Below are 114,158 nucleotides of genomic sequence, written 5' to 3'. Positions count from 1 at the left end.
TGCCAGCCGTCCGAGAACGGCGGCCCCCAGGCGCGCACCGTCTCGACCGCCGAACGGCCCGCCTCCCGCACCGATCCGGCCAGCCGGGAGTCCATCAGACCGGCCTGCTGGGCCTGCGCGAACTCGTCCTCGTCGAGCCAGTGCCAGGTGCGGTCCGGGTGCACGGAGATGTCCAGAAAGTGATCCCTGGAGTCGACTCCGTCCTGCCAGCGCGCCAGCGGCTCCTCCAGGTTCACGTACCAGTTCTTGAAGTGCCAGCCCGGCTCCCAGAACAGCCACACCGACCACGGGTCGCCGGGCCGCGCCAGCTTCAGCACCCCCGTGCCGGACCAGCGGCCGCGCCGGACGGTACGCGGCGCCGTGTACCGGGACTCCAGCGGTTCGGCGTGCACCGGCGTCCCGTCGGCGAGGCTCGGCCGCACGCACTCGGTACCGGGCGCGAGCCACACCGCGAGCAGGTCGTCCGTGTCCTGTACGACGGTCACGGGGCGGCAGATGTGGAAGCGCTCCCCGGCGTTCTCCCGGTACCGCCACAGGATCTGACGCCCTGGCGCCCAGCGCTCCCACGGCCCGCCCGTCTCCGCCCGCCCCACCGCTCCGCCCTCTGCCATGCACAGATATTAGGACCTCGCCGGCCGCTCACGTGCGGGAGACCGGTGGCGGCCGGCGGAAGCCGGTGAGCGGGGTCCGGTGCCCGCCGGCACGGATGTCACGGGCGGGTCATCCGCAGCACGTCCAGCGCCTCGTCCAGCTGCTCCAGAGTGAGGTCGCCCCGGTCCACGTACCCGGACTCCAGGACGACCTCGCGGATCGTCATCCGCTCGGCCAGGGACTTCTTGGCGACCTTCGCGGCCTCCTCGTACCCGATGTACTTGTTGAGCGGCGTCACGACGGAGGGCGACGACTCGGCGTACTCGCGGGCCCGTTCGCGGTCGGCGGTGATGCCGTCGACGGTGCGGTCGGCGAGCAGCCGGGAGACGTTGGCGAGCAGCCGCACGGACTCCAGGACGTTCTTGGCGATGACCGGGAGCATCACGTTCAGTTCGAAGTTCCCGGCGGCTCCGGCGGCGGCCACGGTCGCGTCGTTGCCGGTCACCTGCGCGGCGACCATCAGCACGGCCTCCGGGACGACCGGGTTGACCTTCCCGGGCATGATGGACGAGCCCGGCTGCAGGTCGGGCAGGGTGATCTCGGCGAGGCCGGTGCGCGGTCCCGACGCCATCCACCGCAGGTCGTTGGCGATCTTCGTCAGGCCGACCGCGACGGTCCGCAGCTGCCCGCTCGTCTCGACGACGCCGTCGCGCGCGCCCTGCGCCTCGAAGTGGTCGCGCGCCTCGGTCAGCGGCAGCCCCGTCGTCCGCGCGACCTCCTCGATCACGGCGGCGGCGAACCCGACCGGGGTGTTGATCCCGGTGCCGACCGCCGTGCCGCCGAGCGGCAGTTCCGCCAGCCGCGGCAGCGAGGCGTTCAGCCGCTCCACCCCGTACCGCACCTGTGCCGCGTAGCCGCCGAACTCCTGCCCGAGCGTCACCGGCGTCGCGTCCATCAGATGCGTCCGCCCCGACTTGACGACGTCGGCGAACTCCCGCGACTTGCGCTCCAGGGACGCCGCGAGGTGTTCGAGGGCCGGGATCAGGTCGCGGGTGACGGCGGCCGTGGCCGCGATGTGCAGGGAGGACGGGAAGACGTCGTTGGACGACTGCGAGGCGTTGACGTGGTCGTTGGGGTGGACGTCCCTGCCGAGCCGCTCGGTGGCGAGCGTGGCGATCACCTCGTTGGTGTTCATGTTGGACGAGGTCCCCGAGCCCGTCTGGAAGACGTCGACGGGGAAGTGGTCGTCCCAGCGTCCCGCCGCGACCTCGGCGGCCGCCTCCTGGATCGCCCCGGCCACGTCCTCGCCGATCACCCCGAGCCGCGCGTTCACCTTCGCGGCGGCGCCCTTGATCCGGGCCAGCGCCTCGATGTGGGCGCGTTCGATGCGCTGACCGGAGACGGGGAAGTTCTCCACCGCGCGCTGGGTCTGCGCCCCCCACTTGGCGCCGGCGGGGACACGGACCTCGCCCATGGAGTCGTGCTCGATCCGGTAGCCCTCGTCGCCGTCACCGGTCGTCGTGTTCGTCGTGTTCGTCGTGTTCGTCGTCATCGTCGTACCTCCACAAGATCGCAGCACCGGTCCCGGCGTGACGTATTCCCCGTTCCCCGCCGCTTCCCCCACGGCACCGGGGTACCCGGGCCACTCGGCCCACGACGCGTTCCGCCCCCGCCGCAGGGGAGTGCGGCGGGGGCGGAGGAGCCGGTGACGCGGAACGCCGGCCGGCTGCGCCGGAATCAGCTGCCCTTCACGCTCACGTCGTCGAGGACGAAGCTGGTCTGCAGGTACGAGTCCTCACTGCCGGTGAAGCTCAGGCTCACCTGGCGGCCGGCGTACGAGGACAGGTCGACCGAGTGCTGCACGTAGCCGCTGCGCGCGTCGGCGTTGGACAGCGTGGCCAGTGTGGCGCCGTCGGCCTTCACCTTGAAGGTGTCGTACGCCGTCGAGCCGGACTCGGCGGTGTCGATGTGCAGCCAGTACGTCAGCGTCACCTTGGAGCAACCGGACGGCACGGTCACGTTCTGGGTGACCGTCTCGGTGTGCGTGGAGCCGTACCCGGCCAGCCAGGCGTACCGCGTACCGGTGTGGGCGCTCTGGCCGTTCTGCACGCCGATGGTGCCGGTGTCGCCGGTCCACGGCGACGTGCCGTTCTCGAAGCCGCCGTTGCCGGTGACCTCGCTGCCGTCACAGCCACCGTCGCCGTTCACCTTCAGGGTGTAGGTGGTGGTGTGGGTGACCGAACCGGTACCCGTGACGGTGAGGGTGTAGGTGCCGGGGGCGGCCGACGACGTGGTGGACACCGTCATCGTGGAGCTGCCGCCCGAGGTCACCGTCGCCGGGTCGAAGGAGACGGAGACACCGGAGGGCACGCCGGACGCCGACAGCTTGATCTGCTGCGCCGAGCCGTTGGTGGTGGCGGTGGAGACCGTCGAGGTCGCCGAACCGCCCGGGTCGACACTGCCCGAGGCCGGCGCGGCCGACATCGAGAAGTCGTCACCGGGGACGGTCTGGCCGACGGCCTGCTGCCAGATCGTGTAGGCCACACCGTCGGCCGAGCGGTTCAGGCCGGTGGTGTTGATGTTGGAGGTGGTGTCGCACGACTTGTGGTAGCAGCTGTCGTAGGAGGCGTTGGCCGTCCCGCCCCACTTGGCGGCCTGGGACGACGTCTTGCGGTCGCTGGCCCCCATCGCGTAGCCGGAGGTCGGGATGCCCACCTGCTCGAAGGAGTAGTCGTCGCTGCGCCCGGCGCCCTCGACGTTCTCCTCGGGCTGCAGGCTCAGCGAGTCCCAGTACGCCTTCATCGGCGCGGCGGCCGACGAGGTGATGTGGTTGATGAAGTAACCGCCGTTGGGCGAGGCGACCATGTCGAAGTTGTAGTACGCCTTGATCTTCGAGCGCTCGGTCGAGGAGAGCGAGCGGGCGTAGAAGTCGGAGCCGTTGAGGCCCTGCTCCTCGTCCACCCACCAGGCGAAGCGGACCCGGTTGAGCATGGTCGGGTTCTGCTGCGCCAGCGTCAGGGCGTTCTCCAGCAGGGTGGCCGAGCCGGAGCCGTTGTCGTTGATGCCGGGGCCCGCGGAGACGCTGTCCAGGTGGGAGCCGAACATGTAGACCTTGTTCGCGTCACCGTGCGGCCACTCGGCGATCAGGTTGGAGCCCGCACCGCTGGAGCAACCGGACGTGCAGGGCTGCTCGGTGACGGTGTAACCGGCCGCCTGCAGCTTGCCCTTCACGTAGGCGACGGAGTCGTCGTAGCCCTTGGTGCTGGCCTGGCGGGTGCCGCCGTTGCGGCTCGCGATGGCGTTCAGCTCGGTCAGATGCGCCTTGACCTTGTCGACGTCGACGTCGGGCGCACCGGTGCCCGGGGTGCCGCCCCCGCCGACGGTGAGGGTGTACTGCGCGGTGTGGGTGGCGCTGCCCTTGCCGGTGACGGTGAGGGTGTACGTACCGGCGGCGGCCGAGGCGGTGGTGGACACCGTCATCGTGGAGCTGTTGCCCGAGGTGACCGTGGACGGGCTGAAGGAGACCGAGACGCCGGAGGGGGCGCCGTTCGCGGTCAGCGCGACGCTCTGCGCGCTGCCGCTCGTCGTCGTGGTCGCGACGGTCGAGGTGACCGACTTGCCCGCGTCGACGCTGCCGGAGGCCGGGCTGACCGACATGGAGAAGTCGGAGGCCGGGGTGCCGGTGCAGGTCGGGTCACCGGACTGGGCCGGGATGCTGATGGCGTTCCAGGCGGCCTTGGTCCTGTTGAACAGACCGCAGGTGGAGTCGAGGTTCTTGGCCGCGGAGAGCGTGGCGGTGCGGTAGCGCTTGTACGTCATGCCGCTCGTCTTCTGCAGCATGCCGCCGTAGAAGATCTTGCCCGCGTTCTGGATGCCGACGCCGGTGACGGTGGAGTTGTCGCAGGTCGGGCTGGAGGGCTTGCCGCCGCCGGGGTTCGAGCCCTCGGCCAGCAGGTAGAACCAGTGGTTCAGCGGACCGGCCGCGGCGTGCTCCTCGGTGTTCGGGATCGAGGAGGAGTAGCAGGCGGGGTCGCTGAGCTTCGCGGGATCGTACATGTTGCGGATCGGACCGCTGCCGACGAGGTTGATCATCTCGCCGACGAGGTAGTCGCCGGGTGTGTCGTACGGGGCCGGCTCGTTGGCGTACGCCTCGGTGAGCGCGCCCATGATGTCGCCGGTGGCCTCGCCGAGACCGCTCTCGTGGTTGGAGCCGCCAGGGGTGTACTGGTCGATGCCGTGGCCGAACTCGTGGGCGACGACGTCCATGGAGCCGATCCACTTGCCCGCCTGATTGTGACCGATCGCGACCTTGGAGCCGTCCCAGTAGGCGTTGAGGTCGTTCAGGCCGACGCGGACGGGCCAGCTGCCGCCGTTGCCGTCGTGGCCGTTGCGCCCGAGCCAGTCGCCGAGCATGTTCCATTCCTTCTGCGCCGCCCACATGACGTCGACGCAGCCGGTCTCCTTGCTGGAGGCGTTGCCCGTGCCCCAGTTGTCGTCGGAGCCGGTGAACACCGAGCCGGTGCTGTAGTCGGCGCAGCTCAGTCCGGGACGGGTGGTGTCCTTGAGCTGGTAGCCGCTGCCTCCCTGGGAGGTGGAGATGGAGAGCGGGTTGGGGCCGTTCCACTCGCTGGTGCCGTTGCCCGCGCGCACGTCGTCGTAGGAGTCGACGACCTTGCCGGTCCGGGCGTCCACGAAGACGTGCAGCCGGCTGGGGGCCTTGCCGTCCTTGCCGCGGACCACGGTCTCCCAGGCCAGGTGCGGTGTGTCGCCCTTCATCCGGACGACGAGCCGGTGCGACTCGACGCGGTCGGCCTTCTTGAGCTGCTTCCGGCTGGTCCGCTCGGCGCTCGCCGCGCTGATCCTCGCCTTCGTGGAGAGGGATATCTCCGCGTCGGTCGCCGACCGGGTGGCGCGCACGTCGCCGGTGCCGTCGGCGAGGACGACGACGTCGCCGCCGACGACCGGCAGACCGCGGTACGTGCGGTCGTACGACACCGAGTAGAGGCCCTTGACCCAGGGCGTGACCATGCGCCGGTCGTACTGCTCGTCCGGCCCCTTGGCCAGGGCGTCCAGACCGCTCGCCGCGGCCTTGTCGGCTGCGGCGATCGCCCGGTCGACGGGCTTCGGCTTCGCGGCCTGTGCGGATGCCTTGGCGGCGGCCGGGGACGCCTGGGCGGCGACGGCGGGCAGGGTCGCCGAGCCGAGAGCGACGACGGCGGAGAGGCTCACCACTGTGAGTCTTCGTTTCACCATGTCTCCTTGGGGAGGTGGCGGTGGGGGTTGGGGGGTCCGGGGTCGCCGATGGACGCGATACGTCAGGCTTAATGACGAGGGCATGACATCGACAGGACCATGGCTTCGCGGCGAGAAGACTCACAGCAGCGGTTGAAGCGGTCAACGGAACCGGCAGGCACGCGGACGGGTTGTCCATAATCGGCAAACGCTGTCCGTTAATCGGGCGGAGAGCTGGGGCGGTGGCGCGGTGGCGCGGTGGCCCGTGCTCGCCGGGGTGCGGTGGCCGTGGCGGTCGAGGCCGCCGGGGTGTCAGTGCGGCAGGGACTCCCGTACGCGGGTGTGGAAGTCGCGGACCTCCCGGACGCCGCCCCAGGAGGCCGTCAACCGGGCGTCGAGCGCCCGCAGTTCCTTCACGATGGTCAGCCGGCCGGTCGCGGCGGCCGCCTCGGCGACCGGGTCGGCGCACTGCAGGGCCGCCTCCAGGTCACCCGCGCACGCCCGGCAGTCCGCAAGCCGCACCGTCAGCAGCAGCCGGGCCGGCGCCATCGCGGGCGCGACACCCTCCAGGGCCCGCTCGGTCGCCCGGGCAGCCTCCCGCGCCGTCGCGGAGGCACCCGTGGCCGCCGCCAGGTCCCGCAGCGCGCCCCCGACCGACGACTCGATCCGCACCCGGCCCTGTTCGGCGGCGAGCCAGGGCGCCTCGGCGAGATCCCGCGCGCCCAGCCGGTCCAGCCACCACCGGCTCCGCTCCGCGTGGTGACGGCTCTGCGCCCCGTCGCCGAGCGCCGCGTGGGCCCGCGCCTGGTAGGCGTGCGCCAGCGTGGCGATCCACGGCCGCCGCCGGTCGACCGCCGCCAGCGCCTCGGCGTACGCCAGCGACGAGAACGCGTCACCGTCGAGCCGCGCCAGCGTGCACAGATCGGTCATCAGGGTCGCGCGGACCACGAGGTCACCGGTCGCCTCCGTCCACCGGAGCCCCTGCCCGACCCACGCCATCGCCAGCGCCCCCTGCCCGCGCTGCATCCGCAGTCGCGCCGCGAGCTGCGCGTAGTGCGAGGCGAGCCGCAGCTGCCCGTACGGGGCGCGGCCCTCCGACGCGGTCCCGCGGGCCCAGAGGGTGAGCGTGTGCAGCAGGTACTCCACCGTCCCCAGGACCGCCGTCGAGACGGTCTGCAGGGCGATCTGCGCGCAGCGGTCGAACAGCGCGGTCAGCGCGTGCAGCGCCTCGGCCGCGGCCGCGCCGGCCACCGGACCGTCCGTGGTGCGCCGCACCTCGTCCAGCAGGCCGGGCAGGTCGGCGAAGGGCGGGACGGCGCAGTCGGCGCCGGCCGTGCCGTCGTGCAGCGGGCAGGGGGTTCCGCCGGGGGACAGCCGCGGCGGCCAGTCGCCCGGCTCGACCGGCGGCATCGCGCGCGGCAGCCGGCCGCCGGGAGGCGGCAGGAAGAACCCGCCCGGCTGGACCGGCCCGGCGTCGTCGGCCCCGGGACCGTCCGCCGCCGCGGCGGAGGTGAGCCGGCCGCCCGTGCCGAGGGCCTGCTCCAGCAGCGCGAGAGCGGCCGCGGGCACCTCCCGCGCCCCGGACTCCCACTTGCTGATCACGCTGTGGTGGTAGCCGACCCGCATCCCCAGCTGCTGCTGCGTGAGCCCGGCCCGGCGCCGGTGGTAGCGCAGCTCCTCGCCGAACTCGGCCCACTCGGGCGGCAGCCGCGAGGACCGGCCGGACCCCTGTTCCCTGTTGCCCTTCGCCGGCATGGCTGCCCCCGAGGATGTGAGTCGCGCGCCGCGTGCCCGCCCGATGGTAGGGGCGCGCCCGTCCGAGCGGACCCGGTTGGTGGCAACTGACGAGAGCCCCCGGCCACATGGGTCGGGGGCTCTGCGGGACTGCGGGTGCCGGGTCAGCCGTTCGTGCGGACCGGGATGCTCGTGAACGTGGGGGCCGGGGCGGGGTCCTTGAAGAAGTCGTTGCCCTTGTCGTCGACCACGACGAACGCCGGGAAGTCCTCCACCTCGATCTTCCAGACCGCCTCCATGCCGAGCTCCTCGTACTCGACGACCTCGACCTTCTTGATGCAGTCCTGCGCGAGCCGCGCGGCGGGACCGCCGATGGACCCGAGGTAGAAGCCGCCGTGCGTGCCGCAGGCGTCGGTGACCTGCTGCGAGCGGTTCCCCTTCGCCAGCATCACCTTGGAGCCGCCCGCCGCCTGGAACTGCTCCACGTAGGAGTCCATGCGGCCGGCCGTCGTCGGCCCGAAGGAACCGGACGCGAAGCCCTCGGGCGTCTTCGCCGGACCTGCGTAGTACACCGGGTGGTCCTTCAGGTACTGCGGCATCTCCTCGCCCGCGTCCAGGCGCTCCTTGATCTTGGCGTGCGCGATGTCGCGGGCCACGACCAGCGGACCGGACAGCGAGAGGCGGGTCTTCACCGGGTACTTGGTCAGCTCGGCGAGGATCGCGTCCATCGGCTGGTTGAGGTCGATCCGGACGACCTGTCCGTCGGCGGTGCCGTCCGACTCCAGGTGCTCGTCGGTCGTGTCGGGCAGGAAGCGCGCCGGGTCGGTCTCCAGCTGCTCCAGGAACACACCCTCGGCGGTGATCTTCGCGACGGCCTGGCGGTCGGCCGAGCAGGACACGGCGATGGCGACCGGGCAGGACGCGCCGTGCCGGGGCAGGCGCACGACACGCACGTCGTGGCAGAAGTACTTGCCGCCGAACTGCGCGCCGATGCCGATCTTCTGCGTCAGCTCGAAGACCTTCTCCTCCAGGTCCTTGTCCCGGAAGCCGTGGCCGAGCTCGGAGCCCTCCGCCGGGATCTCGTCCAGGTAGTGCGCGGAGGCGTACTTCGCGGTCTTCAGGGCGTACTCGGCGCTGGTGCCGCCGACGACGATCGCGAGGTGGTACGGCGGGCAGGCGGCCGTGCCGAGCGAACGGATCTTCTCCTCCAGGAACTTCATCATGGAGGACTCGTTCAGGACGGCCTTCGTCTCCTGGTAGAGGAACGACTTGTTGGCGGAGCCGCCGCCCTTGGCCATGAACAGGAACTTGTAGGCGCCGCCGTCGGTCGCGTACAGCTCGATCTGGGCCGGCAGGTTCGAGCCGGTGTTCTTCTCGTCCCACATCGTCAGCGGGGCCATCTGCGAGTAGCGCAGGTTCAGGTTCTTGTACGCGTCGTAGACGCCGCGGCTCAGGGCCGCCTCGTCGCCGCCTTCGGTCAGCACGTTCTGGCCGCGCTTGCCCATGACGATGGCCGTGCCGGTGTCCTGGCACATGGGCAGGACGCCCGCCGCCGCGATGTTGGCGTTCTTCAGGAGGTCGAGCGCCACGAACTTGTCGTTCGGCGAGGCCTCGGGGTCGTCGATGATGCGGCGCAGCTGCGCGAGGTGGGCCGGGCGCAGATAGTGCTGGATGTCGTGGATGGCCTCCGCGGCGAGCTCGCGCAGCGCCTCCGGCTCCACCTTGAGGAACGTCCGCCCGTCGGCCTCGAAGGTGGAGACACCCTCGGAGGTCACCAGCCGGTAGGGGGTGGTGTCCTCTCCCTGGGGCAGCAGATCGGTGTACGCGAACTCAGGCATTCTCGCCCATTCCTCACTCGACAGACAGCAGCGTGCCTCCGTTGGCAGCGTCCTCCAGCGTAGAACCTGGCACGGACGGCGAAGCTGTGAGGTAGCGCTCAGTCGCCTCGCCCGCTCCCCGCGGCCCCGGACGCGAGGGCCCGCGGCGGCCCGGTCGTTCACACCCCTAGTCGCGATCTATCGCGTTTGGGTACGCTGCTCCCCGTGGACCTTCAAAAGCGCACCGAGCCCGCCGAGCGGACCGAACTCCGTGCCTCCGACGCCGACCGCGACCGGATCGCCGACCTCCTGCGCGAGGCCCTCGCGGAGGGGCGCCTCACCGCGGAGGAGCACGCCGAGCGGGTCGAGGGAGTGCTGGCCACGAAGACGGTGGGCGGGCTCGACCGCTTCGTACGGGACCTGCCCGGAGCCCACCAGACGCGCGCGTACCCGACGCCGCTGGGCCGCCCCGTCCCCGGGGACATCCCCGCCGAGGCCGACGAGAACGTGGTGGCGGTGTTCAGCGCCGCGATGCGCAAGGGGCGCTGGCGGGCGGGCCGCCGCATCCACGCGTACGCGGTGTTCGGCAGCGTCGAGATAGACCTCAGCGAGGCGCTCTTCGAGTACCAGCACGTCGTCATCAAGGCGATATCCGTCTTCGGCAGCGTCGAGATCCGCGTCCCGGAGAACGTGTCGCTGCGCGGCGGCGGCGGCGCCGTCCTCGGCGACTTCTCGGTCGACGCACTGGACGCGGAGGACCCCGACGCCCCCGTGGTCCACGTCGACGGCGTCGCCGTACTGGGGAGCGTCGACGCGAGGCCCAGGCGCGGCAAGCTGATCGCGGACATCCTCGACCGCGTGTCGAGCCGGGTGGACAAGGGGCTGCGCAAGCACCTCGGTCACTGACGGCCGCGCATGCGGGTCCGCCCGCGCGGCACGCGCACGTGCCCGGCCGCCGAACTCGCCGGCGGGCGGGGCGACTTGCCCGGGTGCGCACCCGGGCGGCGGGTGGCCGGGGCGGGAACGCGGGCCGGCGGCGGGCGGGCCGGGGCGGCGGCCGCGGGCGGACGGGAACTCAGTGCATAGGCGCGCGCACAGCGGGTAGGCCTTGCTGCATCGTCTCTTGGAGGGTGCCGTGGAACGCACGCGGTGCCCGGCACGCTCGCGAAGCCGTCGTCAGGAGTAGACCGTGCTGCAACCGCCGCATCAGTCCCTGCAGGTAGCTGCTCTTTCGGCTCAGCGGGTGCCAGTGCGAGACAGGGACCAAGACGCCCCGTGGCACACGGAGGCAGTGTGCCGTCGTGACGAGGCCGGCTTGTTCTTCGCCCCGTCCAAGGAGCCCACCGCGGCCCGGCTGTCCCGCGAGGAGGCGGCGAAGCGCGTCTGCGCCCGCTGCCCGGTGATGATCGAGTGCCGGGAGCACGCGCTGCTCCAGCCCGAGCCGTACGGGGTGTGGGGCGGTCTCACCGCCGCCGAGCGCCGCGTGGTACTCGCCCGGCGCCGCCGCCGTGACGTCGAGCTCAAGAAGACCGCCCGCCCGGCGGGGACCATAGCCGCGGCCGGATAGGCCCTCTCGCGCGCTCATGCGAAGGGGGCGCCGCCCCGGACGGTCTCCGGGACGGCGCCCCCTTCGCGCACGTCTACCGCGCGTCTACGTCACGCGCGTCTGCTCCGCACACGTCTGCTTCCGGGCGCCTCTACTTGGCCCGGTCGAAGTCGATCGCGCTGTACGCGCGCAGCTTGCTGAGCCGGTGCTCGGAGGTGATCTGCCGCACCGTGCCCGACTTGGAGCGCATGACGATCGATTCGGTCGTCGCGGTCTCCGCGCGGTACCGCACACCGCGCAGGAGTTCGCCGTCCGTGATGCCGGTGGCGACGAAGAAGACGTTGTCGCCGGAGACCAGGTCGTCGGTGAACAGGACCCGGTCCAGGTCGTGCCCCGCGTCGAGGGCCCGCCCGCGCTCCTCGTCGTCCTTGGGCCACAGCTTGCCCTGGATGGTGCCGCCCAGGCACTTGACCGCACAGGCCGAGATGATGCCCTCGGGTGTGCCGCCGATGCCCAGCAGCAGGTCGATGCCGGTGCCCTCGCGCAGGGCGAGGATGGAGCCCGCGACGTCACCGTCGGAGATCAGCTTGATGCGGGCGCCGGTCTCCCGGATCTCCTTGATGATCCCGTCGTGGCGCGGCCGGTCGAGGATGACGACCGTGACGTCCTCCGGCGTGGACCGCTTGGCCTTGGCGACCCGGCGGATGTTCACGGAGACCGGCGCGTTGATGTCGACGAAGTCGGCGGCCTCGGGGCCGGTGACCAGCTTGTCCATGTAGAACACGGCGGACGGGTCGAACATGGCGCCGCGGTCGGCGGCGGCCAGTACGGCGATCGCGTTGGACATGCCCTTCGCGGTCAGCGTGGTCCCGTCGATCGGGTCGACGGCGATGTCGCACTCGGGGCCGGTCCCGTCGCCCACGCGCTCCCCGTTGAAGAGCATCGGGGCCTCGTCCTTCTCACCCTCACCGATGACGACGACGCCGTTCATCGAGACGGTGGAGACGAGGGTGCGCATGGCCCGTACGGCGGCGCCGTCGGCGCCGTTCTTGTCGCCGCGGCCGACCCAGCGGCCCGCGGCCATCGCGGCGGCCTCGGTGACCCGGACCAGCTCCAGGGCGAGGTTGCGGTCGGGGGCCTCGGACGGGACCTCGAGTTCGGACGGCAAGTGATGCTCGGTCATCGAGACGCACCTTTCTGATACGACGACGGCCGGATGAGGGTGTGCCACGACTCTATCGCCAGGCTGACAAAATGAGCAGGGGGCCCCACGGATGAGCAGACCAGTGCACCTGCGACGATAGGGGCGTGGCAGGTACGAAAGGCAAGCAGTCGGTCCGGGACATGGTTCTCTCCCTGGGCCTCATCGGTCTGGTCGCGGGGGTCATCTACATCTTCGTCCCGCACGACGAGTCCGAGCCTCCTATCAAGACCGTCGACTACCGTGTCGAGCTGCTGACCGCCCGGCGCGCGGCCTCCTACCCCGTGGCGGCGCCCGAGGGCCTGCCCGGCTCGTGGAAGGCCACGTCGGTGCGGTACCGGGGCGCGGACTCCGAGACGTGGCACCTGGGCTTCCACGCCCCCGGCGGTGAGTACGTGGAGGTCAAGCAGTCCACGGAGAAGCCGTCCACGTTCATCGACACGGTCACGCTGGGCGCCGAGGAGACCAAGGCCACCGAGCGCATCGGCGAGAAGACCTGGCGGCGCTACCGGGGCGCGACGTACGACGCCCTGGTGCTCCGCGACAAGGGGGCCACGACGGTGGTGACCGGCACGGCGTCCTTCCGGCAGCTGACGACGATGGCCGAGGCGCTGCGGACGAAGTAGGCGGGCGACGCGCGACGCATGCGGCGCGGCGGACAACATGCGAAGGGCCCCCGGCGATGCCGGGGGCCCTTCGCATGGGGTGCGCCGTGCGGCGCGGCCCGTCAGACGGTCGTGATGACCTGCTCGGCCGTCAGGCGCGGGGAGCGCGGGAACCAGGCGTCCTCGCCCGGCTTGCCGATGTTGACGACCATCAGCGGAGTGTGGTCGCCGTCCAGGAACTCCTTCTGGACGCCCGCGAAGTCGAAGCCGGTCATCGGGCCGGCCGCGAGACCGGCGGCGCGCACGCCGATGATGAAGTACGCGGCCTGCAGGGCGGCGTTCATGGCGGCGGCGTTCTCACGGACCGGACGCTCGGAGAAGAAGGCGTCCTTGGCCTGCGGGAAGTGGGGGAACAGCTCGGGCAGCTCCTCGTGGAACTCGTTGTCCGCGGCGAGGATCGCGACCAGCGGGGCGGAGGCGGTCTTCGCCCGGTTGCCCTCGGCCATGTGCTGCACGAGACGCTCGCGGGCCTCGGGGGAGCGGACCAGCGTGATGCGCAGCGGCGACTGGTTGAAGGCCGTCGGCCCGTACTTGACCAGGTCGTAGATCGCCTGCACCTGCTCCTCGGTCACCGGCTCGTCGGTGAACGTGTTGGCGGTGCGGGCCTCACGGAAAAGCAGGTCCTGGGCGGCGGGGTCAAGGACGAGAGACATGGATCAACCTTCTCGAGACGTTGTCGGAGCCAGGGGACGCATCCCGAGGATCAACTGACGCCGTCGACACTAACGCGGTGAGGTTGAACTTTCAACCAAAGCGGGTCGTGGTGATCGGCTTCACATGATCAAGGTCGGACGGCGGCTCGCCGCGCGGCCGGGTCCTGCGGCGTCAGCGGACGTAAGGGTCCGCGCCTCGGGGGTTCGCCGCTGCCGGGCCCACCGATGCCGGGCTCCCCGGGGCAGGTGGTCCCCGGGTCGGGTGCTTGCGGGGCAGGTGCTCCCGGGTCCGGGAGCGTCCCGCCGGGTTTCGGCGGCCGGCGGGATGCGGCAGGCCGGAGCAACCGCCTCACGGCGCCCGGCGGGCCGGAACCGTCGCCTCGCGGGGACGCGCTATCCGGCGTGCTCCGCGTTCTCCGCCGCGTCCTCCTCGGCCAGCGCCGCGTCCAGCCGGGCGCGCGCGCCCTCGAGCCAGCGCCGGCACACCTTGGCCAGCTCCTCGCCCCGCTCCCACAGCGCGAGTGACTCCTCGAGGCTCGTCCCGCCCGCCTCCAGGCGCCGTACGACCTCGATCAGCTCGTCCCGCGCCTGCTCGTACCCGAGCGTCGCCGTCGCCGTCGCCGCGGCCGTCTCGTCCGTCCTGCTGGTCATGCGCCCACCCTAAGTGTCGACTCGAACCGTGAACTCACCCTCGGCGACCCGCGCCCGCAGGGCCTCGTCCGCCGCCACCTCGTCCGGATCGCGGACCACGTGGCCGTCGGACCTCTGCAGCACCGCGTAGCCACGCCGGAGCGTCGCCGCGGGGGAGAGGGCCACCACGCGCGCGTGCGTGTGCGTCAGCTCCGAACCGGCGCGGTCGAGCAGGTGCCCCAGCGTGCGCCGGCCCCGGTCGAGCAGGGCCTCGACCTGGTCCGCCCGCTCGTCCACCATCCGGTGCGGATCCTCCATGGAGGGGCGGGCCAGCGCCTGCGCGAGCCCCCGCTCCTCGCGATCCACGAAGGCGTGGACGCAGCGCCGCGCCCGGTCCCGCAGCACCCGCACCCGCTCGTACTCCTCGCCGACGTCCGGCACGACCTTCTTCGCGGCGTCCGTCGGCGTCGACGCGCGCAGGTCGGCGACATGGTCCAGGAGCGGATGGTCCGGCTCGTGCCCGATCGCCGAGACGACCGGCGTACGACAGGCCGCGACCGCCCGTACGAGCTGCTCGTCCGAGAACGGCAGCAGGTCCTCCACGCTGCCGCCGCCCCGCGCCACGATGATCACGTCCACGCCGTCCATGGCGTCCAGCTCCCGCACGGCCCGGACGACCTGCGGGACCGCGTGCACACCCTGCACGGCGACGTTGCGCACCTCGAAGCGGACGGCGGGCCAGCGGTGCCGGGCGTTCTCCAGGACGTCGCGCTCGGCGGCCGAGGCGCGCCCGCAGACCAGCCCGACGAGCTGCGGCAGGAAGGGCAGCGTCTTCTTGCGGTCGGGCGCGAAGAGCCCCTCCGCACCGAGGGACTTCTTCAGCTGTTCGAGGCGCGCCAGCAGCTCGCCCACCCCGACCGGCCTGATCTCGGTGGCGCGCAGGGAGAGCTGGCCACGCGGCGCGTACCACTCCGGCTTGGCGAGGACGACCACCCGGGCACCCTCGCTGACCACGTCCGACACCGCGTCGAACACCTGCCGGTAGCAGGTGACGCCGACGGAGATGTCGTGCGACGGGTCGCGCAGCGTCAGGAAGACGACGCCCGCCCCCGGACGCCGCGACAGCTGGGTGATCTGGCCCTCGACCCAGACGGCGCCGAGCCGGTCGATCCACCCCCCGATGAGCCGCGACACCTCACCGACGGGCAGCGGGGCGTCCGCGGACGTGTTCAGTGCCATGCGTGCGAGGGTAACGCCCGCCACCGACACCGCCAGGAGCGTCCGTCCTGGCCGCCGGGCCCGACGCGCGGGCCGCCGTGCGGGGCGGAGGGCCCCCTCCGGGGGATCTTCGACGGGCCGGTCGCGGCCTTACGATGGACGGCATGACTGCTTCGCCTGGCCGCCGTGTCCTGCTCGCCGCCCCCCGTGGCTACTGCGCGGGTGTGGACCGCGCCGTGATCGCCGTCGAGAAGGCCCTGGAACAGTACGGGGCCCCGATCTACGTCCGGCACGAGATCGTGCACAACAAGTACGTGGTGCAGACCCTGGAGAAGAAGGGCGCCGTCTTCGTCGAGCAGACGGCGGAGGTCCCCGAGGGATCCATCGTCATGTTCTCGGCGCACGGTGTCGCACCCGTCGTCCACGACGAGGCCGCCCGGGGCGGGCTCGCCACCATCGACGCCACCTGTCCGCTGGTCACCAAGGTGCACAAGGAAGCCGTCCGCTTCGCGAACGACGACTTCGACATCCTGCTCATCGGCCACGAGGGCCACGAGGAGGTCATCGGCACCTCCGGTGAGGCGCCCGACCACATCACGCTCGTCGACGGCCCCGCGGACGTCGCCAAGGTCGAGGTCCGCGACCCGTCCAAGGTCGTCTGGCTCTCCCAGACCACCCTCTCCGTGGACGAGACGATGGAGACGGTGGACGCGCTGAAGGAGAAGTTCCCGCAGCTCGTCTCCCCTCCCAGCGACGACATCTGCTACGCCACGCAGAACCGCCAGCTCGCCGTGAAGCAGATGGGCGCGGAGTCCGACCTGGTCATCGTCGTCGGCTCGCGCAACTCCTCGAACTCCAAGCGGCTCGTCGAGGTCGCCAAGCTCGCGGGCGCGCGCGAGGCGTACCTGGTGGACTTCGCCGACGAGATCGACGAGGCATGGCTGGAAGGCGTCTCGACGGTCGGCGTCACCTCCGGCGCGTCGGTGCCGGACGTCCTCGTCGAGCAGGTCCTGGAGTACCTGTCCGGACGCGGTTTCGAGGACGTCGAGATCGTGAAGGCGGCCGAGGAGTCGATCACCTTCTCGCTGCCGAAGGAGCTGCGGCGCGACCTGCGCGCGGAGGCGGCGGCACTGGTCGCGGAGCGCACCGCCGAGAAGTGAGCAGCGGTACCCGGCCGCCCGGGGTGGCCGGGTGACTGTCAGTCGTACGTCGTAACGTAGGGCCATGCAGATCTTCGGTGTGGACATCGGCGGTTCCGGGATCAAGGGCGCTCCCGTGGACCTGGACCGGGGCGAACTGGCGGACGAGCGGTACAAGGTGCTGACCCCGCAGCCCTCCACCCCCGACGCGGTGGCGGACGGGGTGAAGGAGGTCGTCGGCCACTTCGGCTGGGAGGGGCCCGTCGGGGTCACGTTCCCCGGCGTCGTGACCGGCGGCTCCACGATCCGCACCGCCGCCAACGTCGACAAGCAGTGGATCGACACCGACGCGCGCGCCCTGCTGAGCGACCACCTCGGCGGCCACCCGGTGACCATCCTGAACGACGCGGACGCGGCGGGCGTCGCCGAGATGCGCTTCGGGGCCGGCCGCGACCGCTCGGGCACGGTCCTGATGCTCACGTTCGGCACGGGCGTCGGCAGCGCCCTCTTCGTCGACGGTGCCCTCGTCCCGAACACCGAGCTCGGCCACCTGGAGCTGGACGGCCACGACGCGGAGAAGCGGGCCTCCACCAAGGCCAAGGAGGACCACGACCTCAGCTGGGAGCACTGGGCGCGCCGGGTGCGGAAGTACCTCGCCCACGTCGAGATGCTCTTCTCGCCCGAGCTGTTCATCGTCGGCGGCGGCGTGAGCCGCAAGGCCCACAAGTTCCTGCCGCTGATCGAGGGCATCAGAGCGGAGATCGTCCCGGCGCAGCTGCAGAACAACGCCGGGATCGTCGGCGCGGCGATGCGAGCGGCGAGGACAGGGCCTCAGTAGCGGGACCGGCCGGGCCCGCCCGGCCGGCGCGGCGGCGGCGAAGGGCTGTCGGACCGCTCGCCGCCGCCCCGCCGTCGGACGGCCTCCCGGTTCATCAGCCGTACCTTGCGCACGGTCGCGACGACGCCCGCGATGAGGGTGCCCCCGTACAGCCAGCCCGCCTGGGTGGCGAGGGCGGTGACCAGGCCCATGAGCAGCCCTCCGAGGCCCCCGCCGCCGTCGTCGGCGAGAGGCAGCAGCCCCAGCGTGAAGGCGATCGGTACGACGACGGGCGCGGTCGCCAGGTCGCCCGCCCGCACCCACAGGGCGGTCAGCACGCAGACGGGCAGGAAGAGAACCCCGTACCCCGTCGGGGAGGCGCCGAACAGCAGCCCGTCGACGCAGGCCAGCACGAGCATCACGGCCCCGCAGAACAGCCCGCAGCCGAGCCCCGTGAGCCGCGCGTCGGGCATCCGCCGTACGGCCCTGACCAGCGGTGGGACGGGCCGGCGCGCGGCGGGCACCCGCACCCGCGTCCCCGCACTCGCCCCGGTACCCGCCCGCGCCCCTGGCGCCGAGCCCCGCCCGGCCTGCGCGGGAACCGGTGTGCCGCTGGGCGACCTGGACTGACGTGACTGACTGGACTGACGTGACTGACTGGACTGACGTGACTGGCTGGACTGGGGTGACTGGCTGGACTGGGGTGTACGGGCCCTGTGATGCTCCACTGGACCAACCTAGGTCTGTTTATGTGCCGAATAGCCCGTCGGACACGCCGTGGAGCGGTCCTCGGCCAAGCGTTCGACACGTCGCCGACGCGGTTCGGGCACGCCGTAGACTGGTGGATCGGCCCGCGCACCACGACCAAGGACCCGGGCCCGCCCAGCCGCAGTCCCCCTTGCCAGTCCTCCATCCTCACGTACGGGAAGTCGCAACGTGTCGCTCACGATCGGAATCGTCGGTCTGCCGAATGTCGGCAAGTCGACCCTGTTCAACGCCCTGACCAAGAACGACGTGCTGGCGGCCAACTACCCGTTCGCCACGATCGAGCCGAACGTCGGTGTCGTGGGCGTCCCCGACTCCCGTCTCACCAAACTGGCCGAGATCTTCTCCTCCCAGCGGATCCTGCCGGCGACGGTCGACTTCGTGGACATCGCGGGCATCGTGAAGGGCGCCTCGGAGGGCGAGGGCCTGGGCAACAAGTTCCTCGCGAACATCCGCGAGTCCGACGCGATCTGCCAGGTCATCCGGGCCTTCAAGGACGAGAACGTCGTGCACGTCGACGGCAAGGTCTCGCCGAAGGACGACATCGAGACGATCAACACCGAGCTGATCCTCGCCGACCTCCAGACGATCGAGAAGGTCCTGCCGCGTCTCCAGAAGGAGTCGCGGATCAAGAAGGACGTCGGCCCGAAGGTCAAGGCGGTCGAGGAGGCCAAGGAGATCCTGGAGCGCGGAGACACGCTGTTCTCGGCGGGCATCGTCCAGGGCTCCGGCAACGAGGAGCTCCTGCACGACCTGCACCTGCTCACCACCAAGCCGTTCCTCTACGTCTTCAACGTCGACGAGGACGAGCTGACGGACGACGACTTCAAGGCCGAGCAGCGCGCCCTGGTCGCCCCCGCCGAGGCGATCTTCCTCAACGCCAAGCTGGAGGCGGACCTCGCCGAGCTCGACGAGGAGGACGCGATGGAACTCCTGGAGTCCGTCGGCGCCGAGGAGCCGGGCCTGACCACGCTGGCCCGCGTCGGTTTCAACACCCTCGGCCTCCAGACGTACCTGACGGCCGGCCCCAAGGAATCCCGCGCCTGGACCATCAAGAAGGGCGCCACCGCCCCCGAGGCCGCCGGTGTCATCCACACCGACTTCCAGAAGGGCTTCATCAAGGCCGAGGTCATCTCCTTCGCCGACCTGGTCGAGACGGGCTCGGTCGCCGAGGCCCGCGCGAAGGGCAAGGCCCGCATGGAGGGCAAGGACTACGTCATGCACGACGGCGACGTGGTGGAGTTCCGTTTCAACGTGTGACGCCTGATCCTTCGATCTGCTGAACCGCAGGTCAGAGAAGGAAACCCCAGGTCAGGGGCCAGATCGCAAGGTCTGGCCCCTTCTTGTTTTTTCTGCCTGATTCCGGCCTTTTCCGGGGAGCGTGCTGACTTGGTGCTGACCCGTTGACGGTGTCCGTACCGGCCCTGACCTGGTGCCCTTTCGGTTCCCGTGGACGGCTACGGAGACGGGAACACCAGGGGTGGCGAGAAGCCCTGCAGGGGCCTCTCGTGGCCTCTCTTTATGCAAGAACGCGCATAGTCGCGAGAACGCATAGACGGCTGTGCATGACCCCCCTACGGTCGTTGTGGGCGGCTCCGCTGGGGCCGAAGACCAGGGGGTTGCGCGTGTCCGAACGTGCCGGGCTTACCCGACTGACAGGCAACGGGAACGGAGAGTGTGGGCAGGGAGACTGTCCGAACGTGTACCGCACCGAGAAGGGGACGTTCGTCGTTCAGGGCGACTTGTTCGACGGCTTCGCGCCCCCGCAGGGCGAGGGCCTGGTGGAGATTCCGGAGAGCGTTTTGAGGGAGGCCGTCCGTGCTCTTGGCTGGTGAGGCGTGGCAGGCACAGTTCCGCGACTTCCGGAAGGAGGCGTGGCGGCTTGAGACACGCCCCGTCTACCGGGTGCCACAGGAAGCCGACGAGCTCGCCCGGTTCCTCGCGGGGGAGCGGTTCCCCGGCCCGTACGAGGACGACTGGACGGCCCTGATCCGCAAGCACAAGGAGACGGGCGGCACGATCGGCCGCGTGCACATCGTGTCGCGCCCGCTTTCGGACTACCTCCGCTTCGAGTTCGAGCGGTACTACCGCCACCAGGCACCCGTCGGCGAGGACATCCGCATCCTCGATGTGACGGACCGCGAGAATCCGCTCGCCGACATCGACGACTTCTGGATGTTCGACCGCTCCACGATCGTCCTCATGAAGTACGAGGCAGACGGCACGCAAACCGAACGCGAGCTGTATGAGGGCGACCCTGCCCCGTTCCTCGAATACCAGCGCATCGCCCTCGCGGAGTCGGTCCCGTTCCTGGAGTACGTAGCCGAGTGACGTTCGAGCCCGAGCAGCTGGGGCAGTCCTCCCGAGAACTCGCCGCGCTGCTGCGCAACCTGCGGAAACAGGCTGGTCTCTCCGGGGACCGGCTTGCCGCGCGTTGCAACATGTCGCAGTCCAAGGTGAGCCGGATCGAGAACGGGAAGGTGCGCCCGTCCCTGGTGGACATAGAGCGCATCCTCAGGGCCTTGGACGCCCCGCCGGCCCTGATGGCGGAAGTCTCCGCGCTGGCCCGCATCGCAGCCACGGAGTGGCAGGACGCACGCTCCATGCGCCGGAAGGGCCTGGACAAGAAGCAACTGGAGCTGGCCGGACTCGAAGCGTCCTCGACCGACTTCCGGTTCTTCCTGCTCTCGATGCTCACCGCCCTGCTCTCCACTCCGGAGTACATCCGGGCCAGCCTTGCCCACATCCCCGGCGACCACAGCAAGACCGTGGCGAAGAAGCTGGAGCGGCAGGAAGTCCTGTACGACCGTCGGAAGCGGTTCACCTTCCTGGTCACCGAGCAGGCCGCACGCTCCCCGTTCGTCTCCGCCGACGCCATGGCCGTACAGCTCGACCGGCTGGCTTCCCTCGCTCGACTGCCCCACGTGCGCCTCGGCGTTCTGCCCATGGGCACCCGTCTGCCGGGGTGCCCGTTGAACACCTTCACCGTCTACGACGAAGCGCTCGCGACGGTCGAGACGACAACGGGAGTGATGGTCTTCCGCGACCCGAGGGACGTCCGGATGTACCTCGACGAATTCGCCGGCTACGAGGACCGCGCGCTGTTCGGGCAAGCAGCGCAAGACAGGTTGGCCGAGTGGGCGGCCGCCTTCCGCCCGTGAGCTTTAGTCCACATCGCGACTGAAGCGTGATTCCACCGCTGCCCCCGGCAAGGATTCCGTGCCACGGAAGAACGCGTGGGAAGGCGGACAGCATGCGCAGAGAGCAGACCACCATGTCCGGGCCGGTTCACCTGCCGTTGCCGACGGTCCGACCGGAACCTGTCTCCGGGTGCCGGGACTGTCTCGACCTCGCGGTGCGGCGAGTCAACGCCGTCTCGACGGGAGACCACTCGAAGGCGTCGGACGTGAACGTGTCCCTGCGGGCGCACCTGCACTCGGTGCACGGAGGTCGGTGATGACGCGGGCTGTGCTGCGGTTCGCGGAGCACCGGATCACCCAGCACCCGGGCACAGACGTGACGTTCGAGGCGGAGTGTCTGGCCTACCCGTGCGGATGGTCGGCGCAGCCGTCAACGGACGGTGCGGCCGTGGACGTCGAGTGCATGAGCCACACAGGCCGTACGGGACACGCGAGCTTCCGACGCGTGTGCACGTCGTTCGCGTTGGTGGTGCGGACCGAGTGAGCCATCACGGATCCCCTGTGGTCGAACTGCTGCCCCTATTCCGAGATCCACGGAGATGAGGGTGAACCGTCCGGGTCCAGCCCGTACTGCCACCTTCCGTGGCCCAACAGTGAGCGGATGTGGCCGGCGTCGGCGGCGTGTCGGTAGAGGGCGTCAAGGCCCTTCTCGTCCCCGGCCTCGTTCCGCATTCGATCGAGGTCGCGCAGGATGTAGAAATCACCAGCATCAGCAGCCCTCAAAGCAAGGGCTTCGGCGCCTTCTTGGTCCCCAGCCTGCTCCAGCATCCGTGCCAAGTGGGCTTGGGTGGGGCCGCCGTTGGCCTCAGCCGCCTGTCGGAAGACAGATTCGGCGCCCTCAAGGTCCCCGGCGTCGAGCCGCTCCCGCCACAGATCCAACAGAGGGGAAATGTCGCCGGAGTCGGCCGCTTCCCGGGCGAGGGCTTCGGCGCTCTTCCGGTCTCCTGATTCCTCTCGCATCTGCGCAAGGATGGTGAAGCACAAGGTATCGCCAGTGTCAGTGGCCTCCCGGGCGATGGCCTCGGCACCTTCCCGGTCCCCGGCTTCCTCTCGCATAATCATCAGATTGGACAGGGAATTGGGGTCGCCGGCGTCGGCTGCCTGCCGATACAGGACTTCGGCACCATCCAAATCTCCAACCCATTCCCGCAGCCGTGCCAGACCGCGTATCGCATCCGGGTCACCCGCGTCGGCGGCCTGTCGGTAAAAGGGCTCGGCACCCTCCCGATCCCCGGCCATCTCCAGCCTCTGGCCCAAGAACTTCAGGCCCCTGGGGTTCCCCGCGTCCGCAGCTCGCCAGAACAGGGATTCGGCACCCTCCGGGTCCCCGGCGCGCTCCCGCGCCCAGGCCACTTTGATCATGGCGCCGGAGTGTCCGGCTTCGGCAGCTCGGAGGCGGAGGTAGTGGGCCCATTGCGCACGGCCCATGTCCTCGGAGGCTTCAGCGAGGTTGTTGAGGTCGTCAGGGTGAGTGAGATGGGCGTGAGCCGCGTGCCAGAAGGATGCTGGAGGGCACAGTAGACGGCGGGCCGTTCTCCCGTGCTGTTCGAGATAGTCAGCGAGGCGGAGCATAGGACCCGTTGGTGGGGTCGCAGCACTCGCCGGCGTCGGATCAATCGGAGGACGACGCGAGGGTCGAGGGTTTGTCCGGCCGAGTGGGACCTGCTTGCCGTGGACGGGGCGGGCGAGGTCCGCGTAGGCGGCTTCTGCCCAGTCGTTGGTGAGTCGGTCCCAGTCGTCGTCAGTGAGATAGTCGGCGGCGGCGTCAGTGACGAACGCTTGGGGAAGGTGGAGCCCCACCCCGAGACGGCGGGCATCCATCGCAGTTTCCAGCAGTGCTCGAACGGCCGGGGCGCCATGCTCGTAGCGACGCAGGAGTTCGGGGGCACCAGCGAGGTCTTGGGCGACGCGGCCGTGAATGCCAGCACGGGAAAGGGCATCCGCCAGCAGCCGGTCACCGTCCTGGGCGAGGATCGTGGCTGTTCGGAGTGCGTCCTGATTGAAGGTGTCGGGGACAGCCACTGTTCGGCCAGCGAGCAACTCTCGGGCTCGGCTGTGCGGGTCTGGACTGCCAGGTCTGGGCATGGCGCTGTATTGGCCCTCGTACTCGGGCCAGAGGGTTCCGAGGATGAGGACCGGTCCGCGGCTGGAGTCGGTGAGGAGGGTGTGGAGGGCGGCTGCGATGCGCTCGCCTACTTGAGGGTGACCGAGGTAGTGCTGGGCTTCGTTAAGCCACACCACCGTGAGCGGCGCGACGCGTTCGAGGTCGGCGAGCGCCGCTTCTGCGCGGGTTGGGTCGTAGGGGTGCCAGAGCTGCCACCCCTCTTCAGCAAGCGGCTGGGCAGCCTCCCAGCAGGCCCGTGTCTTGCCCGTGGACGACGAGCCGACCAGGACCAGCATCCGACTGCGGCCCTCCATGACTTCGCTCACCGCCTCTGCCAACACCTGGTCGTGCGCACGGCGGACGTAGCCAGACAACGCCCGCACCGAACTGGCTGCTGCGGCGGATCCGGATGGATGAACCTCCAGGTCGTGCGGATCCCACTGTCCGATCGGCCTGCCAGGTCCCTCGGCGCTCCGGGGCACCGAACCGATCGAGCGGTCGGCAGCCCTACGTCGCAGATCCAGCAACTCCGCTTCTGACAGCGCGAGCACTCGGGCCAGCGCCACGACTGTTTCCGCCGACGGGACAGCCCCATCGACCCGGAACGCTTCCTGGATGGTCGTACGCCCCAGCCCTGACTGGGTAGCGAGCTGGGTCTTGGTCAGCCTTTTGCGAGCCAGTCCATCGCTGAGCTTGTCACGCAGCTTGGCCAGCGGGCCTTCCTCTCTATCGGGCTCCGCACTCGGCATCCGGCCCCCCAGTCGAAGTGTTTGCCGATGTTCATCATCGTCCGGTCGAACCACGGCGAACATCGCTTCGGCGAACTTCGGTCACATCAACATCCCACCGTGTGCAGGGAGATCATCGTGACCCGTGTCGCCGTCGTCCTACTGACCATCGCCGTGACCGTTGTGTTCGCACTCCTGGCCGCCGCTGCCACGGGCACACTGGCCCGCCTCGATGGCGCCACCTACCCGGCCGCTTTGACGCGTGCAGCCGCCGCCTTCGCCGCTGTGATCACCCTCGCCACTGCCGTAGCTGGCGTGCTCACCCAGTACCTCACCTGAACAGGAGTGGACGGTCACCAGCGGGTGTGTGCCACCTGTCAGACCCTCGAACTAGCATCCGCCTGTGAACCCTGAACTCCTAGCCTCCCTCGCTGTCCCGCTCCCGAAGGGTCAGATGATTACCTCTGATGAGGGTGACGGCGACAGGCAACCGCTGTGGCTGAGCGATACCCCGGCTTCCGCCGAGTTGTGGGCCCACCTGTGCGCCGAGCACAGCGTCTCGGGTCTGTGGCCTCTCCTTCTTGACGCCGAGGACCCGAACGACGGCGCATTCCGGCCCTGGGCGTCCGGCGAGCTGTCTCCCGAGCGGATGTCCTCACCCGACGCGCACGACCCGGCGGTTCTCCTGGCGCAGTGGTGGAAGGTGTACACGAGTACCGACGACGATGATGACCTCCTTACGCCCGAGAAGCGTCTCGCAGTCACCGCGCCGTTCGGCCATGCCTGGCCAAGTCCCTCCCGCAGCCAAGAGCCCGTGACAGGTGCTGATGAGATGGCCGCAGAGTACGCGCGGGTCTTCGTCGATCAGCATCCTCGGTCGCGGCTTGGGCTCATCGCAGCTGCCTGCGGTGCGGACGCACTTACCGCCGTCGGCTGGGACGGTCCCGCCAACTACGACAACGACACGGCCAAGTTCTCCGCCGTCGTACGCGACTGGGAGCGCCGCTTCGGTGCGCGCGTCGTGGCCGTCGGCTTCAGCACCCTCCATCTCAGCGTCGCGGCACCTCCGATGACTACCGAGGATGCCCTCCTGGTTGCCGCCGAGCACTTCGCCTTCTGCCCGGACAACATCTGGCAGGGCTCCCGTCCCTACACTCTTGCCGCCTATGCCGAGCGCATTTGTGGCATGAACTGCTGGGATTTCTGGTGGGATTGACCCCAGCAGCGAAGCACAGGAAGGGCCATTAGGCCTCCGGTCAGATGGCAGGGGAGGCGCACGCGAGGAATGGTCCAGCCGCCTTGCTCCACGACTCGCCTCGCGCGAGAGCAGCTGCCCCCTCTGTACGCAGCGACTCGACCACGGGAGCCAGGAAGTCTGTCCGCCACTGCCTCACGGTCTCCGGCTTCATGCCGCTCGACTCGACCACTGTCCCCACCTTGGCTTCGAGAACGGCCGCGCCTTGCGCCATGTCGATGCCGGTCCACTCGTCTACGTGCTCGGCCAGCAAGGCCCACGACAGCTTGATCATGCGCGGATCGTAGAGGCGACGGCGAAGAGCAGGAAGAGAGTGAAGGGGGTGGGGTATGACCCCCTGGACTTGTCGTCACGGCCGCCTCGTCTTAGCAGCTCAGATCCTGCCACGGTTCCAGAGGCCGTTTGAGCCTCGGCCGGCGGAGCGCCAGGCGGAGTATTCGCAGGTCAATGGCTTGAACGGACGAATTGCGGCGGCGCGGTGAGCGCAGAGCATTGAGGGCATGCGGCCCTCCCCGCAGTGAGCGGGAAGGGTCGTGCCGAATGGTCACGCAGCGCTGGCGTCGCCCTTCATGCCGGGGCGGTCGTGGAGGTAGGACCAGTAGACGGCCAAGGTGGGCGACCTCTTTGCCGCCGGATTGACGCGCAACAGTGTCGTCGTCTCCCTGTCGAACCGCCGGTGACACGTAAGGCACAGGGGCACGTAGTGCATTGGGTCTGTGCTGTAGGGGGTGCCGACGTGCCGCCCCTTCTCGTCGCGTGACTCGTTGGGGTCCAGATGGTCGTACGCCCACTCGGCACCCTGCTTACCGCAGGCCCGCCAGCAGGGGTGGGCGCTCGCCTTGCCGCGCTCCATGCGGACGATGTGGTGAGCCTTGTCGTACGACATGGGGGCGCTATGCGCCGGACCCCCGCAGGTCTTCGTTCGCCCGCTCATGAAGTTGCTCCTGTCGACGTCCTTCACTTCGCCGCAGGCACAGAGGCACAGGAGGCGGCGCGGACGACCCTCTACGCGGCAGATGAAGGTCAGCATTCCCCGGCGCATACCGGACTCGTACGGCGGACGCGATGGCGCGCCAGCGGCGGAGCGGCGGCGAGAGGAAGTGTTCGTCTTGGACTTACTCAAGGGGCGGAGACTCCTTGTCGAGGTTTGCGTGTTGGAGAGGCTTGCGCGGCGAAGCCGCTCCCTGAGCAAAGACGTCTTGCGGCAGCTCCGGCGCTACGCGCCGGGCATTGGTGAAGGCGTCTTGCGTCTAGGGCTTGCCCACCTGCTTCTTTCGCCGCTGCCCTAACTAGATAGAGAGGACGCGAACGTTTCCCTAGGTCAGAGCAGCTTTCGGTACAGGCCACAGCTGTACTCGGTACAAATCCGCGCGGTACCTGCGCAGCTAGAGCCGCTCGGGATGCGTGCGACAGGGAGATGGCGCACCCTTCTCCTTCTGGAACGCGTGCCTCCCGAGCACGAGACAGGCCGCTGATGAATGCGGCGACACCAGGTCGAGACGCTTCGCGCTGGCGACGGCGCCGGTCGTGCTCTGTTTGCTGAGTCGTGTGCCGTTCTTCGACAGGATGGCCGCGAGCACGTTGGGCCCGAACGGTGCGTGCCCGTGCCTGTCGGCCCAGCCGAGTGCGGCGAAGTGCACGCGGTGCGCGAGTGCGAATCGTTCATCGCGTGCCATGCGTCGGTACTCATGCTGCGAGACGGCACCCCAGGGCTTGCCCTGCCCGAAGTGGATAGCCACTCGATCGTGGCCCCCTTTCTCTCCTTCTGCGGCGCGGTGCGCCAGTGACCCCGCCGGGCGGCGGGACATGTGCCTCCTTTCGGTTGGCTGTGTGGTGGGAATGGGTCGGTCAAGCCGAGACGGGGCACTCTCGGTCGATCCAGCGGTCGACCTCTGACAGTCGGAAGCGGAGGCTTCCGCCTACCTTCCGGGACGGGATGCCGAGCATCCGGTGGTTGTTGTAGATCCACGCGGGCTTCTTGCCCAGGTACTCGGCCAGCTCGTCGACGGTCATGAGGCGGTGATGGTGCAAAGGCGGACTCCTGTCGTGGAGGGCGGGCCTCCACATCTTGAGTGCACTAGTTCGGTTCGGTCAAGTCCGGCTCTGCCTTATCCGGACTTGACTGGTGCGTGGTGCGTGCTTACGGTTCGGATATGAACTCGACATCGCAGCCGCCAGGCACCGAACCGCGAGATGGCGTGACCGTCATCAAGCGCATGGGCGCATGGGCGGTGACCATGTACTGGCCGCACGGCACCAGCGGAACTGTGGGGCCCCGAGAGATTCACGTCGTTCCTGCGGAAGATGCCGACCCGCAGGAGATCGCACGCGGTATCTCCAGCACTGTTCTCCGGCGGATCAACACCACGCCGAGTGAGGACTTCGCCGCGATGCGGTCACTGGCGGAAGCTGCCGACCTGGATATCCGTGAGCTCGGCGAGCGGCTGGCTTCCCTCCCGGGCGGCCTTACGGATGAGCGGCTGGCGGTGCTGTCTGCCCTCTACGTGCACTTCGTTGATGCGGGAGAGCGCGCCCCGGCGCAGCGTCTGGCGGTGGGATTCGACTTGAATCCGGCCACTGTGAAGGGGCACCTGCGCGCCGCGCGGCAGCGGGGCTTCCTGACCAAGGTCGAAGGCAAGGCGGGCGGGCAGCTCACGGACAAGGCAGAGCAGACACTCAGGGGGATGAAGCGTGGCGCAGGTACTGAAGAAGTGTGACTGCCGGAACAAGACCCGGTGCGCGCACCTGTGGACCGTCCGCTACCGCGAGCCCGGTGGGCGGACCGGGCGCCAGCGGGAGAAGTCGTTCCCCACGAAGAAGGAAGCCGAGAGCTTCGGTGTCAAGGCGGAGAATGACAAGCGGGCCGGGGTTTACATCGACCACCAGCTTGGGCAGATCTCGATGCGCAAGTGGGCAGAAGAGTGGCTGTCGCAGCACCAGGTGAACGAGTCGACCCGGCGGAACTACCAGGGCTTCATCTCGAACCATTTGCTTCCCGCGCTGGGTGCGCGCACTCTCGCCAGCGTCACTGTCCCGGACGTGAAGAAGCTCCAAACTGCCATGGTCAATGGCGGGTTGGCGGGATCGACGGTCAACGACCGCATGAACATCCTGCGCGCCATGATGGCGACGGCCGTCAAGGAACGCCGCATACCTGAGAGCCCGTGCGACGGGGTGCCGCCGATCAAGACGGCGGGCGCGGCCGTCGACCCGGACGAGATACCGACGCTGGCGGAGGTGTACGCCATCGCCGCCGCCATGTCCGATCAGTACCGGCTGACCGTGTGGCTCCAGGCGGGCGCTGGGCTGCGTATCAGTGAGGCTCTGGGGCTGACCTCCGACTGCCAGCGGGAAGGCTTCCTGCGGCTGCGCAGGCAGATCAGCGCCAAGGCGAACCAGGGCGACTGTGTGACGCGGTTCGTGCCGCTCAAGCACCGCACGGCGGACGAGTACCGGGACGTGCCCACGCCGACGTTCCTGGACCAAGAGATCGGCAACCACCTGAAGCGCTGGGGCACGGTCGAGGTCGACGGCGTAGAGGCGCTGTTCGCGCCGCGTGAGCGGGGCAAGGGGAAGATGCCTACGGCATCGACGTACGGTTACCACTGGCGGAAGGCGTGCACGGCGGCGGGCGTGGTCGCGCCGGACGGGAAGCCGAAGTACACCCCGCACTCGCTGTGCCACTTCTTCGCCTCGACGGCCCTCGCGAACGGCGTTCCGATCCACGAAGTGAGCCGCTGGCTCGGTCACCGGAACATCAAGACCACCGTCGACACGTACGGGCACCTGGTGCCGGAGGCGTGGGACCGGTGCCGGGACGTGATGCAGCAGGCGCTTCGGCCGTCGCCGGTACGCGCCGTCGCCGTGGCGGCGTGACGTGCTGACCGACGACACGGTGCTGACTTGGTGCTGACCCTGCACCCCTCGAAGGGGCGGAAACCCTTGGGAACACTGGGAAGGAAGGGGTTCCATGAACGTTCCGCTTCAACGTGTAGCGGCTGATGTGTCACCACGTATGCAGGTCAGGGAGGGTCCGACTCTTCGGGGTCGGGCCCTTGGTTTTTTCCCGTGCTGGGATTCGGGCAATGCGTCGCCTGGGCTGAGGGTGGGCGGGAGAGAAGCCGCCCACACGCCTTCTTCACGACTCTGGGGCCCGCGCGGATCCAGGCCGTGGCGCTTTTCCTACTCGTTTGACACAATCGGGGCATGACTGAGACGACGTACAGCATCGGGGAGGGCCCGGCGACGCGGGTGAGCCTGTCGCTGGCGGAGGGCACCGCGGAGGCGATCCGGGCGCGCGTGGGGAAGCGGGAGTTCTCCGCGTTCATCGCCGAGGCGGTCGAGCGTGAGCTGCGCGGGCAGGTCCTGGACGAGTACCTGGCGGACTACGAGAGCCGCAAGGGGCCGGTCTCTGAGCCGGCTCGTCAGCGGGCGCGGCAGGTCTTCGACGAGGTGTTCGCCGAGGAGGCCGAGTGGCCCGCCGCAGGCTGAGTCACGAGGGGACGCTGGTCCTCGACAGTGAGGGACTCTCGAAGCTGCTCGCCGACGATGAGCAGGTGGTGGCTTTGATCGCTGAGGCGCGCTCGCGCGGCATGGAGGTCGTGATCAGTGCGCTCACCATCATCGAAGCCGTCCACGCCCGTACCAACAAGTCCCGCCTGAACTGGGTGCTTTCCGGGCTGCGGGTCGTCCCGGTCGGGGACGAGGAGGCGAGGTCGGCCTCGAAGTTGATGATGAACGCAGGGTTGCACGGACACAAATACGCGATCGATGCGGCCGTCGCCGAGGCCGCCCTGCGACAGCATCGCCCTGTGGTCATGCTGACTTCCTATATTGGCGACATGGCCAAGCTGTGCGGCGAGCGGGTACGGCTCGTGGCGGTGTGAGGCTCAGTAGGAGCGGGGCCCCATGGGCTCCAGTGGCCGAGGAAAGGCTTGAGGTCGTCGCCGCGGGGTTTCGGCGGGGTGGGCAGTTTCGGCGCTGAGACCGATTCGGTGAGGCGTCGGAGGTGAGCGTCCGCGAACGCGAGCCACGCCTCGATCTCGGTCCGCTCCTGCCCGGGCGGCAGTGAGGTGGCGTGGTCGCGTACTGCTGCGATGCATTCGGTCAGGCGGCTGGCGATCCCAGTGTTGGAACACTATGCGCGAGCCGTGTGGATTGACGCGCCGCTCGACGGCGAAGTCAGCTCTGGGATCGGGCGAAGGGTGACGGCATCTCGTCCGAAGGGTGACGGCATTTCGTCCGAAGGCGTGCGGCGGCTGGTCGAGCGTGTCCATGCCGCACTCGACCAGCAGCGGTCCGGCCTTGAGGCACCCCGCCGACGATGAACACCGTCCTGAACAACCTCCGTGGGCGCGGCCTGATCGAGCGCACCCCGCACGAGTGGCACCGCAACGTGCTGGAGACCCGGCTCACCGACCAGGGCAGAGCCGTGATGGCCGACGCGGACGCCCGCGCCGTCCGCGTCGAGCGGGCGCTGGCCGACGAGTTCACCGAGGCGGAGCGGGAGACGCTGGCCGCGCTGCTCGGGCGCTGCGTCGGACTGCTGGAGCGGGAGCGGCCCTGACGGCGGGGGCGCCCCGCGCCCGGCCCGCTCCGGGGGGCTACGCGGCCGGCTCCGCGAGTCCCGTCTTCAGGCCCGCCCCGCACAGCGGGACCACCGTCGTCCGGTCGCCGAGCGCGCCCTCCCGCACCGCCGCCCAGCAGGCCACCCCGGTCGACTCGACGAACAGCCCGCGGGAGGCGAGGTCCCGCTGGGCGTGCCGGATCTGATCCTCGGTCACGGTCAGGAAGCCGCCCCCGGACTCACGCACCGCCCGCAGGATCTGCCGGGCCCGCGCCGGACGGGGGATCGCGATGCCCTCGGCGAGGGTCGGGGCCGCCGGGGTGACACCGGTCAGGTCGTCGGCGCCCGCGCGCCACGCCCCGGCCAGCGGGGCCACGGCGGCCGACTGGACCCCGTACAGGGCCGGCCTGCGGTCGATAAGGCCCGTGGTGTGCAGTTCGGCTACGGCGAGGGCCGCGCCGAGCAGGAGCGTGCCGTTGCCGACGGGGACGACGAGCACCTCGGGGAGCCGTCCGCCGAGGTCCTCCCAGAGTTCGTGGACGTAGGTCTTGGTGCCGTGCAGGAAGTACGGGTTGTACACGTGCGAGGCGTAGAAGACCCCCTCCTCGTCCGCCGCCTCGCGCGCCGCCCGGGCCGCCGCCTCCCGGTCACCCGGGACGACGTGCGGCCGGGCCCCGTGCGCTTGGATCTGCTCCAGCTTCTTCGGCGAGGTGCCCTCGGGGACGTACACCGTGCAGGGCAGCGCGGCCCGGGCGCAGTAGGCGGCGATCGCCGTGCCCGCGTTGCCGCTGCTGTCGGCGAGGACCTGACGGGGGCGCAGCCGCAGCGCCAGTTCGGCCAGGAGGACGGCTCCGCGGTCCTTGAAGGAGAGCGTCGGCATCAGGAAGTCGAGTTTGGCCGAGATGCCGTCCTTGAGCTCCACCAGCGGGGTGCGGCCCTCGCCCAGGCTGACGGTGGGGGCGGCCAGCGGCAGCGTCTCCGCGTACCGCCACAGGGAGTTGACCCGACCCGTGAGGGACTTGAGCGGTGCGGGGGTGGGGGAGAAGTCCAGGTCCAGCGGGCCCCGGCAGACCGGGCAGCACCAGGCGAGCGAGTCCGAGGGAACACGCGTGCCGTCCGTCGGGCAGAAGCGGTCCGGCAGTGAGGTCATGTCCGCAGGGTAGATCCGCGGGCCGCCGGCCACGGGGCATTCCCGGCCCGCGTCGGTCGCGTTGGCCGGGCGGCAGCCGGGCGGCAGCCGGGCGGCAGCCGGGTGGGAGCCGTGCGGGGGCGGGCCGCGCCAGGGCGGCGGCGGGGGCCGGGCCGCGTACCGCCCCTGTTCGGCTCCCGCTTACGATGCGCCCAGCCGTACGACTCTCGTACACGCGTTCCCGATCACCCGGACCAGGAGCAACGCACCCGTGGCCACACCCCCGCCCCCCGGACCCGAGCAGCCCCAGGGCCCGTACCCGCCGCAGGGCACGCCTCCGGATCCGGACCCGTTCGCACCGCCGCCGGAGCCCGCCGGGCAGGGCCCCCACCGGCCCTTGCCCTCGTACCCGCAGGCATCCTCGTACCCGCAGGCCTCCTCGTACCCGCAGGGGCCGGGCGGCCCGCACCAGCAGCCCTACCGGTACTGGGGCCAGGGCTACAGCCCGTACAACCGCCCCGCGCCGGTCAACGGGCTGGCGATCACCGCGCTCGTGCTCGGTCTCCTCTGCTTCCTGCCCGCCGTCGGCCTGGTGCTCGGCATCGTCGCGCTCCGCCAGATCAAGCGGCGGGGGGAGCAGGGCAAGGGCATGGCCGTCGCCGGAATGGTCATGTCGTCGCTCGGCCTGGTGCTGCTGGTGGCCGCGCTGACGACGGGTGCCGCGGAGGACTTCGCGGACGGCGTCCGGGACGCGGGCGGCAGCACCTTCTCGGTGGGCAGGGGCGAATGCTTCGACGCCCCCGGCGGCTCGCTGGAGGGCTACGCGTACGACGTCGACGTGGTGCCGTGCGAGGGCGTGCACGACGCCGAGGTGTTCGCGACCTACGTGCTGGACGAAGGCGCCTACCCCGGCGACGACGTCATCAACGACACCGCCGACGAGAAGTGCTACATGTACCAGGACCTGTACGCGATGGACGCCTGGGCCGTCCCGGACGACGTCGACATCTACTACTTCACGCCCACCCGGCAGAGCTGGCGGCTCGGCGACCGCGAGATCACCTGCATGTTCGGCAACACCGACGTCACCGGCACCCTGACGGGCTCGCTGCGCCGCGACACCACGAACCTGACGTCCGACCAGCTCACCTATCTCAGGGCCGAGGCCGCCAGGGACGACGCGCTGGAGACCGCGCCCGACGAGGAGTTCGTCGAGGACGACCTGCCGGGGCACCGGAAGTGGGCGGGCCGGGTCGCCGACGCGCTCGGCGAGCAGACCGGCAAGCTGGACGCGTACCCCTGGACCCCCGCGGTGGAGGACGCCGTGGCCGGTCAGTCGAAGGCCTTGAAAGAGGCCAGGAAGGAGTGGGAGAGCGCGGCGCGCGCGACCGACGCCGACGCCTTCTACGAGCACTACGACCGGGCCGCCGCGCTCCTCGACGGCAAGGCGGCGGTCACCGCGCGCAAGGCTCTGCGCCTCGACACCACACCGCCCGTGTACGACGACCCGTACGAGGGCGACGGCGGCACGGGCGACGGTGGCTCGGGAGGCACCGGCGCCGAGGTGTGAGCGCGTCCATAGCGGGGAGAAACCGCCTGCGTAAAGCCCTCACCGGGGCTAAGTCATCACATCGAGTGATTCACTGGCCTTCACTTGCGCGCCACCACCCACGGTTGCCAGGCTGTAGCTGTCTGTACAAACCGATGGGGGTGGCCAGTGACTTTCGGTGAGCAGCCTGCGTACCTGCGCGTCGCGGGCGATCTCCGCAAGAAGATCGCCGACGGTTCACTGCCACCGCACACCCGCCTCCCCTCCCAGGCCAGGATCCGCAAGGAGTACGGGGTCTCGGACACCGTGGCCCTGGAGGCGCGCAAGGTGCTGATGGCCGAGGGCCTCGTCGAGGGCCGCTCCGGGTCGGGCACGTATGTGCGGGAGCGCCCGGTGCCCCGCCGGCTGGCCCGCTCCGGGTACCGGCCGGCCGACGGCGCGACCCCGTTCCGGCAGGAGCAGGCCGACGTGTCGGCGCGCGGCACCTGGGACTCGCGCAGCGAGCAGGCCGAGGCGGGCGCCGCCGTCGCGGAGCGGCTGTCCATCCACCCCGGCGACCGCGTGATGCGTACGACGTACGTGTTCCGGGAGGCGGGCGAGGCGATGATGCTCTCCACGTCCTGGGAGCCCTTCGCCGTCACCGGGCGTACGCCGGTGATGCTCCCGGAGGAGGGCCCGCTCGGCGGGATGGGCGTGGTCGAGCGCATGGCGGCCATCGACGTGGTCGTGGACAACGTCACGGAGGAAGTGGGCGCCCGCCCCGGGCTCGCGGAGGAGCTTCTCGCTCTGGGCGGCGTGCCGGGCCATGTCGTCCTGGTCATCCAGCGCACGTACTTCGCGTCCGGCCGCCCGGTCGAGACGGCGGACCTCGTCGTACCGGCCGACCGCTACCAGGTCGCCTACCACCTGCCGGTCCGGTAGATCGCGAGCCCGCGGGTCCCGTACCCGCGGCGCACCGCCCGCACCCGCGGACCCTGCGCTCGCGGCCCGCCGCCCGCGCCCGCAGGCCCGGTACTCACGCCCCGCGCCCCGCGCCCCGCACCTCACGCCCCGCGCCCCGCGCGTCCGCGTGAAGTGGCCCCCGCCTCCGGTGGGACGGCCGCGTCACCGCCCAACCGGGCGTGCTCTGGGCGCAGTTGTAATCCGGCCGTTCTCACCCCCGTGTTCCCGGCCGCCGGTCCGCGCTGCTCGGCTGACGTCCGCGCGCCCGCCCGACGGCGCGCGGGACGCGATGCGCCCCGCGCTCTCTGGCCGGTTGATGTACCTCCTTGTGAAAAGCCGTATTCGCTGCGTGAAGGTTGGGCGTACGCTCGGGCATATGCGGACTGGGGTTTCCTTATGGGGAGGGGCGGCGGGGGTCCCCCTCGCCCGCACGCGGACGAGAACGCGGGAGAGCAAGCCGGGAAAGCGAAGTGGAGGGGCGCGATGACCGACGGCACGATCACTCTTCCGTGGCTCGTCATACGGCAGGACGACAACGGCAACCGCTACCGCGTCGGCCGGTACGCGACCAGGGCCGAGGCCGAGAAGATCGCCGACAGCCTCGACGGCCGGGGACACAAGCAGCTCTACTGGGTCGAGCGGCTCGCGCAGAACGGCGCGGGCGAGGTGAACGGGTACCAGTGATCCACCCCGCCGGTGCGGACGCGCTCCCGTAGGCTCCGGCGCATGACGGATCGGATCGTGGTGGTCGGCGCCGCCCTGACGCGCGAGGGGCGCCTTCTCGCCGCGCGCCGTAGTGCGCCCCCTGAACTCGCCGGACGCTGGGAGCTGCCCGGCGGCAAGGTCGAGCCCGGCGAGAGCCCCGAGGGCGCCCTGGTACGCGAGCTGCGCGAGGAGCTGGGCGTCGAGGCGGAGCCGGTCGGGCGCGTCCCCGGCGAGTGGCCCCTGAAGCCGGGCTACGTCCTGCGGGTGTGGCTGTCCCGGCTGGTGTCCGGCGAGCCCCTGCCGCTGGAGGACCACGACGAGCTGCGCTGGCTGACCCCGGACGAGATCTGGGACGTGGCCTGGCTCGACCAGGACGTGCCGGCGGTGAAGGCGGTGCTGTCGGTACTGGCGAGCGCGGGCCGGCGCGCGGAGGGCGGCGCTCGCTGAATGGCCGTACGCCGTTCGCGCCACAGTGAGCGGGTGTACGCGGTAAAGCGCTCCGTATATCGGGTATGTCACCTGTAACCCCATGAAACCGGACATGGGTGGGACTTCCGGCTTGGGAAGTGATCGGTTTGATCGGCACCGAAGGCGACCGCGCGGAATGGACCTTCCCCGCGGATCCGGGCGCCGTGCGCACCGCCCGCGCCGTCGTCCGGGGTCAGTTGCGCACCTGGCGGCTGGACTCCCTGAGCGATGTCACCGCGCTGCTCGTCAGCGAGCTGGTGACCAATTCCCTGCGCTACGCCACGGGACCGATCGGCGTACGCCTGCGGCTCAGCCCCGAGTGGCCGTCCGTGCTGCTCGTGGAGGTCTCCGACCCGCTGCCCGACCTGCCCCACGAGCGCGGCGCGCACGATGACGACGACGAGAGCGGCCGCGGGCTGCAGCTGGTGGCGGAATCGGCGCAGCGCTGGGGGATGCGGCCCGGAGGCGCGGGCAAGACCGTGTGGTTCGAACTCGCCGTACCCCGCTGAGACACCGCCGCGGACGCCCCGCTCCGAGGCCCGTGTCCGGGGCCCGTATCCGGAGCCCGTGTCCGCGGCCCGTGTCCGCGGCCCGTTGTCCGAGGGGTGGACTCCGTCGCAGATCAATGCCCCTGTCCTTGATTCGACGGGGTGTCACGTGGTTAGAAGACTGGGAGTATGCAGCGGCCGGTCCAAAAACCATCGGGACCGTGCTGTGATCGTGAACACCGTGTTGTGCGGTGCCGTAGTGCTGGATACTGCGGGCAGCCGCCCCCGGTGACCGGTGCCGGACGCGGTGAGCTGGAGGGGACGGTTCGCGTGAGCGAGATACCAGCGAAGGCCACGGAGTCCGAGGACCCGTCGGACGGCGCGAGGGCTGAGGCCGCGGGTGACGTGACGCGCGACACCGACGGCGGCAGAGCCGACGGCGACGCGGCCACCTCCGACGCGGCCACGTATGACGCGGCCACGTACGACACGGTCGCGTACGGCGCGGCCACGCACGACGCGGTCGCGTACGGCGCGAGCGCGCACGACACGTGGCAGAGCAGCCCTCCCGGCTCCATGTACGACTACATCAAGGTCGCCTCGTTCTCCATCGGGCCCGACGGACTCATCGACCAGTGGAGTCTGCGGGCCGAGCAGCTGTTCGGCATCCCCGCCGCGCGGGCCGTCGGCCTCGATCCCATCGAGGCGTTCGTCGCCCCCGGCCGGCGCGACCGCGGCCAGCGCAAGATGGCCGAGATCCTCGACGGACGGGAGTGGACCGGCGTGGTCCCCTTCCAGGTCCCCCGCACGGAGGGCACCGGCCGGGACGCGGCCGAGCCGGCCGAGGGGATCGCCGAGGTCTATGTGATGCCGACGCGCACGGAGGAGGGGGAGAAGGCCGCCGTCTGCATCGTCGTCGACGTCCGTACCCTGCGCCGGATCGAGACCGACCTCGCCGCCTCGCAGGCGATATTCGGCCAATCTCCGTTCGGTTTCCTCCTGATCGACACCGACCTGCGGGTACGACGCGCCAACCAGCGCTTCGCCTCCACCTTCGGCGGCGGCGTCGACGACCACCGCGGCACCACCGTCCACGACTACCTCCCCCGGGCGGAGGCCGAGCGCGTCGCCGCCACGCTGCGCCGCGTCCTGGAAACCGGCGACTCCGTCACGGACATGCATGTCACGGGCTTCGTGCCCGGCTCCGACGAGCGCAGGCACTGGTCGGTCAACCTCTACCGCGTGCACAGCGGCACCGGCCGCCCCATCGGCATCGCCTGGCTCGGAACCGACGTCACCAGGCGCCGCGCCGCCGCCCGTGAAGCCGCCGCCGCACGGCGTAATCTCGCCCTTCTCAACGAGGCGGGTGCCCGCATCGGCAACTCCCTCGATCTGGAGACCACGGCACGCGAGCTGCTCGGCGTCGTCGTCCCCGGGTTCTGCGACCTCGCCACCGTCGACCTCTACCAGGGACTCCTGGCCGGCGACGAGGCCCCGCCGGGACTCGCCGACGGAAGCGCGGAGCTGCGCCGCGTGGCCTTCGCGAGCGCCGTCGCCGACGCACCGTTCGCGGGCGGGCACGCACCGGTCGAGGTGGGCGCCGTCCACCACTACCCGTTCAACTCCTCCTGCGCGGACGCCCTGCGCACGGGCCGCCCGCGCCACATCCCCGCCGAGGACGGCGGACTGGTCCAGTCCACCCTGGCCGTCCCGATGGTCGCCCACGACACCGTCGTGGGACTCGCGCGGTTCTCCCGTACGAAGGGCAGCGAGCCGTTCGGCGAACGCGACCGCGCGCTGGCGGTGGAACTCGCCGCGCGCGCCGCCGTCTGCATCGACAACGCCCGCCTCTACCGCCGCGAGCACGAGCGCGCGCTGATCCTGCAGCGCTCGCTGCTGCCCCCGGGCGACCCCGAGGCCTCCGGCCTGGACATAGCCTGCCGCTACCTCCCCGGCAACGCGGCCACCGAGGTCGGCGGCGACTGGTTCGACGTCATCGAACTCCCCGGCCACCGCACGGCGCTGGTCGTCGGCGACGTGATGGGCCGCGGACTGCGGGCCGCGGTGGCCATGGGCGAACTCCGCACGGCGGTACGCACGCTGGCCCTGCTCGACCTCGAACCGGCCGAGGTCCTCTCGGCACTGGACGAGATCGCCCGCGGTCTCGGCACCCCCGGGGGCGTCCAGCAGGCCACCCGCACGGCACGCCAGCCGCGGGACGCGGACCTCGCCGAGGTGTACCTCGCCACCTGCGTGTACGCGGTCTACGACTCGGTGACCCGCCGGTGCACCTTCGCCAACGCGGGCCACCTGCCTCCCGTCCTCGTCGAGCCCGGCGAGAGCGCGCTGATGCTCGACGTGCCGCCGGGGATGCCGCTCGGCGTCGGCGGCGAGCCGTTCGAGGAGGTGGAGGTCGAACTGCCCGAGGGCGCGCTGCTGGCCCTCTACACGGACGGCCTGGTGGAGTCCCGCGACCATCCGCTGGACGAGGGCCTCCAGGCGTTCGTGGGGGCGCTGACCGACCCCTCCCGCCCGCTGGAGGACGTCTGCGACCACGTGCTCAACACCCTCGACACCCACCACGGCGAGGACGACATCGCGCTGCTGATGGCACGGGTCCAGGGGCTGCCCGCCGACTCCGTCGGGGACTGGACGCTGCCGCGCGAGCCCCGCAGCGTGGGCCGGGCCCGCGAGTACGCCCGCGCCCGGCTCGTCGGCTGGGACCTGGAGCCCCTGGTCGACACGACGGAGCTGCTGGTCAGCGAGCTGGTGACGAACGCCCTGCGGTACGGGGAGGGTGAGATCAGACTCCGGCTGCTGCTCGACCGGACCCTGGTGTGCGAGGTGTGGGACGCGGGTCTCGTCCAGCCGCGCCGCCGCCGTGCCCGGGACACCGACGAGGGCGGACGCGGACTGCAGCTCGTCGGCCTGCTGAGCGCCGCCTGGGGATCCCGCCGCACCCCGCGCGGCAAGACCGTCTGGTTCGAACTCCCCCTTCCCGACGGCGGTACGGGACTCACGGGCCCGGCGGAGGCACTGCTGAGCCTCTTCTGACCACCGGGTGCGGACGGCCGCGTCGTCCCAGCTCATCACCGTGATCGCAACCGCACCACCCGTCCCCGGCGTCCTCCCCGGCACTGTCGAACACGCGGTCCGGTCCGGGCCGCCGGCCGAGGAGGTCGGGGATGGAACACACGGACGCGCACAACGGGACGCCCGCCGACGGAGGGGACCAGCCGCACATACCGGTGCCCGCCGACGGCGGCTCCCGGCCCGCGCCCACCGGCACCGACGGCTCCCCGGCACCGGCGCCCACCACCGACACCGCCGAGGCGGAGGCCACGGACGCCGGCTCCCCGGGCGGCGGACGCCGCAGGCCCTGGGTCCGCTGGGTGAGGCGTGGCGCGCTCACGCTGGTCCTCCTGCTGGTGGTCCCCCTGCTCGCCGCCGGGACGGCGCTGCGGATCAACTACACCGGTGACCCGGCGGACGGCGCCCGCACCCGGGGCCGCGACGCCGTCTGGCTCGGCCACGCCTGGGTGGACGGGCGCAAGAAGGACGCCGACATGACCGCGCTCGCCCGCCGCCTGGACGGCACCGGCATCCGCGACCTCTACGTCCACTCCGGCCCGCTGGAGCACGACGGAAGCCTGCCGAAGTCGGCGTACCCCCGCGCCCGTTGGCTGATCGAGTCGGTCCACCGGGAACTGCCCGGGGTCAGGGTGCAGGCGTGGCTCGGTGACGTGCTCGCCACCGAGGGCCCCACCGGACTGCGGCTGGAACGCGCCGGTTCCCGGGCCGCCGTGCTGCGTTCCGCCCGGCAGATCCTGGACGCCGGGTACGACGGCGTCCACTTCGACCTGGAGCCCCTGCACTCCGGCGACCGCCACTACCTCGACCTGCTCGACGCGCTGCACCGCGAGACCCGGTCCCGGGGTGCCCAACTGTCCGTCGCCGCCCACCAGATCGACCCGCTCCCGGGCTTCCACTCCCTCTGGGGCACCCTCGCCGGACACCCCAAGTGGTGGTCGCAGGCGTACTTCGGGCAGGTCGCGCGCCGCGTCGACCAGATCGCCGTCATGTCGTACGACACCATGCAGCCGACGGAGGGCACCTACGGCGGCTACGTCGCGCAGCAGACCGCCCTCGCGCTGGAGGTCACGCCGTCCTCCACCGACCTGCTGATGGGCCTGCCCTTCTACCACGAGAACCGGTTCGGCCACTGGGCGCACGCGGAGACGGTGCCCGCCGCCGTCCGGGGCGTGCGCCTCGGCCTGTCCCGGACCGACGCGGGGCGCGACCGCTTCGGCGTCGCCCTGTACGTCGACTTCGCGGCGACGGAGGCGGACTGGACGGCGTACCGGAAGGGCTGGACGGACGGGCCGTCGTGACCCCGCCGGTCAGGAGGACGCGGGGCGCCGCCGGATCCTGCTGCCCAGCCACACCAGCGGGTCGTACTTCCGGTCGGCCGCACGCTCCTCGAGGGGGATCAGGGCGTTGTCCGTGATCCTCTGAAGCCGACGTCCGTCACCAGGTCGCGTACGACCGGGAAGGCCCGCAGGGGGGTGACGGTGATCGTCTCGGCGCGGTCGGACACCGACATGCGGGTCATGCGCATCAGCCGGGGGCGGCCGTTGATCTCCGCCGAGCACCTGGCCGAGCGATGCCGGCCGATGCACTTGGGATCTGCACGGATTGGCGGATCGCGAGCGGTGCGACGCGCCCCCTGTTGCGCCGTACGGGTGGGCTTGGGCGCCGCCCGCGCCGTGCCTCCGACGGGCCGCGCTCGGCCTCCCCTTCAGTGGGCTGTAGATCTGATCAGCTCCATATACCGCCAAACGTGATCAGAACCGGCCTCTGCCCTCCTTGCCGGAACGTTTCCGCCGAGGGGTGGAGGGTCCGGCGAGCCCCGGAGGTAGCTGTGATGTCCCACACCCGCGTCGGACCGCACGCGGTGATGCGCTCGGTCGTCTTCCTGACCGCCGGCGCGCTCGCGGTGCCCGCCCTCGCCGCCTGCGGCGAGAAGGACGAGGCGGGCAAGCCCGTCGCCGCGCAGGACATCGCGCCCGCGGCGCGGGACCGGATCAAGGACGGCGGCACCCTGCGCTGGGCCGTGGACGCCGTACCGGAGACCCTCAACACCTTCCAGGCGGACGCCGGTGCCGCGACCTCACGGATCGCGGGCGCCGTACTGCCCTCCATGTACCGGCTCGACGCGACGGGCCGCCCGCAGCGCAACCCCGACTTCCTGGAGTCCGCGAAGGTCGTCGAGCGCGAGCCCCGACAGGTGGTGCTCTACCGGCTCAACCAGCAGGCCGTCTGGAGCGACGGCCGCGAGATCGGCGCCGCCGACTTCGTCGCCCAGTGGCGCGCCCTGTCCGGCAGGGACACCGCGTACTGGACGGCCCGCAACGCGGGCTACGACCGCATCGAGAAGATCGAACGCGGCAAGAACGACCTGGAGGTCCGGGTCACCTTCAGCAAGCCCTACGCCGACTGGAAGGCCCTGTTCTCCCCGCTGTACTCGAAGGACGTCACGGGCACCCCGGACTCCTTCAACGACGGAGCGCGCGGCAAGCTGAAGGTCACCGCCGGTCCGTTCACCGTGAAGAAGGTCGACCGCGAGGAGGGCGACGTCACCCTCACCCGTAATCCGCGCTGGTGGGGCGCCCCGGCCAAGGTCTCCGAGCTGGTGCTGCGCGCCGTACCCCGCGACAAGCGGGCCGCCGAGCTCGCCGCCGGAAGACTCGACCTCGCCGAGATCGACCCGGAGGAGTCCCAGCGGGTCACCCTGGCCTCCCAGGACAAGGGCGGCCACGGGGCGTCCGCCCACGGGCCCGGCGCCGCGATGACGCCGGCCAGGGCACTGCGCTCCTGGGCCGTCGCGCACGGTTCCGACGAGGACGCGGCGGACGAGGAGACCACCGCCCGCAAGAAGCGGCGCAAGGCGATCGCGAAGTACACGGACCAGCAGGCCGCCCTCGCCGGCTTCGTGGTCCGCAAGTCCCTCGAACCCTCCTTCACCCAGCTCGCCCTCAATGGTGCCGAGGGCCCCCTCGCCGACGAGCGCGTCCGCCGGGCCGTCGCCCGAGCCCTCGACCGCAAGGAACTGGCCGGCGCCGTGCTGAAGCCGCTCGGCCTGCCCGCCGTGCCGGTCGGTAGCCACCTCGCGCTCTCCGGCCAGCCGGCGTACGCCGACGGCAGCGGCGCGCTCGGCGGCCAGGACACCCACGAGGCGCGGGCGCTGCTCGCCGACGCGGGATGGGTGGCCGGCGGCCCGGTCACGGAGGACGGCACGGAGAAGGCGGCCGGTTCCCGGGGCGAGAAGGGCGACACGAGCGAGAAGGACGGCACGAAGGCGTCGGACGAGGACGAGAAGGGGGACTCCGGGGACGACGACGGCACGTACATCGTCGGCGAGGACGACAAGCCCGCCGACGGCAAGCCGGCCGACGCCGACCGGGAGCAGAAGAAGCGGACGAAGAGCGCGGGCGGGCACGCCGCCGAACCGCTGGACGGCAAGCACTTCGTCCACAAGCGGCGCGACGCGGCCCAGGGCGCGTACGCCCCCGAGGGCACGGCCGCGCCGAAGGGCGCGGCGAAGGGGCTCGCGGGCGGGGTGCTCGCCAAGGACGGCAAGGCGCTGACCCTGCGGTTCGTGCTCCCGTCCGGGCCGGGCTCGGCGCCGCTGCGCACGGTCGGCGAGCGGATCGCCCGGATGCTGGAGCGCGTCGGCATCCGCACGGAGATCTCCAAGGTCTCCGACGAGAGCTATTTCAAGGACCACATCGCCTCCGGGGAGTTCGACCTGGCGCTGTACTCCTGGCCCGCCTCCGCCTACCCGGCCACCGACGCGCGGCCGATCTACGCGAAGCCGGTGCCCGGGGCGGACGGGGCGCTGAGCGTGGAGCAGAACTACACGCGGGTGGGCACGGACCAGGTCGACCAGCTCTTCGACCAGGCCATCGGTGAGCTGGACGACAAGGCCCGCCGGTCCCTGATGCGCAAGGCGGACGCCCGCATCTGGGCGGCGGCGGGCTCCATCCCCCTCTACCAGCGCCCCCAGCTCGTGGCGGCCCGCGCCGACCTGGCCAACGCGGGCGCCTTCGGCTTCCAGACCCCGGTCTACGAGGACATGGGCTTCCTGGACAAGAGCCGGTAGCCGCGGCCCGCACCCTCGGGCCACCGGCCTCCGGACCCAGCGGAGGCCGCTCCCGGCGAGGACCCGTACCATGGGGTAAGGCCGTGGCGTGTAATGCCCGGCAGGCCCCGCTCCGCGGAGGCCGTCCACTCACTCCGGGAGAAGCGCCTCAATATGGCCACGCGCCACGACATCCGCAACGTCGCCATCGTCGCCCACGTCGACCACGGCAAGACCACCCTGGTCGACGCCATGCTCAAGCAGGCCGGTGCCTTCGCCGCGCACGCCGCCGAGTCGCTCGACGACCGCATGATGGACTCGAACGACCTGGAGCGTGAGAAGGGCATCACGATCCTGGCCAAGAACACGGCCGTGAAGTACCACCCCAAGGACGGCGGCGACGCCATCACGATCAACATCATCGACACCCCCGGCCACGCCGACTTCGGCGGCGAGGTCGAGCGCGGTCTGTCGATGGTGGACGCGGTCGTCCTCCTCGTGGACGCCTCCGAGGGCCCGCTGCCCCAGACCCGCTTCGTGCTGCGCAAGGCCCTCCAGGCCCGGCTCCCCGTGATCCTGTGCATCAACAAGACGGACCGCCCCGACTCGCGCATCGACGAGGTCGTGAACGAGGCGTACGACCTCTTCCTCGACCTCGACGCCGACGAGGAGCAGATCGAGTTCCCGATCGTCTACGCCTGCGCCCGTGACGGCATCGCCTCGCTGACCAAGCCGGAGGACGGCACCGTCCCGGCCGACAGCGACAGCCTGGAGCCGTTCTTCTCCACGATCCTGGAGCACGTCCCGGCCCCGTCGTACGACGAGGCGGCCCCCCTCCAGGCGCACGTCACCAACCTGGACGCCGACAACTTCCTCGGCCGCATCGCGCTGCTCCGCGTCGAGCAGGGCGAGCTGCGCAAGGGCCAGACGGTCGCGTGGATCAAGCGTGACGGCACGATCAGCAACGTGCGCATCAGCGAGCTGATGATGACCGAGGCGCTCACCCGCAAGCCCGCCGAGAAGGCCGGCCCCGGTGACATCTGCGCCGTCGCCGGCATCCCGGACATCATGATCGGCGAGACCCTCGCCGACACGGAGAACCCGATCGCGCTGCCGCTGATCACGGTCGACGAGCCGGCGATCTCGATGACGATCGGTACGAACACCTCGCCGCTGGTCGGCCGCGGCGGCACCGGCAAGGGCGCGGACGCCAAGGCCGCGGTCAAGGACCGCAAGGTCACCGCCCGCCAGGTCAAGGACCGCCTCGACCGCGAGCTGATCGGTAACGTCTCGCTGCGCGTCCTCGACACCGAGCGTCCGGACGCGTGGGAGGTCCAGGGCCGCGGTGAGCTGGCGCTCGCCATCCTGGTCGAGACCATGCGCCGGGAAGGCTTCGAGCTGACCATCGGCAAGCCGCAGGTCGTCACCAAGGAGGTCGACGGCAAGGTCCACGAGCCGGTCGAGCGCATGACGATCGACGTGCCCGAGGAGCACATGGGCGCGGTCACGCAGCTCATGGGCGTCCGCAAGGGCCGTATGGACAACATGTCGAACCACGGCTCCGGCTGGGTCCGCATGGAGTTCGTCGTGCCCTCGCGCGGTCTGATCGGCTTCCGTACGGAGTTTTTGACCAGCACCCGCGGTACCGGCATCGGGCACTCGATCCACGAGGGCCACGAGCCGTGGTTCGGCACGCTGACGACCCGCAACAACGGCTCGCTGGTCGCCGACCGCTCCGGCGCCGTCACCGCGTTCGCGATGACGAACCTCCAGGAGCGCGGCGTGCTCTTCGTGGACCCGGGCACCGAGGTGTACGAGGGCATGATCGTCGGTGAGAACTCGCGCTCCGACGACATGGACGTGAACATCACCAAGGAGAAGAAGCTCACCAACATGCGGTCGTCCTCGGCCGACTCGTTCGAGGCGATCGTGCCGCCGCGCAAGCTCTCGCTGGAGCAGTCGCTGGAGTTCTGCCGCGACGACGAGTGCGTCGAGGTGACGCCGGAGGCCGTTCGCATCCGCAAGGTGAACCTGGACGCCCGCGAGCGCGCCCGCTCCGCGAGCCGCGCCAAGCACGGCTGACCCGACGCCTGTCCGCCGGCCGGGTAGAGCCGGCGGACAGCCGGACCGGCCGCGCCGTACGCGGCTGATTCACGACGATCCGCCGCGCCGGGCGCGGCTGGTCCCTACCAACTGAGCCCGGGTGCCGCCATCATGGTGGCACCCGGGCTTTTCGCAACCGGTTTTCCGCCGGTGTCCCGGCGTCCGTACGGCGCTCGCACGGTGCGTGGTGTCCGAAATGCGGAACATCTGGCCCGATAGCCAAGTAACAAGTCCGTTTCGCACGCTTCTCACTCAGATCAGTTTGTCCAGATTTTGGAAGATCCAGGCGTCAGCTGTGATTGAACCGAGACCTACAGAGTGTGGTCGGTGTCTGTCCGATGGCAGATAGTTAGCCGCGTAACGCTCGGGTCAATGGGTCACGCGCTGTGGGGACAGCGCCGACTCACGAGCACAGTGGGGTGTTTGGTCCTCCGTCAGGGGTGTCGGAGGCCTGTCACGTACCCCTCCTGTCCGTGCACTGGTTGAGTCATGAGGAGGCCGTCGATGCCAACTACGCGTGTTCATCTGCGACTTGTCGCGTTCTGCGACCGATAGGCATACGTCTTCCCTGATCCGCATGGTCCAAGTCGTGGCCGCCCGCACCCTGGGCTGCCGCCGACTCGGCGTACCCATGAATTGGACGCATCATGACGAGTCCTCTCGAGACGGAAGGCGCCGGTCCTTCGGTCGTCGTGGACGACGACAAAGACGCCAAGAAGGTGCCTGTACCACCGCAGTTGGAGGGGCGTTCGCCCGGCCGGCTGATGTGGACCCGCTTCAAGCGCGACCGCACCGGAGTGGTCTCCGCCTATGTGGTGGGCTTCTTCTTCCTGATCGGCGTGCTCGCCCCGCTGATCTCCAAGCTGTACGGCAAGAACCCGTACACCGTGTACGCGGACGAGCGTCCGGAGCTCTTCGACAGCGCCGGCGTCCCGATCCAGCCCAACGGCGGTATCAGCGGCGAGTTCTGGTTCGGACTCGAACCGGGCAACGGCTACGACGTCTTCACCAAGCTGATCTACGGCATCCGGACCTCGTTGATGATCTCGGTGTCGGTCACGCTCGCGGTCGTCGTCACCGGTGTCCTGCTGGGAGTCGCCGCCGGATACCTCGGCGGCAAGCCGGACTTCTTCATCAGCCGGATCATCGACTTCCTGCTGGCCTTCCCCTCGCAGCTGTTCTTCATCGCCAGCATGCCGGTCGTGGTCTCGCTCTTCGTGAGCCCGCGCGACGAGACACCCACCTATGTACGGGTGGTCGCGCTGATCTGCGTGATGTGGGTCCTCGGCTGGATGAGTCTCGCCCGCATCCTGCGCGGCACGACACTCGCCCTGCGGGAGCGGGAGTTCATCGAGGCGGCCAGGGTGAGCGGAGCGTCCCCCGCCCGCATCATCGGCAAGGAGATCCTGCCCAACGTGGTGACACCGCTGCTGGTGCAGGCCACGTATCTGCTGCCGAACTTCGTGACGATCGAGGCGGGCCTGTCCTTCCTCGGCGTCGGGATCATCGAACCCACCCCCGACTGGGGCCAGATGTTCTCCAAGGCGTCGACCGAGCTCGTGCTGCAGAACGACATCACCTACATGTTCTTCCCCGGCGTCTCGATGATCATCTTCGTCGTCGCGTTCAACCTGCTCGGGGACTCCGTCCGGGACGCCTTCGACCCCAAGACGGCACGCTGACCGCCAGGCCGTGGGCGCGACGCCCCCTGGCAGTTCAACGCTTCTCAACGGCACATCCACAAGCGGTACTTCGCACTGGTGACACACAGATGGGTGGAAACTGAGTGATGAGTAGGGGCGGACGCCACGCATACGCCGCAATCTCAGTGCTCGCGGCCGGAGCTCTCGTGCTCACCGGTTGCAGCAAGGGCGGCAGCGACAGCGGCAATGACAGCAAGAAGGACGACAGCAACGCCAAACGGCAGCAGGCGTCGATCGAGTTCGGCGACGCGAAGGACTCCACCGGTCCCGCCGCCGACGTCCCGGGCGCCAAGTCCGGCGGCACGATCGAGGTTTTGCAGCGCGACAGCTACGCCCACCTCGACCCGGGACAGATCTACGTCTCGGACGAGATGTCGGTCTCGCAGCTGCTCCACCGCGGCCTCACCGGCTACAAGGCGACCAGCGACGACGGCAGCAAGCACGAGGTCGTCGGCGACCTCGCCACCGACTCCGGTACGACGACGGACGGCGGCAAGACCTGGAAGTACACGCTCAAGGACGGCATCAAGTTCGAGGACGGGTCCGCGATCACGTCCAAGGACGTCCGCCACTCCGTCGAGCGGCTCTTCGCGCCCTTCATCAACCAGGGCCCGACCTACCTCCAGCAGTGGATCGCCGACACCCAGGGCACCGACTACCGCAAACTCCTCAAGGACGGCCCCTACAAGGGCAAGCACCTGCCGGACAGCATCCTGGAGACGCCGGACGACAAGACGGTCGTCTTCCACTTCAAGACGGCCCACCCGGACCTGCCGTACGCGCTCGCCATGGCCGGCTACGCGATGGTCTCCGAGAAGGGCGACACCAAGACGAAGTACGACCGCGCGCCCGTGGCGACCGGCCCGTACAAGATCAAGTCGTTCAAGTCCGGCAAGTCGATGGTGCTGGTCAAGAACGCCGACTGGGACGCGAAGACGGACCCGATCCGCCACCAGTACGTGGACCAGTTCAACATCACGTTCAACCAGCAGTACGAGACGTCCACCAAGACGCTCCTCGCGGACAGCGGCGCCGACCAGGCCGGCATCAGCTTCAACAACCAGGTCGACGCGGGCAACCTCTCCAAGGTCCTCAGCGACCCGAAGATGAAGTCCCGCACGGTCTCCGGCTACATGCCGTACGTCGGCCAGATGAACATCAACATGAGCCACCCGGCGCTCAAGGACAAGAAGATCCGCGAGGCGATCGCGTACGCCCTCCCGGTCACGCCGTTCGTCCGCGCCTACGGCGGCAGCGCGGCCATGGAGGTCGCCGGCGGACTGCTCAGCCCGACCGTCAGCGGCTACGACGCCTCCTTCGACCCCTGGGGCAAGAAGAAGAAGCCGGCCGGTGACCCCGTCAAGGCCAAGAAGCTCCTCGAAGAGGCCGGCAAGGTCGGCATGAAGCTCACCTTCGGCTACATCAACACCCCCGAGGGCCAGCAGTACTCCACCGCCATGGCGGCCGGTCTGGAGAAGGCGGGCTTCGACGTCCAGCGCCAGGAGATCCCGGCCGAGACGTTCTACGACCAGGTCAGCAAGCTGGACAACAAGTACGACATCTTCCACACCGCGTGGGGTGCCGACTGGCCGTCCGCCTCGACCGTGATGCCGCCGCTCTACGACGGCCGCGTGATCGCCGACGGCGCGCAGAACTACTCGCAGATCAACGACGACCGCGTCAACAGCGAGATCGACCGCATCAACAAGATCACCGACCCGGTCAAGTCCGCGGCCGAGTGGGAGAAGCTCGACCAGTACATCGTCAAGGACCTCGTCAACGTCGTCCCGACCGCGTACTACAAGCAGATCCAGATCGCCGGTTCCAAGGTCGGCGGCCTCGTCTACGACGACGTGATCGGCAGCGTCGACCCGCGTCGCCTGTTCGTCAAGTAACCATCGCGCCCGCACGGAGCCCGGTGCGCGTCCGCCCGCCCAGCGGGACGGACCGCACCGGGCCCCGCCGGGCCCACTGACGTCTGAGAGCTGCCCCTGCCATGCTGCGCTTCCTCATGCGCCGGACACTCGGCGCCGCCGTCATTCTCTTCCTGCTGAGCATCGTCGCGTTCCTGCTGTTCTTCGGGATGCCACGTGACCCGGGGCTGCTGATGTGCGGTAAGGCGTGCACGCCGGCCAACCTGGAGAACATCCACCACGTACTCGGCCTCGACAAGTCGATCCCCGAGCAGTACGGGATCTTCCTGCACAACCTCGTCATGGGCAGCGACGACTTCGCCCAGGGCCCCTGCCCCGCCCCCTGCTTCGGCTACTCGTACCACACCAACGAGCAGGTCTGGGGCACCCTGATGGACCGGCTGCCCACCACCGTCTCGCTGACGCTGGGCGCCGCCGTCTGCTTCCTCTTCGTGGGCCTCGGCACCGGGATGCTCGCCGCCTGGAAGCGCGGCACGCTCGTCGACAAGACCGTCACCGCCGGGTCGATGGTCATCAGCTCGATGCAGATCTACTTCCTCGGCCCGCTGGCCCTGGCCGCCCTCGTCTACCAGACGCACATCTTCGACAAGCCCGCCTACAACGAGTTCACCAAGGACCCGCTCACCTGGTTCAGCGGGCTCATCATCCCGTGGGTGGTGCTGTCCACCATCTTCGCCGCGCAGTACACCCGTATGGCGCGCTCGTCGATGATCGAGCAGCTCCAGGAGGAGCACGTCCGCACGGCCCGCGCCAAGGGCATGTCCCGCAAGTTCGTCTTCTTCCGCTACGCCTGGCGCGGCTCGCTCATCCCGATCGTCACCATCTTCGGCATCGACCTCGGCTCCCTCCTCGGCGGCGCCATCATCACCGAGTACACCTTCGGGCTGCCGGGCCTCGGCCACCTCGCCGTGGACGCGGTCAGCTTCAGCGACCTGCCGCTGCTGCTCGGCGTGATGCTGTTCTCCGCCGCCATGATCCTCCTGTTCAACATCATCGTGGATGCCTGCTACGCCTTCATCGACCCGCGTGTGCGGCTGTCCTAGGAGCACTGTCGTGACCACTCTGACCAAGGAATCGGGCCCCGGCTCCCCGGCGGACGCGGGCGCCTTCCTCTCGGTGCGCGACCTGCACGTCCGCTTCCGGACCGAGGACGGTGTCGTCAAGGCCGTCGACGGGCTCTCCTTCGACCTGGAACGGGGCAGGACCCTCGGCATCGTGGGGGAGTCCGGCTCGGGCAAGTCGGTGACCAACCTGACCGTCCTCGGGCTGCACAACCCGATGTTCACCGACATCGACGGCGAGATCGTGCTGGAGGGCCAGGAACTGGTCACCGCCCGCGAGTCCGAACTGGAGAAGCTGCGCGGCAACAAGGTCGCGATGATCTTCCAGGATCCGCTGACCGCGCTGTCCCCGTACTACACGGTCGGCCGGCAGATCGCCGAGCCCTTCATGAAGCACATGGGGGCCTCCAAGAAGGCCGCCTGGGACCGCGCGGTGGAGATGCTCGGCAAGGTCGGCATCCCCAACCCGCCGGAGCGGGCCAAGGACTACCCGCACCAGTTCTCCGGCGGCATGCGCCAGCGCGCGATGATCGCCATGGCCCTGGTCTGCGACCCGGACCTGCTGATCGCGGACGAGCCGACCACCGCGCTCGACGTGACCGTGCAGGCCCAGATCCTCGATCTGCTCAAGGACCTCCAGCAGGAGTTCGGCTCGGCGATCATCTTCATCACCCACGACCTCGGGGTCATCGCCGACATGGCGGACGACATCATGGTGATGTACGCGGGCGGCGCGGTGGAGCGCGGCACGACCGACGAGGTCCTGCGCTCGCCCCAGCATCCCTACACCTGGGGCCTGTTGAACTCGATGCCGCGGATCGACTCGGACCTCGGCGCGCCGCTCGCGCCGATCCCCGGCTCGCCGCCCTCGCTGCTGACCCCGCCGTCCGGCTGCCGCTTCCACCCCCGGTGCACTTTCCGCGGCGAGGTGGGCGGGACACGATGTGAGGACGAACTGCCGCTGCTGCCGCCGGGCAGGGGAGGCGCGTGCCACCTCACGGCCGAGCAGAAGCGGACCATCTTCGTCGAGCAGATCAAGCCCCGGTTGCGGTAGGGAGAGACACGTCATGACGGAAGACGTCATCAAGGGGGACCCTGTGGAGAGTGACACCGCGAAGGGGGACCCCGTGAAGGACGCCGCCGCTGTGCCCGCACCGCGCGGGGGCGCCCCGGGGGAGACGGGCGAGCCGCTGCTCGTGGTGGAGAAGCTGGTCAAGCACTTCCCGGTGATGGGCGGCTTCCCCTTCAAGCGGACGATCGGCGCGGTGCAGGCCGTGGACGGCGTCGACCTCACCGTCCACGCCGGCGAGAGCTTCGGTCTGGTGGGCGAGTCCGGCTGCGGCAAGTCCACCACCGGCCGGCTGATCACCCGCCTGATGGAGCCGACGGGCGGCACGATCTCCTACCGCGGCCAGGACATCTCCCACGCGAGCCGCCGGGCGCTGGCGCCGATCAGGTCCGAGATCCAGATGATCTTCCAGGACCCGTACTCCTCGCTGAACCCGCGGCAGACCGTCGGCAAGATCATCTCCGGTCCGATGGAGATCAACGGGATCAACCCGCCCGGCGGCCGCGAGACGCGGGTGCGGGAACTGCTGGAGACCGTGGGACTCAACCCGGAGCACTACAACCGCTTCCCGCACGAGTTCTCCGGCGGTCAGCGCCAGCGCATCGGCGTGGCGAGGGCGCTCGCCCTGGAGCCCAAGCTGATCGTGGCCGACGAGCCGGTCTCCGCGCTCGACGTGTCGATCCAGGCGCAGGTGGTCAACCTGCTGCAGAAGGTGCAGCAGGAGCTGGGCATCGCGTTCCTGTTCATCGCCCACGACCTGGCCGTCGTGCGGCACTTCTCGCAGCGCGTCGCGGTGATGTACCTGGGCAAGATCATCGAGGTCGGCGACCGCGACTCCATCTACGCCCGCCCCCGCCACCCGTACACCCACGCCCTGCTCTCCGCCGTGCCGGAGGTCGACCTGGACGGCGGGGACACCCGGCGCGAGCGGATCCGGCTGGCCGGCGACGTGCCGTCCCCGATCTCCCCGCCGTCGGGCTGCCGCTTCCGTACGCGCTGCTGGAAGGCGCAGGACAAGTGCGCGGCCGAGGAGCCGCCGCTGATCCAGCTCTCCGGGAACCACTCCGGACACCTGACGGCCTGCCACTTCCCGGAGGACCCGACGATCACCGCGCGCGAGGAGGACATCGTCCTGGACCCGGCGCTGACGGCGCTGGAGGAGTCGCCGGGGCCGGCGCAGGGGTCGCCGAAGACCGCGTGACGGTCCGGGGCGTCCGGGACCGGCCTCGGTCCCGGACGCCCCGGACCCCGCCGCCGCTCACCCGCGCCCTGCCCTGCCCTGCCCGGTCCAGTCCTGCCCTGCCCGGTGCCCTGCCCGGTCTGCCCTGCCAGGCTCGGTCCGAGGCGCCCCGGACGAAAGACCCTAGCCGTCGGCCCGTCCCGCGATCGTGATGATCTCCGGGGAGGCGGGGCCGTCCGTGCCGGGGGCGGGCGCGAACGGCTCACGGCCCCAGTCGCCGAATCGTTTCCGCACGGTGAGCCCGGACTCCGCGAGGAAGCCGTCCAGCACGCCCGGCCCCAAGAACCGCAGCGTGCTCCGGCTGACCCGCGTCCCCTCCCACCCGGGGTGCTCGAACGTCTCCGTGAAGGTCACCCGTTCCCCGGCGACCGGCTCCTCGACCTCGTACCGGACGCGCACGGCGCCGCCGTCCGCGTCGGTGACCTCACGTACCCCGGTCCAGTTCTCCCAGGCCCGCGCGGCCGGGTTCCGCGTCTCGAACAGGAACCTTCCGTCGTCGGTGAGCGCCTCCCGCACGGCGGTGAGGCAGGAGCGCAGCTCGTCGTCGCCTGTGAGGGTCTGGAACGCGTGCCCGGTCATCACGACCAGGTCGAACTCCCCGGCCCACCGGGCCGAGGCCAGATCCCCGAGCATCCACTCCACGTCGTCACGTGCCTGCCGCGCCCGCACCAGCATGGCGGCGGCCGGGTCGAGCCCGCACAGCCGGCCCCGGTGGCCGTCCTGCCTGGCCCGCGCCAGCAGCCGTCCGGTCCCGCATCCGACGTCCAGGACGGACCGCGCCGACATGACGAGGTCCAGACAGAAGTCGTCGCCCGGCCCCCACGGATTGAGCGGGTCGTACAGCGGGGCCAACGAGGCATCCCCAAAGGAACGATCAACCATCCGGGCAGTCTGCCTGCTGTACTGCCGTTCAGTACAGGGGAGTTGGGATTCGCCCGCACCGCGGACCCGCGGCCCGCTACGGCGTGGTGTTTCCCGCCTTCCCGTAGCGACGGAACGCATCGGTCCGCACTGTCCATGGACCGAACGGCACGGCATCGCCGAAGATGTACGGAGCCTTGTCCCGGTACCGGTCCCCGCACGGGTCGGAGTGCACCTCGATGGTGCCCGTGCGGGGGTCGACGATGAGGTAGTGCTCGATGCCCATGGCAGGGTATTCGGCGAGCTTCTCGGTGTAGTCGTTGTCCGGATTGGACGGCGAGACGATCTCGACGACCGCCAGTACGCGTGTGGCGTCGACGGCGAGACCCTCCTCGTCCAGCACGGTCTCGGGAATGACGACTGCGTCCGGGCGCCGCATACGGCCGATGGCAGGGTGCTCGATCTCGGGCCCATTCTCGCAGACGTACCCGGGGTGGGTGGCAGGAAGCTGGGCGTTGAGCTGGTTCCGAATCCGCCGCACGGTGCCCTCATGGCGCTTCGAAGGGCTCATCATGGCGAGGAACGGGCCGGAGGGGCCGATCTCGACCTCCCAGGATCCTTCGAGCTGCTCCGCGTACGCCGTGAGCTCCTCGGCGATCGCGCGCATCTTCGCGTAGTCCATGTACGGAGGATAGCGAGGCGCCCTCTCCGTCGCCCACGCGAAGGCCCGCGCACTCCGTGAGGTGTGCGCGGGCCTTCGTTCCCGGGGACCGGACCGTCGTGGGCTCGGGTCGATGGGCCGGTGAGAGCCGGTCCCGTGAGGGGCCGTGCGGCCTGGGGGGCCGGACGGGCCCTGGGCGCGGCTGACGAAAGGGGTGTGTCAGGCCGCGACCTCGGGGTCCTTGGACAGCCGCGGGCCGGGGACCACGTCGTGTGTCTCCGGGTAGTGGCAGGCCGTCAGGTGGCCGGGCTTGTTGCCCTCGACCTGCACCAGCGGCGGCGCCTCGGTCGCGCACTTCTCCGTCGCCTTCCAGCACCGCGTACGGAAGCGGCAGCCGGACGGCGGGTTGAGGGGCGAGGGGACGTCGCCGGTGAGTCGGATGCGCTCACGGGCCGGTACGTCGTCCGCGGTCGCCTCGGGCACCGCGGACAGCAGCGCCCGGGTGTAGGGGTGGCGCGGGTTGTCGTACAGGTCGGCACGGTCGGCGATCTCGACGATCTTGCCGAGGTACATGACCGCGACGCGCTCCGAGAAGTGCCGCACGATGGCGAGGTCGTGGGCGATGAAGACGAACGCGATGCCCATGTCCCGCTGGAGCTGCTGGAGCAGGTTGACGACCTGTGCCTGGATCGACACGTCGAGCGCGGAGACCGGCTCGTCGGCCACGATCAGCTTCGGCTGGAGGGCGAGCGCGCGGGCCACGCCGATGCGCTGGCGCTGACCGCCGGAGAACTCGTGCGGGAAGCGGTTGTAGTGCTCCGGGTTGAGACCGACGATCTCCAGAAGCTCGCGGACGCGCTTCTCGTTGCCGCCGGGCGAGTCGATCCCGTTGATCTCCATGGGACCGGAGATGATCTTGCCGACGGTCTGCCGCGGGTTCAGCGAGGCGTACGGGTCCTGGAAGATCATCTGGATCTCGGAGCGGACCGGCGCGAGCTGCTTGCGGCCGGCGTGGGTGATGTCCTGGCCGCGGTAGGTGATTCTGCCGCCGGTCGGCTCCAGCAGCCGGGTGATGAGCCGGCCGGTGGTGGACTTGCCGCAGCCGGACTCGCCGACCAGGCCCAGGCTCTCGCCCTCGGCGACCTGGAAGTCGAGACCGTCGACGGCCTGGACCGCGCCGATCTTCCGCTTGAAGGGGAAGCCTCCCATCACCGGGAAGTGCTTGGTCAGTCCGGTGACGTCCAGGAGGGGGTTCGTGTTGCTCATGGTCGTGAAATCCCGTCTCGGTTACGTCAGTTGGCGCGCGCGGCGTAGTCGGCGAAGTAGTCCCGGCGCTGCTCGTCGGTGAGGTGGCAGGCGGCGCCGCGTCCGTCGGTGACCTGGAGCGGAGGCTGCTCGGTGGAGCAGAGTCCGCCCGCCACCTTCTCCGCGAAGGTGCACCGCGGGTGGAAGCGGCACCCGCTCGGCGGGTTCAGCAGCGACGGAGGCGAGCCGGGGATCGGGGAGAGCGGCACGTCGACCGGCCCGTCCAGGCTCGGCATCGAGCCGAGCAGGCCCCAGGTGTACGGGTGCTGCGGCGCGCGCAGCACCTCCTGCTTGGTGCCGCGCTCCACGCACCGGCCGCCGTACATCACCAGCACGTCGTCGGCGATGTCGGCGATGACCCCGAGGTCGTGGGTGATGAAGATGATCGCCGTGCCGAACTCCTGCTGGAGGTCCTTGAGCAGGTCCATGATCTGGGCCTGCACGGTCACGTCGAGCGCGGTGGTCGGCTCGTCCGCGATCAGCAGCTCGGGGTCGCAGACCAGGGCCATGGCGATCATCGCGCGCTGGCGCATACCGCCGGAGAACTGGTGCGGGTAGTCGTCCACGCGGACGTCCGGCTGCGGGATGCCGACGCGGCGCAGCATCTCGATCGCGCGCACCCTGGCGTCCCGCTTGGAGCAGCCGGTGTGCTTGCGGTACGTCTCGCCGATCTGCTTGCCGATGGTGTGGTACGGCGAGAGCGAGGCCAGCGCGTCCTGGAAGATCATGGCCATCTTGTTGCCGCGCAACTGCTCGAGCTTCCGCTCCGAGGTCGCCAGCAGGTCCTGCCCGTCGAGCAGGATCTCGCCGTCGATGGCGGTGCGGTCACGGTCGTGCAGGCCCAGGATCGTCAGGTTGGTGACGGACTTGCCGGACCCCGACTCGCCCACGATGCCGAGCGTCTTGCCCTTGGCCAGGTCGAAGGAGAGCCCGTCGACGGCCTTGACGACGCCGTCTTCGGTGGAGAAGTGGACCTTCAGATCCCTGACGGACAGGAAGGGCTGCTGATCGGTGCTCGTCACGGGGACGCTCCTGAGGTGATGCGGGGGTAGCCGGGGCGGGGGGTGGCCAGGGCGGGAGGCGGACGGCGCCGGGTCAGGCGAGCCGGATCCGGGGGTCGATGAGGGCGTAGACGGCGTCCACGATGATGTTGAAGAAGACGATCGCGCCGGCCGACAGCAGGGTCACGCCGAGCAGCATGGGCAGGTCGCTCTTGTCGACGGACTCCACCGCGAGGCGGCCGATGCCCTGCATGCTGAAGGTCGTCTCCGTGATGATCGCGCCGCCGATGAGGACGCCCAGGTCGACACCGAAGATCGTGACGATCGGACCCATCGCGCCGCGCCAGGCGAACCGGAAGAACACGTTCGCGCCGGACAGGCCCTTGGCCCGGGCGGTGCGGACGTAGTCCTCACTGAGCTGCTCGACCAGCTGGGAGCGGGACATACGGGTGTAGTTGGCCGTGAAGATGATGGCCAGGACCAGCCAGGGCAGCAGCAGTCCGGAGACCCAGGCGGCCGGGTCCTCGGTGATCGGCGTGTACGAGGGCTGGCTGAGCAGGCCGAGCTTCGACACCAGGAAGTACATGGCGATGTAGCCGACGAAGTAGATCTGCAGCGACGAGCCGAGCAGCGAGGCCGAGCTGGCCAGCTTGTCCTGCCACTTGCCCTGCTTGAGGGACGCGATCATGCCGGCGCCGATGCCGATGATCAGGAAGACGATGGCCGCGCCGAACGCGAGCGAGAGGGTCAGCGGCAGCCGGTCCAGGATCGTGCCGAGGACGGGCTCGCGGTTGGCGAAGGAGTACCCGAGGCAGGGGGCGTCGCAGTTACCGAAGCCGGGGTAGTTGCGCCCGACGAAGAGGCCCTTGAGCCAGTCCCAGTACTGGACAGGGATCGGGTGATCGATACCCAGGTTGTGCCGGACCTTCTCCAGCATGTCCGGGGAGCAGTTCTTGCCGCAGGACATGATGGCCGGGTCACGCGGGATGGCGTAGAACAGCCAGAAGGTGACGGCGCTGATGATCAGCAGAATGACCAGCGCGCCGATGACTCGGCGAACAAGGAAGCGGAGCATGGGGGCGTGACTTTCCGGACGGGGCGCCGTCGCCGGGAGATGAGGGGGGTCGGACCCAGACCCTGTCGTCGGCCCCCTCGTTCGCCCGGTGGGGCGGTGGGGGTCGACGACAGGGCCTGACGGGGCGGTCGCATGGGCGGCCGCCCCCTTCGTGTGCGGGCTGCTTACTTCATCGCGTACAGCTTGCAGAGCGCGATGCAGGTGTTGCCGCTGTCGTACACGACGTTGCCGACCTTGGATCCGTACATCCAGTTGCGGATGGAGTGGTAGTCCGGGACCACGGCCGCGAGCTCCATGATCTGGCGGTCGATCTCGCCCCACGCCTTGTTGGCGGCGTCGGCGTCGGTGAGCTTGGACGCGGCGGTGATCGCCTTGTTGACGCCCGGGTCGTCCAGCTGGGCGTAGTTGCTGCGGCCGTCACCGATGTTCGCGCCGCTCCAGCAGGGGTAGAACACGGAGTAGCCGTTCGGCCAGTCCGGGCTCCAGCCCGCGGCGAAGAGGTCGAAGTGGTTGTCGATCTTGCCGATGGCGGTGTAGAAGGTCGACTTGTCGACCTGCTTGTTGACGACCTCGAAGCCGGCGGCCTCCAGGGCGTTCTTGATGGCGACGGCCTGCTTCACCGCGTTGTCCGACTGCTGGTAGGCGATGACCAGCTTGTAGCCTTCCTTGCCGGCCTCCTTCAGCAGCGCCTTCGCCTTGGCCGGGTCGCCACCGGGCTTCTTGGTCGTGCCGTACAGGTCGAACTTCGTGTAGCCGGGGGTGACCGGGCTGAAGATCGTGGTGGCGATCTCGCTGGTGGAGGCGCCACCGCGGATCGTCTGCAGCTGGCGGTGCGGCCACGCGTAGTTGATGGCCTGGCGGACCTTGACGTCCTTGACGCGGGTCGTGTTGATCGGCCAGTAGTAGGTGACCGTGTCGACCGCGGTGAGGACGCGCTTCTTGTACTTGGCGTTGGTGAGCACCTGGGCGATGCGCTCGGCCGCGACCTCGTTGAAGATCGACATCGCGTACTGGTCCTTGCCGGAGTCCGCGATGTAGCGGTCGGTGGCGGCCAGCGGCTGGAAGCCGAACTGGAAGATGTACTTGTCCGGGTAGTTGTTGCGGATCGAGTCCGTCTTCGGGTCCCAGTGCTCGTTGCGCACGTAGGTCAGCGACTTGCCGATCTTGCGGTCGCCGATCTTGTACGGGCCGCAGGAGAACGGACGCTTGTCGTACTTCTCCTTGGTGTCCTTCTTCTTCGACACGAGCGCGTAACCGCGCATCGCGAGGGTGAAGTTGAAGTCACCGCGGGGCTCGCTGAGGCGGAAGGTGACGGTCTTGCCGTCGATCTCGATCGAGTCGAGCTCCTTGCCGCCGTAGGGGCCCTTGTACTTCTTGCCGCCCTCGAGCCAGTCCTGCACGTAGCGGGGGCCCTCGGTGACGAAGTCGGCGTAGAGGCGCTCGAAGGTGTGGCGGACGTCGTCCATGGTGACGTCGGAGCCGTCCTCCCACTTCAGACCGTCCTTCAGCGTGAAGGACCAGGTCTTGCCGCCGTCCTTCGCGGTGCCCGCGTCGGTGGCGAGGTCGCCGACCAGGGTGGCGCCGCCCTTGTCGTCGATCTTGTAGCCGGTCAGACCGCGCAGGATCGGGACGGTGATGGCGCCCTCGGTGGAGACGTAGATCTGCGCCGGGTCCATGTGGTCCATGTCGAACTGGTCGAGCGAGTAGATCGTCCCGCCCTTGACCGCGCCCTTGACCTCGGGGGCCGGACCCGTCGAGTCGGCCTTGGTGCCGACCGCGATCTCGGTGGTCTTGGAGCCGCTGACCTTGGGGCCGTCGTTCTTCGACGAGCCGCCGCTGTCGCTGCCGCCGCAGGCGGTCAGCATCGAGCTGGAGGCCGCGACCACGCCGGTGGCGATCAGGAAGTTTCTGCGCGAGAAGGACATGGAGATCCTGCCTATGTGGATGCGGGACGGAAAAGTGCAGCCGGACGACGTGGATCCGAACCGGGATGGTGCGGACTCAGCGTTTTGACTTCGGGTCGAGCGCGTCGCGCACCGAGTCGCCGAGGAGGTTGAAGGCGAGGACGAAGATCACCATGGACAGGCCCGGGAAGAGCATGAAGGTGATGTCCTCGTTGTAGAACTGGGCTCCTCGCTGGATCATGACGCCCCAGTCCGGGGTCGGGTCGATGATGCCGACGCCGAGGAAGGCGAGGCCCGCCTCCGCCGTCACGAAGGCCGGCAGCATGAGCGTGGACTGGATGATGATCGGCGTCCACAGGTTGGGCAGCAGTTCCTTGAAAACGATGCGTCCCGGAGACGCTCCCGTGACCTTGGCCGCCTCGACGAACTCCCGCTCGCGCAGAGCCAGTACCTGGCCGCGCAGCAGACGGGCGATGGACGCCCAGCCGAAGGCGGTGAGCACGAGGATCAGGGAGATGGCCCGCAGGGAGGTCGGGATGTTGTCGTCGTCGGCCACGAAGAGGCCGTAGACGACCGGCATGAAGGCGATGAAGAACAGCGTCGACGGGAACGACAGCAGGATGTCGATGATCCGGCCGACGATGTAGTCCGTCTTGCCGCCGAGGTAACCCGCGGTCACGCCGATCACGACACCGACGATCGTGGTCAGCAGCGCCGCCGCCGTCGCGATCATCAGCGAGGTGCGGATGCCGTAGAGCAGGAACGTGAAGACGTCCCGGCCCAGCTGCGGCTCGATGCCGAACCAGAACTCTCCGCTCATGCCGCCGTTGGGGCCGGCCGGGTAGGAGAAGGCGTCCAGCAGCTCGGGGCGGTCGCTGGCGTACGTGGTGTACGGGTCCTTGCCGTACAGCTTCGATATCAGCGGGGCGCATATCGCGATCACGAAGAAGAAGATCACGATGTACGCCGAGATGACGCCCGTCCGGTCCCGTTTGAACCGTTTCCAGGCGAGCCGTCCCGGGGAGCGGCTCTCGGAGCCCTTGGGGGCCGAAGGGAGAGCCGACTTCTCGGTGCTCTCGTCGGTCACCTCAAGCGGGGCGGCCGCTGATGGAGTTGGGGGGGTCATGATGCTCCAGGCCCGAAGGGGTCAAGGGCTCCGCAGGGCGCTCCCTACGGGCTACGCCGGACTTTTTCAACGCAATTCATTCAACGTCAATAAATTCTGAGTCGTCTTGGCGTTCTCTTTACCTTCTTTACCCGGACTTGATCATCCCGTAGCTACGCGGGTAGCCGGTCGTGATCGATCCGTGTCCGTAATCGGACCTTCCGCGCGAAACGGTCAACGCGTTCGATATGCGGGCGCCAGGGTCTCGGAATGCGTACACGAGACGGGCGTATCGGAACGGTTCGGCATCGGATGTCGAAGATCCATTGCGCTCGCTGAGCGGAATGCGTGCATCCGGATGAGCGGCTCCCCGAAAGGGTGGGCTGAATGTGCGTCAGGCACTGTTTGCACCGATATTGGCGAAAAGGCACAGTGCACCGGAGCCCGTGACCCACGCCCCGGCGCCGAGGGCACAGCCCACTCACGAGGAGGCATTCCATGCGTGGAGCCACACACGCCAGATGGGCCGCATGCGCGGCGGCGGTCGCCCTCGCGGCGACGGCCTGCGGAGGGGGCGGGGGCGACAGCGGCGGCGGTGACGGCTCCGGCATCCTCAGCTCGTCATGGGGGGACCCGCAGAACCCGCTGGAGCCGGCCAACACCAACGAGGTGCAGGGCGGCAAGGTCCTCGACATGGTCTTCCGCGGTCTGAAGCGCTACGACGCGAAGACCGGCGCCGCCGAGGACATGCTGGCCGACAAGATCGAGAGCTCGGACTCCCAGACCTTCAAGATCACGCTGAAGGACGGCTGGAAGTTCAGCAACGGCGAGCCCGTCACCGCGAAGTCCTTCGTCGACGCCTGGAACTACGGCGCCAGCCTCAAGAACAACCAGAAGAACGCGTACTTCTTCGGATACATCGAGGGCTACGACAAGGTCCACCCCGAGTCCGGCACGCAGAGCGCGGACACCCTGTCCGGTCTGAAGGTCGTCGACGACAAGACGTTCACCGTCAAGCTGACCCAGAAGTTCTCGACCTTCCCCGACACCCTCGGCTACGCGGCCTTCGCCCCGCTGCCCAAGGCGTTCTTCGACAACCACGACGCCTGGCTGAAGAAGCCGGTCGGCAACGGTCCGTACACCATCGACTCCTACACCAAGGGCTCGAAGATGTCCCTGCGCAAGTGGGACGGCTATCCGGGGGACGACAAGGCGCAGAACGGCGGCGTCGACCTCAAGGTGTACACGGACAACAACACCGCCTACACCGACCTGCTCGCCGGCAACCTCGACCTCGTCGACGACGTCCCCGCCGCTCAGCTCAAGAACGCCAAGAGCGACCTCGGCGACCGGTACATCAACACCCCGGCCGGCATCATCCAGACCATCGCCTTCCCGTTCTACGACAAGAACTGGTCCAAGGCCGGCGCGGAGAAGGTCCGCAAGGGCCTGTCCATGGCGATCAACCGCGACCAGATCACCGACACCATCTTCCAGAAGACGCGCACCCCGGCCACCGACTGGACCTCACCGGTCCTCGGCAAGGACGGCGGCTTCCAGGAGGGGCTGTGCGGCGACGCCTGCGCGTACAAGCCCGACGAGGCCAAGAAAATGGTCAAGGAGGGCGGGGGACTGCCCGGCGGGCAGGTCAAGATCTCGTACAACGCGGACACCGGCTCGCACAAGGAGTGGGTGGACGCCGTCTGCAACTCCATCAACAACGCCCTCGGCAACGACAAGGCCTGCGTCGGCAACCCCATCGGCACCTTCGCCGACTTCCGCAACCAGATCGGCAAGCACAAGATGCCCGGCCCGTTCCGCGCCGGCTGGCAGATGGACTACCCGCTGATCCAGAACTTCCTCCAGCCCCTCTACTACACGAACGCCTCCTCCAACGACGGCAAGTGGTCGAACAAGCAGTTCGACCAGCTCGTCGACCAGGCGAACGCCGAGACCGACCGGGCCAAGGCCGTCAAGCTCTTCCAGCAGGCCGAGGGGGTCGTACGGGACAACATGGCGGCCATCCCCCTCTGGTACCAGAACGGCAGCGCGGGCTACTCGGATCGGCTCTCGAACGTGGCCCTCAACCAGTTCAGCGTCCCCGTCTACAACGAGATCAAGGTCGGCTGACCCACCGCCGCGCAAGGCTGCCGCCCAAGGCCGGCAGCCACGCCCCGGGCAGTCCGCCACCGCCCGCAGCGGCGGCCGCCACCGAGCCGGGCGGCCGTTCACCGAGCCGGGGTGGCTGCCACCGAGCCGGGGTGGCTGCCACCGAGCCGGGGCGGCTGCCACCGGCCCGGCGTGGCCGTCACCGGGCGAGGGGCGGCCCGTCACCGACCTGGGCGGCTCGCCGCCACCAACCGTTCCGGAGGGCCCATGGGACGTTATGTGATCCGCCGCCTGCTGCAGATGATCCCGGTCTTCATCGGGGCCACCCTCCTGATCTTCCTCATGGTGAACGTGATGGGCGACCCCATCGCCGGACTCTGCGGCGAACGGCAGTGCGACCCCGCCACGTCGGCCCAGCTGCGCGCGGAGTTCGGCCTCGACAAGCCCGTCTGGCAGCAGTACCTGACCTACATGGGCAACGTCTTCACCGGAGACTTCGGCACCGCGTTCAACGGGCAGGAGGTCACCGAGCTGATGAGGACGGCCTTCCCGGTCACCATCCGGCTGACGATCGTCGCCATCCTCTTCGAGATCGTCGTCGGCATCGTCCTCGGCGTCGTGACCGGACTGCGCCGCGGCCGGCCCGTCGACAGCGGCATCCTGCTGGCCACCCTCGTCGTCATCTCGGTGCCCACCTTCGTCACCGGCCTGCTGCTCCAGCTGCTCTTCGGTGTGAAATGGGGCTGGATCGACCCGGCCGTCTCCTCCGAGGCCCCGTTCGACGAGCTGATCATCCCCGGGCTGGTGCTCGCCTCGGTGTCCCTGGCCTACGTCACCCGCCTGACCCGCACCTCCATCGCGGAGAACCGGCGCGCCGACTACGTCCGCACCGCCATCGCCAAGGGCCTGCCGCGCCACCGGGTCATCGTCCGGCACCTGCTGCGCAACTCCCTCATCCCGGTCGTCACCTTCATCGGCACCGACATCGGCGCGCTGATGGGCGGCGCCATCGTCACCGAGCGGATCTTCAACATCCACGGCGTCGGCTACCAGCTCTACCAGGGCATCCTGCGCCAGAACACCCAGACCGTCGTCGGCTTCGTGACGGTCCTGGTCCTCGTCTTCCTGGTCGCCAACCTGATCGTCGACCTCCTCTACGCCGTACTCGACCCGAGGATCCGCTATGCCTGAGCAGCAGCCCTACGAACCCGAGCGCGCCGTCGCCGGAACCGGCATGGGCGGGCAGATGGACCTCGGCGCGAGCGAGGCGGTCACCTTGGAGAAGACGCCGTCGGGCCCCGACGGGACCGACCCCCAGGACAAGCCCCGCAGCCTCTGGTCCGACGCCTGGCACGACCTGCGCCGCAACCCGGTCTTCATCATCTCGGCCCTGGTCATCCTCTTCCTCGTCGTCATCTCCCTCTGGCCCTCCCTGATCGCCTCGGGCAGCCCCCTCAAGTGCGACCTGTCCAAGTCCCAGGAGGGCTCGCAGTCCGGCCATCCCTTCGGCTTCAACGGGCAGGGCTGCGACGTCTACACCCGCACCGTCTACGGCGCCCGCGCGTCGGTGACGGTGGGCGTCCTCGCCACGCTCGGCGTCGCGATCCTCGGCAGCGTGCTCGGCGGTCTCGCCGGGTTCTACGGCGGGGCGGGAGACGCGATCCTCTCCCGCATCACCGACATCTTCTTCGCGATCCCGGTCGTCCTCGGCGGCCTGGTCCTGCTCTCCGTCATCACCAGCAACACCGTCTGGCCCGTCATCGGCTTCATCGTGCTGCTCGGCTGGCCCCAGATCTCCCGCATCGCCCGCGGCTCCGTCATCACCGCCAAGCAGAACGACTACGTCCAGGCCGCCCGCGCCCTCGGCGCCTCCAACTCCCGGCTGCTGCTGCGGCACATCACGCCCAACGCCGTCGCCCCCGTCATCGTCGTCGCCACCATCGCGCTCGGCACCTACATCGCCCTGGAGGCGACCCTGTCCTTCCTCGGCGTCGGGCTGAAGCCGCCCAGCGTGTCCTGGGGCATCGACATCTCCGCGGCCGCCCCCTACGTCCGCAACGCCCCGCACGCGCTGCTGTGGCCGTCGGGCGCGCTGGCCGTCACCGTCCTCGCGTTCATCATGCTCGGCGACGCGGTGCGCGACGCCCTCGACCCGAAGCTGAGGTAGCCGGCCATGCTGCTCGAAGTGCGCGACCTGCACGTGGAGTTCCGGACCAGGGACGGCGTCGCCCACGCCGTCAACGGCGTCACCTACGGCGTCGACGAGGGCGAGACCCTCGCGGTGCTCGGCGAGTCCGGCTCCGGCAAGTCCGTGACCGCGCAGGCCGTCATGGGCATCCTCGACATCCCGCCCGGACGGATCACCGGAGGCGAGATCCTCTTCCAGGGCAGGGACCTGCTCAGGATGAAGGAGGACGAGCGGCGCACCGTACGCGGCGCGCAGATGGCGATGATCTTCCAGGACGCCCTCTCCTCCCTGAACCCCGTGCTCAGCGTCGGCGCCCAGCTCGCCGAGATGTTCGTCGTGCACCGGGGGATGTCCAGGAAGGACGCGAGGACGAAGGCCGTCGAGCTGATGGACAGGGTCCGCATCCCGGCCGCGAGGGAACGCGTCGGCGACTACCCGCACCAGTTCTCCGGCGGGATGCGCCAGCGCATCATGATCGCCATGGCGCTGGCCCTCGAACCCGCGCTGATCATCGCCGACGAACCGACCACCGCGCTCGACGTCACCGTCCAGGCCCAGGTCATGGACCTCCTCGCCGAGCTGCAGCGCGAACTCGGCATGGGGCTCATCCTCATCACCCACGACCTCGGCGTCGTCGCCGACGTCGCCGACCGGATCGCCGTCATGTACGCGGGCCGGATCGTCGAGTCGGCACCGGTCCACGACATCTACAAGGCGCCCGCCCACCCCTACACCAAGGGCCTGCTCGAATCCATCCCGCGGCTCGACCAGAAGGGCCGGGAGCTCTACGCCATCAAGGGCCTGCCGCCCAACCTGACGCACATCCCGCCCGGCTGCGCCTTCAACCCGCGCTGTCCCATGGCCCAGGACGTCTGCCGGACCGACGTGCCCCCGCTGTACGAGGTGGACGAGGACCGGGGCAGTGCCTGCCACTTCTGGAGGGAGTGCCTCCATGGCTGACGCACCCACGGCACCCGCGGCACCCGCGCCCGCCGCGGCCGGCCGCACCGAGGAACCCCTCCTCCAGGTCCGCGGCCTGGTCAAGCACTACCCGCTCACCCGGGGCATCGTCTTCAGGAAGCAGATCGGCGCCGTCAAGGCCGTCGACGGCGTCGACCTAGAACTCGGCCGCGCCGAGACCCTCGGCATCGTCGGCGAGTCCGGCTGCGGCAAGTCCACGGTCGCCAAGCTGCTGGTCAACCTGGAGAAGCCCACCGCCGGCACGATCCTCTACCGCGGCGAGGACGTCACCAAGCTCTCCGGTCGCGCGCTGAAAGCCGTACGCCGCAACATCCAGATGGTCTTCCAGGACCCCTACACCTCGCTCAACCCCCGGATGACCGTCGGCGACATCATCGGGGAGCCGTACGAGATCCACCCCGAGGTCGCGCCCAAGGGCGACCGGCGCAAGCGGGTCCAGGACCTCCTCGACGTGGTCGGACTCAACCCCGAGTACATCAACCGCTACCCGCACCAGTTCTCCGGCGGCCAGCGCCAGCGCATCGGCATCGCCCGGGGACTGGCGCTGCGCCCCGAGATCATCGTCGCCGACGAACCGGTCTCCGCGCTCGACGTCTCCGTCCAGGCGCAGGTCGTCAACCTGCTCGACCGGCTCCAGGACGAGTTCGACCTCAGCTATGTCTTCATCGCGCACGACCTGTCGATCGTGCGGCACATCTCCGACCGGGTCGGCGTCATGTACCTCGGCCGGATCGTCGAGACCGGCCGGGACGCCGAGATCTACGACCACCCGACCCACCCGTACACCCAGGCCCTGCTCTCCGCCGTCCCCGTGCCCGACCCGGCGGCCCGCGAGCACCGGGAGCGGATCATCCTCGCCGGAGACGTGCCCTCCCCGGCGAACATCCCCTCGGGGTGCCGCTTCCGCACCCGCTGCTGGAAGGCCCGGGAACGCTGCGCCCTGGAGGTCCCGCTGCTCGCGGTCCCGGCCGAGTTCCGGGACGTGTCCGGGCCCGCCGCGCACGACTCGGCCTGCCACTTCGCGGAGGAGAAGCAGGTCGTGCCCCCCGAGGAGGCGGTGCAGCCCCCGCCCCCGCGCACCTCGGCGGGGCTGTCGGACGAGCCGGAGGACGACGTGAAGTAGCGGTGCGGACGCGCCGGTCTCGTTGACACGCAGGCGACTCGGCCGTCTTCGTTCCGATATACGGACGCGGCAGGCTGGCCGGCGTACGGCCGTGCGGGTGCCGTGGACCGGCCGGGGCGCGTGGTGCTGCCACCCGCCCCGGCCGGTCGTCGCGCTACCCGGCCTTCAGCGACCGCTTCAGGAAGTCCACCTGGAGCAGCAGCAGGTTCTCGGCGACCTGCTCCTGCGGGGTCATGTGCGTGACCCCGGACAGCGGCAGCACCTCGTGCGGGCGCCCGGCGGCCAGCAGCGCTGAGGACAGCCGCAGGCTGTGGGCCACCACCACGTTGTCGTCCGCGAGGCCGTGCACGATCATCATCGGCCGCGCGGGCTCGGCGGCGCCCACCAGACCGTCGTCGTCGACCAGGGAGTTCGCCGCGTACACCTCCGGCTGCACGCGCGGGTCACCGAGGTACCGCTCCGTGTAGTGGGTGTCGTACAGCCGCTGGTCGGTGACCGGAGCGCCGACGACGGCGGCGTGGAAGACGTCGGGGCGGCGCAGCACCGCGGCCCCCGCGAGGTAGCCGCCGAACGACCAGCCGCGGATGGCGACCCGGCCGAGATCGAGCGGGAAGCGCTCGGCCAGCGCGTGCAGGGCGTGGATCTGGTCGTCGAGGACGACGGCGAGCAGATCGTTCTTGACGGCCTTCTCCCACGCGGGCGAGCGCCCCGGCATGCCCCGTCCGTCCGCGACGAGCACCGCGAAACCCTGGTCCGCGAACCACTGTGAGGTCAGGTACGGGTTGTGGGCGGCGAGGACACGCTGGCCGTGCGGTCCGCCGTACGGGTCGAGCAGCACCGGGAGGGGTCCGTCGCCCTCGGCATAGTCGTGAGGCAAGAGCAGGGCGCACGGTACGCGGCGTGCGCCCCCCTCCGTGAGCGTCACGCGCGGGGACAGACCGGGATCTTCGGCGTACGAGGCGATGGTCGCCGCCTTCGCCGCGCCGCCGGACGGGGTGCCCGACGCGGTGCGCCCGGCCTCGCGCACCAGCCTCACCTGGGTGCCCGGCCGCTCCGGCACCGCCGAGACGAGCACCGTCACGCCGCCCGAACGGACCGCCGAGTGCACTCCGGGCTCCTGGGAGACGCGCTCCACGCCGAGTTCGTTGACGCGGTAGACGTGCACCTCGCCGATCTCCGGCGCCGCCGCGGCCTCGCCCGCCGACGCCGAGACCAGCACGTCGTCGTCCGACACGTCCAGCACCGCCCGGACGTGCAACTGCGGTCCGGTCAGCGGGCGATCACCGAAGGCCAGCACCCGCGCGCCGCCCTCGTCCGCGATCCGTACGAGCTGTCCGCCGGGGCTCCAGCAGGGCACACCGGGGAAAAGATCAAGCCATTGTGGATCTTCGTCCGCGTGCACCATCCGCGTCGCGCCGGTGTCCGGGTCCACGGCCAGGAACAGCTGGCTGCGCTGGTCCCGGGCCTGCACCAGAACCAGCGGCGCCCCCGCCGCCGACCAGTGCACTCGCGCCAGATACGGGTACCGCGCCCGGTCCCAGAGAACCTCCGTGCGCTTCCCGTCGAGCCCCATGACGAACAGCCGTACGTCCGCGTTGTCCGTGCCCGCGGCCGGGTACGCGACCTGCTGCGGATCGCGCTCCGGATGCGCGGGGTCGGAGATCCACCAGCGCCGTACGGGCGCGTCGTCGGCCCGCGCGACGAGCAGCCGCTCCGAGTCGGGCGACCACCAGAAGCCGCGCGAACGCGCCATTTCCTCGGCTGCGACGAACTCGGCCAGACCGTACGTGACCGTCTTGGCCTCGGGCTCCGCCAGCGCCCTGTCCTGCGTGCCGTCGGCGCCCACGACCCGCAGGGAACCCCCGGTGACGTACGCGACGAAGCGGCCGTCGGGGGAGGGGCGCGGGTCGATCACCGGCCCGGGGACGCGCAGTTCACGTGCCGTGCCGGCGCGCAGCTCCGCCGCGAAAAGCCGCCCCGACAGCGCGAATGACGCCAGTTCCACGGCGCTGTCCGTGGCGTAGCCGACGATCCCCGCGCCGCCCTCGCGGCTGCGCTCCCGGCGGGCCCGCTCCTGCGCCGACAGCCGCTCGCTCGCGCCGCCGAGCAGCGCCTGCGGATCGGCGGCGACGCGCTCCCCGCCGTCCCCATCAGCCCCGATGTCGAGGACCCACAGCTGGTTCGCCCGGTCCGTGCCCGAGCGGGAACGCAGGAACACCACCCGGGAACCATCGGGGGACACGGTGAAGGCGCGGGGCGCGCCGAGGGTGAACCGCTGGGTGCGCGCCTGCCGGCGCGGGAAGGAATGTGCCTCTGTCGTCATGCCCCGACCATATTGGCCATGCGCCCCCTTGTGCGGCCGTGCGCCGATCGATGCGCGCGTACAGATAGTTATGATCACTAGCGCAGCGTGGGTAGGAAACTGCTGCCCGTTGGATGGCTGTTGCTGGAAGCCGTACGAGCCCCCCGTACGGCACCGTACGACCCCCTAGTCCCTGGGATCTTTGGAGGTGAGCCGCCGTGGCACTCTCGATTTCGGCGGTGGTGCTGCTGGCGATCATCGTCTTCATCCTGATCAAGAAGTCAGGGTTGAAGGGTGCGCACGCGGTCGTATGCGTCCTGTTCGGCTTCTACCTCGCCTCGTCCACGGTCGCCCCGACGATCAACGACATCACCACGAACGTCGCCAGCATGATCGAGAGCATCAAGTTCTGAGTGCCGCCCCCTCGCGTGTTACCCGCTGGTAAGGAATGATGGCGGGTGATCATCCACGCGTTCAGGGCGGAGTTGACGGTGACGGTTTCCGAGGCACGGACCAGGGTGCACGTCTTCCGCGACGACGCCCTCGGCGACCACGACGCGGTCGGCCTGGCCCGTGCGGTCCGCAGGGGCGAGGTCGGCGCCGCCGAGGCCGCCCGTGACGCGGCCGCCCGGGTCGAGGCGGCCGACGCGCGGCTCAACGCGGTCCAGGTGCGCCTCGACGTCCCGGCGCACGGCTCGGGCGGTGCGCTGGCCGGTGTGCCGACCTTCGTCAAGGACAACACCGACTACCGGGGCCTGCCCACCGGGCACGGCAGCGCCGCCTTCGCGCCCCGGGCCGCACGGCGGCACGCCCCGTTCGCCCGCCAGTTGCTGAGCACCGGTGTCACGGTGCTCGGCAAGACCCGGCTGCCCGAGTTCGGCTTCAGCCCCACCACGGAGTACGAGGACGCCGAACCGGTCCGCAACCCGTGGCACACGGACCACTCGGCGGGTGGCTCGTCCGGCGGCAGCGCGGCGCTCGTCGCCGCCGGCGCGGTACCGATCGCGCACGCCAACGACGGCGGCGGCTCCATCCGCATCCCCGCCGCCTGCTGCGGACTGGTCGGGCTGAAGCCGACGCGCGGCCGGGTGGTGGCCAACGCGCAGGGCCGCCAGCTCCCCATCGACCTCGTCACCGACGGCGTCCTGAGCCGCTCGGTGCGCGACAGCGCGGCCTTCCTGGCCGCCGCGGAGCGGCACTGGCGCAACCCGAAGCTCCCGCCCGTCGGCCTGGTCGAGGGCCCCTCGGACCGCCGCCTGCGCATCGGGCTCCTCATCGACTCCCCGAACGGCGTCCGCTCCGACGCGGACACCCGGGCGGCGGTCGAGGAGACGGCCCGGCGCCTGGAGCGGCTCGGCCACACCGTGGAGCCGGTGGAACTCTCCCTCGACCCGCGCTTCACCGAGGACTTCCTGACCTACTGGGGCCTGCTGTCGTTCCTGCTCGGCGTCACCGGCAGGACGCTGGGAGCGGACTTCGACCGGCGCCGCATGGACGGGCTGAGCCGGGGCCTGCGCGAGACGTACGTGGCCAACTGGAAGAACACGCCCGGCGTACTGCGCAGGCTCAAGCGCACCCGGGAGGCGTACGCGGCGGGGTTCCGGGGCGTCGACCTGATCCTCTCCCCGGTGCTGGCCCACACCACCCCGCCGATCGGCCACCTCAACCCGGCCGTCCCCTACGCCACGCTGATCGAACGCATCCTCGCCTACGTGGCGTTCACCCCGGTCAACAACGTCGTCGGCACCCCGTCGCTCTCCCTGCCGGCCGCGCGCACGACAGCGGACGGCCTCCCCATCGGCGTCATGTTCTCCGCCCGCCCCGGCGCGGAACGCACGCTGCTGGAACTGGCGTTCACCCTGGAGGCGGACCAGCCGTTCCGGCGGATCCAGGACGCCGTCTGAGGGGTGAAGGAGGCATCGGCGCCCACCTGGGCATCGCCGTGAGGACGGTGGGCCGCCTGGCACCCGACGCGTCCGTCGTGCCTCGCCGGGAGATGCGGCAGCTTCTCGATCAAGGACCCGGCCCTCGGCGATGCCGACAGCGGCCTGCCGCCCGAGGTGATCGCCGAGGAGATCGTCCGCGGCCTTCAGTCCGCCTTTGAACGAGTTCACCGTGATTGCCCAATCCCTGGGCGGCGACGTGGACGTACTGGAGGCCGAGGTCGAGTAGCGGCCCCGCGGGATCAGCCCTCGACCGCGTACGGCAGGAATCCGGCCCACGCGGCGGGGGCGAAGGCAAGCTGAGGGCCGCCGAGGTTCTTCGAGTCGCGGACGTGGACCGTGCCGGGATCGGTGGCGATCTCGACGCAGGAATCGCCCTCGCTGCCGCTGCTGTAGCTGCTTTTGAACCAGACGAGGTTGGAGGCGCCCCCGGACGACGTCTTGCGGATCATGTCTCCCCCAGGAGTTGTTCGATAAAGGCGGTCGACTCACGTGGCGTAAGTGCTTGAGCCCGGATGATGCCATACCGAAGTTCCAGGATACGGAGCTGCCGCAGGTCGGAAACCGGTCGCCCGTTGGCCACCGCCGGCGAGCGTCCGACTGCCGAACCGTCCTCGAACTTGAGCACCTCGATGCCGCCGTCCACTCCCGCGTGCTCGTAGCGTTCCAGCGGCATCACTTGAAGATCGACGCTACACAACTGCGCCATTTCAAGAAGATGTTCAAGTTGGCCGCGAAGGACGTCCCTGCCGCCCAGCGGACGCCGAAGGGTCCACTCCTCCAGGACGAAGCTGAGGTCGGGTACCGAATCTCGCTCGAAGATCGCTTTGCGGGCGATGCGCGCCGTGATGAAGCGCTCCACTTCCTCCGCAGAGTAGGTCGGGCGGCGCATGGACAGGAGGGCACGTACGTAATCCGAGGTCTGCAACAAGCCGTGGACGTGCAGGGGGTCATAGAGCTGGAGCTCAACCGCCCGCGCCTCCAACTGTGCGAGATCCCGAACCTTCTTCGGATACCGGACCTTCTTCACGTCCTCCTGCATCGCCGCGATGAGCCCACCGGCGTGCAGCACCTCGTCCGCCTTGTCCAAGTACTCGGGCCGAGGGATCCGCTTCCCCGTCTCGATCTTGTACACGAGATCCTCGCCGTACCCGGCCGCCGTCGCGAAGTCGCCGACACGCATCCCCGCCGCCTCCCGGCGAAGCCGCAACTGCCTTCCTACCGTGGCCACGACGGCCAGTGCCCAGTCGTCGTCCGGGTCCACCTCCCAGCCCGGCTCGTCCGCCTGGTCCGGCTCCGTCCCGACCCGCACCGCCTCACCGTTCACCGACATGCGCGCCCCTCACGTGATGCTGCGACGTACCGTTCCGCCCAGTTCGCAGGAGCTGCTTCGACAGTCCCGACAGCGCTGGACAGATCTTGGACTGTGGCTCTACGTAACAGAGCAATCACGCATCACGGTACGTCCGGTCGGCCACGCTCGGTGATGTGAATCAGCAAACTCAGGGAATCGCCGAGCACGGGACACGACCCGAACCCGACGTCACCGTCCGGAACTTCAGCATGCTGCTGTCCTCCACCCCGCGCGGCGCCCGCCTCGCCCGCCTGCTCGCCGTGGACGCCCTCCGGAACTGGGGGCTTCCGTACGAGAGTGCGGGCCACGTCGTCGCGGAACTGGCCGCCAACGCTGCCACCCACGGCCGACTCCCCGGCCGCAGCTTCCGTCTCACGCTCTACGTGGTCGGTGCCACGCTCCGTATCGAGGTCACCGACACGCGCGGTGAACGGATGCCCGCGCTCCAAGTGCCTGACGCCGCCGCGGAGTCGGGCCGGGGCCTGCTGGTCGTCGAGGCGCTGGCCGACCGCTGGGGAGTGACCGAGGGGCGGTTCCCGCGCAAGACCGTCTGGGCCGAACTGAGCTTCACGCCACCGGACCCCGTGTCCTCGCGCTCCGGTGCCGTCGGCGACTGAAAGACAAAGAACCTCAGGGGAAAACACCCTCACCGAACCCCACCCCTCCCGCCCGTGGTCGCACTCACTCGGGCGGGTGAACATCCCCGGTTCGGCTGGATTTCCGGGCCTCCGAGGCCCGACGCTCAGCGCAACGCACCACCACCACAACCACAGACATGAGACGGCCCCCGCCGGGACGGCAATCCCAGTGCGAGGGCCTGACCACCGAGGAAGATAGAGGCTTCCCGATGGGTATCCAGAACCCTAGCGCGCCCCCGCGCGCCCAGGCCCGCCCTGCGGGCAACAAGCACCCGAACCGGGCTCACCGCACCGGCTCCGGCGGGCTCCAGCACGACAACTCCCGCCACACCACCCGCTTCACGGTGGTCGGCAACCACCTGGCCCAGCACGGGGAACTCTCGCTCCTCGCCATCGGGCTCGGCACGCACCTCCAGTCGCTGCCGAAGGGCGCCCCCGCCGACATCAAGAGCCTCGCGGCCCGGTTCCCCGAGGGGGCCACCCGTATCGCCGCCGCCCTCCGCGAACTGGAGACTCACGGCTACCTGCGGCGTGAACGTCACCGCACGTCCTCCGGCCGCATCGTCACCCGTACGGTCTCCTGCAATCAGCCGGGGGCCGGCCGGAACCCCGCCGGAAGGGCCCCCGCTCCCCGCTCGGAGCCCCGACAGGCGGAGCCACGGTGCGATGAGGCGGCGGCCCCCGAAAAGCACACGGGACCCGAGAAGCCCGAGAGGCCCGGCAAGCGACCGCCCCGTAAGCCCCTCCCCGCCGTGCCGGGCCCGGCGTACGCCGCCCCCGGACTCCTCCGGGCCGCCACCGGCCTCCTCGCGGACCTGCACCGTCACGACTCACGACTGCTGCTCTCCGCCTGCGAAGCGGCCCACCTGACCCCCGGTGTCGCCGCCTGGCTGGAGCGGGACGTCAGCCCCGTCGCCGTACGCCGCGCCCTGACGGCCGACCTGCCGCCCGAGGGCGTACGCCGACCCGCCGCCCTCCTGGCGCACCGCCTCGCCGCACAGCTTCCGCCTCCGCCGCCGTTCCCGGCGCCGGTCACCGACCCGCCGCCCGCACGGCACCCGATGCAGAACTGCGACGGCTGCGACCGCGGGTTCCGCTCGCCCCGCCCCGGCCGCTGCCGCGACTGCCGCTCCGACCTTCAGGAGGCCGCCTAGCATGAACGTGACGATCCTTGCCCGAGCCCGTGGGCACACACGACGAGGAGCGAGCGCCATGACCATCGCACCCGGCAGCGCAGACCAGGGCGCCTCCCACATGTACCGGGCCATGCGCGACTTCGTTCAGTCCGTGGACGACACGCTCCCCGGCAAGTTCGAGATCACCAAGGAAGGGATCGTCCACGACATGATGTCGCCTGTGAAGCAGCATGAGCTCACCGTGCTGCGTCTCCGGAAGCGCCTGGAAAAGGCCATGCCGGAGGAGATCGTGGCGCACACGGGTGAACCCGACGTGGAGGGCGCCTACGAGGGGGTCCTGCGTCGCCCGGACGTGATGGTGATCGCCGAGGAGGACATGGAGGGGGAGGGCACCTTCGACCCCCGTACGGTCCTCGCCGCCGTCGAGATCGTCTCTCGTTCCAACCCGGACAACGACTGGATCGCCAAGACGCGTGATTACCCGCTGCTCGGCATCCCCGTGTACGCGGTCTTCGACCCCCGTACCGGCAGCGGCGCCGTCTTCACCGACATCCACTCCACCCCGGACGGCCCCCGCTACGCCACCCGCAAGGACTTCGTCTACGGCGAGGACGTCACCATCGGGGAGTGGACCATCGCGACGAACGGTCTGCCCCGGTACCGGGACGAGGACGCGGACGGTGCCGCCTCATAGGCTGGCCTCATGACGGAACTGCCCGACCGGCGTCTGCTCCTGGTGCACGCGCATCCGGACGACGAGTCGATCAACAACGGTGCCACCATGGCCAGGTACGCGGCCGAGGGCGCCCGGGTGACCCTGGTGACCTGCACGCTCGGCGAGGAGGGCGAGGTCATTCCGCCCGGACTCGCCCACCTCGCACCCGACCGGGACGACGCGCTCGGCCCGTACCGGGTGGACGAGCTGGCCGCCGCGATGCGGGAGCTGGGCGTCGTCGACCACCGGTTCCTCGGCGAACCCGGGCGCTTCCGGGACTCCGGGATGATGGGGACCGCGCAGAACCACCGGGACGGGGCCTTCTGGGCGGCGGACCTCGACACCGCCGCCGCGCACCTCGTCGAGGTCATCCGCGAGGTACGGCCCCAGGTGCTCGTCACCTACGACCCCGATGGCGGCTACGGACACCCCGACCACATCCAGGCCCACCGCGTCGCCACCCGCGCCGCTGGACTGGCCGGGGACGGGGACTTCCGTCCGGACCTCGGGGAGTCCTGGGAGATCGCGAAGATCTACTGGAACCGTGTGCCGCGCCCCGTGGCCGAGGAGGGCTTCGCACGGCTGCGTGCCGAGCTGGCCGACCCCGCGAGGGCGGGCGCGCTGCCGTTCACGGCGGCCGCCGAGGTGGACGACGTGCCCGGCGTGGTGGACGACGCGGTGATCACCACCGAGATCGACGGCAGGGCCTTCGCCGCCGCCAAGGCCGCCGCGATGCGGGCCCACGCCACCCAGATCGAGGTCGCCGAGCCCTGGTTCGCGCTCTCCAACGGGCTCGGGCAGCCGCTGTTCACGACGGAGTACTACGAGTTGGTGCGCGGCGGACCCGCGTGCGGGGCCACGGGGGCGGGTGCGGCACGGGAGAGCGACTTGTTCGCCGGGGTCGGCCTCGCGGGGACCGACGAGCGAGAGGGGGGCGTCCGATGAGCGGGACGGACAGGCAGGGGGGCGGGCTCGCACAGCCGCTGGCGGTGCCTCCGGGCGGGCGGATCGCCGCCTACGTGGGGCTTTTCCTGCTCGGCGCGGTGATCGGTGCCGCCGGGGCGCTCGTGCAGTCCGGCTGGCTCCCCGGCGGCCTGCTGCTCGCCCTCGTGGGCGCGGCGGGTGTCTTCCTCGGCGGGGGGCGCGCGACCGGTACCAGGGCCGGAGCCGTCGCCCCCGCGGCGGGCTGGATGGTCGCCGTCGTCCTGCTCACCGCGAGCCGTCCGGAGGGCGACTTCCTCTTCGGCGCCGGCCTCGGCTCGTACCTCTTCCTGCTCGGCGGGATGGCGGTCGCTGTGATGTGCGCCACCCTCGGCCGGGTGCGGCAACCGGCCGGGCCCGGCGTCCGACTTGGGAAGTGACGTACCACTTCGCCGTAGTGGCCCCGTGCGGGTCCGGTGTGACTTTCCCTCGCGGGCGCCGTCAGCGTGTCGGAAGCGGCCAGTATGGTGGTGCGCGCCGCCGAGCTGCCCGAGATGAGGTCGAGTAAACGGGCGGCGGAGCCAACCGGGAGAACCTGCCTTGAGTCGTGAAACTGACAGTTCGTCCTCCGGGCCCAACGGGCGCGGTGGAGCCGCGTACCCGTCGGGAACGCCGCCGTACGGGACACCCGCGATCTCCGAGACCGGTGCCGACGCGGCCCGTTCGGCCGGCACGCCGCCGGAGGAGCGCAAGACCGAGACCACACTGACGACCCGCATCCGGATCAACATCCCCGGATCGCGGCCCATCCCGCCGGTCGTCGTACGCAAGACCGTGGCCGACACCGACGCCCCGTCCGACGGCGCGGGCACCGACACCGGCACGTCCGGTGCCGTGAGCCCGCCCGCCGTCGCCGAGGCGCCGCCGGAGGCACCGGCCGAGCCCGAGGAGAAGGCGAACAACTGGTTCGCTCCCCGCAAGTCCGGGGCACCCAAGGGCGGCCCGGGCGGCGCCTCCACCAACGGGTCCGGAATGTCCGGGAGTTCGCTGCCTCCGGGACCGCAGGGAGCGGGCGCTCCGGGCGCGACGGCCCCCGGCGGCACGCGTGCCCCCGGTGCGAACGGCGGCGGCCCGGCGGGAGGCCCCGGCGTGCCGCGCCCCGGTGCCCCCCGTCCCGGCGGCACCAACGGCGCCGGGCTGCCCGGTGCCACCGGCGCCGGACCCGTCGCGCCGGGCCACGGCGGCGGCACGGGCTCCTTCGACGTGTCCGGTGCGCTGACGGGATCCAGCACGGGTTCCTTCCCTGCCCTCGGCTCCGACCCCGCGGGCGAACCGCGACGCGACGACCTTCCGTACTTCGCCGAAGGCGGCCTCGGAAGTCAGGGCGGCGGCCAGGGCGGTCGCGGCGGCCCCTCCGGGCCGACCGGCGGCCCGGTCACCGGGGACGGCCGGCTCACGCCGCGCCCCGGCCCGGGTGCGAGCCCCGGCAGCCTCGCCGCGCGTCCGGGCGGGCCCACGGGACCCGGCGGGCAGGGCGGCCCCGACGCGGGCCCGGCGGGCCCCGACTTCGGCATGACGCCCGGTGGCGGCCTCAGCGACGACACCGCGATCCTCACCCCGCAGAAGCCCGCGCCCGAGCCGGGCGGCCCGGGGTACGGCGGCGCCGGGGACAACGTCTCCGGGCACACCCTGACCAGCGGCATCCCCGTCGTACCGTCCTCCCCGAACTCACAGTTCGGGCCCGGCGGGCGCACCGACGGGAAGCCGCACACCCCGCCGAAGCTGCCGGAGCCGTCCCAGCCGGCCGCCTCCTCCGCGAAGCCCAAGGCCAGGAAGAAGGGGCGCAGCAAGCTGGTGCTCCTCTTCGTCCTGGTGCTGTTCGTCGCCGGTGTCGCCTACGGCGCAGGGCTCCTGATGAACCACTCCGACGTGCCCAAGGGCACCACCGTGCTCGGCGTCGACATCGGCGGCGGTACGCGGGACGAGGCCGTCCAGAAGCTCGACGACGCCTTCGGCGACCGTACGAACAAGGCGCTCCAGCTCTCCGTCGACGGTGACACCGTCTCCCTCAAGCCGGACCAGGCGGGCCTCCAGCTCGACGCCCAGGCCACGGTCAGGGCGGCAGCGGGCAGCGACTACAACCCGGTGTCGGTGATCGGCTCCCTCTTCGGCGAGCAGCGGGTCGTCGAGCCCGTCATGCCCGTCGACGAGGAGAAGCTGCGCGCGGCGCTGGAGCGGGCCGCGGGCGGCGCGGGTTCGGCGAGCGACGGCACCGTCAAGTTCCAGGCGGGCAAGGCCGTCGCCGTCTACGGCAAGGAGGGCAAGGGCATCGACACCGCCCGGTCCACCGAGGCCGTGCAGGAGGCGTACCGCACCCAGGTGGAGACCGGTTCGGCCGGTGCCGTGAAGGTCCCGACCACCACGCGCAAGCCGACGGTCTCGAACGCCGAGGTCGACCGGATGATGAAGAAGTTCGCCAAGCCGGCGATGTCCGGGATCGTCACGGTCCAGACGGACGCCGTCCACACGGTGTCCTTCAGCCCGCAGAACTCGCTGTGGAAGTTCCTCCGGGTGAAGGCCGTCGACGGCAAGCTCGTCGACACCTACGACAAGGCGGCGCTGAAGCAGCTCTACGGCAACACCTTCGACGGCGTCCTGATCACCCGGGGCACGGGCAAGAAGACGCCGGTGACCGTGGAGGACGTGATCAGCACGATGCGTCCGGCGCTGCTCAGCACGTCCGCCGCCGACCGGGTCGTCACCATCGAGACGGACCCGAGCTAGCACCTACCGGCGGATCAGCTCACGGGGGCACCCCGGCCACGACGACCGTGGCCGGGGTGTTCCGTTCCGGTGGCCGGTGGCCGGTGGCCGGTGGCCGGTGGCCGGTGGCCGGTGGCCGGTGGCCCGGTCCCCGTGTTTCCGTTTCCGGCCGACGTTCCGGAGCCGCCTCGCCGCCGCATGACATCTGTCATCCCGGACCCGGGATCCGTGACACTGCCGCACGGTCCGCTCCGCCGCGACGATGGATCACATGACAACGACTGCGGCGACCACCACCTCGGTGGTCGGCTTCGACTCCGTGACCAAGACGTACGGCGACGTGCGGGCCGTCGACGGGCTGACGCTCGCATTGCACCCCGGTGAGACCGTCGCCCTGCTGGGGCCCAACGGCGCCGGCAAGTCGACCACCCTCGACCTGCTGCTGGGCCTCAAGCACGCCGACAGCGGCACCGTGCGGGTGTTCGGCACCAGCCCGCGCGAGGCCATCGTCGGCGGGCGGGTGGGTGCCATGCTGCAGACCGGCGGACTGATGGACGAGGTCACCGTCGGCGAACTGGTGAAGCTCGCCTGCGCCCTGCACCCCAGGCCGTTCCCCGTCGGCGAGGTCCTCGCCCGCGCCGGTATCACGCAGATCGCCGACCGCAAGGTCAACAAGCTCTCTGGCGGCCAGGAGCAGCGCGTGCGCTTCGCCCTCGCCACGGCGGGCGACAGCGACCTGATCGTGCTCGACGAGCCGACCACCGGCATGGACGTCACCGCACGGCAGGCCTTCTGGGCCACCATGCGCGAGCAGGCGGACCAGGGCCGCACGGTCCTGTTCGCCACGCACTACCTGGAGGAGGCCGACGCGATAGCGGACCGGGTGCTCGTCCTGCACCGGGGCCGCCTGCTGGCCGACGGCACGGCCGCCGAGATCAAGGCGAAGGCCGGCGCCCGCCGCATCGCCTTCGACCTGGAGGGCGGCATCGACGAGCCCGCGCTGCGGGACCTGCCCTTCCTCACCGCCCTCGACGTCTCGGGCCAGACCGTCCGCATCCAGTCGACGGACGCCGACGCCACCGTGCACGCGCTGTACGGGCTCGGCCTCTACCCCCGCAATCTCGAAGTCGCCGGGCTCGGTCTCGAGCAGGCCTTCGTCGCCATCACCGCGGCCGAGGAGGCCAAGCAGTCATGCTGAACACCTTCACTTCCTGGTGCCTGATCAAGCTGGAGATCACCCGCGCCCTGCGCAACAAGAAGTTCCTGTTCTTCTCGGTGATCTACCCCTCCGCCCTGTTCCTGCTCATCGCCGGCGGCCAGGACAGCACCACCGAGGTCGACGGCACGGGACTGAACCTGCCGACCTTCTTCATGGTCTCCATGGCCTCCTTCGGCGCCCTGACCGCCGTCCTGATGGGCAACAGCGAGCGCATAGCCAAGGAGCGCGAGAGCGGCTGGGTACGGCAGTTGCGGCTGACCACCCTGCCCGGACGCGGCTACGTCCTCGCGAAGACCGCGAGCGCCGCCGTGATCAGCCTGCCGTCGATCGTCGTGGTCTTCGTCGTCGCGGCCGCCGTCAAGGACGTACGCCTCGACGCCTGGCAATGGGGCGTCCTCACCCTCGCCATCTGGATCGGCAGCCTCGTCTTCGCCGCCCTCGGCGTGGCCATCGGCTACCTGGCGAGCGGTGACGCCGTCCGTCCGATCACGATGATCGTCTACTTCGGGCTCTCGATGCTCGGCGGCCTGTGGATGCCGACGACCACCTTCCCCGACTGGCTCCAGTCCATAGCCAAGTGGCTTCCCACCCACGCGTACGCTGCCCTGGGGCAGTCCATCGAACTGGGCGACGCCCCGCACACCAAGGACCTCGCCATCCTCGCGGTCTCCTTCGTCCTCTTCGCGGGCGGCGCCGCGTGGCTGTACCGGAAGGACACGCTGAAGGCGTGAGTGACGTCGGCATCGGGCAGCGCCCGCAGAACCGCAAGCAGAGGATGGTCAAGTCCCTCTGGACGGGGATCTGGCTCGTCTACCTGAGCGCACCGGTCAACGACCTCCTGGACGGCGGGCACAGCACCGGCGCCCGCGTCCTCGGCTGGCTCGGCCTCGCCGGGTTCGTCGTGTGGTACATGCTGCTGCTCTTCCGTACCGGGCGCGGCGAGACGGACCGGCTGGTCCTCGGCTCGCTGGCCGTGCTCGCCGCGGAGTCCTCACTGCTCGTCCTCACCCTGGGACGGGAGTGGCTGGTCCTCTTCGTGTACGTGTCCATCGCGTCCGGCGCGGCCCTCCCGCTGCGCCTGGCCCGCTGGACCATCCCCGCGGCGTGCGCCCTGATGACGGGCCTCGCCCTGGTGGTGACGGACGGCTCGGAGTACCTGGGCGGGCTGCTGATCCCGGCCCTGCTCGGCGGGTTCGCGATGACCGGTGTCCGGGAGCTGGTGCGGACGACGATCGCCCTGCGCGAGGCCCGTGCCACCGTCGCCCAGCTCGCCGCCAACGAGGAGCGGCTTCGGCTCGCCCGCGACCTGCACGACCTGCTCGGCCACTCGCTGTCGCTGATCACCCTCAAGAGCGAGCTGGCCGGCCGGATGCTTCCCGACCACCCCGACAAGGCGGCCCAGCAGGTCACCGACATCGAGAACGTCAGCCGCCAGGCGCTGGTCGACGTCCGTGAGGCGGTCAGCGGCTACCGGCGGCCCCGGCTGGCCGGTGAACTCGCGGGTGCGCAGGTGGCGCTGACGGCGGCCGGCGTCGTCGCCGACCTGCCGACCGAGCCCGACCTCACCGGCGTCCCCGAGGAGAGCGAGTCGGCGCTGGCCTGGGCGCTGCGCGAGGCGGTCACCAACGTCGTGCGGCACAGCGGGGCCCGGCGCTGCGTGGTGGCACTCGTACCGCGCCAGACGCTGGACGGCCGGGTCGTCGAGCTGTCCGTGGAGGACGACGGCACGGGTGGTTCCGGCGGTTCGGGCAGCGCCCCCGGCAACGGTCTCACCGGGCTGACCGAGCGGCTGGAGAAGGCCGGGGGGACGCTGGAGGCGTCCCGGCAGCGGCGCGGCTTCCGGCTGGTCGCCCGGGCGCCGATGGACCCGTCGGCCGCTTCGGCGGACCAGGGGGAGGGGGCGCCCGGTGACCAGCCGGGAGGCGCTGTCGGCGACGCCGTAGGATCCGGGGCATGAGCTCCACGATCAAGGTCCTGCTCGCCGAGGACCAGTCGATGGTCCGCGAGGCGCTGGCCGCCCTGCTCGGCCTGGAACCGGACATCGAGGTGGTCGCCCAGGTGGCCCGCGGCGACGAGGTGGTGGCCGCGGCGCGCGAGCACGAGATCGACGTGGCGCTGCTGGACATCGAGATGCCGGGCGCCACCGGAATCGAGGCGGCGGCCCTGCTGCACCAGGAGTTCCCGGAGCTCAAGCTGCTCGTGCTCACCACGTTCGGCCGCCCCGGCTATCTGCGCAGCGCGATGGAGGCGGGTGCCGACGCCTTCCTGGTCAAGGACGCGCCGGCCGCGCAACTCGCCGCGGCCGTACGGAAGGTGCTCGCCGGGGAGCGTGTCATCGACCCCACGCTGGCCGCGGCCGCCCTCGCGGAGGGCGCCAACCCCCTCACCGAACGCGAACGCGAGGTGCTGCGCGCGGCGGCGGGCGGCGCCACCAACGCGGAGCTGGCCACCACCCTCCACCTGTCGCAGGGGACGGTCCGCAACTACCTCTCCACGGCCATACAGAAGCTCGCGGTGCGCAACCGCGCCGAGGCGGTCCGCACCGCCCGCGAAAAGGGCTGGCTGTAGCCCCTGACGGGCCGCCGGGGCGACGGGGCGTCCGGGTGGCCCGGGGGACTGCCTTGAGCGGGGGTCCGGTCCGGGCGGGTCAGTTGAGCCGGGAGCGGGCCGCGTGGGCCTGTCGTCTCACCTCGTGCGCGGCGGGCTCGTCGACGGCGGCCACCACGTCCGCGTACGCGTCGAGTTCCGCCGCCCCGGTGAGGAACTCGCCCCGCTGCACCAGCAGTTGCGCACGCTCGTAGCGCAGCCGTGCCGGGTGCGAGGGCAGCAGCAGCGACAACTCCACGGCCCACAGCCCGACGGCGGAGCACTCGGGTCGGGCGGCTGCCCAGGCGCGGATGTTGTTCAGGATCCGCAGGACGACGTCGAGCGGGTCGGCGGGCGTGAGCATGGCGGGGTTCAGCGGCGCACCGGTCGCGCCGGTGACGAACAGTTCGGCGTCCGGCCTGGTCAGCACCCGCCCGCCGTCGAACGGGTCGGCCAGCACCTGCTCGTCGACCGGCCCGAAGCCCACGACGAAGTGGCCCGGCAGCGCGACGCCGTGCACGGGCGCACCGGCCCGCCGCGCCACCTCCATCCACACCACCGACAGCAGGATGGGCAGCCCGCGCCGCCGCCGCAGCACCGCGTGCAGCAGCGAGGACTCCAGACGCCGGTAGTCCGCGGGCAGCCCGTGGAAGCCGTGGCGGGTGCCGAGGAGTTCGGCGAGCGCGGTGGCCCAGGCGTGCGGACCGCCGGGCCGGAAGGGCAACTGCCCGGCCAGGTCGTCCAGCGCGATCTGGGCGGCGTCCATACCGGCCTCGTCGAGCGTCCCGTCCGCCACGGCGCCGATCAGCAGGCAGAGCGCGGCGAGATCGGGCCGCTCGGCCCGGGCCTCCTGGGCGAACCGCCGCCGCCACTCGGCGTCCCGCTCCGGTTCCGGAGGCTGAGGAGTGCGCATACCGGCCCCGTGCCGCGTCACGCCGGTGCGGACGTGCCGCGGCCGGGGGCGGCTGCCGCCCGGTCCGGCTCCGGCGCCCGGTAGTGGTGGTAGGCGTGGTGGGCTTCGAAGCCCATCCTGGCGTACAGGGCCCGTGCGGCGGTGTTGTCCGTCTCCACCTGGAGCCAGGCCGCCGAGGCGCCCTCGTCCAGGGCGCGGCGGGCCAGTGCGGCCATGACCGTGATGGCCAGGCCCCGGCGGCGGAAGGCGGGGTCGACCTCGACCGCCGCGAAACCCGCCCACCTCCCGTCGACCACACACCGTCCGATCGCCGCCGGGGTGCCGTCCCCGTCCTCGGCGCCCGGCACCGTCGCGAACCACACCGAGGGGCCGCCGCCCAGCACCCGCAGGGCCACTTCGCTCAGCCCCTTGCGCCGGTAACGCGCCAGCCAGGCCTCGTCCGCCGTACGGGACAGCGTGACCACCGGGGCCTCGAGGGAGTCCGAGGCTCCTGGGGCTCCTGGGGCTCCTGGGGCTCCTGGGGCGGTCAGGGCTACCGCGCCTGGGGCCTTAGCATGATCGGCGAGCGGAGCCAGGGAGGCGATCCACGTCTCCGCCGTCACCTCACGCGTCCAGCCGCGCGCCTCCAGTTCCGCGCAGAGCGCCTCGTGGGTGTCCTCGGCCCCCGTGGCGGCCTGGAGGTACGCGGGCAGCCCACGGGCGGCGTACCAGGCGCGGACGCGGCTCAGGGCGACGTCGAGGGGAAGGCCGGGGTCGCCGAGCGGGAGCACCGAGTTGGCGCGGCGGGTGAACCCGGACGCGGCACGCAGCCGCCACTCGCCCAGCGGCTCGCTCTCCACCGGCGGCCAGGCCCGGGCCGAGACCCGCGCCAGTTCCCCGAACGAGGCGGCCGGGCCCCTGCGCCTGGCCGGCGCGGGCGGTACGACCTTGCCCGCGACCAGCGCGGACTCCGCAATCCGGACACGCTCGCCGGTGCGTCGTGTGATCAGCAGCACACCGTCGTCCCATGATGTGAGAACCCCGACCGTGTCGGTGTACTTCTCACCCTTCGCGGCATGTTCGTCGCGTCGTCGTACGGAAACACGTTTTCCCACGTCAGCAGCGGTGATGCGGACCACGAGCCGACCGGCCGCAGAGATTTCCACTGGTCAGTTCACCCCTCCTGTTCGGATCACACCCAGGAACGGAGATACTAGATGCGGGCATCGACGACGCCGCGCTCCCGCGCGCCAGGCGGCGGAGCCTGAGGAGGCCCGCCAGCGCCCTATCGAGGAGGAACGACAGCGTGACCTACGTCATCGCGCAGCCTTGTGTCGACGTGAAGGACAAGGCGTGCATCGAGGAGTGCCCGGTCGACTGCATCTACGAGGGCCAGCGGTCCTTGTACATCCACCCGGACGAATGCGTCGACTGTGGAGCCTGTGAGCCGGTCTGCCCGGTCGAGGCGATCTTCTACGAGGACGACACTCCGGAAGAGTGGAAGGACTACTACAAGGCGAACGTCGAGTTCTTCGACGAGCTCGGCTCGCCCGGCGGCGCCAGCAAGCTGGGACTGATCGAGCGGGATCACCCCTTCGTGGCAGCCCTGCCGCCGCAGAACCAGTAAGCGGTACGCACATGCGCCGCCTTGGTCCCGTACGGCCCCGCCGCCGTACGGGACCGAGGCGTTTGACGAGAAAGTGAGCCCGATCCCCGTGTCCGCAGTCTCCGACCGGCTTCCCGTCTTCCCCTGGGACAAGCTGGAGCCCTACAAGGCGACGGCCGCCGCTCACCCGGACGGCATCGTCGACCTGTCCGTCGGCACCCCGGTCGATCCGGTGCCCGAGCTGGTCCAGAAGGCGCTGGTCGCGGCCGCCGACTCGCCGGGCTATCCCACGGTGTGGGGCACGCCCGAGCTGCGGGACGCCATCACGGGCTGGACGGAGCGGCGGCTGGGCGCGCTGGGGGTCACTCACCGCCACGTGCTGCCGATCGTCGGCTCCAAGGAACTGGTGGCCTGGCTCCCGACCCAGCTGGGCCTCGGCCCGGGCGACCGGGTCGCGTATCCGCGTCTCGCCTACCCGACGTACGAGGTCGGAGCCCGGCTCGCCCGCGCGGACCACGTCGCCTACGACGACCCGACTCAGCTGGACCCGGAGGGCCTGCGGCTGCTGTGGCTCAACAGCCCGTCGAACCCGACGGGACGGGTCCTGTCCCGGGCCGAGCTGACCCGGATCGTCGCCTGGGCCCGCGAGCACGGTGTCCTGGTCTTCTCCGACGAGTGCTATCTGGAGCTGGGCTGGGAGGCCGACCCGGTCTCGGTGCTGCACCCGGACGTGTGCGGTGGCTCGTACGAGGGGATCGTCGCCGTCCACTCGCTCTCCAAGCGCTCGAACCTCGCCGGCTACCGGGCGGCCTTCCTCGCCGGTGACCCGGCCGTCCTCGGCGACCTCCTGCAGATCCGCAAGCACGGCGGCATGATGACCTCCGCGCCGACGCAGGCGGCCACGGTGGCCGCGCTCGGCGACGACCAGCACGTACGGGAGCAGCGCGAGCGGTACGCGGCGCGTCGCGGCGCACTGCGCGAGGCCCTGCTGGGGCACGGCTTCCGCATCGAGCACAGCGAGGCCAGCCTCTACCTGTGGGCGACGCGCGACGAGTCCTGCTGGGACACCGTGGCCCACCTCGCCGAGCGGGGCATCCTGGTGGCGCCGGGCGACTTCTACGGCCCGGCCGGCGACCGCTTCGTCCGCGTGGCCCTCACGGCCACGGACGAGCGCGTCGCGGCGGCGGTGCGGCGCCTGGCCTAGCGGGCTGCGGGAACCACGCGCGCGTACGGCCGAGGGGCCCGGGGAGTCGCACTCCCCGGGCCCCTCCGCCGTACGGCAGGGCGTCCGCGCCCGCGCTGTGCCGGATCAGCCGAGCGGCAGGGTCTTCACGGGGAGGTTCTGCGCGGGCAGGCCGCCGTGCGCCGACTTCGCGGATTCGCCGAGCAGTCCACCGGCCTGGCCCGCCGTCTGCCCGACCACCTTCTGCGCGGCGGGCTGGGTGGTCCTGACCGTCTTGGCCCCGGTCCTGGCCACCTTGCCGGCGGTCGGCACGGCCTTCTTGACCGCCTTGCCGCTGGTGTCGCCCGCGACCCCGGTGACGTGCTGGGTCGCGCCGTCGAGGCTGTTGCCGACGTTCGCTCCGTCCAGGGCGGTCGCTCCGCCGAGGTCGGGGGTGGCCGGCAGCCCGGTCGCCGCACCGGCGGAGCCGGCCGCACCGACCCCGGCTGCCGCTCCCGCTGCGACGAGCAGCGCGGCACGGGCGATCCGGCGGGTCAGGGGGAGGGACATGATGCTCCTTAGACGGGAGAGAACCTGGAAGTGTCCGACCGCGCCCGGCGGTTGAGCGTCCGGGCTCGGACGCAGTGACTACCGCTCGAAGCCCGCGAAGGTTGCGGTGGCCCCGCGTAAAGAGTTGGCAATGCGTCGCATAATCGGCTGTGGATAAAAGCGGGCAAAAGTCGACCGGCCGGAGGGCCCGTCGAATCGTTACTGCTCATTGCCGCCAAGGGATGCGCGGGGCATGGAGGTGACCGCGCGACCGCCGACGCGCACGGCCGGCCCGACGCCACGCGGATGACCCCAATGGGTGACCGCCCGCACTGCTGCCCGCACGCCCGCATCGGCCCGCACGCCGCGTCCGGCCCGCACGGCCGTAGGCGGCCCGCACGCGCCGGGCCTACTCGCCGGCGACTATCCGCACCTCGGCCGTGGCCTCACGGGCCGGCGCGCCGTTCTTCTCGTCGGTGCCGCGCCACTGGCTGCCGGTGCTCCCGGACGTCCACACGCGGCCCGCGTAGGAGACCTCGCGGATGTGCAGCGCGGTGGAGTTGGCCACGGCCCAGTGCGCCACCTCCCAGCCCCTGCGGCGCGCGTCGGCCTTTCCGGCGGTGCCCTCGGCCACCGGGACCGTCACCGTCCCGCTCACGGCCGCCCTGGGCGTCGGCGAGGGCCGCGTGGCGCCCACCTCCGCGCCCACCTCCGCCCCGGCCTCCTGGAACGCGTCGCGCCCGAAGTCGCGCACCAGAGCGGCCCGCACCGAGTCCGTACCGCCGGTCCGGGTCGCCGCCGGGCGCCCCTCGCAGGTCAGCGTCGCCGCCGAGCGGCCGGTCAGCGCGGCCGCGAGCAGCGTGGCGTCCGGCTCGTGCTTCGCGTACGCCTGGGGGTAACCGCTGCGCTGCACCCGCTGCGCGGCGACCGTGAGCGGCAGCCGCGAGTACCCCGGCACCTTGGCCAGGTGCTCGTAGAAGACACCCGAGGCGTACGTCGGGTCCATGATCTGCTTGCTGGTGCCCCAGCCCTGCGACGGCCGCTGCTGGAACAGGCCGAGCGAGTCCCGGTCGCCGTGGCGGATGTTGCGCAGCCCCGACTCCTGCAGCGCGGTCGCCAGGGCGATGGTCACGGCCCGTTCGGGCATGCCGCGCGAGGTGCCGACCGCCGAGATCGTCGCCGCGTTCACCGCCTGCTCGGCCGAGAACTCGTAGGACGCGCCGTCGCCCTTGCCCGAGACGACCGTGCACCGCGGAGCCCCGGTGCCACCGGTGACGTACTGCGCGGCGAGATAGCCCGCGACGGCGAGCAGCACCGCGACGGCCGCCCCGAAACGGAGGAGGCGGCCGCGCCGGAAGAAGGTGGGGGACGGCTCAGGCACGCGTACAAGGTACTGGAGGCGGGCGTGGGCGGTCGCGGGCCTGTGGACAATCCGCGGCGGTCCGGACTCCGGGCCGTCCGGACGGCCCGGCGGCGACGCGCGTTAGGGTCGGCACCATGGCCGATTCCCCGCTTGACCTCACGCTGGACGCCGCGCGGCTGACCGCCCGGCTCGTCGACTTCCCGTCGGAGAGCGGCAAGGAGAAGCCGCTCGCGGACGCCGTCGAGAGCGCGCTGCGTGCCCTGCCCCACCTGACGGTCGACCGGTACGGCAACAACGTGGTGGCGCGGACCCGGCTGGGACGGGCCGAGCGGGTCATCCTCGCCGGGCACATCGACACGGTGCCGATCGCGGACAACGTGCCCTCCCGCCTCGACGACGACGGCGTGCTGTGGGGCTGCGGTACCTGCGACATGAAGGCGGGCGTCGCCGTGCAGCTGCGGATCGCGGCCACCGTCCCCGAACCCAACCGCGACCTCACCTTCGTCTTCTACGACAACGAGGAGGTCGCCGCACACCTCAACGGGCTGGGGCATGTGGCCGAGGCCCACCCCGACTGGCTGGAGGGTGACTTCGCCGTCCTCCTCGAACCGTCGGACGGCCAGGTCGAGGGCGGCTGCCAGGGCACGCTGCGGGTGCTCCTGACGACGAAGGGCGAGCGCGCCCACTCGGCCCGCGGCTGGATGGGCTCCAACGCCATCCACGCCGCCGCGCCGATCCTCGCCCGGCTGGCCTCGTACGAGCCGCGTCATCCCGTCATCGACGGCCTGGAGTACCGCGAGGGCCTGAACGCGGTCGGCATCTCCGGCGGTGTGGCGGGCAACGTGATCCCCGACGCCTGTGTGGTGACCGTCAACTTCCGGTACGCGCCCGACCGCAGCGAGGCCGAGGCGCTGGCCCACGTCCGTGAGGTCTTCGCGGACTGCGGGATCGAGGAGTTCGTCGTCGACGACCACAGCGGCGCCGCCCTCCCCGGGCTCTCGCACCCCGCCGCCGCCGCCTTCATCGAGGCCGTAGGCGGGACCCCGCTGCCCAAGTACGGCTGGACGGACGTCTCCCGCTTCAGCGGCCTGGGCATCCCCGCGGTCAACTACGGCCCCGGCAATCCGCACCTGGCGCACAAGCGCGACGAGCGCGTCGAGACGGCGAAGATCCTCGCGGGCGAGGAGCGGCTGCGGGCCTGGCTGACCGCCTGAGGGCCGGTCATCGGCCCCGGGCCGTACGCGGCGGCCCCCCGGGTCCCCCGCCCGTGACCCGCGTGGATCTACGCTGGGCCCGAACGACGGCCGAGCGGAGGGAGCGGACATGGCTACCGGCAATCCCGAGGGCAGCAAGCAGCCACCGGAGGAGCAGCGGCTCGGACCGGTGCTGCGCAGGCGCGATCAGGTGCAGGCCAGTACCACCGACCAGCGCCTGCTCGACGCGGGAGGCCCCTCCGACTGGGTGCACACCGACCCCTGGCGGGTGCTGCGCATCCAGTCCGAGTTCATCGAGGGCTTCGGCACCCTCGCCGAACTCCCGGCCGCGATCAGCGTGTTCGGGTCCGCCAGAACCCCGGTGGACTCGCCCGAGTACGAGGCGGGCGTCAGACTCGGCCGCGGGCTGGTGGAGGCGGGCTTCGCCGTGATCACCGGCGGCGGGCCCGGGGCGATGGAGGCGGCCAACAGGGGTGCCTGCGAGGCCGACGGGATCTCGGTGGGCCTCGGCATCGAGCTGCCCTTCGAACAGGGGCTCAACCAGTACGTCGACATCGGGCTGAACTTCCGGTACTTCTTCGTCCGCAAGATGATGTTCGTGAAGTACGCCCAGGGCTTCGTGGTCCTGCCGGGCGGACTCGGCACCCTGGACGAGCTCTTCGAGGCGCTCACCCTGGTGCAGACGCAGAAGGTGACCCGCTTCCCGATCGTCCTCTTCGGCACGGAGTACTGGGGCGGCCTCGTCGACTGGCTGCGCGGCACCCTCATCGCCCAGGGCAAGGCATCCGAGAAAGACCTCCTCCTCTTCCACCTGACCGACGACGTCGACGAGGCGGTGGCCCTGGTCTCGAAGGAGGCGGGCCGCTAGACGAGCCTCTCCGGCGGTCTTCGGCCGCCCACCCGTTCGACGGCCACGCCTCCGCGACCACCACGCCCCACCCGTGGCGGGGCGTGGCCCGTGGTCAGGCGAGCCCGCGCCGGGCCACGGCCGGCCCCCGGTGCCCCGCGATCGCCCCCACCATGTCCAGCACCTGCCGGGTCTCCGCCACCTCGTGCACCCGGTACACCTGGGCCCCCAGCCACGCGGAGACCGCGGTCGTGGCCAGCGTGCCCACCACCCGCTCCTTGACCGGCCGGTCCAGCGTCTCGCCCACGAAGTCCTTGTTGGACAGCGAGACCAGCACCGGCCACCCCGTCCCGACCATCTCGCCCAGGCGCCGCGTCGCCTCCAGGCTGTGCCGGGTGTTCTTCCCGAAGTCGTGCCCCGGGTCGATGAGGATCGACTCCCGGGAAACCCCGAGCGCGGCGGCCCGCTCGGCGAGGCCCACGGTGACCCGCAGGATGTCGGCCATGACGTCGTCGTAGGTGACCCGGTGGGGCCGCGTGCGGGGCTCGGCGCCCCCCGCGTGCGTGCACACCAGGCCTGCCCCGTACCGCGCGGCGACCTCCGCGAGACGCGGATCGACGCCGCCCCACGCGTCGTTGAGCACGTCCGCGCCGGCCTCGCAGACCGCCTCGCCGACCTCGTGCCGCCAGGTGTCGACGCTGATGACCACGTCGGGGAACCGCCGCCGCACCTCGGCGACGAAACCGACCGTCCGCCGCGCCTCCTCCTCGGCGGTCACCTCCTCGCCGGGGCCCGCCTTGACCCCGCCTATGTCGATGATGGCGGCGCCCTCGGACACCGCCTGCTCCACGCGGGCGAGCGCGGGTTCGTCGCGGAACGTCGCCCCCTGGTCGTAGAAGGAGTCCGGGGTCCGGTTGACGATCGCCATGATCACCGGCTCATGGGTGCCGAATTCACGCCTGCCCAGCCTGAGCATCCCCTGCGACCTCTCCCTGTACGTCCTGCGGCTTCGCCGCCTGGAACCCTAACTGTCAGACTCGCATGGCACGATCGGAGCCAGACACTTTCGACACCTTCCCGTCGGCGCGGCCACGCGCCGGCACCAGAGCGTGGGGACCCCAGCGATGTTGATGTTCTTGTTCCTCGTCGTCGCGCTGGTCGTCGTGGTCGCCGCGGTGACACTGGCGGTGGTGGGCGGCGGCGAGAGCGCCGCCCTGCCGGAGGCGGCGCCCGAGCGGCTGGCGGACCCCCTGCCCGCACACCGGCCGGTGAACCGGGACGACGTGGAGACGCTGCGCTTCCCCGTAGCCGTACGGGGCTACCGCATGGCGGACGTGGACGACGCTCTGGGCCGTCTCGGCGCCGAGATCGCCGAGCGGGACGCCAGGATCGCCGGCCTGGAGGTAGCCCTCGCCGGTGCCCGGGCGAGCGCGCCGCCCTCGCTCGACAAGCACCCGCGGCACCCGGAGGACGAGCAGCGGTGACCACGAGCGCCCTCGCCGGCCCCGACGGAGTACTGCGCTGCCCCTGGGCGCTGTCGGCCACGGACTACGCGGCCTACCACGACGACGAGTGGGGGCGGCCCGTCCACGGGGACGACGCCCTGTACGAGCGGCTCTGCCTGGAGGCCTTCCAGTCCGGCCTGTCCTGGATCACGATCCTGCGCCGCCGTGAGGGGTTCAGGACGGCCTTCTCCGGCTTCCGGATCGCCTCGGTGGCCCGGTTCACCGACGCCGACAGGGACCGCCTGCTCGCCGACCCGGGCATCATCCGCAACCGCGCCAAGATCGAGGCGACGCTCGCCAACGCGCGCGTGCTCGCCGACTGGCCCTCCGGCGAGCTGGACGAGCTGATCTGGTCGTTCGCCCCCGACCCGGAGACCCGGCCCGTCCCGAAGAGCCTGGCCGACGTGCCCGCCGTCACCGACGAGTCGACCGCCCTGTCGAAGGCGCTCAAGAAGCGGGGCATCCGTTTCGTCGGCCCGACCACCGCGTACGCCCTGATGCAGGCGTGCGGCCTGGTCGACGACCACCTCGTGGACTGCGCGGCCCGGGGCCGCCGGCCCCTGGCCGCCTGACCACCCGAACGAAAGACCCTAGCGGCCCAGGTACTTCGGCCTCTCCTTGTTGACGAACGCCTGGACCGCGATCATGTGGTCCTCCGAAGAGCCCGCCCTGGACTGGAGGGTGTCCTCCTTCTCCAGCGTCTCGTCCAGCGTGTGCGTCAGACCGAAGGCGAGGGACTTCTTGAGAGCGGCGTACGCGAGCGTCGGGCCCTCGGCGAGGAGCCGGGCGATCTTCCCGGCCTCGGTGGCCAGCTCGGCGAACGGGACGATCCGGTTGGCGATGCCCAGGTCGAGGGCTTCCTGCGCGGTGATGCTGCGGGGCAGGAGCAGCAGCTCGGCGGCGCGGCCGGGGCCGACCACCCTCGGCAGCGTCCAGGAGATGCCGGAGTCCGCGCTGAGCGCGACGCCCGCGAAGGACGTGTTGAACGCCGCCGTCTCCGCGACGATCCGGTAGTCGGCGCAGAGCGCGAAACCGAAGCCGGCGCCCGCCGCGACGCCGTTGACCGCCGCCACCACCGGCTTGTCCGCCCCGGTCAGGGCCCGCACGATCGGGTTGTAGTGCTCCCGCACCGTGCTCATCACGCCCTCGCCCGCACCGGACTCCCGGGCCGCCGCGAGCCCGCCGATGTGCTCCTTGAGATCCTGGCCCACGCAGAAGGCCCTGTCACCGGCGGCGGTGAGCAGCACCGCCCGGACCGCGTGGTCACCGGCGGCCGCCTCCGCCGCGTCACGGAGGGCGACCTTGGTCTCGGTGTTCATCGCGTTCATCGCTTCGGGGCGGTTCAGCGTGATCGTCGCGAGTCCGTCGCTCACCTCGTAGAGCACGGTGTCGGCCATGGGTCCCCTCCGGGTGTCTGGTTCGGGCTGCGCCGTACCCGTCGGTACGGCGGACTTCTGGAGACAGCATGGCGGAGATCACGGAATGCCGGGCGCGCGGGACATGTGACCTGCGTCAAAGAAACCTGGCCCCGGACGGTCCGTGCGGCGGCGCAGTATCGCAGTCACATCGCCGAATTGAGTGGTTTTGCTCAAGCGCGTTGCGCAAGCGATGCCGACTGATGTTGGTCATCGGGTCCTGAGATGCGGGATAATGGCCTGGAAGCAATGTGTTCGATGCCGGTGACGTGTGTCCTATGAGGGGACGTGCGTGCCCTCCTAAGGGGCCGTCGGCGACGATGAGCTGGTTTCAGGAAGGGGAACGAGCATGGCGGCCATGAAGCCGCGGACGGGCGATGGCCCGCTCGAGGTGACCAAGGAGGGGCGGGGCATCGTCATGCGCGTTCCGCTCGAAGGCGGCGGTCGGCTCGTCGTCGAGCTGACCCCTGACGAGGCGGACGCGCTCGGCGACGCCCTCAAGAAGGTCGTCGGCTGACGCGGACGCGACCCCTATCTCTTGCCAGCCGCCCCGGCACCGCATCGGTGCCGGGGCGGCTGCGTTCTTCCGTCCCCTTCCGGGGCGGCGTGGGCTCAGGCCCCTTCCGGTGCGCCGTGGGCTCAGCGCTTGACCGCGCACAGCAAGCCGTCGCCCACCGGCAGCAGCGACGGCACCAGCTCCTGGCTCTCACGCACCGCCCGCAGCAGCTCGCGCAGCCGGCCCACCTCGGCGGGCTGCGGCCCCGAGTCCACCGTCCGGCCGTCCGCGAAGACGCCCTCGAAGGCGACGAGCCCGCCCGGCCGCAGCAGGCGCAACGATTCAGCGAGGTAGTCCAGGCACTCGAGCCGGTCGCCGTCGCAGAAGACGAGGTCGTACCCGCTGTCCGCCAGCCGGGGCAGCACCTCCAGCGCGCGGCCGGGGATGAAACGGGCGCGGTTGCTGGCGAAGCCCGCGGCGCGGAAGGCCTGGCGGGCGAACTGCTGGCGGTCCGGCTCAGGGTCCACGGTGGTCAGCACCCCGTCCGGCCGCATGCCGTGCAACAGATGAATTCCGGAGACCCCGGTCCCGGTCCCGATCTCCGCCACCGCCTTCGCGTCCACGGTGGCGGCGAGCATGCGCAACGCGGCGCCCGTGCCGGGCGACACCGAGCGCAGCCCTGCCTCGCGGGCCCGCTCACGGGCCCAGCGCAGCGCCTCGTCCTCGGCGACAAAGGCGTCGGCGAACGCCCAGCTCGTCTGCCGGTTGCCGGTAATGACCCTCTCCTGTCCCCGTGGTTGCCTGGCCGTGACTGTATCCGTTGGCGTCGGGAACCCGCAGATGGGACCGGGCGTTTACAAGGGTGGAGGACACAGCGGGGGGACAGGGATGAACGAGGACGCCGAGCAAGTGCTGACGCAGGCGCAGAAGCGCACATCAAATTCTCGTAAAACCGCTTATCCGGAGCTAACGGGCGAGGTGGCTATGGTAGGGGCTCTACTGGACACCACCAGAGCCGACAGGGGAGGTGCGGCTGCGCCCGTGGACCGCGGAGGGGTGCTTCGGCGCCTTCTCAGGTCGGCAGGTGAGCCGAGATCCGTGACCGACACCGCTGACCGTTTCCGCACCGCCGACTCCGCCGCGCAGACCGCGACGTTCACCACCGACGCGGCGTCGCAGGCGTGGACTCCGCCCACCTGGGAGGAGATCGTCAGCACGCACAGCGGCCGCGTCTACCGCCTGGCGTACCGCCTGACCGGCAACCAGCACGACGCCGAGGACCTCACCCAGGAGGTCTTCGTCCGCGTCTTCCGGTCCCTGTCCACATACACGCCCGGCACCTTCGAGGGCTGGCTGCACCGCATCACCACCAACCTCTTCCTCGACATGGTGCGCCGCAAGCAGCGCATCCGGTTCGACGCGCTCGGCGACGACGCGGCGGAGCGGCTGCCCAGTCGTGAGCCGTCCCCGCAGCAGGTCTTCAACGACGCGCACTTCGACGCGGACGTCCAGCAGGCGCTGGACACGCTCGCGCCCGAGTTCCGGGCGGCCGTGGTCCTCTGCGACATCGAGGGCCTCTCGTACGAGGAGATCGCCGCGACCCTGGGCGTCAAGCTCGGCACGGTCCGCAGCCGGATCCACCGTGGCCGTTCGCAGCTGCGCAAGGCACTCGCGCACCGGTCTCCCCAGGCCCGTGCCGAGCGGCGCGGATTCGCCATCACCACGGTGCCCGCGCTGGGGGGAGGGGCCGCGACCGCGTGAGTGGATCACGTCCTACCCCCGCAGAGCAGCATCTGGGAGACCGACTCTCCGCCCTGGTGGACGGAGAGCTCGGTCATGAGTCGCGTGAGCGGGTCCTCGCCCACCTCGCCACCTGTGCGAAGTGCAAGGCCGAGGCCGACGCCCAGCGACGCCTGAAGAACGTCTTCGCCGAGATGGCGCCACCGCCGCCGTCCGAGAGCTTCCTGGCCCGCCTCCAGGGACTTCCGGCGGGCGGCGGCTCCGACGACACCGGCCCGCCGGACGGAAGAGGATTCGCGGGCCTGCCCTGGTCCGCCGAGCCGTCGCGGTCCTCCGGCTTCCCCGGGGTCTTCGGAACGCGCGCCGAGTCCTTCGCATACGTCCCCTCCGGTCCGCACGCGGATCTGCTGCCGCCCTCCCAGGGCCGCGGTTTCCGGATCCACGACGTCAGCCGTCACGAGACCGAGCGGTCGGCCTCGCGCGGGATGCGCTTCGCCTTCGCCGCCGCCGGAGCGGTGTCGCTGGCCGCGATCGCGCTCGGCGGGGTGACGGCCGGGGGCCCGGTCGACACCGTGGACGCCCGCGGTGGCACCGGCACCGGCAGCAACGTGACGCCCATGCGGTCCCAGGGCAGCGGGGTCACCACGGCCCCGGAGTCCCAGCGGCGCCGCTCCGTCGGGCCCCTGCTCGCGCAGGGCCGGCGGTCGCAGGACGAGGCACCTGTCGCGCCCACCGAGCTGTCCGCGCCCCTGCTGCCCGGGTTCGCCGCCCCGGCCGACGGCCAGGACGCCGTGTCCAGACTGACCACCCCCGTGGTGGCCGGGGCCGCCGCCATGACTCCGCTGATACGTCCGCTGACCGCGCCTCCGCCCGCCGCGTCGACCGCCTGGTCCACGGTGTCGGAGGCCACGACCCCGGGACTGCTCGCCGCCCCCATACCCACCTCGTCCCCCTCCGCCGCCCCGTCGCCGCTGCTCTCCTCCCGCACCGTCCGCTGACCCCGGCGTCTGCGCGGTCGCCGGTGAACCTGGTTGAATCCGGGGTGGGCCGCGTCCGCCGGAATGATCCCGGACGCGGAGTCGACAATCTGCGGCGACCGACGGCGCGCTGTGCCGCGGGCCAGGTGTGGGGAGAGCATGCACGAGGGGAAGCCCGCGAAGGCGAAGTGGTGGAGCGGGCCGAGGCCCGCGGGGGCGGCCCCCGAAGCCGGGCAGGCCGGGAGCGCGGCCGAGGACCGGCACGACGGCGACTTCGAACTGGACCGCCCGGCCGGAACACCGGCCGCGCGGGCGCTGACGCACACCGACGCCGAGAACGAGGGCGCGGGCGCGGAAGGCGTCGGCACGGACGGCGCCGGTGCGACCGGTACGGACAGGACTGGTGCCGGTACGGAGGGTTCGGGTACGGACGGTTCGGGGCCGGACGGTGATTTCGAGCTGGAGCGTCCGGCGCGGGCTGTTCCGGAGCCCGCGGCGGACCCGGCGGGAGCCGAGGCATCGACGGCCACCGTCACGGGCCCGGTCGCGCCGCCCGTCGACCCCGGGCGGGAGACGGCTGCCGCCCTCCCCGTAGGCGCCGACGAGACCCAGGCGGACGCAGGGGCCGCCGACGCGGAAGGCCCGGCCGGTACGGCACACGCCGGAAGCGGCGCCGCGCCCGGCGTCGCCGACGAGCGGCCCCGGCCGCTGCACGACCCGGACCCCTACAGCACCCCGCCGTACGGCGAACCGGGCCCGTGGGCCCCCGCGCCGCCCGTGCAGCACCCCGGCACCACACCGGCCCACGGCACACCGGCACAGGGCGTGCCCGCCCAGGCCCCGCCTCCGCAGGGGACGGCCGGCCACGCCACGCAGGGCATCCCGACCCAGGGCATCCCGGCCCAGGGCATCCCCGCGCAGGGCGCCCCCGTGCCGCCCGTGTCCGCCGAGCAGCCGGTCCCCGGCATACCCGCCCCTGTGGGTCAGCCGGGACAGCAGGTGCAGCCCGGACAGCCGGGTCAGCCGGGTCAGCCCGGACAGCAGGTGCCGCCGGGCCAGAGCTACGACCCCTGGGCGGCCGCCGCTCATCCGGCCGCCACCCACCCGCTCCAGCAGACCGGCGCGCCGGTGGACAGCGCGGCCCGGCGCAGGAAGCGCGGGAGGCGGATCCTGGTCACCGGAGCCGTGATCATCGCGCTGGCGGCCGGCGGCGTCGGCGGCGCCGTGGGGGCCTACCTGGAGCGGAACGGCGGCGTGGGCGGCATCGAGCTGCCCCAGGCCGCGGCGGACGACGAGAAGCGCTCGCCCGACAGCGTCGCCGGGATCGCGGCCAGCGCGCTGCCCAGCGTCGTCACCCTGCACGTACGGGGCGACGACGCCGGCGGCACGGGCACCGGCTTCGTGCTCGACTCGCGGGGACACATCCTCACCAACAACCACGTCGTCGAACCGGCCGGTGACGACGGCGAGATCACCGTGACCTTCAGCAGTGGCGACACCGCCAAGGCCGAGGTCGTCGGGCACGACAGCGGGTACGACCTCGCCGTCGTCAAGGTCACCGGCGTCAGCGGGCTCCGGCCGATGCCGCTCGGGAACTCCGACAGCGTCAGGGTGGGCGACCCGGTGGTCGCGATCGGCGCCCCCTTCGACCTGGCCAACACGGTCACCTCAGGCATCATCAGCGCCAAGGAACGGCCCATCACGGCGGGCGGGGAGAGCGGCGACGGGAGTGACGTCTCGTACGTCGACGCGCTGCAGACGGACGCCCCGATCAACCCCGGCAACTCCGGCGGGCCCCTGCTCGACTCCAAGGCCCGCGTGATCGGCATCAACAGCGCCATCCGGTCCGCCGACAGCGCCTCCGACCAGGAGGGCGGCCAGGCGGGCTCCATAGGCCTCGGCTTCGCCATCCCGATCAACCAGGGCAAGCGCGTCGCCGAGGAGCTGATCAACACCGGCAAGGCGACCCATCCGGTCATCGGCGTCACCCTCGACATGGGCTACTCGGGCGACGGCGCCCGTATCGGGACCAGCGGCGGCGGCAGCGGCGGTTCCCCGGTCAACGCGGGCGGCCCCGGCGACAAGGCGGGCCTGAAGGCGGGCGACGTCATCACCGAGGTCGACGGCACGGCCGTCCACTCGGGCGAGGAGCTCATCGTCAAGACGCGGGCCCACCGTCCCGGCGACCACCTGGAGCTGACCCTGCGGCGCGGCGATGCGGAGAAGAAGGTGACGCTGGTCCTCGGCTCCGCGGACGGTGACTGACGTAAACGTCACAGGAAGGCGTCCCGGGCCCGCCAGGTAAGGCAAACATCGCGGAAAACCGGCCGCGTGCACGCATTCGGCGGCCCCGGGACAGTACCGGTCGGACAGGTGGTCCGGGTACCGTGGACCCGGCCCGGACCACGGAGGACCGCCGAGGGCCGAGGACCTCGCTAGGAGCTGCAAGGTGTTCAATGACATAGGAGCGCTCGAGCTGGTGACGCTCGTCGTCCTGGCCGTGCTCGTCTTCGGGCCGGACAAGCTCCCGAAGATGATCCAGGACGTCACGCGCACCATCCGCAAGATCCGTGAGTTCTCGGACAGCGCCAAGCAGGACATCCGCTCGGAGCTGGGTCCCGAGTTCAAGGACTTCGAGTTCGAGGACCTGAACCCGAAGACCTTCATCCGCAAGCACCTGGACAACGACGAGCTGGGTCTCAAGGAGATCCGCAACGGCTTCGACCTGAAGAAGGAGATGGCCGAGATCACGGACGCCGTCCACGGGCGGGAGTCCGAGTCGTCGTCCGGCACGTCCTCCTCCTCGTCTTCCTCGTCGTCCTCCTCGGGCGCCTCCGTCGACATGACCAAGAAGCCCGAGCTGGACGAGCGCCCGCCCTTCGACGCGGACGCCACCTGAGGCGAACGGGACGGCGGGACCCGCCGGCCGGGGCAGGCCCGGACGGCTTGATTCCGCCCCCTGCCCGCCTCTGCGCGGCCCTTGGCGGCCCCGTCCGCATCCCCCGCGCGGGGTCCCGTGCGCGACCCACCCGCGAGCCGGTTTCCCGGCTGCCCGGACCGGGGTGGCTATGCTGCCCAGTTGTTGTGCGGACCGTACGAGAGTGAGCAACGACGCCCGAGGGGGGCGGGCTGCTCCGGTCCGACGAGAGCTAGGAGGCGTCCGGGTAATGGAGACGACAAGTCGGGTAGGCGCGCAGGCGCCGGCCGCGGAGGGCGGACAACAGGTCCCCTCGGCCCGGCGCACGGTCGACGGCTACCTGCTGGCGCCCTTCCCGTGGTACGGCCTGGACGAGGCCTTCACGGGACCGCGCTGGCTGATGAAGGTCGGCACCTCGGCCGACGGATCCGTCGAGCACGGCTCGATCGGGCACGGCGAGGAGCCCACGGTGCGCAGCGAGTCGACGCAGGACACGGAGCGCTTCGCCGTGGTGGTCACCGTCGCGGCGAGCCCGGTACGGCGCAGCGCCGACGGCACGGGACTCCTGGAGGCCACCTCGGTGTCCTCGGCGGCCTGGCTCGCGGGCGTGGGGCTGCTGTCCCAGACCTGGCCCGGGCAGATGGACCACACCCTGCGGGACAGCTGGCTGGACCAGCAGACCGAGACGGCGTGGGTCCTCGCGGACGACCTGACGGGGCCCGACTGGTCGACGCTGTCCCTTCCCGTGGACGGGGTGCCCTCGACGTTCCACTACCGGGAGTCCGCGTTCGGCTGGGTCCTGGCGGGCTCCACGCAGGCGGGCGTCCACCTGGGGGCGTACGGGCGGGGGCTGAGCGCTTACGGGCTGGGTTTCTCGGTGATCAAGGACATCGAGACGTACGCCTAGCCCGAGGGAATACGGAAGAGGGGGCGCCGTCCGTGTGACGGCGCCCCCTTCCCCGTACGAAACCGGCAGGGCTGAATACCGCGGTCCCGCGCGCTGCTCCCGTGCTCCCCGCGCGCTAGAACTTGTTGCGCGGGGTGATGCCCAGGGACATGCCCGAGAGGCCTCGCTGGCGGCCGCCGAGCTTGCCGGCGATGGCGCGCAGGGCGGCGCCGGCCGGGGAGTCGGGGTCGGTCAGGACGACCGGCTTGCCCTCGTCGCCGCCCTCACGGAGCCGGACGTCGATCGGGATCGAGCCGAGGACCGGGACGGTCGCGCCGGTCGTGCGGGTGAGGCCGTCGGCGACGGACTGGCCGCCGCCGGTGCCGAACACGTCGACCATCTCGTCGCAGTGCGGGCAGGGCAGCCCCGACATGTTCTCGACGACGCCGACGATCTTCTGGTGCGTCTGGACGGCGATGGAGCCGGCCCGCTCGGCGACCTCGGCGGCGGCCTGCTGCGGGGTGGTGACGACGAGGATCTCCGCGTTCGGGACGAGCTGGGCGACGGAGATCGCGATGTCACCGGTGCCCGGCGGCAGGTCCAGGAGCAGGACGTCCAGGTCGCCCCAGTACACGTCGGCGAGGAACTGCTGCAGTGCGCGGTGGAGCATCGGGCCGCGCCACACGACCGGCGCGTTGCCCGGGGTGAACATGCCGATCGAGATGACCTTCACGCCGTGCGCCGACGGTGGCATGATCATGTTTTCGACCTGGGTGGGGTGCCCGTCGGCGCCGAGCATGCGGGGCACGGAGTGGCCGTAGATGTCGGCGTCGACGACACCGACCTTGAGGCCGTCCGCGGCCAGCGCCGCGGCGAGGTTGACCGTGACCGACGACTTGCCGACGCCGCCCTTGCCGGAGGCGACCGCGTACACGCGGGTCAGGGAGCCCGGCTTGGCGAAGGGCACCTCGCGCTCGGCCTGGCCGCCGCGCAGCGCGGAGGCCAGTTCACGGCGCTGCTCGTCGCTCATGACGTCCAGGGTCACGTCGACGCGGGTGACGCCGTCGACCGCCGAGACCGCCTTCGTCACGTTCTCCGTGATGGTCTCGCGCATCGGGCAGCCGGAGACGGTCAGGTAGACGGTGACCGCGACCGCTCCGTCCGCGCCGATGTCCACCGATTTGACCATCCCCAGCTCGGTGATGGGTCGCTGGATCTCGGGGTCGTTCACCGTCGCCAGTGCTTCGCGCACCGCGTCTTCCGTAGCCATAAGGATGATGGTACGGCGACGGACCGGGGGACCGGGTAGTCCCGTCAGCGGTCTTCTACGTCACGTCCCCGGGCGGACTCCGACGGGAATACGACCCGTCCGTCGCCGTGCCCGTCCGCGTAGCGCTCCTCCAGCTCCTTCACCAGGTCCTGGAGCTCGGAGCGGATCCAGTCCCGGGTGGCGACCTCGCCGAGCCCGGCGCGCAGCGCGGCGATCTCCCGGGTCAGGTACTCGGTGTCCGCGATGGACCGCTCGTTCTGCTTGCGGTCCTGTTCGAGGTTGACCCGGTCGCGGTCGTCCTGGCGGTTCTGGGCGAGCAGGATCAGCGGGGCCGCGTACGAGGCCTGGAGCGACAGCATCAGGGTGAGGAAGATGAACGGGTAGTTGTCGAAGCGCAGCCCGCTCGGCGCGGCGATGTTCCACACCACCCACAGGATGATGACGAACGTCATCCAGACGATGAAGCGCCCGGTGCCCAGGAACCGCGCGATCCGCTCCGACAGCCGTCCGAAGGCCTCCGGGTCCCACTCGGGCACCAGCCTGCGGCGGCGCTGCAACGGCTGGTCGAGCCGGTTGCGCGGCCGGCTCGCCGCGGTGGCGCCGGCCGGTGTCCGCTCGCGTGCGGGGTCGCGGACCTCGCGGATCCCCTCCCGCGCCGTCCGCCCCTCGCGCTCAGGGGGCATGGGGCGCCCTCTCGCCGGTGCCGGTGTGCGCACCGTCCATGGGGGGAAGCTCCTCGTCCAGGTGGAACTCCGTCTCCCGCCAGTCGTCGGGCAGCATGTGGTCCAGTACGTCGTCCACGGTCACCGCTCCGAGCAGCGCCCCGCTCTCGTCGACGACGGGCGCCGCGACCATGTCGTACGTCGCGAAGAACCCGGCGACCACCGGCAGCGCGGCGTCCGGGGCGAGCGCCTGCAGGTCGTCGTCGATGATCGAGCCGACCAGGGTGTACGGGGGGTCGCGCAGCAGCCGCTGGAAGTGGACCGTGCCCAGGTACTTGCCGGTCGGCGTCTCGTCCGGCGGACGGCACACGTACACCTGGGCGGCGAGCGCGGGGGACAGGTCGGCGTTGCGCACCCGGGCCAGCGCGTCGGCGATCGTCGAGTCCGGGCGCAGCACGATCGGCTCGGTGGTCATCAGCCCGCCGGCGGTCTTCTCCTCGTACGCCATCAGCCGCCGCACGTCCGCCGCGTCACCGGGGCGCATGAGGGCCAGCAGCCGCTCCTTGTCCTCCTCGGGCAGTTCGGCGAGCAGGTCGGCCGCGTCGTCCGGGTCCATCGCCTCCAGGACGTCGGCGGCACGCTCCTCCTTCAGCTTGCCGAGGATCTCGATCTGGTCGTCCTCGGGCAGCTCCTCCAGCACGTCGGCGAGACGGTCGTCGTCCAGAGCGGCGGCCACCTCGGCGCGGCGCTTGGCGGAGAGGTGGTGCAGGACGTTCGCGAGGTCGGCGGGGCGCAGCTGTTCGAAGGTGGCGAGCAGGCTCTCGGCACCCTGGCCGTGCTCCTCCAGCGAGAAGCCGGTGACGGCGGACCACTCGACGGTCAGCGTCTCGCCCTTGCTGCGGCGGAAGGCGCCGCCCTTGCCCTTGCGGACGAACACCCGGTCGATCTCCCAGTCCCGGCGCGCGGGCAGCTGCTGGATCGACACGTCCAGCACGGTCACCTCCTCGTCCGTCTCGACGATCCGGACCCGCCGGTCGAGGAGTTCGCCGAGGATCAGCCGCTCGGTGGGCCGCTGCTCGAAACGCCGGACGTTGAGGACGCCGGTGGTGATGACCTGGCCGGACTCGATGCCGGTCACCCGGGTCATCGGCAGGAAGATGCGGCGCCTGGTGGACAGCTCGACGACGAGCCCGAGGAGGCGGGGCGGGCGCCGTCCGACGCGCAGCATGGCGACCAGGTCGCGGACGCGGCCGACCTGATCGCCGTTCGGATCGAAGACGGCGACACCGGAGAGGTGCGAGACGAAGACCCGGGGCACGCCTGCGGCCATGCGCGCGCCTCCTGTTCCCGTCGGCTTCCCGTCGGCCCGCTCCCGCTGGGCCGTGCCGACTTGCTCGTACTGGTTCGGTTCCTGCTCGTCTGTCCGCTCGGGTGCGCTTCAGGCTAGCCCGTCCCGGTCGGATACGCCCTGGTGAGCCGTCCGGACGGACTGGCTCCGACCGTCGCGTACGGCACCGGTACGCTGCCGTACGCCGTTGAGTACCCCTCATGAGAGGCAGCCCCACCTGTGACTGTGATTCCCCTCGTCCGTACCCGCAGAGCCGTACTGGTGAGCGCGGTGTGTGCACTGGTCGTGACGGCCACGGGGCTGACGGGGTGCGGCGGCGACGATCCGGACGCGGGCACCAACGGCGTGGGCAAGCTGTCCGCCGAGAAGATCCAGTCCCGGACCCGCAAGGCGGCCGAGGGGGCGGACGCGGTGCGGCTCTCGGGGGCGGTCGTGAGCAACGGGCGCACCTACAGGCTGGAGATGCGGCTGAAGGCGGACGGCGGCACGGGCTCGGTGACGTCCGAGGGGGCCAACTTCCGGCTGCTGCGCGTCGGGGAGCACCTGTTCCTGAAGGCGGACGCGGGGTTCTGGAGCCACCAGGAGGGCGGCACGTCCGACGGCGGTCCGGCGGACACGGCGGCGGCGAAGAAGCTCGCGGGCATGTACGTCAAGGTGCCCACCGGCGACCCGGCGTACAAGCGCTTCAGCGGCTTCACCGACAAGGACGTGCTCCTCGACGGACTGCTCACCCTGCACGGCACGCTCGCGAAGGACGGCCGTCACGAGCAGGGCGGCGTCCGCACGGTCAGGATCACCGGCGACAAGGGCGCGGGCGGCTCCCTGGACGTCTCCCTGGAGGGCACCCCGTATCCGCTGCGCATGGTCCGCGCGGGCGGCGCGGGCACCCTGCGCCTGACGGACTGGGGCAAGGACTTCGCCCTGGAGGAGCCCTCGAAGAAGGAGACCGTCGACTACGGCAAGCAGTTGCCGACGTCGTAACGGCCGGGACGCCCTGATCCGGCGCCCTGATCCCGACGGAGGACCCTAGCCGCGCCTGCGCTTGGCCCGCTTCTTGAACAGCAGGCGTGGCAGGGCCGCCGGGGCGGGGCGGCGGGTGGTCGCCGGGGTGGGCACCGGTGACGCGGCGAGCGAGCCGTCGGGCAGACCGGCCGTGCTCCCGGACGGCTCCAGGCGCAGCACCCGGCACTCGCGCGCCCAGCGCTCCGGCATGGCCTCGCCGTCCGGGGCGTTGAGCCGCTTGCCCTTGAGCTCGGCGACGGCCGCCTCCCACTCGGGGGAGCGGGGGGCCAGTTCCACGACCGTCGCCGCCCAGCTGACCAGCCGCCCGCCCTTGTCCTTGCTGCGTACGGTGACGAGGGCGCCGCCCCCGTCGACGAGGCCGGGCAGCGGCTGCTCGCCGGGGCCGTCTCCGACCACGTGCGCCGCTCCGTCGTGCCACACGTGCCACAGGGCGCGGGACGGAGCGCCGGGCCCCCCGGCGTGCGGCGCCGGCACGCCGTCGCCCAGGACCCAGACGAGCCCGGACTTCTTGGTGGCCTCCTCGACGAGCGCCCGGTCCAGCAGGCTCGTCGGGGAGGGGGCGGACGCGGCGCCGGCAGATTCCGTCATGGGGCCAGGGTATCCAGCACCGGCGGGCGGCTTCCGTGGCCCCGGCGGACCCCGCGCCCGGCCGTGGGCCCGAGCAGCGCCCGGCCCCGGACAGACCCTAGAGCCAGCCGTTGCGCTTGAGGGTGCGGTGGATCGTCATACAGATGGCGACCGTGACCCCGAGGACCAGGGGGTAGCCGAACCGCCAGTGCAGCTCGGGCATGTACTGGAAGTTCATGCCGTACACCCCGCAGACCATCGTCGGCACGGCGATGATCGCCGCCCAGGACGTGATCTTGCGCATGTCCTCGTTCTGCGCGACGGACGCCTGTGCGAGGTTGGCCTGGAGGATCGAGTTGAGCAGCTCGTCGAAGCCGATGACCTGCTCCTGGACCCGGGCGACGTGGTCGGCGACGTCCCGGAAGTACTTCTGGATGTCCGGGTCGATCAGCCGCATCGGCCGCTCGCTGAGCAGCTGCATGGGCCGCAGCAGCGGCGACACCGCGCGCTTGAACTCCAGTACCTCGCGCTTCAGCTGGTAGATCCGTCCGGCGTCCGTGCCGCGCGGCGACCCCTTGCGGCCCGGCGAGAACACCTCGGTCTCGACCTCGTCGATGTCGTCCTGCACGGCGTCCGCGACCGCGATGTACCCGTCGACGACGTGGTCGGCGATGGCGTGCAGCACCGCCGAGGGGCCCTTGGCGAGCAGCGCGGGGTCGTCCTGCAGCCGGTGCCGCAGCGCGCGCAGCGAGCCCTGCCCTCCGTGCCGGACGGTGATGAAGAAGTCCCGGCCGGTGAAGCACATGACCTCGCCGGTCTCCACCACCTCACTGGTGGCCGTCAGCTCGTCGTGCTCGACGTAGTGGATGGTCTTGAAGACGGTGAACAGCGAGTCGTCGTACCGCTCCAGCTTGGGCCGCTGGTGGGCCTGGACGGCGTCCTCGACGGCCAGCGGGTGCAGCCCGAACTCCGAGGCGATACCGGCGAATTCGGCTTCGGTCGGCTCGTGCAGGCCGATCCAGACGAAGCCGCCGTCACGGTGCACCTGACGCATCGCCTGGTGCGGGGAGAGGGTCCCGGTGCTCTCGACGCGGGCGCCGTCGCGGTAGACCGCGCAGTCGACCACGGCGGAGGCCGTCCCGGGCGCGCGGGTGGTGTCGTACGTGCCGTTCTCCTTGCGCTGGGAGGGGCGGACCGCGGCGCGCAGGTCTCGGATCATCGACATGGCAGGCTCCTTCGCAACAGGGGCCGCCGGTGACGGTTGGAACTGCCCGGAATGGGGACGTTGGCATGGGGACCCTCCTGCCCTCGGGCAGGGAGGGACGTCTCGTACGTCCACAAAGCGGGGAGCACCGCACCGTCGCGGTGGCGGCTTCGCTACTGACTCTGACCGTTCGGACCGCACGGGCCGTCCGGGACGGACGGGCCGCTCGCACCGGACGGACCGTTCGGATCGGACGGATCAGTCGGATGGATCAGGCGGGAACGAAGACTCTTCCGTCGTGCACCGGGCCGGACTACGAGGACGCGAGTGCGAGAGGCGGCAGCCGGAGGAACCAGAGCTGCGTCAGCGGCCGGAAGAGTGGGTGGTACTGCACGGTCGACTTCGGTCCATTGCAGCCCCACCTCCTTCGGCCGGTCCCTCGTGAGGGACGATCCATCCCCCGCCGGGGGAGTCCCCACACCTGGGGAATGTCGCGCGTCGGGGCTCGAAAGCGTCGCTTCAGCGTGCTGCCTCGACCAGCGGCCAAGACTATCAGCGCGGCGAAGCGTCAAGCCGCCGCTTTGCCGGTTGCTGACGAGTTCTATGCTCGGATCATGGCTGATGTTCTTCCCCTGGTCGAGGCCCGGTTGCTCGCCGCGCTGGGCGAACCCGACGCGCGGGCCGCGGTCACCTTCCTCGGTACCGACCGCGTCGAGGTGCTCCGTTTCACCGAGGGGGACCTCGTTCGCTACGCCACTCTCGGCATGTCCGCGCAGCCCATGGCGGACCCCACGGCCGCCGTCGCCGACCCGGTGAAGGGGCCGCGCGCCGAGCTGGTGCTGTCGGTGCGCCGGGCCGGCGCCGACACCGACAAGGTGCTGCGCCCGCTCGCCGTACTCGCCGCGTCTCCGCAGGTGGAGGGGGTGATCGTGGCCCCGGGCGCCTCGCTGGACGTGGGTGAGCCGCTGTGGCCGGACGCGCCCTTCACCTCCGTACTGGTCGCGGAGTCCGGCGGTCTGGTCGAGGACCTGGACCTGGACGCGCCGGCCGATCCCGTACGGTTCCTGCCGCTGCTGCCGATGACGCCGAACGAGGCGGCGTGGAAGCGGGTGCACGGAGCCCAGGCCCTCCAGGAGCGCTGGCTGAGCAGCGGAACGGACCTGCGCGATCCGTCGCGCAGGTCCGTCGCCCTGGACTGAGGGCACGTCAGCCCCTGGCCGGAAAAAGCCGCTTGACGAACGGCCGTAACTCGTCGGTGGTGGCGGACCGCCCCCACAAGGCGGGTCGCCCCCCAACCGCGGCCGGGTCAGTTCGCGAAGACGGCGACACCGTCCTGGGCGGCGTGCCGGGGCCGCAGCTCCTCAGCCTCGGTGGTGAGCGCGCCACGCCGTACGAGGACCACGACGGCGCCGAGCAGGGCCGTGACCGCCGCCACCACGAACGGGACGTGCGGGTCGGCCCACTCCTCGATCCTCGGCGCGAGGAAGGGCGCCGCCGCGGCGGCGAACCAGCGGACGAAGTTGTAGCCGGCGCTCGCCACCGGACGCTGGGGGTACCCCCGGACGGAGTCCGGGGGAGCGTCCGAGACGCCGAGCGCGAGCTCCGTGTAGACGGTGTTGTTCACACCGATGAACGCTCCCGACAGGATCGTGCAGACGACGGCCGTGGTGTGGCTGCCGTAGCCGAGGACGAGCACGTCCGCCGCGAGCAGCACCAGGGAACCGCCGAGCACCTTCAGGGAGCCGAACCGCTTCTGCATGCGCGGCGCCACGAGCACCGAGAACACGGCGAGCAGCAGACCCCAGCAGAAGAAGACCGCGCCCGACCGGTAGGGGCTCATGTCGAGCACGAACGGGGTGAAGGCCAGCACGGTGAAGAACGTGTAGTTGTAGAAGAACGCGGACGCCGCCGCCGAGGCCAGCCCGCCGTGGCCGAGCGCCCTGACCGGGTCGAGCAGCGAGGTCTTCCGTGCGGGCTTCGGCTGCTCCTTCAGGAACACCGTGATGCACAGGAAGCCGATCGCCATCAGGAACGCGGTGCCGAAGAACGGGTAGCGCCAGCTGGCGTCACCGAGCAGCGCCCCTGCCAGCGGCCCGCACGCCATGCCGAGGCCGAGGGCCGACTCGTAGAGCAGGATCGCCGCGGCGCTGCCGCCGGCCGCCGCGCCGACGATGACGGCGAGGGCCGTGGACACGAACAGGGCGTTGCCGAGTCCCCAGCCGGCCCGGAACCCGACGAGCTCGCCGACGGACCCCGACGTGCCGGAGAGGCCGGCGAAGACCACGACGAGCGCGAGGCCGAGCAGCAGCGTCCGGCGGCCGCCGATGCGGCTGGAGACGAAGCCGGTCAGCAGCATCGCCACCGCCGTGATCAGGAAGTACGAGGTGAACAGGAGGGAGACCTGGCTGGCGGTGGCGTCCAGGCCCTTGGCGATGGAGGGGAGGATCGGGTCGACGAGCCCGATGCCCATGAAGGCGACGACGGACGCGCCGGCGGTCGCCCAGACGGCCTTCGGCTGCCGCAGGAGGCCTCCCGCTCCGGCGTCGAACGCGTCGACGTCCTGTGTGCCGGTGCCGGTGCCGGTGCCGGTGCCGGTGTCGTGTGCGTCGGCGTCGTGCGCGCCGGTGCCCTCGGCGCTCCGTACGGCCGCGGGTCCTTGCGTGCTGCTGGTCATGCCTGCTCCTTCTGGTTCGCCGGGGACGGCTCGCCGGTGACTCACGGAGAGAGGGTCGGTTCGGCTCCCGCAACGGTAATTTAGTGTGGCTAATTAATGCAAGCTACATCTATTTGGGCCGGGTGGCCGGCGCGCGCCGGACGGGTGATCGTCCTTGACGCGGCGGAGGACGGGGAGGACTGTGGGACCTTATGAGGGGCGAACCCAGTTGCCCGAAGTGTGGTGGCCGGGTCAGGGCTCCCGGACTCTTCTCCGACTCCTGGCAGTGCGACGTGCACGGCGTCGTCCACCCGCTGCAGCCCGTGATCCCGCCCAGCGTCGAGGCCCTCGGTGTCGTGGTGCACCGGGCGAGGGTGCCGGTGTGGATGCCGTGGCCGCTTCCGGTCGGCTGGCTGTTCACCGGTGCCGCCTTCGCCGGCGACGACCGCAGCGGCGGCCGTGCGACGGCGGTGGCCTGTTCGGGTCCGGGGCCGCTCGGCGGGATGGGCGAGCTCGTCCTGGTCGCCGAGGAGCTCGGCGTCGGCCTCGGCGCGCGGTACGCGGGGATCGACGGGCCCGACCCGGGGCCGTACATGAGCGTCGAGAAGCCGCCTCAGGCGAAGGTCCTCGCCGCCGGCCGTCCCACCCCGCTGTGGCACGTCACGAGCACCCCCGACGACCGGGCCGTCTTCGCGGGCGAGGCGCACGGCGTGTGGCTCTGGGCGGTCGTGTGGCCCGAGCAGTCGGGACTCCTGATGTACGACGAGCTGGTGCTGACCGACCTGCGCGACGCGGGCGCCGAGGTGGACCTGCTGCCGTGCGGTGCGCTGTCCCCGCGGATCCTGGAGCCCTGAGCGGCCGGCCCTGAGCGGCCGGCCCTGAGCGTGTGCGGCCCTGGAGCGGGCGGGGGCCGTGGCCCGTGTGGGCGGGGGACCGCGAGGTGCCCGTTATCCTTGAGCGTCCCCTTCGTCCCGTCACCGCCTGGAGTCCGCGTGCGTATCGACCTGCACACCCACTCCACGGCGTCCGACGGCACGGACACCCCGGCCGAGCTGGTCCGGGGCGCGGCCGCCGCCGGACTGGACGTCGTCGCCCTGACCGACCACGACACCACCCGCGGTCATGCGGAGGCCGTCGCGGCGGTCCCCGAGGGGCTCACCCTCGTCACCGGCGCGGAGCTGTCCTGCCGTCTCGACGGCATCGGCCTGCACATGCTGGCGTACCTCTTCGACCCCGGGGAGCCCGCGCTGCTCGCGGAGCGCGAGCTGATCCGCGACGACCGGGTGCCGCGCGCGCAGAGCATGATCGGCAGGCTGCGGGACCTGGGCGTGCCGGTCACCTGGGAGCAGGTCGAGCGGATCGCCGCGGGTGGCTCCGTGGGCCGCCCGCACATCGCCTCGGCACTCGTCGAACTCGGCGTCGTGGACAGCGTCTCCGACGCGTTCACCACCGAGTGGCTCGCCGACGGCGGACGTGCCTACGTCGCGAAGCACGAGTCCGACCCCTTCGAGATGATCCGGCTCGTGAAGGCGGCCGGCGGCGTGACCGTCTTCGCCCACCCCGCCGCCGCCAAGCGGGGACGCACCGTCCCGGAGAGCGCCGTCGCCGAGCTCGCCGCCGCCGGACTCGACGGCATCGAGGTCGATCACATGGACCACGAGCCGGCGACCCGGGCCCGGCTGCGCGGACTCGCCGCCGACCTGGGACTGCTGGTCACCGGTTCGTCCGACTACCACGGCACGCGCAAGACGTGCGTGCTCGGCGAGTTCACCACCGACCCCGAGGTGTACGGCGAGATCACCCGCCGGGCCACCGGCGCGTTCCCCGTGCCCGGCGCGGGTGGAGCCGCGGAGGCGTAACCCGCGCCGTCGGGCCGCCCGCGACCGCGGGAGCCCCGGCCCACCCCTTCGGGGCCCTTGCCCCTCACCACCCCTCCGCGCCCGCCCTTCGGGGACCCGAGTCCGTCCGGTGCCGTCCCCGGCCCCGGCACCGGGGCGTGCGTGGCCCCGTTCCGCCGTGAGCCGCGGAACACCCGCCCACCGCGGTGGCCGCCGTCCCCGGCGGTGACACACCGCTTCACCACCTCTGCAAGGCCAATCAACGTGTTCGACGTCGCCGTCTTCGGTTCTCTCTTCCTCACCCTCTTCGTGATCATGGATCCGCCCGGGATCACGCCGATCTTCCTCGCGCTCACCGCGGGCCGCCCCGCCAAGGTGCAGAAGCGGATGGCCTTCCAGGCCGTCTGCGTGGCCGGCGGCGTGATCGCCGTCTTCGGGGTCCTGGGCCACCAGATCCTGGACTACCTGCACGTGTCCGTGCCCGCGCTGATGATCGCGGGAGGACTGCTGCTCCTGCTGATCGCCCTCGATCTGCTCACCGGCAAGACCGACGAGCCGAAGCAGACCAAGGACGTCAACGTCGCCCTCGTCCCGCTGGGCATGCCGCTGCTCGCCGGGCCCGGAGCGATCGTCTCGGTGATCCTGGCCGTCCAGAAGGCGGACAGCGTGGCCACTCAGGTGTCCGTGTGGGTCGCGATCCTGGCGATCCACGTCGTGCTGTGGCTGGTGATGCGCTACTCGCTGCTGATCATCCGCGTCATCAAGGACGGAGGCGTCGTCCTCGTGACCCGCCTCGCGGGCATGATGCTCTCCGCGATCGCCGTCCAGCAGATCATCAACGGCGTCACCCAGGTGATCCAGGGCGCCTGACCCGCCCGCGTCCGGGCCCGGACACGCAGGACCCCGGACACGCAGGACCCCGCACGGCGCGTGTGCCGTGCGGGGTCCTGAAATCCGGGAACAGCGTCCGCGTTATGACACGGAGGCTTCGGCTGGGCGGATCCAGAGGCGCTGCCCTATGGCGGCGGCCTGCTGCACGATCCGGTTGACGGAGGCGGCGTCCACAACGGTGCTGTCCACGGGTGTGCCGTCGACGTCGTCGAGTCGCATGATTTCGAAGCGCATGGGCTTCTCCCTTCGTCTGGTCATCCTCCTGAGGAGAACTACTTGTGAGTGGCGCCGGAGAGACCGCGGTCCCTCTCTTCGCATACGGGTCAACGGCGTGTGCGCTGCAAACATTCCCTACGCTAAAGAAAATTTTCGAGAAGCTAATTACTGGCTGGTAAGGGATCGGGCCGATGGACCCATCGGGACCGGTTGTGTTCGCAGCGTGACGGCCGGAACAATGGGTCGCATATGAACGACGACGCCCTCACGGGTCCCGACGACCCCGCCGCGCTCGGCGCCCGCATCGACCGGACGAACGAGCTGCTGCAGCGCATGCTCGCCGAGGTGGCGAAGACACCCTCGACCCATGCGATCTTCGTCGACGCCGGATACCTGTACGCGGCCGCCGGCCGGCTGGTCGCCGGGACGGAGGACCGCCGCGCCTTCGACCTGGACGCGGAGGGCCTCATCGACGCGCTCATCGACCGGGCGCGCACGATCTTCGCGGACAGCAGGCTGCTGCGCGTCTACTGGTACGACGGCGCCCGCCGCCGCATCCACACCGCCGAGCAGCAGTCGATCGCCGAGCTGCCCGACGTCAAGGTCCGGCTGGGCAACCTCAACGCGAACAACCAGCAGAAGGGCGTCGACTCCCTCATCAGGTCGGATCTGGAGTCCCTGGCCCGGCACCGCGCCATCAGCGACGCGGCGCTCCTGGGCGGCGACGAGGACCTGGTGTCGGCGGTCGAGGCGGCGCAGGGGTACGGGGCGCGGGTCCACCTCTGGGGCATCGAGGCACCCGAGGGCCGCAACCAGGCCGAGCCGCTGCTGTGGGAGGTCGACAGCCAGCGCACCCTCGACCTCGACTTCTTCAAGCCCTACGTGGCCCGGCGGACCGCCGCTACCTACGAGGCGGCCGGGGCGGGCCGGCCAACCCGCGACGACGTGCGGTTCGTGGGGGCCCAGATCGCGGCGAAGTGGCTGGCCGCCAGGGGGCGCGAGTCACTGGCGGAGCTGCTGCCCGGACACCCCTACCTGCCCGGCTCGGTCGACCAGGACCTGCTCGTCGAGGCCGAGGGCCTGCTGCAGTACTCCCTGCGCGGGCAGGCCGACCTCCGGCGTGCCCTCAGGGACGGCTTCTGGGACCACGTACAGGCGCAGTACTAGCCGCGCCACCCTTGGGCCCCGAAGCGGGCGGGAGGCCGGGGGCCGGGCACGTACGGGCCCGGGAGCGGGGCGCGTATGGGGCCCGGGAGCTGGGCACGTACGGGCTACAGCGCGTCCCAGAAGTCGGCGAGGGCCCATGCCGTCTGGAGCGGCCGGTCCGTGTTGGGGGAGTGCTCCGCTCCCTCCACGACCGTCCGCCGGGCGCCCAGCCGGGCGGCCATGTCGTCCAGCAGCGAGACCGGCCAGGTGTCGTCTCGCTCGCCGGAGAGCACGTGCACGGGCAGCGCCGTGGCGGCGAGCTCGGCGACGCGGTCGGGTTCCGTGCACAGCTGGCGGCCGGTCGCGACGAGCTGGGCCGGGCTGTTGCCCATCCAGCGGCGGCGCAGGTCGTCGCGGTCGTCGAGCCCCGCGTCGATCTCTCCCGTGGCGGTCTCCTCGGGTGCCTCCATCGCCTGGATCGCCTCCCACACGTCCGCCATGCCCATCACGGCGAGGGCGTCCCTGAGCAGTTTGACGCGCTGCTGCTGCGAGACGGAGATCTGTGCGGGCCCGGACGACATGACGGTGAGCGACGCGAACGGCGCCGCGTCCGTCAGCACCGCGGCACGGGCGATCTGGCCGCCCAGCGAATGCCCCACCAGGTGCACCGGCCCGCCGACGGCACGCGCCTGGGCCAGCACGTCTTGCGCCAACTCCGCCTGAGCGTAAGCCTTTTCGTCCTGGGCTGGCCCCTTGGACTCGTACTGCCCGCGCCCGTCCACCGCGACGGTCCGGTAACCGCGCACGGCCAGCGGCTCGTGCAGCGCGATGAAATCCTCCTTGCTGCCAGTGAATCCCGGCAGCAGCAGCGCGGTGCCCCTCGGCGGACCCTCCGGCGCCGCTTCGAGCCCGGCGAAGGCGCCGCGCGCGGTGTTGAGACGGTAGGCGCGGACACCGGCCGGCGGGACGAAACTGGGAGGCCTGCTCATGCCCCGAGGCTATCGCCCCGCCCGCCACGGCCCGCGGTCCTCCCGCCGGGACCGGCCCGGGAACGCCGCCGGTCCGGCTCCCCCGGTTTCGCAACAGGGGGAGCCGGACCGTCGGGCGGGCGGTCAGCCCTCCGCGGACTCCGCGGAGGCCGCCGCCTTGCGCGTACGACGCCGGGGCTTCGTCTCGGCGGCCTCGGTGGTGGCCGTGTCGGTCGCCGTGTCGACGGGTGCTGCCGTTGCCTTGGCCGCGGTCTTGCGGGTGCGGCGGGCGGGCTTGGCGGCGGGTTCGTCGGTGGTCTGGGCCGGGATGTCGGCCTCGACGGTCTTGACGGCGGCCTTGCGGGTGCGCCGGGGCTTGGTCTCCGCGGCCTCGGTGGTGGCCGCGTCGGTGGCCGTGTCGGTGGCCGTGTCGACGGGTGCTGCCGTTGCCTTGGCCGCGGTCTTGCGGGTGCGGCGGGCGGGCTTGGCGGCGGGTTCGTCGGTGGTCTGGGCCGGGATG

Annotated in this window: 106 protein-coding genes and 2 pseudogenes (1 of these 108 running past the window's edge); 65 read left to right on the top strand and 43 right to left on the bottom strand. The window is 71.0% G+C overall.

Going from position 1 to position 114,158, the window contains the following annotated elements:
* The 5 genes from ACFY93_RS00605 to ACFY93_RS00585 all read right to left on the bottom strand — a co-directional run.
* Positions 1–611 carry the 5' portion of a DUF402 domain-containing protein gene (locus ACFY93_RS00605; protein WP_391352307.1) on the bottom strand. The gene continues 82 nt to the left of window position 1, outside the view, so 611 of the gene's 693 nt are visible here — the first part of the coding sequence; it begins with the start codon at positions 609–611; its stop codon lies beyond the left edge, outside the window.
* Positions 612–709: 98 nt separating this feature from the next.
* Positions 710–2,143 carry an aspartate ammonia-lyase gene (locus ACFY93_RS00600; protein WP_391352305.1) on the bottom strand — a complete coding sequence of 478 codons (1,434 nt, stop codon included), beginning with the start codon at positions 2,141–2,143 and terminating at the stop codon, positions 710–712.
* A gap of 185 nt (positions 2,144–2,328) precedes the next feature.
* Complete coding sequence (locus ACFY93_RS00595) at positions 2,329–5,844, bottom strand: M28 family peptidase (protein ID WP_391352303.1); 3,516 nt, start codon at positions 5,842–5,844, stop codon at positions 2,329–2,331.
* A 291-nt stretch (positions 5,845–6,135) separates the two neighbouring features.
* Positions 6,136–7,578, bottom strand: coding sequence for a helix-turn-helix domain-containing protein (locus ACFY93_RS00590; RefSeq protein ID WP_391352302.1), 1,443 nt, complete (start codon positions 7,576–7,578; stop codon positions 6,136–6,138).
* Positions 7,579–7,721: 143 nt separating this feature from the next.
* Entirely contained in the window at positions 7,722–9,395 is a 1,674-nt protein-coding gene (locus ACFY93_RS00585; RefSeq protein ID WP_391352301.1) for a FumA C-terminus/TtdB family hydratase beta subunit, read from the bottom strand.
* Between the two features lie 204 nt (positions 9,396–9,599).
* Between ACFY93_RS00585 and ACFY93_RS00580 the strand changes: the two genes are divergently transcribed.
* Complete coding sequence (locus ACFY93_RS00580) at positions 9,600–10,280, top strand: DUF1707 domain-containing protein (RefSeq protein WP_391352299.1); 681 nt, start codon at positions 9,600–9,602, stop codon at positions 10,278–10,280.
* A 283-nt stretch (positions 10,281–10,563) separates the two neighbouring features.
* Positions 10,564–10,941: a WhiB family transcriptional regulator gene (locus ACFY93_RS00575; RefSeq protein WP_391352298.1), complete on the top strand. Its 378-nt coding sequence runs from the start codon at positions 10,564–10,566 to the stop codon at positions 10,939–10,941.
* A 130-nt stretch (positions 10,942–11,071) separates the two neighbouring features.
* Here the strand turns inward: ACFY93_RS00575 and glpX are convergent, their stop codons facing one another.
* Positions 11,072–12,103 (bottom strand): class II fructose-bisphosphatase, encoded by a 1,032-nt coding sequence (glpX, locus tag ACFY93_RS00570; RefSeq protein WP_391352297.1) that lies wholly within the window; start codon positions 12,101–12,103, stop codon positions 11,072–11,074.
* Positions 12,104–12,228: 125 nt separating this feature from the next.
* On the opposite strand from glpX, the gene ACFY93_RS00565 reads away from it, so the two are divergent.
* A complete protein-coding gene (locus ACFY93_RS00565) occupies positions 12,229–12,747 on the top strand; it encodes a DUF4245 family protein (protein ID WP_391352295.1) in 519 nt (172 codons plus the stop codon).
* A gap of 101 nt (positions 12,748–12,848) precedes the next feature.
* Here the strand turns inward: ACFY93_RS00565 and ACFY93_RS00560 are convergent, their stop codons facing one another.
* The 3 genes from ACFY93_RS00560 to xseA form a co-directional block, all read right to left on the bottom strand.
* Entirely contained in the window at positions 12,849–13,439 is a 591-nt protein-coding gene (locus ACFY93_RS00560; protein WP_391352294.1) for a malonic semialdehyde reductase, read from the bottom strand.
* Between the two features lie 393 nt (positions 13,440–13,832).
* Entirely contained in the window at positions 13,833–14,090 is a 258-nt protein-coding gene (locus ACFY93_RS00555; RefSeq protein WP_391352292.1) for an exodeoxyribonuclease VII small subunit, read from the bottom strand.
* 9 nt (positions 14,091–14,099) lie between these two features.
* Complete coding sequence (gene xseA, locus ACFY93_RS00550) at positions 14,100–15,308, bottom strand: exodeoxyribonuclease VII large subunit (RefSeq protein ID WP_391352290.1); 1,209 nt, start codon at positions 15,306–15,308, stop codon at positions 14,100–14,102.
* Between the two features lie 134 nt (positions 15,309–15,442).
* Between xseA and ACFY93_RS00545 the strand changes: the two genes are divergently transcribed.
* Both ACFY93_RS00545 and ppgK read left to right on the top strand, forming a co-directional pair.
* A complete protein-coding gene (locus ACFY93_RS00545) occupies positions 15,443–16,447 on the top strand; it encodes a 4-hydroxy-3-methylbut-2-enyl diphosphate reductase (RefSeq protein WP_391352288.1) in 1,005 nt (334 codons plus the stop codon).
* 64 nt (positions 16,448–16,511) lie between these two features.
* On the top strand, positions 16,512–17,264 hold the full coding sequence (gene ppgK, locus ACFY93_RS00540) for a polyphosphate--glucose phosphotransferase (RefSeq protein WP_391352286.1): 753 nt from the start codon (positions 16,512–16,514) through the stop codon (positions 17,262–17,264).
* On the opposite strand, the gene ACFY93_RS00535 is transcribed toward ppgK, so the two are convergent.
* Positions 17,258–17,767 carry a DUF6542 domain-containing protein gene (locus ACFY93_RS00535; protein WP_391352284.1) on the bottom strand — a complete coding sequence of 170 codons (510 nt, stop codon included), beginning with the start codon at positions 17,765–17,767 and terminating at the stop codon, positions 17,258–17,260. The two genes, ppgK and ACFY93_RS00535, sit on opposite strands and share 7 nt — an antisense overlap.
* A gap of 412 nt (positions 17,768–18,179) precedes the next feature.
* Between ACFY93_RS00535 and ychF the strand changes: the two genes are divergently transcribed.
* From ychF to ACFY93_RS00515, 4 genes are all read left to right on the top strand, one after another.
* On the top strand, positions 18,180–19,268 hold the full coding sequence (ychF, locus tag ACFY93_RS00530) for a redox-regulated ATPase YchF (protein ID WP_391352283.1): 1,089 nt from the start codon (positions 18,180–18,182) through the stop codon (positions 19,266–19,268).
* Between the two features lie 365 nt (positions 19,269–19,633).
* Positions 19,634–19,843 carry a hypothetical protein gene (locus ACFY93_RS00525; protein ID WP_079108494.1) on the top strand — a complete coding sequence of 70 codons (210 nt, stop codon included), beginning with the start codon at positions 19,634–19,636 and terminating at the stop codon, positions 19,841–19,843.
* The gene (locus ACFY93_RS00520; RefSeq protein WP_391352280.1) at positions 19,827–20,339 is read left to right on the top strand and encodes a DUF6879 family protein; all 513 of its coding nucleotides are present in this window, start codon (positions 19,827–19,829) and stop codon (positions 20,337–20,339) included. The genes ACFY93_RS00525 and ACFY93_RS00520 overlap by 17 nt, the downstream gene beginning before the upstream one ends.
* Entirely contained in the window at positions 20,336–21,169 is an 834-nt protein-coding gene (locus ACFY93_RS00515) for a Scr1 family TA system antitoxin-like transcriptional regulator (RefSeq protein ID WP_391352278.1), read from the top strand. The genes ACFY93_RS00520 and ACFY93_RS00515 overlap by 4 nt, the downstream gene beginning before the upstream one ends.
* Before the next feature lie 558 nt (positions 21,170–21,727).
* On the opposite strand, the gene ACFY93_RS00510 is transcribed toward ACFY93_RS00515, so the two are convergent.
* The gene (locus tag ACFY93_RS00510) at positions 21,728–24,061 is read right to left on the bottom strand and encodes a hypothetical protein (protein ID WP_391352277.1); all 2,334 of its coding nucleotides are present in this window, start codon (positions 24,059–24,061) and stop codon (positions 21,728–21,730) included.
* A gap of 27 nt (positions 24,062–24,088) precedes the next feature.
* On the opposite strand from ACFY93_RS00510, the gene ACFY93_RS00505 reads away from it, so the two are divergent.
* Together ACFY93_RS00505 and ACFY93_RS00500 are read left to right on the top strand one after the other, a co-directional pair.
* Positions 24,089–24,379 (top strand): hypothetical protein, encoded by a 291-nt coding sequence (locus ACFY93_RS00505; RefSeq protein WP_391352276.1) that lies wholly within the window; start codon positions 24,089–24,091, stop codon positions 24,377–24,379.
* 64 nt (positions 24,380–24,443) lie between these two features.
* A complete protein-coding gene (locus ACFY93_RS00500; protein WP_391352274.1) occupies positions 24,444–25,256 on the top strand; it encodes a DUF4253 domain-containing protein in 813 nt (270 codons plus the stop codon).
* Between the two features lie 40 nt (positions 25,257–25,296).
* Here the strand turns inward: ACFY93_RS00500 and ACFY93_RS00495 are convergent, their stop codons facing one another.
* From ACFY93_RS00495 to ACFY93_RS00480, 4 genes are all read right to left on the bottom strand, one after another.
* Entirely contained in the window at positions 25,297–25,569 is a 273-nt protein-coding gene (locus ACFY93_RS00495; protein WP_391352272.1) for a hypothetical protein, read from the bottom strand.
* 270 nt (positions 25,570–25,839) lie between these two features.
* Positions 25,840–26,181: a hypothetical protein gene (locus ACFY93_RS00490; RefSeq protein WP_391352270.1), complete on the bottom strand. Its 342-nt coding sequence runs from the start codon at positions 26,179–26,181 to the stop codon at positions 25,840–25,842.
* Positions 26,182–26,680: 499 nt separating this feature from the next.
* Complete coding sequence (locus ACFY93_RS00485) at positions 26,681–27,034, bottom strand: hypothetical protein (protein ID WP_391352268.1); 354 nt, start codon at positions 27,032–27,034, stop codon at positions 26,681–26,683.
* 109 nt (positions 27,035–27,143) lie between these two features.
* The gene (locus tag ACFY93_RS00480; RefSeq protein ID WP_079146323.1) at positions 27,144–27,308 is read right to left on the bottom strand and encodes a helix-turn-helix domain-containing protein; all 165 of its coding nucleotides are present in this window, start codon (positions 27,306–27,308) and stop codon (positions 27,144–27,146) included.
* A gap of 140 nt (positions 27,309–27,448) precedes the next feature.
* On the opposite strand from ACFY93_RS00480, the gene ACFY93_RS00475 reads away from it, so the two are divergent.
* The 5 genes from ACFY93_RS00475 (at position 27,449) to ACFY93_RS00455 (ending at position 30,861) form a co-directional block, all read left to right on the top strand.
* Positions 27,449–28,012 (top strand): hypothetical protein, encoded by a 564-nt coding sequence (locus tag ACFY93_RS00475; RefSeq protein ID WP_391352266.1) that lies wholly within the window; start codon positions 27,449–27,451, stop codon positions 28,010–28,012.
* On the top strand, positions 27,987–29,171 hold the full coding sequence (locus ACFY93_RS00470; RefSeq protein ID WP_391352264.1) for a tyrosine-type recombinase/integrase: 1,185 nt from the start codon (positions 27,987–27,989) through the stop codon (positions 29,169–29,171). Before ACFY93_RS00475 ends, ACFY93_RS00470 begins: the two co-directional genes overlap by 26 nt.
* A gap of 330 nt (positions 29,172–29,501) precedes the next feature.
* Positions 29,502–29,786, top strand: coding sequence for a hypothetical protein (locus tag ACFY93_RS00465; protein WP_391352262.1), 285 nt, complete (start codon positions 29,502–29,504; stop codon positions 29,784–29,786).
* Entirely contained in the window at positions 29,768–30,181 is a 414-nt protein-coding gene (locus tag ACFY93_RS00460) for a DNA-binding protein (RefSeq protein ID WP_391352260.1), read from the top strand. The genes ACFY93_RS00465 and ACFY93_RS00460 overlap by 19 nt, the downstream gene beginning before the upstream one ends.
* Positions 30,182–30,618: 437 nt before the next feature.
* The gene (locus ACFY93_RS00455; protein WP_391352258.1) at positions 30,619–30,861 is read left to right on the top strand and encodes a MarR family winged helix-turn-helix transcriptional regulator; all 243 of its coding nucleotides are present in this window, start codon (positions 30,619–30,621) and stop codon (positions 30,859–30,861) included.
* A gap of 37 nt (positions 30,862–30,898) precedes the next feature.
* Here ACFY93_RS00455 and ACFY93_RS00450 read toward each other — a convergent pair whose 3' ends face one another.
* The gene (locus ACFY93_RS00450; RefSeq protein WP_391352256.1) at positions 30,899–32,011 is read right to left on the bottom strand and encodes a pyridoxal-phosphate dependent enzyme; all 1,113 of its coding nucleotides are present in this window, start codon (positions 32,009–32,011) and stop codon (positions 30,899–30,901) included.
* 250 nt (positions 32,012–32,261) lie between these two features.
* Here ACFY93_RS00450 and ACFY93_RS00445 point away from each other — a divergent pair, with 250 nt between their 5' ends.
* The 7 genes from ACFY93_RS00445 (at position 32,262) to ACFY93_RS00415 (ending at position 40,533) form a co-directional block, all read left to right on the top strand.
* On the top strand, positions 32,262–33,560 hold the full coding sequence (locus ACFY93_RS00445) for a DUF4190 domain-containing protein (protein WP_391352254.1): 1,299 nt from the start codon (positions 32,262–32,264) through the stop codon (positions 33,558–33,560).
* A gap of 147 nt (positions 33,561–33,707) precedes the next feature.
* Positions 33,708–34,460: a GntR family transcriptional regulator gene (locus ACFY93_RS00440; RefSeq protein WP_391352252.1), complete on the top strand. Its 753-nt coding sequence runs from the start codon at positions 33,708–33,710 to the stop codon at positions 34,458–34,460.
* A gap of 504 nt (positions 34,461–34,964) precedes the next feature.
* A complete protein-coding gene (locus tag ACFY93_RS00435; protein ID WP_391352250.1) occupies positions 34,965–35,165 on the top strand; it encodes an SPOR domain-containing protein in 201 nt (66 codons plus the stop codon).
* Positions 35,166–35,207: 42 nt separating this feature from the next.
* Positions 35,208–35,633, top strand: coding sequence for an NUDIX domain-containing protein (locus ACFY93_RS00430; RefSeq protein WP_391352248.1), 426 nt, complete (start codon positions 35,208–35,210; stop codon positions 35,631–35,633).
* A gap of 98 nt (positions 35,634–35,731) precedes the next feature.
* Positions 35,732–36,163 (top strand): ATP-binding protein, encoded by a 432-nt coding sequence (locus ACFY93_RS00425; protein ID WP_391352246.1) that lies wholly within the window; start codon positions 35,732–35,734, stop codon positions 36,161–36,163.
* 309 nt (positions 36,164–36,472) lie between these two features.
* Entirely contained in the window at positions 36,473–39,196 is a 2,724-nt protein-coding gene (locus ACFY93_RS00420) for a SpoIIE family protein phosphatase (protein ID WP_391352244.1), read from the top strand.
* A 131-nt stretch (positions 39,197–39,327) separates the two neighbouring features.
* Positions 39,328–40,533, top strand: coding sequence for a hypothetical protein (locus tag ACFY93_RS00415; RefSeq protein ID WP_391352242.1), 1,206 nt, complete (start codon positions 39,328–39,330; stop codon positions 40,531–40,533).
* Positions 40,534–40,542: 9 nt separating this feature from the next.
* Here the strand turns inward: ACFY93_RS00415 and ACFY93_RS00410 are convergent.
* Positions 40,543–40,793: pseudogene (locus ACFY93_RS00410) on the bottom strand (2Fe-2S iron-sulfur cluster-binding protein); the annotation flags it as partial.
* Positions 40,794–41,066: 273 nt separating this feature from the next.
* Here ACFY93_RS00410 and ACFY93_RS00405 point away from each other — a divergent pair.
* From ACFY93_RS00405 to ACFY93_RS00375, 7 genes are all read left to right on the top strand, one after another.
* Entirely contained in the window at positions 41,067–43,304 is a 2,238-nt protein-coding gene (locus tag ACFY93_RS00405) for an ABC transporter substrate-binding protein (protein ID WP_391352240.1), read from the top strand.
* 153 nt (positions 43,305–43,457) lie between these two features.
* Positions 43,458–45,365, top strand: a complete 1,908-nt coding sequence (typA, locus tag ACFY93_RS00400; RefSeq protein WP_391352239.1) for a translational GTPase TypA — start codon at positions 43,458–43,460, stop codon at positions 45,363–45,365.
* A gap of 668 nt (positions 45,366–46,033) precedes the next feature.
* Positions 46,034–47,068, top strand: a complete 1,035-nt coding sequence (locus ACFY93_RS00395; protein WP_391352237.1) for an ABC transporter permease subunit — start codon at positions 46,034–46,036, stop codon at positions 47,066–47,068.
* A 107-nt stretch (positions 47,069–47,175) separates the two neighbouring features.
* Complete coding sequence (locus tag ACFY93_RS00390; protein WP_391352235.1) at positions 47,176–48,984, top strand: ABC transporter substrate-binding protein; 1,809 nt, start codon at positions 47,176–47,178, stop codon at positions 48,982–48,984.
* A gap of 101 nt (positions 48,985–49,085) precedes the next feature.
* Positions 49,086–50,066 (top strand): ABC transporter permease subunit, encoded by a 981-nt coding sequence (locus ACFY93_RS00385; protein WP_391352233.1) that lies wholly within the window; start codon positions 49,086–49,088, stop codon positions 50,064–50,066.
* 10 nt (positions 50,067–50,076) lie between these two features.
* Positions 50,077–51,138 carry an oligopeptide/dipeptide ABC transporter ATP-binding protein gene (locus ACFY93_RS00380; RefSeq protein ID WP_391352231.1) on the top strand — a complete coding sequence of 354 codons (1,062 nt, stop codon included), beginning with the start codon at positions 50,077–50,079 and terminating at the stop codon, positions 51,136–51,138.
* 13 nt (positions 51,139–51,151) lie between these two features.
* Positions 51,152–52,354, top strand: coding sequence for a dipeptide ABC transporter ATP-binding protein (locus ACFY93_RS00375; RefSeq protein ID WP_391352229.1), 1,203 nt, complete (start codon positions 51,152–51,154; stop codon positions 52,352–52,354).
* 162 nt (positions 52,355–52,516) lie between these two features.
* Here ACFY93_RS00375 and ACFY93_RS00370 read toward each other — a convergent pair whose 3' ends face one another.
* The 7 genes from ACFY93_RS00370 to ACFY93_RS00340 all read right to left on the bottom strand — a co-directional run bounded on the left by ACFY93_RS00370 (position 52,517) and on the right by ACFY93_RS00340 (position 60,326).
* On the bottom strand, positions 52,517–53,275 hold the full coding sequence (locus ACFY93_RS00370) for a methyltransferase domain-containing protein (RefSeq protein WP_391352228.1): 759 nt from the start codon (positions 53,273–53,275) through the stop codon (positions 52,517–52,519).
* Positions 53,276–53,351: 76 nt separating this feature from the next.
* Entirely contained in the window at positions 53,352–53,936 is a 585-nt protein-coding gene (locus ACFY93_RS00365; protein WP_391352226.1) for a Uma2 family endonuclease, read from the bottom strand.
* A 198-nt stretch (positions 53,937–54,134) separates the two neighbouring features.
* Positions 54,135–55,181 (bottom strand): dipeptide ABC transporter ATP-binding protein, encoded by a 1,047-nt coding sequence (locus ACFY93_RS00360; RefSeq protein WP_391352224.1) that lies wholly within the window; start codon positions 55,179–55,181, stop codon positions 54,135–54,137.
* 26 nt (positions 55,182–55,207) lie between these two features.
* On the bottom strand, positions 55,208–56,242 hold the full coding sequence (locus ACFY93_RS00355; RefSeq protein WP_391352223.1) for an oligopeptide/dipeptide ABC transporter ATP-binding protein: 1,035 nt from the start codon (positions 56,240–56,242) through the stop codon (positions 55,208–55,210).
* 73 nt (positions 56,243–56,315) lie between these two features.
* Positions 56,316–57,296 (bottom strand): ABC transporter permease subunit, encoded by a 981-nt coding sequence (locus ACFY93_RS00350; protein ID WP_391352221.1) that lies wholly within the window; start codon positions 57,294–57,296, stop codon positions 56,316–56,318.
* Positions 57,297–57,460: 164 nt separating this feature from the next.
* Positions 57,461–59,221 carry an ABC transporter substrate-binding protein gene (locus ACFY93_RS00345; protein WP_391352219.1) on the bottom strand — a complete coding sequence of 587 codons (1,761 nt, stop codon included), beginning with the start codon at positions 59,219–59,221 and terminating at the stop codon, positions 57,461–57,463.
* Between the two features lie 76 nt (positions 59,222–59,297).
* Entirely contained in the window at positions 59,298–60,326 is a 1,029-nt protein-coding gene (locus tag ACFY93_RS00340; protein WP_391352218.1) for an ABC transporter permease subunit, read from the bottom strand.
* Positions 60,327–60,803: 477 nt separating this feature from the next.
* Between ACFY93_RS00340 and ACFY93_RS00335 the strand changes: the two genes are divergently transcribed.
* The 5 genes from ACFY93_RS00335 (at position 60,804) to ACFY93_RS00315 (ending at position 66,706) form a co-directional block, all read left to right on the top strand.
* Entirely contained in the window at positions 60,804–62,435 is a 1,632-nt protein-coding gene (locus tag ACFY93_RS00335) for an ABC transporter substrate-binding protein (RefSeq protein WP_391352216.1), read from the top strand.
* Positions 62,436–62,681: 246 nt separating this feature from the next.
* A complete protein-coding gene (locus ACFY93_RS00330) occupies positions 62,682–63,605 on the top strand; it encodes an ABC transporter permease subunit (RefSeq protein ID WP_391352215.1) in 924 nt (307 codons plus the stop codon).
* Positions 63,598–64,581, top strand: a complete 984-nt coding sequence (locus tag ACFY93_RS00325) for an ABC transporter permease subunit (RefSeq protein WP_391352214.1) — start codon at positions 63,598–63,600, stop codon at positions 64,579–64,581. Before ACFY93_RS00330 ends, ACFY93_RS00325 begins: the two co-directional genes overlap by 8 nt.
* 6 nt (positions 64,582–64,587) lie before the next feature.
* A complete protein-coding gene (locus ACFY93_RS00320) occupies positions 64,588–65,562 on the top strand; it encodes an oligopeptide/dipeptide ABC transporter ATP-binding protein (RefSeq protein ID WP_391352212.1) in 975 nt (324 codons plus the stop codon).
* Positions 65,555–66,706, top strand: coding sequence for a dipeptide ABC transporter ATP-binding protein (locus ACFY93_RS00315; RefSeq protein WP_391352211.1), 1,152 nt, complete (start codon positions 65,555–65,557; stop codon positions 66,704–66,706). Before ACFY93_RS00320 ends, ACFY93_RS00315 begins: the two co-directional genes overlap by 8 nt.
* Positions 66,707–66,860: 154 nt before the next feature.
* On the opposite strand, the gene ACFY93_RS00310 is transcribed toward ACFY93_RS00315, so the two are convergent.
* Entirely contained in the window at positions 66,861–69,029 is a 2,169-nt protein-coding gene (locus ACFY93_RS00310; protein ID WP_391352210.1) for a prolyl oligopeptidase family serine peptidase, read from the bottom strand.
* A gap of 197 nt (positions 69,030–69,226) precedes the next feature.
* On the opposite strand from ACFY93_RS00310, the gene ACFY93_RS00305 reads away from it, so the two are divergent.
* Both ACFY93_RS00305 and ACFY93_RS00300 read left to right on the top strand, forming a co-directional pair.
* Positions 69,227–69,421 (top strand): hypothetical protein, encoded by a 195-nt coding sequence (locus tag ACFY93_RS00305; RefSeq protein ID WP_391352209.1) that lies wholly within the window; start codon positions 69,227–69,229, stop codon positions 69,419–69,421.
* Positions 69,422–69,499: 78 nt separating this feature from the next.
* Positions 69,500–70,912 (top strand): amidase, encoded by a 1,413-nt coding sequence (locus tag ACFY93_RS00300; protein WP_391352940.1) that lies wholly within the window; start codon positions 69,500–69,502, stop codon positions 70,910–70,912.
* Between the two features lie 281 nt (positions 70,913–71,193).
* Here ACFY93_RS00300 and ACFY93_RS00295 read toward each other — a convergent pair whose 3' ends face one another.
* Positions 71,194–71,403, bottom strand: a complete 210-nt coding sequence (locus ACFY93_RS00295) for a DUF397 domain-containing protein (protein WP_391352208.1) — start codon at positions 71,401–71,403, stop codon at positions 71,194–71,196.
* Complete coding sequence (locus ACFY93_RS00290; protein ID WP_391352206.1) at positions 71,400–72,284, bottom strand: Scr1 family TA system antitoxin-like transcriptional regulator; 885 nt, start codon at positions 72,282–72,284, stop codon at positions 71,400–71,402. Before ACFY93_RS00290 ends, ACFY93_RS00295 begins: the two co-directional genes overlap by 4 nt.
* 155 nt (positions 72,285–72,439) lie before the next feature.
* Here ACFY93_RS00290 and ACFY93_RS00285 point away from each other — a divergent pair, with 155 nt between their 5' ends.
* The 10 genes from ACFY93_RS00285 (at position 72,440) to ACFY93_RS00240 (ending at position 82,265) form a co-directional block, all read left to right on the top strand.
* Complete coding sequence (locus ACFY93_RS00285; protein ID WP_391352205.1) at positions 72,440–72,922, top strand: ATP-binding protein; 483 nt, start codon at positions 72,440–72,442, stop codon at positions 72,920–72,922.
* 230 nt (positions 72,923–73,152) lie between these two features.
* Entirely contained in the window at positions 73,153–74,097 is a 945-nt protein-coding gene (locus tag ACFY93_RS00280) for a helix-turn-helix domain-containing protein (RefSeq protein WP_391352203.1), read from the top strand.
* Between the two features lie 58 nt (positions 74,098–74,155).
* Positions 74,156–74,773 carry a Uma2 family endonuclease gene (locus tag ACFY93_RS00275; protein ID WP_391352202.1) on the top strand — a complete coding sequence of 206 codons (618 nt, stop codon included), beginning with the start codon at positions 74,156–74,158 and terminating at the stop codon, positions 74,771–74,773.
* Between the two features lie 9 nt (positions 74,774–74,782).
* Positions 74,783–75,739 carry an N-acetyl-1-D-myo-inositol-2-amino-2-deoxy-alpha-D-glucopyranoside deacetylase gene (gene mshB / locus ACFY93_RS00270; RefSeq protein WP_391352201.1) on the top strand — a complete coding sequence of 319 codons (957 nt, stop codon included), beginning with the start codon at positions 74,783–74,785 and terminating at the stop codon, positions 75,737–75,739.
* The gene (locus tag ACFY93_RS00265; protein ID WP_391352199.1) at positions 75,736–76,155 is read left to right on the top strand and encodes a DUF6113 family protein; all 420 of its coding nucleotides are present in this window, start codon (positions 75,736–75,738) and stop codon (positions 76,153–76,155) included. The genes mshB and ACFY93_RS00265 overlap by 4 nt, the downstream gene beginning before the upstream one ends.
* Positions 76,156–76,315: 160 nt before the next feature.
* On the top strand, positions 76,316–78,499 hold the full coding sequence (locus ACFY93_RS00260; RefSeq protein WP_391352197.1) for a hypothetical protein: 2,184 nt from the start codon (positions 76,316–76,318) through the stop codon (positions 78,497–78,499).
* A gap of 250 nt (positions 78,500–78,749) precedes the next feature.
* On the top strand, positions 78,750–79,676 hold the full coding sequence (locus ACFY93_RS00255; protein ID WP_391352196.1) for an ATP-binding cassette domain-containing protein: 927 nt from the start codon (positions 78,750–78,752) through the stop codon (positions 79,674–79,676).
* The gene (locus tag ACFY93_RS00250) at positions 79,670–80,428 is read left to right on the top strand and encodes an ABC transporter permease (RefSeq protein WP_391352195.1); all 759 of its coding nucleotides are present in this window, start codon (positions 79,670–79,672) and stop codon (positions 80,426–80,428) included. The genes ACFY93_RS00255 and ACFY93_RS00250 overlap by 7 nt, the downstream gene beginning before the upstream one ends.
* Positions 80,425–81,654, top strand: coding sequence for a histidine kinase (locus tag ACFY93_RS00245; RefSeq protein ID WP_391352194.1), 1,230 nt, complete (start codon positions 80,425–80,427; stop codon positions 81,652–81,654). Before ACFY93_RS00250 ends, ACFY93_RS00245 begins: the two co-directional genes overlap by 4 nt.
* The gene (locus tag ACFY93_RS00240; RefSeq protein ID WP_391352193.1) at positions 81,651–82,265 is read left to right on the top strand and encodes a response regulator; all 615 of its coding nucleotides are present in this window, start codon (positions 81,651–81,653) and stop codon (positions 82,263–82,265) included. The genes ACFY93_RS00245 and ACFY93_RS00240 overlap by 4 nt, the downstream gene beginning before the upstream one ends.
* Positions 82,266–82,344: 79 nt before the next feature.
* On the opposite strand, the gene ACFY93_RS00235 is transcribed toward ACFY93_RS00240, so the two are convergent.
* Together ACFY93_RS00235 and ACFY93_RS00230 are read right to left on the bottom strand one after the other, a co-directional pair.
* Positions 82,345–83,196, bottom strand: a complete 852-nt coding sequence (locus ACFY93_RS00235; protein WP_391352191.1) for a tetratricopeptide repeat protein — start codon at positions 83,194–83,196, stop codon at positions 82,345–82,347.
* A gap of 17 nt (positions 83,197–83,213) precedes the next feature.
* Complete coding sequence (locus tag ACFY93_RS00230) at positions 83,214–84,341, bottom strand: GNAT family N-acetyltransferase (RefSeq protein WP_391352190.1); 1,128 nt, start codon at positions 84,339–84,341, stop codon at positions 83,214–83,216.
* A 140-nt stretch (positions 84,342–84,481) separates the two neighbouring features.
* Here ACFY93_RS00230 and fdxA point away from each other — a divergent pair, with 140 nt between their 5' ends.
* Positions 84,482–84,802, top strand: coding sequence for a ferredoxin (gene fdxA / locus ACFY93_RS00225; protein ID WP_003973842.1), 321 nt, complete (start codon positions 84,482–84,484; stop codon positions 84,800–84,802).
* Positions 84,803–84,890: 88 nt separating this feature from the next.
* Positions 84,891–85,985 (top strand): bifunctional succinyldiaminopimelate transaminase/glutamate-prephenate aminotransferase, encoded by a 1,095-nt coding sequence (locus ACFY93_RS00220; protein ID WP_391352189.1) that lies wholly within the window; start codon positions 84,891–84,893, stop codon positions 85,983–85,985.
* Positions 85,986–86,090: 105 nt separating this feature from the next.
* Here ACFY93_RS00220 and ACFY93_RS00215 read toward each other — a convergent pair whose 3' ends face one another.
* Together ACFY93_RS00215 and ACFY93_RS00210 are read right to left on the bottom strand one after the other, a co-directional pair.
* Entirely contained in the window at positions 86,091–86,513 is a 423-nt protein-coding gene (locus ACFY93_RS00215) for an ATP-binding protein (RefSeq protein ID WP_391352187.1), read from the bottom strand.
* Between the two features lie 388 nt (positions 86,514–86,901).
* On the bottom strand, positions 86,902–87,873 hold the full coding sequence (locus ACFY93_RS00210; RefSeq protein ID WP_391352185.1) for a heavy metal transporter: 972 nt from the start codon (positions 87,871–87,873) through the stop codon (positions 86,902–86,904).
* Between the two features lie 116 nt (positions 87,874–87,989).
* Between ACFY93_RS00210 and dapE the strand changes: the two genes are divergently transcribed.
* Positions 87,990–89,069, top strand: a complete 1,080-nt coding sequence (dapE, locus tag ACFY93_RS00205; RefSeq protein ID WP_391352183.1) for a succinyl-diaminopimelate desuccinylase — start codon at positions 87,990–87,992, stop codon at positions 89,067–89,069.
* A gap of 109 nt (positions 89,070–89,178) precedes the next feature.
* Positions 89,179–89,937, top strand: coding sequence for a TIGR00730 family Rossman fold protein (locus ACFY93_RS00200; RefSeq protein ID WP_391352182.1), 759 nt, complete (start codon positions 89,179–89,181; stop codon positions 89,935–89,937).
* Between the two features lie 94 nt (positions 89,938–90,031).
* Here the strand turns inward: ACFY93_RS00200 and folP are convergent, their stop codons facing one another.
* Positions 90,032–90,892, bottom strand: a complete 861-nt coding sequence (gene folP / locus ACFY93_RS00195) for a dihydropteroate synthase (RefSeq protein ID WP_391352181.1) — start codon at positions 90,890–90,892, stop codon at positions 90,032–90,034.
* Positions 90,893–91,040: 148 nt separating this feature from the next.
* Between folP and ACFY93_RS00190 the strand changes: the two genes are divergently transcribed.
* Both ACFY93_RS00190 and ACFY93_RS00185 read left to right on the top strand, forming a co-directional pair.
* Positions 91,041–91,400 (top strand): DivIVA domain-containing protein, encoded by a 360-nt coding sequence (locus ACFY93_RS00190; RefSeq protein ID WP_391352179.1) that lies wholly within the window; start codon positions 91,041–91,043, stop codon positions 91,398–91,400.
* Positions 91,397–91,993: a DNA-3-methyladenine glycosylase I gene (locus ACFY93_RS00185; protein ID WP_391352178.1), complete on the top strand. Its 597-nt coding sequence runs from the start codon at positions 91,397–91,399 to the stop codon at positions 91,991–91,993. The genes ACFY93_RS00190 and ACFY93_RS00185 overlap by 4 nt, the downstream gene beginning before the upstream one ends.
* Positions 91,994–92,011: 18 nt before the next feature.
* Here ACFY93_RS00185 and ACFY93_RS00180 read toward each other — a convergent pair whose 3' ends face one another.
* Positions 92,012–92,818: an enoyl-CoA hydratase-related protein gene (locus ACFY93_RS00180; RefSeq protein WP_391352177.1), complete on the bottom strand. Its 807-nt coding sequence runs from the start codon at positions 92,816–92,818 to the stop codon at positions 92,012–92,014.
* Positions 92,819–93,185: 367 nt separating this feature from the next.
* On the opposite strand from ACFY93_RS00180, the gene ACFY93_RS00175 reads away from it, so the two are divergent.
* Complete coding sequence (locus ACFY93_RS00175; RefSeq protein WP_003966491.1) at positions 93,186–93,353, top strand: DUF3117 domain-containing protein; 168 nt, start codon at positions 93,186–93,188, stop codon at positions 93,351–93,353.
* A gap of 122 nt (positions 93,354–93,475) precedes the next feature.
* Here ACFY93_RS00175 and ACFY93_RS00170 read toward each other — a convergent pair whose 3' ends face one another.
* A complete protein-coding gene (locus ACFY93_RS00170) occupies positions 93,476–94,174 on the bottom strand; it encodes a class I SAM-dependent methyltransferase (protein ID WP_391352939.1) in 699 nt (232 codons plus the stop codon).
* A 214-nt stretch (positions 94,175–94,388) separates the two neighbouring features.
* Here ACFY93_RS00170 and sigE point away from each other — a divergent pair, with 214 nt between their 5' ends.
* The 5 genes from sigE to ACFY93_RS00145 all read left to right on the top strand — a co-directional run bounded on the left by sigE (position 94,389) and on the right by ACFY93_RS00145 (position 99,873).
* Positions 94,389–95,093, top strand: a complete 705-nt coding sequence (sigE, locus tag ACFY93_RS00165; RefSeq protein ID WP_391352938.1) for an RNA polymerase sigma factor SigE — start codon at positions 94,389–94,391, stop codon at positions 95,091–95,093.
* On the top strand, positions 95,090–96,070 hold the full coding sequence (locus ACFY93_RS00160; protein ID WP_391352175.1) for a zf-HC2 domain-containing protein: 981 nt from the start codon (positions 95,090–95,092) through the stop codon (positions 96,068–96,070). Before sigE ends, ACFY93_RS00160 begins: the two co-directional genes overlap by 4 nt.
* Before the next feature lie 138 nt (positions 96,071–96,208).
* Positions 96,209–98,314 (top strand): trypsin-like peptidase domain-containing protein, encoded by a 2,106-nt coding sequence (locus ACFY93_RS00155; protein ID WP_391352174.1) that lies wholly within the window; start codon positions 96,209–96,211, stop codon positions 98,312–98,314.
* Between the two features lie 184 nt (positions 98,315–98,498).
* Positions 98,499–98,948 carry a sec-independent translocase gene (locus tag ACFY93_RS00150; RefSeq protein ID WP_391352173.1) on the top strand — a complete coding sequence of 150 codons (450 nt, stop codon included), beginning with the start codon at positions 98,499–98,501 and terminating at the stop codon, positions 98,946–98,948.
* A gap of 268 nt (positions 98,949–99,216) precedes the next feature.
* Positions 99,217–99,873, top strand: a complete 657-nt coding sequence (locus ACFY93_RS00145) for a hypothetical protein (protein WP_391352172.1) — start codon at positions 99,217–99,219, stop codon at positions 99,871–99,873.
* A 115-nt stretch (positions 99,874–99,988) separates the two neighbouring features.
* On the opposite strand, the gene ACFY93_RS00140 is transcribed toward ACFY93_RS00145, so the two are convergent.
* Genes ACFY93_RS00140 through ACFY93_RS00130 form a run of 3 tightly spaced genes read right to left on the bottom strand, consistent with a single transcriptional unit; the run spans position 99,989 to position 103,114 of the window.
* Entirely contained in the window at positions 99,989–101,122 is a 1,134-nt protein-coding gene (locus tag ACFY93_RS00140) for a P-loop NTPase (protein WP_391352171.1), read from the bottom strand.
* Positions 101,123–101,166: 44 nt separating this feature from the next.
* A complete protein-coding gene (locus tag ACFY93_RS00135) occupies positions 101,167–101,805 on the bottom strand; it encodes a DUF1003 domain-containing protein (RefSeq protein WP_391352170.1) in 639 nt (212 codons plus the stop codon).
* On the bottom strand, positions 101,795–103,114 hold the full coding sequence (locus tag ACFY93_RS00130; RefSeq protein ID WP_391352169.1) for a magnesium transporter MgtE N-terminal domain-containing protein: 1,320 nt from the start codon (positions 103,112–103,114) through the stop codon (positions 101,795–101,797). Before ACFY93_RS00130 ends, ACFY93_RS00135 begins: the two co-directional genes overlap by 11 nt.
* Before the next feature lie 237 nt (positions 103,115–103,351).
* On the opposite strand from ACFY93_RS00130, the gene ACFY93_RS00125 reads away from it, so the two are divergent.
* Positions 103,352–104,113, top strand: coding sequence for a hypothetical protein (locus ACFY93_RS00125; RefSeq protein WP_391352167.1), 762 nt, complete (start codon positions 103,352–103,354; stop codon positions 104,111–104,113).
* 45 nt (positions 104,114–104,158) lie between these two features.
* Here ACFY93_RS00125 and ACFY93_RS00120 read toward each other — a convergent pair whose 3' ends face one another.
* Entirely contained in the window at positions 104,159–104,743 is a 585-nt protein-coding gene (locus tag ACFY93_RS00120; protein ID WP_391352166.1) for a hypothetical protein, read from the bottom strand.
* A gap of 97 nt (positions 104,744–104,840) precedes the next feature.
* Positions 104,841–105,947: a CorA family divalent cation transporter gene (locus ACFY93_RS00115; RefSeq protein WP_391352164.1), complete on the bottom strand. Its 1,107-nt coding sequence runs from the start codon at positions 105,945–105,947 to the stop codon at positions 104,841–104,843.
* 593 nt (positions 105,948–106,540) lie between these two features.
* On the opposite strand from ACFY93_RS00115, the gene ACFY93_RS00110 reads away from it, so the two are divergent.
* Entirely contained in the window at positions 106,541–107,125 is a 585-nt protein-coding gene (locus ACFY93_RS00110; protein ID WP_391352163.1) for a suppressor of fused domain protein, read from the top strand.
* Positions 107,126–107,232: 107 nt separating this feature from the next.
* Here the strand turns inward: ACFY93_RS00110 and ACFY93_RS00105 are convergent, their stop codons facing one another.
* Complete coding sequence (locus ACFY93_RS00105; protein WP_391352162.1) at positions 107,233–108,600, bottom strand: MFS transporter; 1,368 nt, start codon at positions 108,598–108,600, stop codon at positions 107,233–107,235.
* A gap of 191 nt (positions 108,601–108,791) precedes the next feature.
* Here ACFY93_RS00105 and ACFY93_RS00100 point away from each other — a divergent pair, with 191 nt between their 5' ends.
* The 3 genes from ACFY93_RS00100 to ACFY93_RS00090 all read left to right on the top strand — a co-directional run bounded on the left by ACFY93_RS00100 (position 108,792) and on the right by ACFY93_RS00090 (position 111,287).
* Positions 108,792–109,433: a DUF6758 family protein gene (locus tag ACFY93_RS00100; RefSeq protein ID WP_391352160.1), complete on the top strand. Its 642-nt coding sequence runs from the start codon at positions 108,792–108,794 to the stop codon at positions 109,431–109,433.
* Between the two features lie 138 nt (positions 109,434–109,571).
* Positions 109,572–110,438, top strand: coding sequence for a PHP domain-containing protein (locus ACFY93_RS00095; RefSeq protein WP_391352158.1), 867 nt, complete (start codon positions 109,572–109,574; stop codon positions 110,436–110,438).
* 243 nt (positions 110,439–110,681) lie between these two features.
* Positions 110,682–111,287 (top strand): MarC family protein, encoded by a 606-nt coding sequence (locus tag ACFY93_RS00090; protein ID WP_391352156.1) that lies wholly within the window; start codon positions 110,682–110,684, stop codon positions 111,285–111,287.
* 102 nt (positions 111,288–111,389) lie between these two features.
* Here ACFY93_RS00090 and ACFY93_RS00085 read toward each other — a convergent pair whose 3' ends face one another.
* On the bottom strand, positions 111,390–111,542 hold the full coding sequence (locus ACFY93_RS00085) for a hypothetical protein (RefSeq protein WP_391352155.1): 153 nt from the start codon (positions 111,540–111,542) through the stop codon (positions 111,390–111,392).
* 231 nt (positions 111,543–111,773) lie between these two features.
* Here ACFY93_RS00085 and ACFY93_RS00080 point away from each other — a divergent pair, with 231 nt between their 5' ends.
* Entirely contained in the window at positions 111,774–112,691 is a 918-nt protein-coding gene (locus tag ACFY93_RS00080; RefSeq protein WP_391352153.1) for an NYN domain-containing protein, read from the top strand.
* A gap of 104 nt (positions 112,692–112,795) precedes the next feature.
* Here ACFY93_RS00080 and ACFY93_RS00075 read toward each other — a convergent pair whose 3' ends face one another.
* Positions 112,796–113,659: an alpha/beta fold hydrolase gene (locus ACFY93_RS00075; RefSeq protein WP_391352152.1), complete on the bottom strand. Its 864-nt coding sequence runs from the start codon at positions 113,657–113,659 to the stop codon at positions 112,796–112,798.
* Positions 113,660–113,782: 123 nt separating this feature from the next.
* Positions 113,783–114,158: pseudogene (locus ACFY93_RS00070) on the bottom strand (hypothetical protein); the annotation flags it as partial.

It is taken from the genome of Streptomyces sp. NPDC008313 (assembly GCF_042956125.1).
GTDB lineage: Bacteria > Actinomycetota > Actinomycetes > Streptomycetales > Streptomycetaceae > Streptomyces.
Note: the sequence above shows the minus strand (reverse complement) of the source record. Positions and strands in the feature narration are given on the sequence as shown.

Coding starts and splice junctions, on each gene's coding strand:
- ACFY93_RS00450 (WP_391352256.1), bottom strand. CDS start 32,011: ATGACCTCACTGCCGGACCGCTTCTGCCCGACGGACGGCACGCGTGTT.
- ACFY93_RS00600 (WP_391352305.1), bottom strand. CDS start 2,143: ATGACGACGAACACGACGAACACGACGAACACGACGACCGGTGACGGC.
- ACFY93_RS00395 (WP_391352237.1), top strand. CDS start 46,034: ATGACGAGTCCTCTCGAGACGGAAGGCGCCGGTCCTTCGGTCGTCGTG.
- ACFY93_RS00430 (WP_391352248.1), top strand. CDS start 35,208: ATGACGGATCGGATCGTGGTGGTCGGCGCCGCCCTGACGCGCGAGGGG.
- ACFY93_RS00140 (WP_391352171.1), bottom strand. CDS start 101,122: ATGGCTACGGAAGACGCGGTGCGCGAAGCACTGGCGACGGTGAACGAC.
- ACFY93_RS00120 (WP_391352166.1), bottom strand. CDS start 104,743: ATGACGGAATCTGCCGGCGCCGCGTCCGCCCCCTCCCCGACGAGCCTG.
- ACFY93_RS00360 (WP_391352224.1), bottom strand. CDS start 55,181: ATGAGCAACACGAACCCCCTCCTGGACGTCACCGGACTGACCAAGCAC.
- ACFY93_RS00480 (WP_079146323.1), bottom strand. CDS start 27,308: ATGACCGTCGACGAGCTGGCCGAGTACCTGGGCAAGAAGCCCGCGTGG.
- ACFY93_RS00390 (WP_391352235.1), top strand. CDS start 47,176: ATGAGTAGGGGCGGACGCCACGCATACGCCGCAATCTCAGTGCTCGCG.
- ACFY93_RS00545 (WP_391352288.1), top strand. CDS start 15,443: ATGGACGGCATGACTGCTTCGCCTGGCCGCCGTGTCCTGCTCGCCGCC.
- ACFY93_RS00465 (WP_391352262.1), top strand. CDS start 29,502: ATGACTGAGACGACGTACAGCATCGGGGAGGGCCCGGCGACGCGGGTG.
- typA (WP_391352239.1), top strand. CDS start 43,458: ATGGCCACGCGCCACGACATCCGCAACGTCGCCATCGTCGCCCACGTC.
- ACFY93_RS00085 (WP_391352155.1), bottom strand. CDS start 111,542: ATGCGCTTCGAAATCATGCGACTCGACGACGTCGACGGCACACCCGTG.
- ACFY93_RS00370 (WP_391352228.1), bottom strand. CDS start 53,275: ATGGTTGATCGTTCCTTTGGGGATGCCTCGTTGGCCCCGCTGTACGAC.
- ACFY93_RS00365 (WP_391352226.1), bottom strand. CDS start 53,936: ATGGACTACGCGAAGATGCGCGCGATCGCCGAGGAGCTCACGGCGTAC.
- ppgK (WP_391352286.1), top strand. CDS start 16,512: ATGCAGATCTTCGGTGTGGACATCGGCGGTTCCGGGATCAAGGGCGCT.
- ACFY93_RS00475 (WP_391352266.1), top strand. CDS start 27,449: ATGAACTCGACATCGCAGCCGCCAGGCACCGAACCGCGAGATGGCGTG.
- ACFY93_RS00350 (WP_391352221.1), bottom strand. CDS start 57,296: ATGCTCCGCTTCCTTGTTCGCCGAGTCATCGGCGCGCTGGTCATTCTG.
- ACFY93_RS00100 (WP_391352160.1), top strand. CDS start 108,792: ATGAGGGGCGAACCCAGTTGCCCGAAGTGTGGTGGCCGGGTCAGGGCT.
- ACFY93_RS00340 (WP_391352218.1), bottom strand. CDS start 60,326: ATGACCCCCCCAACTCCATCAGCGGCCGCCCCGCTTGAGGTGACCGAC.
- ACFY93_RS00135 (WP_391352170.1), bottom strand. CDS start 101,805: ATGCCCCCTGAGCGCGAGGGGCGGACGGCGCGGGAGGGGATCCGCGAG.
- ACFY93_RS00505 (WP_391352276.1), top strand. CDS start 24,089: ATGTTCATCATCGTCCGGTCGAACCACGGCGAACATCGCTTCGGCGAA.
- ACFY93_RS00115 (WP_391352164.1), bottom strand. CDS start 105,947: ATGTCGATGATCCGAGACCTGCGCGCCGCGGTCCGCCCCTCCCAGCGC.
- ACFY93_RS00075 (WP_391352152.1), bottom strand. CDS start 113,659: ATGAGCAGGCCTCCCAGTTTCGTCCCGCCGGCCGGTGTCCGCGCCTAC.
- ACFY93_RS00200 (WP_391352182.1), top strand. CDS start 89,179: ATGGCTACCGGCAATCCCGAGGGCAGCAAGCAGCCACCGGAGGAGCAG.
- ACFY93_RS00385 (WP_391352233.1), top strand. CDS start 49,086: ATGCTGCGCTTCCTCATGCGCCGGACACTCGGCGCCGCCGTCATTCTC.
- ACFY93_RS00405 (WP_391352240.1), top strand. CDS start 41,067: ATGTCCCACACCCGCGTCGGACCGCACGCGGTGATGCGCTCGGTCGTC.
- ACFY93_RS00325 (WP_391352214.1), top strand. CDS start 63,598: ATGCCTGAGCAGCAGCCCTACGAACCCGAGCGCGCCGTCGCCGGAACC.
- xseA (WP_391352290.1), bottom strand. CDS start 15,308: ATGGCACTGAACACGTCCGCGGACGCCCCGCTGCCCGTCGGTGAGGTG.
- ACFY93_RS00555 (WP_391352292.1), bottom strand. CDS start 14,090: ATGACCAGCAGGACGGACGAGACGGCCGCGGCGACGGCGACGGCGACG.
- ACFY93_RS00130 (WP_391352169.1), bottom strand. CDS start 103,114: ATGGCCGCAGGCGTGCCCCGGGTCTTCGTCTCGCACCTCTCCGGTGTC.
- glpX (WP_391352297.1), bottom strand. CDS start 12,103: ATGACCGAGCATCACTTGCCGTCCGAACTCGAGGTCCCGTCCGAGGCC.
- ACFY93_RS00155 (WP_391352174.1), top strand. CDS start 96,209: ATGCACGAGGGGAAGCCCGCGAAGGCGAAGTGGTGGAGCGGGCCGAGG.
- dapE (WP_391352183.1), top strand. CDS start 87,990: ATGGCCGATTCCCCGCTTGACCTCACGCTGGACGCCGCGCGGCTGACC.
- ACFY93_RS00435 (WP_391352250.1), top strand. CDS start 34,965: ATGACCGACGGCACGATCACTCTTCCGTGGCTCGTCATACGGCAGGAC.
- ACFY93_RS00590 (WP_391352302.1), bottom strand. CDS start 7,578: ATGCCGGCGAAGGGCAACAGGGAACAGGGGTCCGGCCGGTCCTCGCGG.
- ACFY93_RS00215 (WP_391352187.1), bottom strand. CDS start 86,513: ATGTCCCTCCCCCTGACCCGCCGGATCGCCCGTGCCGCGCTGCTCGTC.
- ACFY93_RS00280 (WP_391352203.1), top strand. CDS start 73,153: ATGGGTATCCAGAACCCTAGCGCGCCCCCGCGCGCCCAGGCCCGCCCT.
- ACFY93_RS00375 (WP_391352229.1), top strand. CDS start 51,152: ATGACGGAAGACGTCATCAAGGGGGACCCTGTGGAGAGTGACACCGCG.
- ACFY93_RS00330 (WP_391352215.1), top strand. CDS start 62,682: ATGGGACGTTATGTGATCCGCCGCCTGCTGCAGATGATCCCGGTCTTC.
- ACFY93_RS00455 (WP_391352258.1), top strand. CDS start 30,619: ATGAACACCGTCCTGAACAACCTCCGTGGGCGCGGCCTGATCGAGCGC.
- ACFY93_RS00175 (WP_003966491.1), top strand. CDS start 93,186: ATGGCGGCCATGAAGCCGCGGACGGGCGATGGCCCGCTCGAGGTGACC.
- ACFY93_RS00190 (WP_391352179.1), top strand. CDS start 91,041: ATGTTGATGTTCTTGTTCCTCGTCGTCGCGCTGGTCGTCGTGGTCGCC.
- ACFY93_RS00315 (WP_391352211.1), top strand. CDS start 65,555: ATGGCTGACGCACCCACGGCACCCGCGGCACCCGCGCCCGCCGCGGCC.
- ACFY93_RS00510 (WP_391352277.1), bottom strand. CDS start 24,061: ATGCCGAGTGCGGAGCCCGATAGAGAGGAAGGCCCGCTGGCCAAGCTG.
- ACFY93_RS00145 (WP_391352172.1), top strand. CDS start 99,217: ATGGAGACGACAAGTCGGGTAGGCGCGCAGGCGCCGGCCGCGGAGGGC.
- ACFY93_RS00080 (WP_391352153.1), top strand. CDS start 111,774: ATGAACGACGACGCCCTCACGGGTCCCGACGACCCCGCCGCGCTCGGC.
- ACFY93_RS00250 (WP_391352195.1), top strand. CDS start 79,670: ATGCTGAACACCTTCACTTCCTGGTGCCTGATCAAGCTGGAGATCACC.
- ACFY93_RS00290 (WP_391352206.1), bottom strand. CDS start 72,284: ATGTCGGTGAACGGTGAGGCGGTGCGGGTCGGGACGGAGCCGGACCAG.
- ACFY93_RS00265 (WP_391352199.1), top strand. CDS start 75,736: ATGAGCGGGACGGACAGGCAGGGGGGCGGGCTCGCACAGCCGCTGGCG.
- ACFY93_RS00495 (WP_391352272.1), bottom strand. CDS start 25,569: ATGATCAAGCTGTCGTGGGCCTTGCTGGCCGAGCACGTAGACGAGTGG.
- ACFY93_RS00310 (WP_391352210.1), bottom strand. CDS start 69,029: ATGACGACAGAGGCACATTCCTTCCCGCGCCGGCAGGCGCGCACCCAG.
- ACFY93_RS00320 (WP_391352212.1), top strand. CDS start 64,588: ATGCTGCTCGAAGTGCGCGACCTGCACGTGGAGTTCCGGACCAGGGAC.
- mshB (WP_391352201.1), top strand. CDS start 74,783: ATGACGGAACTGCCCGACCGGCGTCTGCTCCTGGTGCACGCGCATCCG.
- ACFY93_RS00110 (WP_391352163.1), top strand. CDS start 106,541: ATGGCTGATGTTCTTCCCCTGGTCGAGGCCCGGTTGCTCGCCGCGCTG.
- ACFY93_RS00295 (WP_391352208.1), bottom strand. CDS start 71,403: ATGATCCGCAAGACGTCGTCCGGGGGCGCCTCCAACCTCGTCTGGTTC.
- ACFY93_RS00180 (WP_391352177.1), bottom strand. CDS start 92,818: ATGGCCGACACCGTGCTCTACGAGGTGAGCGACGGACTCGCGACGATC.
- ACFY93_RS00255 (WP_391352196.1), top strand. CDS start 78,750: ATGACAACGACTGCGGCGACCACCACCTCGGTGGTCGGCTTCGACTCC.
- ACFY93_RS00415 (WP_391352242.1), top strand. CDS start 39,328: ATGGAACACACGGACGCGCACAACGGGACGCCCGCCGACGGAGGGGAC.
- ACFY93_RS00490 (WP_391352270.1), bottom strand. CDS start 26,181: ATGTCGTACGACAAGGCTCACCACATCGTCCGCATGGAGCGCGGCAAG.
- folP (WP_391352181.1), bottom strand. CDS start 90,892: ATGCTCAGGCTGGGCAGGCGTGAATTCGGCACCCATGAGCCGGTGATC.
- ACFY93_RS00105 (WP_391352162.1), bottom strand. CDS start 108,600: ATGACCAGCAGCACGCAAGGACCCGCGGCCGTACGGAGCGCCGAGGGC.
- ACFY93_RS00235 (WP_391352191.1), bottom strand. CDS start 83,196: ATGCGCACTCCTCAGCCTCCGGAACCGGAGCGGGACGCCGAGTGGCGG.
- ACFY93_RS00595 (WP_391352303.1), bottom strand. CDS start 5,844: ATGGTGAAACGAAGACTCACAGTGGTGAGCCTCTCCGCCGTCGTCGCT.
- ACFY93_RS00335 (WP_391352216.1), top strand. CDS start 60,804: ATGCGTGGAGCCACACACGCCAGATGGGCCGCATGCGCGGCGGCGGTC.
- ACFY93_RS00585 (WP_391352301.1), bottom strand. CDS start 9,395: ATGCCTGAGTTCGCGTACACCGATCTGCTGCCCCAGGGAGAGGACACC.
- ACFY93_RS00275 (WP_391352202.1), top strand. CDS start 74,156: ATGACCATCGCACCCGGCAGCGCAGACCAGGGCGCCTCCCACATGTAC.
- ACFY93_RS00345 (WP_391352219.1), bottom strand. CDS start 59,221: ATGTCCTTCTCGCGCAGAAACTTCCTGATCGCCACCGGCGTGGTCGCG.
- ACFY93_RS00240 (WP_391352193.1), top strand. CDS start 81,651: ATGAGCTCCACGATCAAGGTCCTGCTCGCCGAGGACCAGTCGATGGTC.
- ACFY93_RS00560 (WP_391352294.1), bottom strand. CDS start 13,439: ATGTCTCTCGTCCTTGACCCCGCCGCCCAGGACCTGCTTTTCCGTGAG.